The sequence below is a fragment of the Cohnella thailandensis genome, from assembly GCF_014212135.1.
In the GTDB taxonomy this organism is placed as follows: Bacteria; Bacillota; Bacilli; order Paenibacillales; family Paenibacillaceae; genus Cohnella; species Cohnella thailandensis.
Genome location: NZ_JACJVQ010000005.1, coordinates 458,050 through 573,392, shown reverse-complemented (window position 1 = coordinate 573,392; position 115,343 = coordinate 458,050). Strand labels below are relative to the sequence as shown.

Here is a 115,343-nt window from a genome sequence, read left to right as displayed (position 1 = left end):
GTCGCTTCGTCCGATCCGAAATTCAGCACGCTGCCTACCCGTATTTTTTTGCCCGGCCGTACGAGCACTTCCCAAGCATCGCCTTCGAGTCTCTTCAATAGAAGCAGCTCGACCTTGGCCCCGGTGTCGGCCTTGACGCCGTACAGCCTAGCGGGCAGCACGCGGGTATCGTTCAAGACGAGAGTATCGCCCGCCTTCAAATATTGCTTCATATCGGTAAACGAGCGGTGTTCCGTCTCCCCCGTATTCTTATGCAGAACAATTAGCCTGGAGGAAGTTCGGTCCGCTAGCGGAGTCTGCGCGATAAGGCGCTCCGGAAGTTCGAAATCAAAGTCGCTTACATTCATCAATTGCCATCCTTCTCGATCGTAACGTCCTTATAGTAGTATTTCAGAATAGATTGGTAGTCATACCCTTGATCGGCCAAAGCTTTGGCGCCCCATTGGGACATGCCAAGCCCGTGGCCGTAGCCCTGCCCGCTGATGATAAAGCTCGGTTCCGGCGTTACGGAACGCAGCTTGCCGTCCGCTCCCATCACGGTGAGATTGCCCGAGACGGAGCTGACTCCGTTCGCTCCTTGAACCTGAAGGCCGGAAGAAGAAGTCTTCTCGGTCGTTTGCCCGTTCGATTGAATCAAGGAGATCCGTCCGGTCTCCTCGATCTTGAACAACGTGCTCTTGATCCCGCCGAGCGCTCCGCGAAGATTGTCGGGATACCCGACGTCCACGACCTTGCCGTTCGCTTTGATCTCGATCGCGCGTCCGGACGGCCCCGTCTGGGACACCTCAAGCGTCCTTAACGGTCCTTCGATGGCCGTCTTGGCCCGCTTATTGATCGCCGTAAGAAGCTCGTCCGGGGTCATCGGCGCTTCAATCCAGCTGTAGACCGTGTACTCGGGCACGATCTCCAGCGTAACGACCTTGTCTCCCTTGTTCAGCTTGGCTACGGGCTCGACATTCGTTAGAATTTGCGGGCTGGAACGAACGGCGACTCCGTCGCCGGTGACTTCGAACAGTTTGATTCCCGCCTCGTTCTCCGCTCCGCTGTCGCGAAGCAGGTCGCTTCTTATGTATCCGGTCGTCCCGTTCTCCAGTACGACCCGGTGCCAGTTCAGCTTGCCCTCCTGGGGACCCGAATCGGGACTTACGACCGCGCTGGCCAAGTAGTTCGTGACATTCTCCCAGATTTCCGTGGCGTTATCCGCCGTAATCCCGCCGGCGTTCGAGGAGAAAACCGCGGAGATCGCCTTCCCGCCGTAGGTAAGGATCTCGCCTTCCGTCGCCTTGACGGCCGCGATCGATTGGGCGCTCTCTCCCTTGATTCCGGAATAAACCTGGCTTAGGGTCGTGTCCACGACGTTGGCGATCTGGAAGCCTACTCCCAAAGACAAGGAATAAGTGCGGGCCGCCACCGCCTGGGCCTTCTGGGCTTCGGCCGGCCAAGAGGAGTAAATCTCGGAGCCGACGACCGAGTACAAATACTGTTCGAGATCCACTTCGTTCACGACGGCCAGGTTATTGTTCAGGACGCTGATCTCGATGTTCCCCCGGTAGGTCTGCTTGCTGCGCTCCACCACTTGGATGCCGGCGTCGCCGGACGGTGCCGCCGTTATCGCGGTTCCCGCAGCCGTGCCGACGGAATACAGGTTAACGGGCTTGTTCTGGGCGCCGTTAACCGTCATGTCGTTACGAAGGACGACGTATGCGCTGGCGGCGTCCGGAGTCTTCGAAGTGACGCCCTCGGCGGCGGCCTTGAGCTGAATCGCGCTTAAAGCGGTCGCATCGGAGGCTTGTCCGATTCGGACGTAATAACCCGCCATGCCGCCGGAAACTTTGTAAGCCAGGAAGGCGTCGAGTCCGGCATTCCCGAGCTTTGTCACCGCTTCCGACGCGGCGGCTTCGCTGTCGTAGGGACCCGACTCCACGGCCAACGGCCCCAGAACCGATGCGGGGGTCAAGGTTTGGGCTCCCAACGTGTAGGCGGCCGTATTCCACTTGGCCAGAGCGGACGAAGCGGCGGAGGCGCTTGCGTAATTGCCTTCCGTTACTTGATAGACCGCCTTGCCGTTCTTCATCAGCATCGTAACGTAGACCGCGTTCGAGGAGCTTTGAATCTTCTTCAGCACGGAGATCGCCGTCGTCAGGTCGGCCGTCTCCAGCACTTTCGCTTTATAGCCGTCTACGGCAAAACGAATCGTCTGGCCGCCGGCGATCTTCGCGACGGCCGTTCCGCCCATCATGAGCTGCATGCCGGATTCGGATACGAGAGTAGCGGCAGGGGTCGTCGACTTGTATCGGCTGCCAAGGTCCGCGAATAGGGCGACTCGGATGTTGTCGGGTACCGTTACCGCGTTCGCGACGGCTCCGGTAGAACAGAGCGCGACGGCGGCGAGAAGCGTGCTCAGCATAGCCGTTCTGCCGATCGAGTGTCTGTGCCGGTGTTTCATGATGGTGTACCTCCGCCTTTCGTTTTCGATTGTGGAAGCGAACATACCCCGTCCGCGCAAGAGTCGTTCTTCCCGAACAGGCGGTAGCGATTGCGTGCTACCAGCTTGTAAATCAGCCGACTGATTCCCCGGAAGCCCGGCCATTCGCCGATCGCCCCGATCCACCTCAGGGAACGGACGTTGCGAAGCAGCCTCATTACGCCCTCCGAGCCGGAATACAGGCGTCCGGACGAATCGATCACATGCATCTGAGCCAACAGCTGCTCCGCCGGTACGTTCGTCAGAGCAGGCAGCGCGCGATATTCGCCGCGCTGATAAGCCTGGATCGAAACCCATTCTACCGGCTCTTGGGAATCCAGCTTCCGCAGCTTATCCATCGTAGCCAGGCAAAGATTGCATTGACCGTCGTAAAGAGCGATTAAAGAAGAGGACGAGACGCTTCCGTTCGCGTTTGTCGCGTCTAACCGCTTGCCGCTCATGACGGCTCCGGAATCGGCAGCCCTAGATGGCGATACGCGGCCGTCGTGACGACGCGGCCTCTAGGCGTTCGCTGAAGGAAGCCGATCTGCAGAAGATAAGGCTCGTAGACGTCCTCGATCGTCTGGCTCTCTTCGCCGATGGAAGCCGCGATCGTATCGACGCCGACGGGACCGCCTTTGTATCGCATAATCATGGCTTGGAGCATCTTGTGATCGATCGCGTCGAGTCCCATCGGATCGACCTGGATCCGCTCCAGCGCTTCCTGCGCCAATTGCTCGGTGATCATGCCGTCGCCTCGAACCTGCGCGTAATCGCGAACCCGCTTCAGCAAGCGGTTGGCGATCCGCGGAGTGCCCCGCGACCTTCGCGCGATCTCGCGCGAAGCCTCTCCGATGATGCCCACGTCCAGCAGATCCGCCGTCCGCGAGACGATAAAGCTGAGCTCGTCTTCGGTATAGAACTCCAGCCGGCTGACGACGCCGAAGCGGTCTCTCAGCGGGGCGGACAGCAGCCCGGCGCGCGTCGTCGCGCCGATCAGCGTAAACTTCGGCAGGTCGAGCCGAACCGAGCGTGCGCTCGGGCCTTTGCCGATGATGAAGTCCAGGGCGAAGTCCTCCATCGCGGGATAGAGCACCTCTTCGACCGTCCGGTGCAGGCGATGAATCTCGTCGATGAACAGAACGTCGTTCTCCTGCAGGTTCGTCAAGATCGCCGCAAGGTCTCCCGGCCGCTCGATCGCGGGTCCGCTCGTCGTCCGAATGCTGACGCCAAGCTCGTTGGCGATAATGTTGGACAGCGTCGTCTTGCCCAGTCCCGGAGGGCCGTACAGGAGCACGTGATCCAACGCCTCGTTGCGCATCTTGGCCGCTTCTATGTAGATTTTCAAATTGTCCTTGACCTGTGCCTGACCGATATATTCCGCCAGGTACCGCGGACGAAGACTGAACTCCGCCGCCTGGTCTTCCATCATCAGGTTCGCCGTTACGATCCGGTCCTCCATCGCTCCCCCGCCTTTCCCATAATGCCGCTAGACGCTTGACGAACTTATCCTTGGAAAAGTTGCTGCAGCGCCTTCTTCATCAATACGTCGGTCGTCTCGGTGCCGCTTAAGCTGCCCTTCATCGCGTTCCAGGCCTTATCCAGCTCGACTTCGCGATAGCCTAGCCCGAAGAGAGCTTCCTTGGCTCCCGCCCATGCCTCGTTCGTCTCCGATGTCGCCGGAGCGGCATCCATCGAGAGCTGAAGCGTCGTGGCCGCCGCCCAGCGATCGTCGACGACTCCCAGCTTGTCCTTCAGATCCAGCACCATCCGCTGGGCCGTCTTCTTGCCGATGCCCGGCAGCTTCGTCAGGAAGGTCAGGTTCTCCGACTGGATCGCCGCCGCGACGACCTCCGGCTTGCCTCCCGCCAGCACGCCCAGCGCAACCCGAGGGCCGATACCGGATACGTCCAGAAGCTTGCGGAACATCGCTTGCTCCTCGCGGGTCGCGAAGCCGAACAGCTGAATCGCGTCTTCCCGGACGTGATGGTGGATATACAGCACGACCGGCTCTTCCGATTTCGCGAAAATATACGGATTAGGCGTGAATACGCGGTAACCGACATCGCGCACGTCGACCACGACGTATTCGGTGTCCAGGTGAACTACCTTGCCTCTTAGAAAATCGATCACTTCGGAGTCACTCCGTTCACTCTATCATTCAATACGATGGAATGGGCATGGCAGATCGCGACGGCCAGAGCATCCGCCACGTCGTCCGGCTTAGGAACGGCGGACAGCTTCAGCAGCCTCTTCACCATCTCTTGCACTTGCTTCTTCTCGGCGCCGCCGTACCCGACGACCGATTGCTTGACCTGCATCGGCGTGTATTCGCCGACCGGTATGTTCCGCTGCGCCGCCGCCAGAAGAAACACGCCTCTCGCTTGGCCGACGCTGAAAGCGTTCGTTACGTTTTTATTGAAAAAAAGCTTCTCCACCGCGATCGTCTCCGGCTGATACCGGTCCAGCAGCTGGCAGGACGCCTCGTAAATCTGCACCAAGCGCTGCTCGGTCGGCGTTCTCGCTTCCGTCTGGATGCAGCCGTATTGAACGGGCACGATCCGGTGACCGATCTTGTCCACGAACCCGAAGCCCATGATCGCGATGCCGGGGTCAATTCCTAGCACCCTCATTGAAGGAATCCCCGCTCTCTTATCTTGAAGTTATAAACTTGATTATAGCAAATGTACGCTAGAATGAGAACAAATAGACGAACATCCTTTCGGATCCTATCGTCGGGTAGTCGAGTAAAAGAAAAGACTGCCCCCGGCCGTTTGCCGCGTGAGCAGTCTGATAGAGTATCGTATGACATTTATGTGAGACGATGAACTTGCACGTAGTTGCCGACCTGATCGACGATTCGAATCGTTGCCGCGGCGGTCTTCACCGTTCCGTTGCTGTAGCGAACGGTGAAGACGAACGTATAGAGACCTTCTTCCAGTTCGCTGAGAGGTCGTCCCGCTTCCTCGCTTCCGAGAAGGCCCGTCCAATTCACCGGCGAGGCTGGATTTAGAGGCTTAAGACTCATCCTTAGAGTCTCGCTTGCTGCGGCCGTAACCTCAACCGGCTTCGTCGCCGAGCTTCCCGTATCGGTCGTTACGGCATCCAGAACGAATGCTTCCCCGGCCCAGAACCAGTCGGCCGGCCTTGGAGATGTCGGATTCTTCTCGTTATAGGCGAGGCGGTTCGCTTCCCATTCCTCCGTATGCCGCACGTAACCCGTAATCCCTAGAGGAAGTACCGCTATGGCATGGGTTGCCGTAACCGCCGGCGCCTTGCGGTCGCTCACGGTCATCGTAACGGTCCAACTGCCGACTTCGCTGAACTTCTGCGAGGGTCCGGTTGTCGGATAAGGAGAATTCAAAACGTAGGAATAGGTTCTTACGGACCCTGTCGGCGACGTGATCTTGTAGCTGACGTCCAGCGCATCGTCGTCGGGATCCGATACCAATGAGCTCAAATACACCGTATCTCCCTCGTATGCGGGAATCGGACTCCAGCTGAAGTCGCCGGTCGGCGGCTTGTTCGTGATGATAACGAAATACTTCGGAGAGCTCCACTCGCTCCAATCATATCCGTCGAAGACGCGGACCGTCACATAGAAGTTTACTTCTTCCGCGATATCTCCGGACGGGATCCAAATCTTCGAGCTCGAACTGATTTCGCCCGAATTCATATACGAGTATCCGCCATATTTATAGATCCTTACCTGATACTTCGTCTGCAGATCCGCGTCCGCGTCCGAATACGTCCATTGGAACGTCGGTCTCGCCGTTTCGAAGACGGTCGGATTCGTGGAATCCGTACTCGCCGGCACGGTTACGCTCGCCGCGGGCTTGCGGTTGACGATCGTCAGGCTCCCGGCGGCCTCATCCGTGAGTCCATAGCTGTTCGTAACGACCTGCCGAATGGTAAACTGCCCAACGCTGTTGAACGTCTTCGTCCAGGTCGTTCTCGACGTGCTCGCGAGCGATTCCCCCGAAAGCGCCGCCTTTATGAAGTATTGATGAGGAAGCATCGTCCGGTCGCCATCCTGCGGGTCGCTGGCCGTCGAGTCGATCGTCACCGGTACTCCGCGATACGTTAAGATAGGGTTGGTCGTAAAACCTGCTTTGGGCGGCTGTACTTGCGTAGCCGCTTCAACGTCGAATTCCCATCTTGCCCACTCTTCTCCCCAAGCCCCATACTCGTCTTGAACCTGCAGCTCAAGAACGTAGTGCCCGCTCATGATTACCTTCGTCGGCGGCTTATCGATGTACTGATAAGCGGTCGAGTTCGGGACGAGCATCCTCCAGCGCTTCGTAAAGATCCCGCGGGTCGATTGATAATCAAGCCCCGTTGCTTCCGTCGAATAGGCACCGGTCGATGGATTGTATCGGTCCGGATCGTAAGAATAGTCGGTTACCGTTACTTTCCCGCTGCTATCCGCGTTTCCGGCAAAGGTCGGAATCGGCCTGCGGTGAACCCGGATCGTGCCGTTCACCTCGTTCGAATCCTGGCGATAGCTATTGAAGGCCATATCCGGATAGAGATGATCCGGATTCGGATCGTCTCGCGTTTTAAACCGGAACGGATACTCTCCGGGGAGGCTGAAGCTCGTCACCGGCGTTGAATACGATTTCCCCGCGCCGCTCCAGGTTCCCAGCGAATTCAGGAACACGTTCGGATTATGCGAATAGATCCAGGCTTCGCCGGCCGTGATCCGCTTGTCCTCTTCCGGATCGTCGAACGTCACGTCGTATGTCAGAGGCTCATTCACCAGCACCACGCCGTAGATTTTACCTATCGACGCCGTACTTACCGGCTGCGTCGAAACGTTAAAGAACGAGACGCCCGGTTGACCGCGGCTGATCACGCCATACTTGCCGCTCGTCCAGCCCGTATCCGGGATTGTCGCTTGCTTCAGCCGGTTCACATAAAGCGCGAAGCCGGTTCCTTCCGGAACGAACTTCAGCGTGTACGTTTGGCCGGAGACGATCGGATACGCCTTCGAGAAGACAATCGAAGTCGCGCCGCCCACGGTCTTCTTCACCTTCAGCTGGCCGTCCTCGAATTCCGCGCTGTAGTAATTGTCCTTGTCCTGCGCGAGATACAGATAACCGGCACCCGCCGCGGATGCGTTGGTCGGCTTCAGATTGCCTTCCAGGCTGTGTCCTTCGTTTATCTTGCTTCCGAGCCATAGGTCGCTCGACGGCGTGCCGATGTCGTAGGCTTTCGGATACGTCAGCCCGCCCGTTGCGCTGAGCTTGTATACGTTGGCGGTATAGTAATAATAGTTCGTGTTGGAGAATTGGGCGTAAATCAAATATTCTTGATCTCCGATAGGCACAACCGTATACGGAAAAATGGCGTGTCCAACTCCATTACGATCCGTGATCCACCAAGCCGCGGCTCCCGATCCGGACGTTCCGCTCAGAAAGACGCCGGAGAACGTTTGATTGCTCACGACGGTATAAGTCTTGGGGTCGAATACGACGACCTGCAGGTTGCCATCCGTATAGTTCCCCCACCAAGCATCTCCCTCCCCCCAGTAGTGGAAGAAGGTAACAAGCCCATCGGAGCCGACAAGAATTTTAAACGTACGCTGCCCCTTATCGTTATAATAGCTGCTCGCGTTCGGCGAGTTAAGCTTCAATAGCTTCTTGTATTCGCCGTTAGGCGTCAAAGCAATGGCATAAACGCCGTCTACTGTCGGCTGCGAGGTCCAGATATTCCCGATCTTGTCAACCGTATAGATCGCATCCGTCCTCTCCGTTTTATAGACTTGATCGTACGAGTTCCCTCCATAGTAAACTTTATAAGTAGAAGTCTCCTCCAGCTCCGCGGGGTAATCCCATATTTTGAGAAGCTTCCCTGCGGAATTGTGGATCGTAATCTTCGGTCCGCCGACGTAGTAGCTCGGGCGGCTAATGGAATAGTAGTTTCGATTGTCGTCTACCCCGACAAGCATATAAGCCAGCGGTCCGCTTGGCGGTTGTTCGAATGCTGCCAGCTCTATGCCGTTAGGATCGAAGATAATCGTGTTCCCGGTGTCAAACGATCCGGCTGTATTCACGTAAATGTTGTTGCTGCTCTGGGAGTAGTATTGCTGCAGAAAATAATGAGTATGGTAGTAGCCTGTATGATAACCGATCGAGCTGCCCAGATCATAGGAAATTCGGCTGTATCCGGCCGCCCCCGGAATCTCGGTTACCTTATCTCGAATAAAATACTCTGCAAGAGTTTGCGGTACCGCATATCCGATAATCCCCTTGTCATCCGCATAAAGACTATTGACGTGCGCGTACTCGTTGGAGTTATAGTAGTCCCGCACGATCCCCATCAAAACGTTAGCTTTAATGATCGCCCCGTTATTGCGGTCGACCACCGTCGTCACCACGTTTCTGGCATTCCGGAGATAAGCGGTTATATACAAGCGTTCTCCTTTAATCATCACGTTGAAGTAATAAACGCTATCCGCTTGGGGATACACTTGGCTTGCAATCTGCTGCATCTTCCGGTTGTAAATGGTCAACGTGATCTGCGGATAACCCGCGTATTCGCCATTGCTCGCCAGATAATAAATATATTTCTCGTCCGCATATATTTTCGTGTAGCCATCAATCGTTCCGAGATGCGTAATCTGGGCCGTATTTTGGATGCTCGCGTATAGAGTACGGTCCACAAAATCTTCCCCGTAGTAATTGTCCGCCACGCCCCATTGCTCGTTGAACATGCCCAGGTTCGTCTTATAGTTCTTCGTCGATAACGTTTCCTGGTTGTACACCCATCCGGACTTATCGCCGATCGAACCATTCGTGAGGGAAGCAACCGTGCCGGTATTATAAAGCGTGGACATTGGCAAAAGGGTACGATCGGACGTATCCGTTTGGTCGGAGGAAGTAACGACATCGATCGTCGGCGCGAGATTGTTCACGATTAGCGTTCGCTCGCTCTCCGGCTGGGCATCCGTGCTCGCGCAGGATCCATACGTCTCGCAAGCGGTCTCCCGGAACAGATATTTGCCGACGCGGTCCGGCTTGAATACGTATGCCGAAGCTTCGCCTTCCTGCACCTTTACCCAGCCGTCATCGCTGAAGCCGTTGTTGGCCGCATCGTACTTCCTCTCGAAGGTATGCTTGCTAATGGTGTCTCCGTCCGTGCTGTACGCATTGCTCTGAACCCGAACGTTCCCTAGCCGAGTTTCTTCCGGAGGAACCGCGATCGTCGTCACCGGCGGCTGATCCGGAACGACCTCGATCGTGTGGCGGGCTTCCTCCGACCAAACATTCGAACTATTCTTAACATTCAGAATAATAGTTCGTGTACCCGGCGTATCAAACTTTATGTCATAGATCGGCCCTTCCTGTGCAACCGCATGATCCCAAGTGTACATGACAATGTCTTTGCCTTGCCAGTCAAAGGATTGCGAACCGTCTATCGGATACGGTAACGGCTGGCCAACCTTCACCTTCGTCGGGCCCGTAATGACCGCGACCGGTCCGGACGGCATCGGAGGTTCAGACGGCTCCGGCTCTGGCTCTCCAGTCGCTGGCGGCGGCGTTGATCCAGGCTTGAAGATCACGGTCGAACAGATCGCTAGGCTTGTCTCCTTCCTAGTACCATTCGTAAAGACAATAACCGCCCGCTGCTCGAATTTGGCCGTGTAGGTATCTCCGGTGACCTTCGATGCCTTGGTGGTATAGGTGAACGTTGCTGTCGCCTTCGTCTTGTCGCCGCTAGGCGTGACCGTTATCGTTTGCTGCTGCCCGCCTTCAGCGTCATGGCCATAGATGATCCATTTCGAGATCGAGCTGCTGGAGACGCCGGTGATCGCCGCATTGACGGTAACGTTCGTCGTTACGTCCTGGCCGGTGAATTCGACGGTGCTCGGGTTACAGGAACAGCTCGCGTTTGGCGTTCCGTTCTCGACGGCCAGCTTGATGGTGATCGTCTTCTCGACCGACGACGAAACGTAGCCACCGAACGCAAATAGCGTTCCCTTGCCGGTTAACGTCTTCGTCATTGAAGTGGTTCCGTTGAAGTCGCTTCGTTTAATGGTGATGGAGGAATTGACGGTTGAAGATGCTAACTGATTCGTCGTGGTCCCCGCGCCGTTATTGGAAAATTGAGCAACCATCTTATCGATATACTCCGGAGCGTTAAAGTACCCGCTAAATACAGCCCTCGTTTCCACCTTTACGGGAATCGAGATTGAATCCTGACCAACCGGGATTGTGTACTCGGAGCTGTCGGTCGAGATCGTCGTCGTGACCGCTTTATCGCAACCGAAGGCCGGCACAAAGAATGTTGCGTACCATACTTTTCCGTTGGTCTGCCGATGCTGCATCTGAACCGATCCTTGGGCGCAGAGCGTAGGTTTGGCCATGACTTTCGCATAATCCTTGCCGCCTTTATTGGCGACTGTAAAGGTTGGTGAACTGACACCATTGCCGCTCAGGGTACTGTATAGTAATTGGTTGACTTGAGCATTAGACATCGCTGACCATGACTGAGCAGCACCGCTAACAGTTATCCAGTTTCGATCTTCTAGGTTCCCGCCAGCATCAGCGTCGTTAGGGAAGCAACTATTCGTTACAGGGTTGTTACTGACATCGTATCCTAACCAGCGCTGATAGGATGTTCCAGCCACACAAACATCATTAGTAACTTCCCCCTTCCCCCATTCTCCAAATGGCTTATCATATACGATGAGTCCATAGAGGTTGTAAGTGGCCATCGACGCATCATATTTGTTGAAAGCTGATTTAATCGGAACTCCAATCCCTGTTAAGTACGCATAAAACTCTGCTTGGCTATTAAATTTACCGGTAGCCGCATCTGCAGAAGTCTTCTTAGCTTCCATTGGCCAACCACTAATTAGAATTAGAATTGATAGCAAAACGAGAAGGGATTTTTTAAACTGCCTTAACGCCATAAGGACTCTCACTCCTTAGTGGAGAAACTGAAAGTTAGCAGTTGAACACCCGATCCATCTAAATCGACCAAAACGTTACCAAATGTCTTCGAGGTTTTAACTGTTCTCAGTTTATCGAAATCGACCATTGCGGAATTATAGTAGCTCATGATCCAGTTAAACATACTGATTCCCGTGGAATCCCCGTACAACGCGACTAGCGCCATTCGTAGCTTGTTTTCGATTTTTACATTCCGACCACTTTCTTCATTCCAGAATAGACGATTAACGACTAATCGCATCGTAACTTTTTTACTAGCAAAGCTTGAGCTGTACGCTTTTTCTTGAAATAAGAATCGGAAATAGTAGTTGTCATTATCTACAGCCCTAGATTGAACAGCATAAGCAATTGCCAACGTTGCATCAGTTCCCGCAGAAGTCTCTGGCCAATAATGAGCACTCGCATATTGCTCATCCCCAGCCAGATACTTCACCATTTGATAGGCTTTCTTGTTTAGGTCAGGCGTAAGTTTTTCGCTGACACTATAGCCCTTGTACGGGCCTTTTGGCCCGTCCCAAAGAGAATCTTCGAACGTCAGCTTGCCGTCCTTCGCGTCGAAGTAGTGATAGGACACATGCGCGGGCATCGAGTATTCATAACCCCAGCCTGTCTTCGCGCTTTCCGTCTCTAGTTCCGCATCACTTATCAAGTTCCAAATATGAGCCGTACTATTCGCCCCATCCCATACCACGCGGCGGCCGAGTGCTTCGCTGACGAACCGCAGAGGCACGTAGGCGCGGCTATTCTTCAGAACAGGCAGTGTCCCCAGGTCCTTCTCAACTCCGTTTACAGTAGCCTTCTGCGAGCCGAGAACGAGCTGAATGTCGAGCTCATCCGACTTGATTGCAACCGAGCCTGCCGCTTCTTGATAATCCACGGTTGTCCCCAGCTTCTCGCTGACGAAACGCAGCGGAACGAGTACGCGCTTCTGCGAATCGGCGAATGGCTTAGCATCCGCAAAGGAAAGATTGATTCCGTCTAAAGCAACCGATATGCCGCTAGCTGCCGCAGCTTTCGTATTCGAGTTTGCGGGAGTTACCGTTAGAGCAACAACCGCAACCAATAGCAGAACGAGCAACTTTTTCATATCCCTTTTCCCCCTGAATGATAGTGTATTAGTCCTTCAAATAGTTCTTATCAACAGCAAAAAAAAAAGAAAGCACACGCGACGTAGTAACGATCGTCTGCGGGTTCTTCCTCGCGGTAATGCTTATGGCGTGGCAACGGGTCGTAGCCAACTTGTATGTATATATCTCATTATAGTTAATGCTTCCATTTTTCGTCAACTATCTGTCGAAAAAAGGAAGAGACCGTCAATTAGACGGCCTCATGACATCCTTGGCGGGCTCCTTCGCGAAATCGCTGAAGCTGGAGAGCACGTGGTTATAGTCGTCCCGGTCGGCGATCCGGATTCCATCCGCCAGCTCGCGCAGCTTTTCCTTGGACATGCTGCTCTCGAGCGATTTGATATCCAACTGGAAAAACGTCCTCATAATCTTCTCCTTGCGGGGAGGCCCATCGAACAAGGACAGGTTGCCGTCCCGGTCCAGCGAGATGTAGGCGGATTTGCGGCACTCCGGAGACAGGTCGTCCACTCTCTCTTCGACCCGGACCGTACCGGATGCGTCCATCGTCGGCATCCAATCGCGATGGGACTTGATCAGATTCATCGTCTCCAGCGTGGAGTGACGTCCCAGCATTCTCGTCTCCTCGCCGCATAAGTACTCCCGATGGAGCACGAGGACGACATCCGAATTCCAGCCGGACAGCTTGTCCAGCACGATCCCCCTCTGCGAGCTTTCCGGCTCGTAGGAGACGGGGAGGTTTTCCTCTGTTGGAGGAGTGGATTCGACCGCTATGGAGGCTGGCCGAAGATATTCGTTCATGAGATGGCCGGACACCCACGTACCGGCAAGGACGGCTGCGGCAACGACTCCCGCCCACATGCCTAATGTCCAAACCGGACGCCGAGTGCGCTTGAGACGCTTCTTGATTCCTTTGATGCGTAATCCAAACACCGGAATCCCCTTCTTTGCTTTTTTCCTATTGTTGCCCAGGGATTCCGGCATTATGCTTATTTCCTTACCAATTCACCCAAGGAAGACTTTGCTTGCGTTTCGATGCTTTCGGGCGCGGGGAGCTTTTGGCCTTCACTTTGGCTTTGGCCGCCGGCTTCTTGGACGGTTCGGACGCTTTCGCATTAACTTTTACTTCCGGTGCGGCTTCCTGCGTTTCATCCCTGATCGGACCGACCGTCCCGACAGGACCGATCGGCGTTCCCAACGGAGGAATGGTAGGGATCGGCGGAATCGGACCGAAGTCCGATACTCCTCCCGCGTACGGATTGGTTCCCGGGTAATCCGGATAGCCGTAGCCGGGCATGCTGTCCATCAGCGGCGTTGCGGCGAGTGGCGAGACGTCGGCAGCCGGAGAGACGGATGTAAAAGGAACGGCGTTCATTCCCGGGAAAACAGGCGAGCCTCCTGGCACTCCGTAATGGCTAGTCGTCGGAAAAGCCTGCGGAGCGAACGATGCGGGAGAGACGGCGGTCGGAGCGAAGGAGGTCGGAGCGAATGTCCCCGGATAAGGGACTCCCGGATTGGCATACGGAGCGATTCCCGCAGGGCTTATGGAGGTTCCCGCTCCCGGCCATTGCGGAGTCGACCCCGAGCAACCGCATGGCTGATAGGTTGCCGGAGCGAAGGCTGTCGGGGCGAACGAAGCCGGGCTTACCGCGGAAGCCGGTTGATAGACGGGAGCTCCGGATCCCGCTGCTGGGGAGACGAACGGCGTTGCGGCGCCCGGAAAAAAACTGCTGTAAGGCATGATCTCCTGCGAACCGGTCCACCCATGGCCTTTGGTCGAAGCGTAAGTACCGGCAAGTGCCTCCGTCGGGAAATTCAGCGGAACCGCGCCGATTCCGGGAATAGGCGGATACCCTTGCTCGTGGCCGAGTCCGCCATAGCCGGAACCATAGCTAGAGCTTGAACCGTAGCTAGAGCCAAAACCAGCGCCAATATCGGCGACGTGTCCTCCGCCATATTCATGGCCATGTGCTTTTCCGTAGCCTTCATGACCATGTCCGTACCCTTCGTGACCGTAGCTTTCTTTGCCGTACCCTTCGTGACCGTAGCTTTCTTTGCCGTATCCCTCGTGACCGTAGCTTACATGACCGACGTTGCCGTACCCTTCGTGCCCATGCTTTTCCTTGCCATAGCCTTCATGTCCGTACCCTTCGTGCCCGTACTTTTCCTTGCCATAGCCTTCATGTCCGTACCCTTCGTGCCCGTGCTTTTCCTTGCCAAAGCCTTCATGTCCATAACTTTCGTGACCGTAACCTTCGTGACCGTGAATTTCTTTGCCGTAACTCACATGGCCATAATGACCGTATTCTTGGCCTTTGCCGTATTCGACAGCCGCCTCGTGCTTGTGCTCGTGTTCCGGATAGGGCTCCATTGCCATTGGCGCAATCGCTTCGACCGGAGGAATCGGATATTGTTTAAAAAGGTCTGCGGAACCGTGCTCCGCATGCACCGGCCCGTAATGATGATGGTGATGGTGGGTCTCTTGATACACCGGCTGAGGCACCGGATACGGTGCGGGAGCCGGTACGACCGGTGCCGGCTCGGGGGCCGGAGCAACGGGAGTTTCCAGCACGGGAGGAACGGGCTGCGGAAGCGGCATTACGCCCGTATTCTTCTTATGATCGTGACCCGGCATGTCTTCCGTTCCCGGCATCGCGCCCGTATTCGCTTTGCCTCCGGGCCACCAATTCCCTTGGGAGGCGCCCGTTGACGGAACGGGAGTTGCGACGACTCCCGAACCGCCGCCTTCCCCGGAGGCATTCACCTTCGGAATATTAACGACCTCTCCGGTCAGAAGCACGTTCGGGTTTTTGAGTTGGGGGTTGGCTTTGATCATCGTGTCCAGCGGGATTCCCCACGCCTTGGAGAGCTTCCATAACGTGTCTCCTTGCGATACGGTGTGCTGGTGCATGATTTCATAGGCCGGCTTGGCTGGCATCGGAATCTTGACTTTCATTCCGACGTCGATAACATCCGGATTGGCGATATCCGGATTCGCCTGAAGCAGCTCCTCCGTGGTTACTCCATACTTTTGGGCGATGCCATGCAAGCTATCGCCTTTTTTGACCATATGGATTTTCAAGCCGTTCCCTCCTGATCGGGTGTAGATTCGCATGCGGGCGAATGTCCCGCCCGCACAATCCATACATCCTATGCAGCAAGTAGGCATTTGACATCCTCCCGCCAAAAAATCTGCGACCGCAAAAAAAAGATCTCCCAATAGCGCTTAGGCCATTGAGGAGATCTTTTTTATTTTCGGCTCGGAATTATCCTTCGTAACTAAAGCTCGGGTAGGAGCCCAGCACCCGCACCTGGCAGCCGATCGCTTCGATCTCGGCGATCGCCGCAGGCAGCAGAACGGAATCCATCGACATCAGGATATCGATGAAGAAGTAGTACACGCCGAGCTTCTTCTTCGTCGGCCTGGACTCGATCTTGGAGAGGTTGATCCGCCTCCAGGCGAAGGCGGACAGCACCTGATGCAGCGCTCCGGGGTAATCGTCCGGCAGCGTGATGAGGATGCTCGTCTTGAATTCCGTCGCGGACGGGTTTACGTATTCCTTGTTCCCCACGAGAAGAAACCGAGTGTAGTTGTTATCGTGGTCGGTAACGCCTTCCTGCAGCACGTCCAGCTTGTAATCCGCAGCCGCCGTTCTCGTTCCGATGGCCGCCCAGCCTTGGCCGGGATTCTCGGAGACGGTTCGGATCGCCTCGGAGGTACTGCTGAGCGTCTCCAGTTCGGCATTAGGGAGCGTCGCTCTCAGGAACTCGTAGCACTGTGCCATCGCGACCGGGTGGCTCAGCACCTTCTTGATTTTCTCCGGACGCCAGCCTTCGCCATCTTCTCCGGATAGCTCGCTTCGCAAGCCTACCAGATTCTGCACGGCAGGGTATACCCATTCCGCGCGGATGGGCAGATTCACCTCGTGAACGAGCCAATCCGTGTGGAGGCTGACGGATCCGTCGATCGTATTCTCGATCGGGATGACGCTCCAGTCCGCTTCCCCCCGCTCCGTCGCGCGGAACACGTCGGAAATGAGCTTATAGTAAGCGTGGTTCACTTCCCGATCTCGGAAAAAGTACTGGGCGGCTTCATCCGAGAACGAGCCTCTGGGAAGGCTGGCTACTCTTGGCGCGCTGCTCATCGTACAACCTCCGCAGCCGCGGGAACGGGCAGAAGCTCCGACAGCTCCAGTTCAAACTTGGGATCGTCGGAATCGAGAACGACCGCTTCGGGGCCGTGCGGCCACGGAAGGAGCCATTGAGTGGTCACCGAGATTCCTTCGGCCGCCATCGCGTCCGTCACGAAGCGCACCATCTCCTCGCGGTCGGAGGAGCCGGAGTCCGCGAGCAGCAGCAGCGTAGGACCGGCGCCGGACAGCACCGCGCCCAGGGCGCCGTGATCGGCCGCGTCCCTCAGGATCGCGTCCATCCCGGGAACCAGCGAAGCCCGATACGGCTGATGAAGCTTGTCTCTCATCGCATGGCGAAGCAGATCCAACCGTCCCGTCGCCAGAGCCGCCGTCAGCAGCGAGCTGTGGCTGACGTTGAATACCGCGTCCTTCAGCGACAGCTGCTGCGGCAGAATCGTTCTCGCTTTCTTCGTCGAGAGCTCGAATTCCGGAATGACGACAAGCGCTTCGAGCGCCTCGGGCGGATTCAGGCGAACCGCCTCCGCCCTTGTTCCGTCCCATGCGGCCGCGATGATGCCGCCGAACAACGAAGCTCCCACGTTATCCGGATGGTTCTCCTCCGCGGTCGCCATCTGGAACAGCTCGTCTACCGTAAACGGGGAGCCGATCAGCTCGTTAGCGGCGAACAGAGCCCCGACGATAGCCGATGCGCTGCTGCCTAAGCCTCGGGTCAAAGGAATGTCGCTGCGCAGCGTAATATGCAGCTCGGGCAGCTTCACGCCGGCCCGGGCGAATACCTCCTGCGCGACGACGTAGACCAGGTTGGTTTTGTCGGTAGCGACTCCTTCCACCTGATCGCCCAGCAGGGTAACGGTCGTGCCTTCTTCCGGAGTAGAGGGGCGAAGATCCACCCAGGAGAATAAAGATAATGCCATTCCGAGCGAGTCGAAGCCCGGGCCGAGATTGGCGGTGCTTGCCGGAACCCGAACGACGACGCGATCCTTTACGGTCGGGGCTCCTTGCGTTTGGTGCTGTTCTAGTTTCATTTTGCTACCTCTTCATCCTGGATGTAGGAATAGGAAAACTCGTTCGCGGACGGCCGAGAATCGATCAGCCTTCCACCCGATAGACGCTCTTGATCGTTCGAATCGCCGACAGCTTCCCGAACTCGGCCAGCACTTGATTAAGCGCGGCCTTGGAAGCGTTGTGGGTCGTGATGATGAGCTCGGCCCCGTATTGGTCCGGCGTCGCCGGCTGCATCACCGACTCGATGCTCATCTCCACTCGGGAGAACACGTTCGCGATTTGCGCGAGCACGCCGGCCCGGTCTTCCACATGAAGCAGGAGGAAGTACTTGGAGGCGATCTGCTCGTCGCTCTTCAGCTTCTTCTCCTTGTAGGCCAGCGAGGCTTGGCGCCCGTTGACGCCGAGCTTCGAGTTCTTGACGACGGCCACAAGGTCCGCCACGACGGACGTCGCGGTCGGCATCTCGCCGGCTCCGGGACCGTAGAACATCGTCTCTCCTACCGCTTCCCCATAGACGTATACCGCGTTGAACACCCCGTTCACCGAAGCGATCGGATGGCTCTTTTTGACCATGGTCGGCTGCACGCTTACGCTGATAAAATCGTCCTGTCTCTCCGCGATGCCGAGCAGCTTCACCTCGTAGCCCAGACGCTTCGCATATTGGATGTCCTCCTGCGTAACGGAGCTGATGCCCTTCACGTCGACATCCTCGAGCGCGACGTTCGAGCGGAAGCCGAGCGTGGACAAAATCGTCATTTTGCGGGCGGCGTCCAGCCCCTCCACGTCCGAGGTCGGGTCGGCTTCGGCATACCCGAGCGCTTGAGCTTCCTTAAGCACGTCTGCGTAAGCGACGCCTTCCTGGCTCATCTTGGTCAGAATGTAATTGGTCGTTCCGTTGACGATCCCCATGATCTTCGTGATCCGGTCGGAGGAGAAGCCTTCGATCAGCGTGCGGATGATCGGGATGCCTCCGGCAACGCTTGCCTCGTACAGAACGTCGCAGCCCTTCTCGCTCGCCTTCGCAAGAATCTCTTGGCCGTGCAGCGCCATCAAGTCCTTGTTCGCCGTTACGATATGCTTGCCGCGTTCGAGCGCCTCCAGAATGTATTCCTTGGTCGACGCGATGCCGCCCATGACTTCGACGATAATATCGATCTCCGGATCGCGGACGATCTCCCACGGATCCTCCGTCAGCTTGGCGGAATCGACGAAGATGCTTCTCGACTTGGAACGATCCTTGACCAGGATTTTCGATATGGCGATAGGCGAGCCGACTTGGCTTTGCAAGTCCTCTTGGTGCCCTTCCACGATGCGGACGACACCCGTTCCGACCGTGCCCAATCCAAGCAATCCTACTTTAACGGGTTTCATCTCGGTAGCTCCTCCTCTTGCTGCTGCAAGTTCCATTGACTCCATGGATTTATTTCTTTCGGACTTGATCCGTTGCTTTACGATCGTTCGTTCTCCGTTAACGGTCAGCTGCGGCCGACGATATGAGCCCGCTTCACTCCGTCGATCGCCTTCAACTGCCCGACCAGATCCGCCAGCGGTCCCGACAAACCGGAGATGTCGAGAGACACGACGACGTTCGCCAAGCCTTGAAGCGGAATCGACTGGGAGATCGTAAGAACGTTCCCTTCGCTTGACGCCAGCATCCCGAGTACCTTGGACAGCACTCCGGACCGATGCTCCAGATCCATGGACAGCGTCGCCATGCGTTCGCGGGAAGCTTGCTCAAGAGGATAGACGCCATCCTTGTACTTGTAGAAGGCGCTTCTGCTTAGTCCGACCCTCTCCGCCGCCTCGTGCACGGTAGCTGCTTCTCCTCTTCGCAGCAGCTCCTTCGCTTGCTCCGTCTTCAGAATTCCTTCCGGCAGCAAATCTTCACGGACGACGTAATATTGCTCTGCCATATTCCGTCCTCCCAGGAAAGACGAATGTATGTATATAGTGGACATTATATCGAATGCTCGGCTTCGCGGCAATAGGTAAACCGCTTATTTGGATTTCCGGTTGATATAGTATCCGAGCGAATAGCAATAGAACCAACCGGAGGGTCCCGATTGGTTCATAAAAATCAAGTCGTTGTTGACGATTCTTACTTCAAAAATTCAGCCCTTACGCTCCCTCGCCAAGCCTTACCGTTCCTCGTACAGGTAAGCGTCCGAGCCGCCCTCGAAGAACTCGAATTCGAAGTCGCCGATTCGAATCGTGTCTCCGTCCTTCGCGCCTCTCTTGCGCAGCTCGGCGTCGACGCCCGCGTTGCGCAGGATTCGTCCGAAGCGCATGACCGCTTCGTAGGACGCGAATTGCGTCCGTTTGAGCAGCTTCTCGATCGAATCGCTCTCGACCACGTACACCTCGTTGTCGCGCGAGATCGTGAACTCGTAGTTCTCCGGCTTCTCGTCGAACTTGTAGACGATGCCTTCCGCTTCCTTGGCCAGTCTGGCCTCCTCCGCGGCGACCTCTGCCGGATCGGGCAGCGTCTCGAGAAGGTCGGCCACCCGGTAGAGCAGCTCCGGGATGCCTTTGCGGGTCAGCGAGGAGATCGGCATGATCTCCATATCCGGGCGCTCGGCGGATACCTTCTCCCGGAACGCGGCGAGATTCTCTTCCGATTCCGGCATGTCCATCTTGTTGGCCGCAACGATCTGCGGGCGTTCGGCCAGCTTCGCGTTGTACAGCTTGAGCTCATCGTTGATCTTGACCCAATCGTCGTACGGATCGCGGCCTTCCATGCCGGACATGTCTACCACGTGCACGATGATTCTCGTGCGCTCCACGTGGCGAAGGAACTCGTGTCCGAGGCCGATGCCCGTATGCGCTCCTTCGATCAGACCCGGCAAGTCCGCCATGACGAAGCTGCGCTCGTCCGACACTTGAACGACTCCAAGGTTCGGGGTGATCGTCGTGAAGTGATACGCGCCGATCTTCGGCTGGGCGCCGGATACGACGGAGAGCAACGTGGACTTGCCGACGCTCGGGAAGCCGACGAGGCCGACGTCCGCCATGACTTTCAGCTCGAGCGTAACCCAGCGCTCCTGTCCTTCCTCGCCGTTCTCGGCGATGGCCGGGGCGGTGTTCGCCGGGCTCTTGAACCGAGTGTTGCCGCGTCCGCCTCGTCCGCCCTTGGCGATGACGACCTCCTGGTCGTGCTTCGTCAGATCGGCCAGCATCTCGCCGGTGTCGTCGTCGTAGACGATCGTTCCCGGCGGCACGCGCACGATCAAATCCTCCGCGTTCGCGCCGTGCTGCGTTTTGTTTTTCCCTTTGACCCCGCGCGGGGCCTTGAAGTGCTTCTGGTAGCGGAAATCCATCAGCGTGCGGAGCCCTTCGTCGACGCGGAAGACCACATCGCCGCCCTTGCCTCCGTCGCCCCCTGCGGGACCGCCTTCCGGAACATACAGCTCCCGACGGAACGCCACGAGGCCGTCGCCCCCGTCCCCGCCTTTTACGAATATTTTCGCTTTATCTACAAACATGCTTTTTTCACTCCGTTTTGCAAGCAAAAACGCCAGGGGCGTTCTTGGCCGTATATGAAGCTTTGCCTAGGGTGTCTCGAAACCGATAAAGGTGAAATTCAAGTGAAGCTAACCGTTCTGGATGACCGAATTAACCGGCTTGCTCCTTTAAAGGGAACGCGACGATCATCCGCCGCGAAGCGCCGGCCGGTTCGGAATCCGGCAGCCGGTCCTCCTCCGATAATCGCCCGACACCCTTCAGCGCCCGCTCCAACCCGAAGGAAAGGCTGTCCCTTGCGGCGATCATTCCGTTATATTTCATCTCCAACAGGATGTCGCTCTCGGTGCTGCGGAAAAAAAGCTGAAGCACGTTCTCTTCCCCCGCCGCGGAGAGCTTCGATTGTTCGCGAACGGCGTCCACGAGGCCGATGACCGCATCGGCGAAGGCGGACCTGTCCGGTCCCCCCGTCAAATCGAAGTCCTCCTCGATCTCCACCTCAAGCTTCATCGTGTTGCATGTCGTTCGAAAGGACAGCAAATATGTAATAAGCTTGGAAGTGCCGAGGCGAGACATTCGGCTGTCGTTCGCCATATGCCTCTTTATTCTCTCCACAACCTCGATCGCTTTATCGGGTTTGTTCAGCTTGAGATAGCCGTACAAAATTTGGATCTCGTTCATCCAGTCGTGACGGTGGTGCTTCAGCGTATCGATCGTAAGGTTCCGCATCGCTTCGATCGCGCGCTCTCTCCCGCGGCGGGCATCCCTTTGTTCCGTCGCCACGACCGCGCTCGCGGCCGCCAAGGTCCATGCGGCGAACAGGACGAGAGGCCAAACCGCGTCCGCCCAGAACGCGATCGCCAAAGCGGGCAATATTAAGGAAAGTGCGGCTCCGACCGTCCGGACGATTAATCTTCTAGACATTGCGCGACTACTCCGTTTCGTCATTGGCTGAATCAACAAACCGCGATAGACATCCTTCAGCTCATGCGCATCTCAAGACTGCTTTGTGCCTAGTATACCACGGAGCTGGCTTTTGCCATATGGCTAATCTCGAGGCCCCATCATGCAAGAAACCCCGGCCACTTGCGAGGCCGGGGTTCTAAGGCGGCAGTCGATTAGACTTCCAGGGCAGCCGCTACAGGCGCCATTTCAACCGGGTATACGCTCACTTTCTTGCGATCGCGTCCCCAACGTTCGAACTTGACTACGCCTTCGACAAGAGCGAACAGCGTGTCGTCCTTGCCGATGCCAACGTTGTTGCCCGGGTGGATCTTCGTTCCGCGTTGGCGAACGAGGATCGAGCCTGCGGTAACCGCTTGGCCGTCCGCGCGCTTGGCGCCGAGGCGTTGAGAGCGGGAATCGCGTCCGTTCTTCGTCGAGCCTACGCCCTTCTTGGAAGCGAACAACTGAAGATTCAGTTTCAACATGAGTGTCAACCTCCTTCTTTGGCTAATGTGTGCTTTATCTTCACGTGCTTGCCGTATTGTTCCTCTATGGATTCAAGCCCGACGACCATGCCTTCCAGCAGCAGCTGAACCTGATCGTTCCGGTAAGCTTCTTCGCACTCGGGCGCGTTCGCCGACAGCCAGCCGGACTTCATCTCCGCTTCCGGAACGAGTCCCGTCAGCTTCTCGATAGCGTTGACGGCACCGACCGTGATAGCCGATACGCCCGCGCATACGATGTCCTTGCCCGGATTGTCGTACTTAGCATGCCCCGTAACGGAGAATCGCTTGATCCGGTCGTCCCTTCCACGATAGATCGTGATCGTCACCATAAGGCACCTGCTTACGCCTTGATGCTCTCGATCGTCACTTTCGTGTACGGTTGACGATGACCTTGCTTCTTGCGCTCGTTCTTCTTAGGCTTATACTTGAAGACGATGATCTTCTCGCCCTTAACGTGCTTCTCGACCTTAGCCGTAACGGATGCGCCTGCTACGAGCGGAGCGCCGGTTACGAAGCCCTTGTCGCTGGATACAGCCAGAACCTTGTCGAACGTCACGCTGTCGCCTTCGTTCGCGCTCAGCTTCTCGATGAAGAGAACGTCGCCGGCTTGAACCTTGTACTGCTTGCCGCCAGTTTCAATAATTGCGTACATGTGTGCACCTCCCCATATCTAAGACTCGCCTCTACAGGTGCCGATCGAATCGACCCAAAGCCGATCGCAATCGGTCTTCCTGACCTGCTCAAGAGCGGTTGTAGCATGCCGTAACTGCTAAGCACTTTGCACGCACTATAAGATAATAACACATGACGGGAAGATAAACAACCTATTTGACAAACCGCCGTTTAGCGACGGATTGTTTTACGGCGAGCCTCCTTTCGCTTATCGTTTCAGCGGAAAACATTAAAAACCCGCTGCCGAAGCAACGGGTTTCTGCTTTATTCAGCCTTACTGCATCAATCGCGAAAAGACGACCAGCCTTTTCTCGTGCTCCTTGCGTTTCCGATCGTACTTGCCCGTGCAAGTAATCAAATTAAGCCTTGATTCTTCGGTATGGCCGAATATCCGGTCCAGGGGGGCTTCGGCCGTCTTGAACGACTCGACCGAAGTTACCTTATAGACCAAATATTGTCCCTTGCCGTTAGTCAACAGAATCGGATCCCCCGGCTTTAGCTTCTTAAGAGGATAGAAAATCGCCGGACCGGTATAGTTGTCCACGTGTCCCGCCATCAAAGCGGTCCCCGGAAGTCCCGGCTTTACGCCCGGCGACAGGATTCCGGCCCGTACGGTCGATTCCGGCACTTCCATTTGTCCGTTGTCCGACACTCCGACCGGATCGACCGGAGCGTCGATTCGAACGGATGGGATCAGCAGCCGGTTAGGGGTAAAATAGAGTCGGGCCGTCTTCCCTTCGAGAGGCTTTGGAGCTCCCTTGGACGACCCTTCCTCAAGTTGAAGAGGACCTGGAGATTCGCCCGTTGCGGACGGCGCCGGGCTCTCCGTCGTCTCCGGACTCCTTGTCTCCTGCCTCGTCGTCTCCGGCTTCGCCGAATCAACCTTCTGCAGGGATTCCGAAGTCTCTTTCCTCTCCTCGGCAGGCCCGGTCGAATCCGAACCGCAGCCGGTCACCGTCAACGAAGCCGCGATTAAAGCGAAGAAGAGAATGAACGACTTCATTCCTCATCATCCTTTAAGGTTGAACGGAGCGTTATTCCTCTTCCTCCGCGCCGCGAATCGTACTTACTCGCTTACGCCGCCGTAGCCTGTTTTAGGAAGAGCTTTAGGTGTGATTGCCTTGGCCTTGAACTTGCTTTTGCCAAGAATTTTGCCTTTCTCGGCGCTCTTGGCTTTGAGCTTGTGCTTGTGAGCGCTCTTCGCATGCAGCTTATGGGTACTCTTGGCATGCATCTTGTGCTTGGTCTCGCTCTTGGCATGCATCTTGTGGTGTTCGGCGGGCGCGGCGGACGCCGTGGCGGAAGCGGCAGTGAGGAGCAAGCATCCGGACAAAACGGCAATGGCGACTTTCTTCAAGCGAAATTCCTCCCTTGATGGCTGTTTGGGGTTGACCCATGCCATAGGATGGACTTTTCGCCCGCGCTCATTCCAGTAATCCGTTGGCGGTTAAGCCAAACGCGACTAAGCGCTAATGCATAATTTAGCCAAACTGACCTTGCGACGGCAGCAGCGAAACTAGTCGGAGAAACTGAATCTAACGGATATAAATCTTCCCGCGTCCCTTGCAAGCCGCGCAAGTCTCGTACAGATAGCTTTCCACGTTCGCACGGGCTTTTTTGCGGGTAATCTCCAGCAGTCCGAGCCGGGTCCAGCCGAGCACCTGGCACTTGGTCCGGTCGCGCTTCATCGTGCCTTCGAGCTGCTGCACGACGAGCTGCCGGTGCTCTTCCGTCTCCATATCGATAAAATCGACGATAATGATGCCGCCGACGTCCCGCAGCCGCAGAAGCCTCGCAATCTCTTCCGCGGCTTCCATATTGGTGCGGAAGACCGTCTCCTCCAGATCGACGTTGCCGGTATATTTGCCCGTGTTCACGTCGATCACCGTAAGGGCTTCCGTCTGGTCCCACACCAGATAGCCGCCGCTGTTCAGCCAGATCCTCGGCTTGAAGGCCTTGTCCAGCTGTTCGTTGATTCCCGTCTTATCGTATAAAGGCGGAGATTCCTTATAGAGGCGTACCCGCTCCGCGAGCGACGGGGCCGTCTGTCTTAAATAAGCGGTCGCTTCCCGGTACGCATTCTCGTCGTCGACGACCAGCTCCTCCGTATCCGGAGTGAAGACGTCCCTAACGATTCTCTGGACAAGCCCGAAGTCCCGATGGAGCTCCGCCGGCGCGCTCAGCCGCGCGGCCCGCGATCGGATATCGTTCCAGACTCCCCGCAGAGCCGTCAAATCCTCCAGCAGCGCCTCCGGGCTTTCGCCCTCCGCGTTCGTCCGCAGGATGACGCCCTCCCCAGGCTCGCGCAGCTGCTCGGCCAGTCCTTTCAGCCGGTTGCGCTCCGGCTCGTGCTCGATCTTCTTCGAGACGCCCACGTAATCCGCTTGAGGCATATAGACGAGCCAGCGGCCCGGCAACGAATAATGCGTGGTCACCCTCGCTCCCTTGCCGCCCAGCGGCTCCTTCATGACTTGAACGATATATTCTTCTCCGGGCTTCAGCAGCTCCGCGATGGAAGGCTTCTCCTTCGGCTGCTTATCCAGATGAGGATGAAGAGCGTCATCCACGTAGAGGAACGCATTCTTCGGCAAGCCGATATCGACGAAAGCCGCCTGCATGCCTGGCAGCACATTCACGATGCGGCCTACGTACAAATTGCCGACGATCGACGTTCCTTCCGATTTCTCCAGGCTGAACTCCGTCAGTCGACCGTCTTCCATAAGCGCCGAATGGGTTGCGTTGCGCGTGCAATGGACGAACAGCTGCTTCATGCCTACCTCCCGAGCCTCGACTTTTCTCCATTTTACATGAAAAATCGCAAATCCGCATGTCCGTTTGTCAGAGTATGGAGAAATCGGTCGACCAGCTGATCTTCCGGAACCACCTTCTGAACTTTCCCCTGCTTGATGACGTAAACGAGATGGTACCGTTCCTTCATCAGAAGCTTGACCACGTCGGAGGGCTGGCGCTGTTCCGCGACGACGATCGGCTGGGCGAGCGTTCCGCGGTCGATGCGTCCTTCCGAACGGCGTGCCCGGTGCACGAGAAAACGCAAGAAAACGAACGGAACGTTCTTCCGATAAGTCCAATTCGAGGCGCATAGGAACAGGCCGACGGCGAGCGCGTTCATCTGCAGAACGCCGCCTTGGAGAAGGGGAACGAAGGAATAGAGGACGACCGCCGCGCTGAAAAAAAGACTGAGACGGGAGCTCCACAAGAGGACTCGGTGATACGGAATCCGCAGGCTCATCCAGGCTTGAACGAGCTTCCCTCCGTCCAGCGGCATGATGGGAAGCAGATTAAAGAGAAGGATAAGCGCGTTGGCTTTGATGAAATCATGCGACCAAGCCGTATCCACCCAGCCAAGCAAGCCCGCCAGATAAGCGGCGACAGCGAGCCAGGCGTTCTGCGCCGGGCCCGCAATCGCCACGAGAGCCTCCTCCTTCGCGGGAACCGTTCCCGCTTCCTCCACTTCGAGAACGCCGCCGAAGGGCAGCAGCTTAACCTCCCGGATCGTCCAACCGAACCGAAGCGCCATCGCCAAGTGCCCGAGCTCATGAAGCAGGACGATCCCGAACAGCGTAACCACGCCCAGCCACTCCCCCATCGCCAGCGCCAGCAGCATAAGCAGGACGAACAAGGGATGCAGCTTAAAGGCGATTCCTCGCCATTTAATCAAACGGTATCACTTCCGTTGGATCCAAAAATTTACCGTCCCGCTTAAGAGCGAAGTAGAATCCCCCTTCTTCATCCTCGCCCGCCGCCAAAGCTGCCGCTTCTCCGAGCTTCGCCCCCGTTTCCACCCAATCGTTCGCCTTGACGACGACATTGTCCACGTTGCCGTAAACCGAAACGACCCGGTTCGGATGCTGGATCTGAATCGTCGCGATCCCTTGCTCGTCGAGCGTTACCTGCGTTACCCTTCCGGTATGCACGGCTTTGACCGGACTTCCGGCGGGCGCGGACATTCGAATGCCGGTGCCATCCTGCTCGAAAGGTTGAACGATCGTCCCGGTTAGCGGCAGCGCGATTTCTTCCCGGTTCCAATCCGCGCTTACGGCTTCCGTATTGTCCCGGCGATTCAGCAGCTCAAGGAAAGCCGGCGTGCTGCCGAACGTTCGTTCATACCATTCCTGAACGGCGACGTAGTCCATGTCCCGGGTGATCGCTTGAACGGTCCACGCCTTCGCCTGCCCGCTGCCGGGCAGCTCGAACCGGAACCAGGCCCAAGCCGCCCCTAGCAGCAGCAATGCAATCGCCGCACGCATCATAAAACCGCGAATAAAGCGGCTCCATCCCCCATCATGAGGCGGTTCCGCCGGACCTTCCCGCCAACCGGAGCCGCCCCTTGCAAGATTCGGAAAATCGCTTAAGCTCTTTATCGATCCCATTCCCGCCGGAATCGAATCTTCATTCCCGACCGGCCTCCGGTTGGAAAACTGCATGCGCTGCCGTTCCTTCCACCACTTCTCGGGATCCTGTTCCGCGAATGAATCCCTAGGCTCTCTCGCCGCGGCGGGCGGCCGGCGTTGAACTTCCGGGGAGTCGGCGGAATCGAGCCACCGGTTCAAGGCCGTCAAGCTGTCCTCTTGCGACTCGGCTTCCGAATCGGAATCCGCGTTTAATCGGGCCCCTTGGCTCGGAATCAAATTCGAAGACGTCTTGATCCTTTCGATCCTCTCTTCCGGGAGCTCCTCGTTCGAATAACCTCCGCGCTCGGGCGATTCTATCGTCTTCGGCTCCGAACGCCGGCTCTCCGGGCGAACCCCCGTCAGCTGCATGATCCGGTTCCTTCTTCTCTCGCGGATATTATCCCGTACCTGCATCCCCCGTTCCTCCCTTGTCCCGCTTCTTAGTACAACGATATGGCAAGTCCATCGCATTTAGAAGCGCGGGGAACGGCGAACATGCAAAGAGCCGCCCCTTGCCGGGACGGCTCATCGTTACGTATCCATCGTATACTTCTCTTGGTGGGCTCGAATGCTGAAGATTAGACCGATCGACAGCATATTCAGAATCAGCGAGGTGCCTCCATAGCTGATGAACGGCAAGGTGATCCCCGTTATCGGCATGAGGCCGATCATCATTCCGATGTTCTGGAAGATTTGGAACACCAGCATGGAGGCTATCCCGATGATAATGAAAGACCCTCTCAGATCGTAACATTGATACGCGATTATTATCATTCGGTAGATGAAAATAAAGTAGAGGAGAAGCAGGACCGCTGCCCCCTGGAAGCCGAATTCCTCCCCGACGACGACGAAGATGGAGTCGGAATACGGATACGGGATGAACTTGCGGTTTTTCGACTCGCCTTGCATGTAGCCGTCCCCGGACAGCCCGCCGGAGCCGATCGCGATCTTGGCGTTCTCGGATTGACGCCGTTCGTCGTCGGAGGCCTGGTCCGGATGGATGTACGTGTTGATCCGTTGGTACCAGTGACCCTTCTCGTGATCCGTGAGATAAGTCTTGATCTCATCGTTGAAGGAATTGAACAAGGTAACGAACAGCACCAGTCCGCCGACGACGGCTCCGAGCCCGATGACGACGTACGTGTAGCGGATATTGCCGATCCATAGCATCCCAAGCACGATGAAGATATAAATCATCGCGTTGCCGAGGTCCGGCTGGACCATGACGAGGGCGAAAGGAACGAACGCGACGACCGCGATCGCCATCACGTCCGTCCGCATGCGCAACGGATCCCCTTGCCGCCTGCCGAGCACCGCCGCGACGGCCATGATCAGGAATAGCTTCATGATCTCGGCCGGCTGGATGGTCAGGCCGCCGGGCAGCTCGAACCAGCTCCGGGCGCCGTTTCTTACGGGAGCGAAGAAGAATACCGCGATCAGGGAACCGATTCCGATCAAGTACCAGATGAACCAGCCCTTGAGCAGCAGCCGGTAATCGACCAAGGTCATCAGCAGAAGGACGACGAAGCCGACTCCGTAATACATCAACGTCCGGATATCGAAGTTGACGTAGCTCGTGTTATGCGTGGCGCTTCGGACAACCAGAGCGCTGATGACCATGAACCCGCACAGGATCAGCATCATGAGCCAATCTATTTTTTTAATTCGGTTCAGCAAGCTTTCTCATCCCATTCTAAGAAACTTCTTGACCCGCCCGAACACCCCTGTCTTCTCTTCTAGCGGCATAAGTGGAACCGTCTCTCCCAATATTCGTCGAGCAACGTTGCGGTAAGCGATCGCGGCGCGCGAATTCGGATTCATCACCGTCGGCTCTCCGTGATTCGCGGCCCGGATCACGAGCTCGTCGTCGGGAATGATGCCGACCAGATCGATCGCCAGCACCTGGCAGATATCGTCGATCTCCAGCATATCCCCGCTTTTCATCATGTTCGGACGAATCCGGTTGATGATCAGCTTGGGAGACTTGATTCCCCGCTTGTCCAGAATCCCGATGACGCGGTCCGCGTCCCGAACGGCGGCGTTCTCCGGAGTCGTGACGACGATCGCTTGGTCCGCTCCCGCCACCGCGTTGTCGAAGCCCTGCTCGATCCCGGCCGGGCAATCGATGATGACGTAATCGAAGTCCGGCTTCAGCTCTTCGACGATCTTGCCGACTTGCTCGGGGGTAATATCGTTCTTGTCCTTCGTCTGCGCGGCCGGAAGCATGTACAGCTCCTCGAACCGCTTGTCCTTCACGAGCGCTTGAGGAAGACGGCAACGACCCTCCGCGACGTCGATCAGATCGTACACAATCCGATTCTCGAGTCCCATGACGACGTCCAGGTTACGCAGACCGATGTCGGTATCGACCATGCACACTTTTTTGCCCAGCAACGCCAGCGCGGTCCCCAGATTGGCCGACGTGGTTGTTTTGCCGACCCCGCCTTTGCCGGACGTAACGACAATCGCTTCTCCCATCGCTCTACACTCCTTTAAATAGCATGGCTTCCTTGCGGTAATGATGCAAGTGAGTCAACTTATCGATCTCCATGGTTCCGTTCCTTAAATACGCGTACTCCATCCAAGGCTCGGCGGACGCCCATTCCTCCGGAGGCCTGCTGATCACCTCGGCGATTCGCAGCTGCGTCGGAGTCATCAGGGAGGCCGCGATGATCGAGGAATCGTTCCCTTCGCACCCTGCGTGAGCCATTCCTCTCAGCGCGCCCATCACGTAGATGTCGCCCGTGCAGAGGATGCTTCCTCCCGGATTCACGTCGCCGATAAACAGCAGGTGGCCGTCGTGCTGAACCACTTGACCGGAACGTACGATTCCGGTCATCGTCTGCAGGCTAGGCGGCTCCAAGGCGGGTACGTTCGCCTCCAGGTCGCTCTCGATGCTCTGCACGAGAAAGTTCCCCTGCCGGCGAATGGCGCCCCTGATCTTCTCCTTGTCCTCTTCGTCCAGGTTCCTTGAACCGAGCTTAACGAAGACGTGAACCATCGGGCCGGTCAATTGCTGTTCATGCTTATCCAGCTTGGCGTGCAATTCATCAAGCAGCGACATGAAATCGCATTGATCGTCCAACAGAAAGATAAGGCCTTCCTTGGTACCCTTGATCGTAATGGCCGATTTGACGCTCACGTCCGTCCGCCCCTCCCTACAATTACAACAATTCTGTCCGAAGCCCCGGGACTCCTCCCGGCGCAAGCGAGAACCGGATCGTCAAGTCGCCGATTTCTCTTCGCCGGAGCCGGGCTTCGACAGCTTGCGGCGGGCTGGCAGATAGAGCAGCAGAGCGATCGCCACGTGAAGCAGCATGGTCGGAACGATCTGCCAATAGAGGGCGAAGAGATACGAATCTCCCGTCAATTTGAACAGCTGATAGACGAAGTACACGATCGAATCCATGATCAGGCTTCCCAGCCCGATGGCGAGAAGCATAAAGCTGAGCAGGTGGCTCTTCCGCTCGCCTACAAGACCGATTAAATAGCCGATAAGAGCCAGCGAGAACCCGTAGGTGCCTAACAATTCCCCATAGAAGAGAATATCCTCCAGCAAGCCGAAGCCGAGCCCGAAGAAGAAGGCTTTGTATCTTCCTCCGAACAAGGCGACGAACACCGTCATCACGAAAGGCAGGTGAGGGAGAAGCCTATCGCTCCAGCCCGAGGGGATCAGCCAGGGCAGAATGGAGGTCTGCACAAGCAGCAAAAGCAAGGTTATCAGAATCGTCCGGTTCATTCTCATGGTCAAGGCGCATCCACATCTGAAGTCACCACGACGAACACCTCGTTCAGGTGATCGAACTTGGCTGCGGGCTCGATCGTGGCCGTATGAGTGAGACCGAAGTCTCCTACCTGATTGCTGATGACGGTTCCGATAATCAGGCCTTTAGGCAGTACGTTGCCCAATCCGGAGGTCACGATCAAATCTCCCTCGACGACTTGATCGTTCTCGTCGATCTTGCTCATCTGGAGAACCTTGTTCTCCTTGTCGTAATCGACGATGCCGAACGATTGATCCTCTCTCCCGAGAACGGTCGCCGCGATCGAGATCGCGTCTGCCGAAGCGGAGTCCAGCTCCGAGATCGGCGTGACCGTCGAAGTGAACTCCGACACCGTGCTGACCAGCCCGACCAGGCCGTCCACCGTCGTTACCGCCATTTTCGGCTTGATGCCGTCATTGGAACCGAGATTGATCTTGATCGTCTTGTCGTACGGGTTGGAGCTGCTTGCGATCACTTGGGCGATCAAATAACGATAATCGTATAATTGCTTCTGTCTCTCGGTAAAATGAAGCTCGTCCTGAAGTCTCTTATTCTCGTTCTCGATCATGTTGTAGCGTATCTTGTCTTGGGTATAACGGGCAACCGTCTGGCGAAGCTGCTCGTTCTCCTCATACACGTCGGAAAGCCGGCCGAGGTCGCGGAAAAAATCCGACACCGCCCCGACCGGCCGGTACAACGCTTCTTGAACGGTTCCGACAGCATCGTTGACGAAGCGCTCAGGCCAAGTCAACCCGGTACGTCCATATGAGAACCCCAGCAAGGAGACGAACAAAATGAGCCCGATCATAAGAATGAACAGCCTTTTGTTGCGCATGATCTTAAAAATAATCAGTCACCTGCTTTCCCTGCCGCCGGGCTCCTATCCGTTCTTATTTCCGTTTGCGATTAACGTTTGCGGGAAGAAGAGTTGCCTTTGCTCTTGAAGAGATGAATATTCTCGAGCGCCCTGCCCGTTCCGATCGCGACGCAATCCAGCGGATTCTCCGCGACGATGACCGGCATTCCCGTCTCGCGGGAGAGCATCTTGTCCAGGTTGCGCAGGAGCGCCCCGCCGCCGGTCAGCACGATGCCGCGGTCCATGATGTCCGCCGAGAGCTCCGGAGGACACTTCTCGAGCGTCACCTTCACCGCTTCCACGATCGCGTTGACCGTATCGGACAACGCTTCCGTGATCTCGTCCGACGTGATCGCCAGCGTCTTCGGAAGCCCCGTCACGAGATCGCGGCCGCGAATCTCGATGGATTCGACCTTGTCGAGCGGAAGCGCCGAACCGATCTCCATCTTGAGCTGTTCGCTCGTTCTCTCGCCGATCATCAGATTATACAGCCGCTTGATGTACTGCATGATCGATTCGTCCATCTCGTCTCCGGCCACCCGGATCGAACGGCTCGTGACGATGCCGCCGAGGGAGATGACGGCGACTTCCGTCGTGCCGCCCCCGATATCGACGACCATGCTGCCCGTCGGCTCCCATACCGGGAGATCGGCTCCGATCGCCGCCGCGAACGGCTCCTCGATCGTGTATGCTTCCCTGGCGCCGGCTTGCTTGGTGGCGTCTTCGACCGCGCGCTTCTCGACGGCGGTGATTCCGGACGGAACGCACACCATGACGTTCGGATGGCGCGGCGGGAAGGAGCGCTCCTTCTGTGCTCTGCGAATAAAATATTTGATCATCGTAGCCGTCGTATCGAAGTCGGCGATGACGCCGTCCTTCATCGGGCGAATGGCGCGAATGTTGCCGGGCGTGCGCCCGATCATCTTCTTCGCGGCTTCTCCCACGGCTTCGATTTTCTTCGTATCGGTACGCAGGGCAACCACGGACGGCTCCCTCACTGCGATTCCTTTGCCTTTAACGTAAACTAGCGTGTTGGCCGTTCCCAAATCAATTCCTAAATCTCGCGTAAATCCACCAAACATATGCTGCTACCTCCTGTTGGGACAATCCTTCTTATTATATTACAAGCATCCGCTTTCCTTCAAACTAATATATCGATTGTCACCGATTACCAGGTGGTCCAACAGCTCGATTCCGAGCAGCTGCCCCGCCTCCGCGAGCCGCTTCGTGATTTGGATGTCCTCGGGGCTCGGAGTCGGGTCTCCGCTCGGATGGTTATGGGCGCAGAGAATGGAGGCGCTGCTTCGCCGGATCGCCGCCCGGAATACCTCGCGAGGATGGACGACGGAAGCGCTTAGGCTCCCGATCGACAGAGTCTGCCGGCCGATCACTTGATTCTTCGTGTTCAGGAACAAGCAGACGAAGTGCTCCTCGCGGTAATGCCTCAGATCTTCCATCAGAAGGTCCGCCGCATCCTGCGGCTTCGCAATCCGGGGCATCTCCGGCAGACGGGAACGGGCCACTCGCCTTCCGAGCTCGATCGACGCCTGCAGCTGCAGCGCCTTGGCCGGTCCGATGCCGCGAATGTGGGTCAGCTCGTCCCAGCTTCGCTCGGCGAACCTCCGCAGCCCGCCGCAATCGTTCAGAATCCGCTGGGCCAGATGGACGGCCGATTCGCTGCGGGTTCCCGTCCTGAGCAGAATGGCGAGCAGCTCCGCATGGCTAAGCGATTCGGAACCGTTGCGCATCATTCTCTCGCGGGGACGCTCTTCCTCCGGCAGATCGCTTAACGTATAAACTCTTTGTTCCATCCTTCTTCCTCTTCTCGGCTATCCGCGTCGGCCGCGGGAGTCGTCTCAAGGTCATCGGGTCGGGTCGTTAAGGCAACGCGATTCCGAAGGGCTCCAGCATCTCGGCCACAAGCGAGACGGGCAGTCCCATAACGCTGTAGAAGTCTCCGTCGATGCCTTCGACGAGCAAGGCTCCGCCGCCTTGAATGCCGTACGCCCCGGCTTTGTCCATGGGCTCTCCCGTCTCCACGTACCGGCGTATCTGCTCGGCCGTCAGCGTCCGCATGCGAACCTTCGTGACATTATGCCGGGTTACGGCTTGTCCCGTTCCGATCTCCAGAAGGGTCACGCCGGTATATACCTCATGGCTGCGCCCTTGCAACCTTGCGAGCATCGCTTCGGCATCGGCCTTGTCCTTGGGCTTGCCCATCGCTTCGCCGTCCAGGGCCACGATCGTATCGCTGCCGACGACGATGGTCAGCGGCGCGCTTCCCTTCAGCTCGGAAGGATCCGCCGCTTCCGCGACGGCTTTGGCCTTGCGAACCGACAGCTCCTCGACGATGGTCGCCGGGCTCCAGCCGGCCGGCGTCGTCTCGTCGGCATCGCTCGGGCGAACGATTACGGGCAGCCCGAGCTTCGCGATCAGCTCCTGCCGCCTAGGCGACGAAGAAGCGAGCACGAGAGTTGCCTGCGCCGCTTCCGCGGAATGAGATGAACTTGTTTTCGTTACATTGGATGTCATTGGAGGTTCTGTCCTTTCGATAACTTACATTTTGCGGTATACCCAGACGGACGCGATAGCTCCGATAATGCTGAGGAGGCTGATGTCGAGTCCGATATGGATATTATAATCCACGACGAGAAGGTCGGCGGACGGAGACCAATCGATCTTGTAGGAACGCGTCAGAAAATCAAGCCCCGGAACGTCCTCCAGCCATCGTGCCACCATCGCTCCCGCCAGCAATCCGATAAATATGAGCAGCACTAGAACCCAAACGCTTTTCTTCACGTTTCAACGTCTCCCACCATTTTTTGACACTTGTTCATTCATTATACGTTGCCCGCGTTGCCTGTTCAATGCGTAAATGGACCCCATTATGCGATGCTGCCATCCGTTTCGGCCGGTTGACCGCGGTAATCGGCACCTCTACACAATTCGACCGGGCGTCGCAAGTAAAGAGGGTTGCCTCCCCGCAGATTGCGGTTATGAGACAACCCTAATAAAACGATATGATTTTGCTTAGCGCGAATGGGGCGCGGATCCCTAGCTTCGGCATTGGATGCAACTCCCGTCAAAGAATGCAGTTAGACTGCCTTCTTCCGGTTACCGGCTCGCTATCGCGACAATGTGCGCAGTCTAACTGCCCTCTTCAGGCTATCCGTCTCATTATTCAGCCGAAGTGCGTAGTTAGACTGCCTTCTTCCGGTTACCGACTCGCTACCGCAACAATGTGCGCAGTCTAACTGCCCTCTTCAGGCTATCGCCGCCTATTCCCGCCAAAGCGCGTAGGAGGACTCCTCAGATTCTCTCGTTGCCGCATGCGTTCACTTTGCCTAGTTCAATCGACTTCAATCGAACTATGAGCTATATCGGTTTAAACCTAACGACTTACCCTTCCCGCTCCAACTCTTCGAAAATAGACCTGATCGAGGCGATGCGCTCCGGAACGATCGGGCGCAGGCCGTGGCCGTCTTCGCGCACCGCGGAGCCGAAGTGGACTTCGGGAGCGCCCGTCTGGCGGAGAAAATCAGGCAGGGCTTCCACGGTCAAGCCGGCCCCGGCCAGAATGCGCAGCCTCGTTCCCTCGGTCGCTTCGACCAGAGAGCGGATTCGTCCCATGGCCCGCAGCGCGGACGGCTGCCCTCCGGACGTCAGCACCCGGCTGATCTGCGGGAACGCGGCGAGCTCCCCTAGCGCCTCGAACTGGTCTTCCGTCTCGTCGAAGGCGCGATGGAACGTCACGTCGAGATGCTCCGCCTCCGCGATCAGCACCCGCAGCAGTGCGGTATCGATTTTGCGGTCTTCCGTCAACGCCCCGACCACGATGCCGGCTGCCCCGGTCCCGCGAATGGCGCGAATGTCCGCTCTCATGGTCCGAAGATCCTCCGCTCCGTAAACGAACGACAAGCTATGCGGACGCACCATTACGTTCACCGGAATCGTGACCGAACGAATAACTTCTTCGATGAGGCCGATGCTCGGCGTAAGCCCGCCTTCCAGCATACCGGTGACGAGCTCGATCCGGTGCGCCCCGCTGCGCTCGGCGGCGATCGCGTCGGCCAAATTGGTCGCTATGACTTCCAACAGCATGTTGTGATCCTACCTTTCCGTTACTCCCCCAAGGATATAATCCGCGAGCAGCCTGACCCCGTAACCCGAAGCCCCGATCGGGCAATACCCTCGTTCGCTCTTCGCTTGGGACGTGTTCGCCATGTCGATGTGCACCCAAGGCAAGCCGCCCGAGAACCGGCGCAGGAAGAGAGCCGCCAGAATGGCTCCTCCGTAAGGAGTCGGCGCCCAATTCGCGAGGTCCGCGTAATCGCTGCGAAGCTGCTCCTCGTAATCGTCCATGAGCGGCATCGCCCAGATGCGGTCGCCGTTCCTCTCTCCGACTGCATGAAGACGCGAGGTCATCCCCTCGTCGCCCCACATGCCCGCGATGCCGAGACCGAGCGCTTGCCCGACGTTGCCGGTTAGCGTCGCCACGTCGATCATCTCGCAAGGCGAGAATTTGGCCGCATGCAGCATGGCATCGGCCAAGATAAGCCTGCCTTCCGCATCGGTGTTCTTCACCTGAACGGTCAAGCCGTTCGGGTACGAGACCACCTCCGAGGGCAGGTAAGCGCCGGGTCCCGGCACGTTGTCGACGATCGGCAGAAGAGCGACGACGTTGCGACGCTCACCCATGCGAACGAGAAGGTCCAACGCTCCGACGACCGCCGCCGCTCCGCCCATGTCCATGCGGGCATCGCTAATGTCGTTCGCCGTTTTCGCGTTCATGCCGCCCATGTCGAAGGTGACTCCCTTGCCGACTAACGCGATCGGCGCCTCTCCCGGAACCGGCTCGTAGATGAGCTCCACGAGAGCGGGAGAATAGCGGCTCCCCCGGCCGACGGTCAACAGTCCGTTCATCCCGCGTTCGACGAGCTCGAGGCCGCGATAGACCTTCATCCTCGCGGGAGTTCCCGCGAATTGCGCCTCGATTCGCTCGACGAACGAATTCGGATTCAACCGATCGCCGGGCTCGTTGACCAGATCGCGCGCAAGCGCGATCGAATCGACCCGCATTCGAACCCTCTCGATCTCTTCTATATATCCATTATCGGACAAGAGATGCATCCTCTCAAGAGACGCTCCCGTTCGATTCGGCCGATAGCAATTGAATTCGTACGTTCCGAGCAGCCAGCCTTCCGTCCAAGCGCATACGAGCTCGCTCTCGCCCGCAGGCATCCCGGAACCGAAAGCAAGCGAGACGTCGACCGTTCGGTATCCCGGCTTCCTAAGGGCGCGGCCCGCGATTCCCGCCGTCTCCCGAATCCGTTCCAGGCTGCACGCTTCGCTGCGGCCCAGGCCGACGATCAGATAATGGCGCTCTCCCCCTCGGCCGAAGAACCAGGTCGTTTCCCCTCTCTTCGCCATATAGGGAGCAATCTCGAACGGAAGCTCCCCGGAGGCTGCGACAGTACCGATCTCGTCTTCGAATATCGGATAAACGACCGCTTCGGCAGGCTCGGAGCCGAAACCGCCTGAAGTAATGATCAAGCCGTTCATGCCTTCCATCCTCCAACCTCGGATGCGTCGAAATCCAGATTCGCCAATTCATAGATGGCCCTGGCATAGATAGCGGTCGCTTGCAGCAATTGTTCGATTTCGACATGCTCGTCTCTCTGATGGGCGGTCGACTTCGTTCCCGGGAACTCCATCCCGAAGGCGACTCCGTTCGGGATAAGCGCCCCGTACGTTCCGCCGCCGGTCGACAGCAGAGTCGGCGGAAGACCCGTCTCCTCCTCGTATACCCGCTGAAGCATGCGGATCATCGGATGCTCGTCCGGCACATGATGCGGATCCTTGAGAATCGGGGTGTCCACATGGAAGCCATAGGACTCGACCCGCTTCGAGATGTTCTCCAGAATGAAGGAGGAGGTACCGCAAGCCGGATAGCGGAGATTAAGATGGAAGAACGACTCTTCTCCCGGGATATATTGCAGAATCCCCGTGTTGATCGTCAGAGCCCCCGTGACATCGTCGCTCATCGCCACCCCGAACGCATGGCCCAGGCAATCCCCGTGCAGATGATCGTTCACGCAGGCGACGTAACGTTCGGCGTCCGGTTGAAGCGACAATCGGCGGAGGAAGTGGAGCAGCTCGAGCGCGGCGTTGCGTCCGAGCTGCGGCTCCATGCCGTGCGCGGACACGCCCGCGAGCTTAAGCGCGAGCGCACCGTCTTCCCTATCCGCCCTTCCTGCCAGCCCTTTCTCCTTGCAATAGGTTCCAAAAACGACGGCCAGCGCTTCGAGGCTCGCCGCCTCTCCCTGGACAATGGCTTCCGCCTTCTCCGGAACCATGTTCGCCGTGCCTCCGCCTATAAACGACTTTAAATAAAACTCGCACCGCGAGCTCTGCGCCGCCGAGTCCTCGCCCGCTTCAAGGATGATTTTGACGTTGATCTGCCCCTTCTCCGCCCGCACGATCGGGAAGTCCGCATCCGGCGTGAAGCCGCACAGCGGGGGCTTCTCCAGCTTCCGGTACATCGTCATGCAGTCGCAGGCATGCTCCTCGTCCGTTCCGAGAATCAGGCGAACGTTATGCTTCGCCGGAAGTCCGAGCTCCTTCACGATCTTAAGCGCGTAGAACGCGGCCATCGCCGGTCCCTTGTCGTCGATCGCTCCGCGGGCGTAGAGCTTCCCGTCCCGAATCTCGGGCTCGTACGGAGGCGTCGTCCATTCGCCGCTCGCGGGAACGACGTCCAGGTGACAGAGCACCGCCACGTAATCGTCCGATTCGGAAGGCGCGTACTCCGCGTATCCGGCATACCCTTGCAGGTTGCGAGTCCGGAAGCCGGCCGACTCTCCCAATTCGAGCATATAGTCCAGAGCCTCCGCGATGCCCTTGCCCATCGGCTTGCCCGGCTCCGAAGACGCCAGGTCCTTTACGCTGTTTATGCGAAGAAGAGCGAAGAGATCGGCCAACAGCCGATCCTTCCTCTTCTCAGCTTCCATATTCCAATCCATGGTTCCCACTCCGTTCCTCATGCCTTCATCGCCGCCCGATCGCTCTCGCTTCCGTAGAGGTGGCAAGCTACCCAATGGTTCGGACGGACTTCCCGCCATTCCGGCGCTTTATTCTTGCAGTGCTCGGTCGCGAATGGACAACGGGTGCGGAAGCGGCAGCCGCTCGGCGGATCGATCGGACTCGGCAGATCGCCCTGCAGCAGCTGCCGCTTGCGCTCTCTCTCGAGGCGCGGATCCGGAATCGGAATCGCCGTGAGCAGCGCCTGGGTGTACGGATGAAGCGGCTCCTCGAACAGGTCGTCGCTCGTCGCGAGCTCGACCATGCCGCCGAGGTACATGACGCCGATACGGTCGCTGATATGCTTGACCATCGACAGGTCGTGAGCGATGAACAGATACGTCAGGCCCCGTTCCCGCTGAAGCTTCTGCAGCAGGTTGACGACCTGCGCCTGAATCGAAACGTCGAGCGCCGAGATCGGCTCGTCCGCGATGATAAAGTCCGGGTCGACGGCGAGCGCGCGCGCGATCCCGATGCGTTGCCGCTGGCCGCCGGAGAATTCGTGCGGGAACCGCTTCGCGTGCTCGGCGTTCAAGCCTACGGTCTCTAGCAACTCGACGACTCTCTTGGTGCGTTCGGCGCGATTTTTCGCCAACCCGTGCGCGTCCATCCCCTCCGCGATAATGTCCTCTACATTCATGCGTTGATTCAAGGAGGCGTACGGGTCTTGGAAAATCATCTGGATGCGCCGGGTCAGAGCTTTGAGCTCGGTCTTCGACTTCGTTCCGTGCACGTCCTCTCCGTCGAACAGCACCTTGCCGTCCGTGGCGTCATAAAGCCGGATCAGCGTTCGGCCCAGCGTGGACTTGCCGCAGCCCGATTCGCCGACGAGGCCGAACGTCTCGCCCGGATAAATCTCGAAGCTGACGTCGTCGACGGCCTTGAGCGTTTTGCCCCCGCCGACCTGGAAGTGCCGTTTCAGTCCTTCTACCTGGACGAGCGGCTTCTTCTTGCCTTGTTCCGCCATTACCGCTCACCTCCTAAACTTGCGCCCGTTGCGGCTGCGGCTTTCTGCGCTCTCGGATCCTGAAGCCAGCAAGCGGCGCTGTGCGTATCGGAATGGGCGGTGTAATCCGGCATCTTGGCGACGCACACCTCCATCGCATGCGGGCAGCGGGCCGCGAACGGACAACCGACTGGCGGGAACATCAGGTCCGGCGGCGTTCCCGGAATCGCCGTCAGCTCGCTCGTCTTCTCGTGCAGCTTCGGCATAGATGCGAGAAGCCCCCACGTATAGGGATGCTTCGCTTCATAGAACAGCTCGTCCACCGTACCGGTCTCGACGATGATCCCCGCGTACATGACCGCGACCCGCGCGGCCGATTCCGCGACGACGCCCAGGTCGTGCGTGATCAGGATGATCGACGTCCCCGTCTCTTCCTGGATTCTCTTCATCAGGTCGAGAATCTGAGCTTGTATGGTTACGTCGAGCGCCGTCGTCGGCTCGTCGGCGATCAGAATCTTCGGGCTGCAAGCCAGCGCCATCGCGATGACGACGCGCTGCCTCATCCCGCCGGACAGCTGGTGAGGATATTGCTTCACCCGCTTCTCCGGGCTCGGAATGCCGACCAGGCCGAGCAGTTCCGCCGCTTTGGCCAGCGCCTCCGCTCCTCCGAGCTTGCGATGCTTCTTCAGCACCTCGATAATCTGCTTGCCGACGGTCATCGTCGGGTTGAGCGAGGTCATCGGATCCTGGAAAATCATCGAGATCTCGGAGCCGCGAATGCTCTGCATGCGGCGCTCGGACGCCGCCGCCAGATTCTCGCCTTCGAACCGGATTTCGCCCGAGCGAATTTTCGCGTTCTTGGCGAGCAGGCGCATGATGCTCTTCGAGGTGACGGACTTGCCCGAACCGGATTCGCCGACGATCGCCAGCGTCTCTCCTTTGTTCAAGTCGAAGCTGACGCCCCGTACCGCTTGAACTTCTCCGATATAGGTCCGGAATGCGACCGCCAAGTCGCGCACCTCAAGTAATGATTGGCTCATCGTTCTCCCTCCTGTCCCTGATTATTTGCGCATGCGAGGATCCAGCGCGTCTCGCAAGCCATCGCCCAAGATATTGAAGGCAACCATGATGACGACGATGACGAGCGCTGGGAACAGCAGCAGATAGAAGTGCGAGCTCAGCGTCTGGAAGCCGTCGTGAATCAAGACGCCCAGGGAAGCCTGCGGCGATTGAAGGCCCAGTCCGATGAAGCTCAGGAACGCTTCCGTGAAGATGGCCGACGGAATCGTGAACATCGTATTGATAACGATCATGCCGATCGTATTCGGAATGAGATGCTTAAAGATGATTTGGGTATTCGAGGTGCCCAGCGTGCGAGCCGCGAGCACGAACTCCTGCTGCTTCAGCTTCAGGATCTGCGCGCGTACGAGCCTGGCCATGCCGACCCAGCCCGTGATCGACATCGCGACCATGATCGTGAAGATGTTCGCTTTCATGATCATCATAAGAAGAATGATAATGATGAGGCTCGGCACTCCGATCAGAATCTCGATAATCCGCTGCATGACGTTGTCGACCTTGCCGCCCTTAAGCGCGGAGATCGCGCCGTAGGCGACGCCGACAACCAGATCCAGAGCGGCGGCCAGCACGGCGATCAGCAGGGAGATACGCGTTCCTTGCCAGATTCGCGCCCATTGGTCGCGTCCGAACTTATCGGTGCCGAACCAGTGGTCGGCGCTCGGGCTCTGATAGACGGCCGAATAGTTCGTCTGCGCGTAGGAATACTTCGTGAGCCAAGGTCCGACGATCGCGAGAACGATCATGATGCCGAGCAGAATCAGGCTGATGACGGCGGCCTTGTTCTGGCGAAGTCTCCGCCAGCTATCCTGGAAGGCGGACAGGGCCGGACGGGAGATCCGTTCCTGCTCGCCGTTCTCCCGGCGAACGGGGACGAACAAGGGGTCCAAGGAATCCGTAGGGTTAGCCATCCTCCGTTCACTCCCTTCCCGATCCGAGACGAATCCGCGGATCTACCAAACTGTATAGAATGTCGACTAGCAGCATGACGACGACATAGAACGCGCTGTAGAAAATCGTCACGCCCATGATCGTCGCGTAATCGTTCGTCTTGATCGAATCGACGAACAAGCTGCCGATCCCCGGAATGCCGAAGATGTTCTCGATGACGAGCGAACCGGTCAGCAGGTTGACGACGATCGGCCCGAGAATCGTAATGACGGGAATGAGCGAGTTGCGCACGGCATGCCGGGACAGAATCGCCATCTGGCCGAGGCCCTTCGCCTTCGCGGTCACGATGTAATCCTGCTGCAGCACCTCCAGCATCTCCGTCCGGACGAACCGCGCAATGATGGCGATTACACCAAAGGATAGAGCGACGGACGGCAGCACGGAGCTGTCGTAGCTTTCCCAGAACGCGACCGGCAGAATGCCCCATTTTAACCCGATATAATATTGAAGCAAGGCGGCGAGCACGAAGTTCGGAATCGATACGCCCAGCACGGAGACGATCATCGCCGCGTAATCCCAACCGGAGTTGTGGCGATAGGCCGCCAGCACGCCCAGAATGAGGCCGATAACCGTACCTAGCAGAATCGCTTGCAGGCCGACCAGGGCGGACGGATAAATCCGGTCGACGATGATGTCCTTGACGTCTTGTCCGGTGTAATAGATAGAGGTTCCAAGGTCGCCCTGGACGATGTTGCCTATATAATTGACGTACTGAACGATCACCGGCTTGTCCAGCCCGTAGCTTGCATAGATTTGGTCCCGCTGATCTTGCGTCAGCAAGGCGAGCTTCTCCTCGTCGAACGGGGTGCCCGGGAGGTTCTTCATGAGGAAAAAGGTAGCTGTCGTAATAATGAATAGAGTAAGGACGAGATAGACGATCCGTTTGGCGATGTACCTTTTCATTCGTTCACCTCTTTGGCGTGAAAAGAAAGAAGGAGAGAAGTTGCCCGCTCTCCTTCCCGACTATCCTATTGGTTTATTGTGCGACAGCGCTCTTGAATTCAACCGGGTTGCCGTAAGGGTGATAGATCAGGCCCGTTACGTTCGACTTCTGCAGGAACGAGTAGCCGCCGAAGTAGATCGGCGCGACGACGGCGTCCGTGTCGACCAGCTGCTTCTCGGCTTGCAGAAGCATGTCGGCGCGCTTGGCGTCGTCCGTTTCTTTCTTCGCGTTCGCGATCAGCGCGTCGTACTCGGAGCTCTCGTAGTTGCCGCGATAAGGCGTGTGGTTCGTCCACAGATCCATGTAAGTCATCGCGTCGTCATAGTCGGCGCCCCATGCGGTAACGGCCATCTGATAGTTGTTGTTGTCCATCAGCTCATTGCGCGCCTTGGAAGTCTTCGTGTCGATGGCGACGTCGATGCCGAGGTTGTTCTTGAATTCGCTTTGGAGGAACGTAGCGACGTCCTTCACTTCGGAGGTGTCGGCGATCAGAAGGGTCAGCTTAGGAGCGGAGCCCAGCTCTTGCACGCCTTGCGCCCACAGCTCTTTGGCTTTCTCGATGTTCGCTTCGATCACTTTGCCGTTCAGCTCGCGGAACGTCTTCGTGCCGTCGCCGCTCATCAGGTCCGGAATGAGGCCGGAAGCGCCGGAGGAGCCGTTGTTCAGAATCGTGGCCGCGAGAATGTTGGAATCGAACGCCAGCGACAGGGCCTTGCGGATGTTGACGTTGCTCAGGCCTTCCGCCTTCGTGTTGAATTGCAGGTAAGTCGTGCGGAACTTGATGCCCGTGCCGAATTCCGGATTGCTCTTGTTCGCGTCCACGTCGGAGGAAGCCAGCGTCACGCGATCGATCTGACCGGCCTTATAGGCGTTGAGCGCCGTGCTTTGCTCCTTGATGACCTTGAGGTTGATCGTGTCGGTCTTGACGTTCGAGTTGTCCCAATAAGTCGGATTCTTCTTCAGAACCGCGCCAGCCGCGATGTCGAACGATTCCAGGACGTACGGACCCGCATAGATCAGCTTGTCCGCCGCAAGGCCGTACTGATCGCCTTGAGACGTCACGAACGCTTCGTTCAGCGGGAAGTAAGGAACGAGCGAAGTCAGGCGAAGGAAGAACGGAGTCGGTTGCTTCAGCGTAACGACCAGCGTCTTGTCGTCCTTCGCTTCGATCGCGACTTGATCGGCCGTGCCCGTTCCCGCGGCGTATTCGGCGCCGCCGACGATATAATCCGTCAGGATGAACGAGTAGCCGTTCGTTGCCGTGGTCGGGTTCATCTCGCCCAGCCAAGCGTACTTGAAGTCGGCTGCCGTAATCGGCGTGCCGTTGCTCCATTGAATGCCGTCGCGAAGGGTAAACGTGTAAGTCAGCTTGTCGTCGGAGATGGCGACGTCTTGCGCCAGAGCCGGCTGCGGGTTGTTGTCCGCGTCCAGACGGTAGAGGCCTTCGCTCACGTTGTTCAGAACCGTGAAGGAGATGTCGTCCGATGCCGCCCATTGGCTGAGATTCTTGATTTCGTTCTCGACGTACAGATTAATCGGCTTGCCGGACGGAGCCGCGCTGCCGCTTGCTCCCGCGGACGCGGAAGGGCTGGAGCTGCCGGACGCATTCTCGTTGTTGTTGCCGCAGGCCGCCAGGACCACGGAGAAGACGAGCATGAGTGCTAACAGAGATAGAGACCCTTTTTTCTTCACAATCGATCACCTCATGTTGTATTTTGGATTTCTTGGCTATAGTTGAACCGAACGCTGCTGGAGAACTTGTCCGGCGGAACCGGAGCAGGCCAGCCGTCATTCGGATGAACCCCCGAAATGCTATGGCACTCTTCTATCTCTAAAACAACTTGAAGACCGCGCGGTTCTCGCCGACGGCAACCCCGTTGTCGTTCACGATTTCCTTCGGTGTCAGGGCATACATGCGGTCGATGGTCGCTTGGTTCTCATACCCGATCTGCTCGAGGATGGAGGCGACGATGGTCGCCCACGGCGGCTCCGCCCCGTCGATGACTTTGAGCGCGAAAGCCATTCTTTCCTTCTTCAACCCGAAGGCGTACACGCCCTTCGCTCCGCCTTTGGCCACGATGTTCGAATCTTCTAACAACGAGGAACAAATAAACCCGTGGCTTGCGATCATATTCGGGCTGGCGTTCATGTAGCCGGTCAGCTCGATGACGGCGAGGCGAGTCGCTTCGTCTTCGATGAGATCCGGACAAGCCAGCTTCAGATAGCCGACGGCAAGAGCTTGCAGAGGAATGCCGAATACCGGGAAGCCGCAGCCGTCCACCGCGATCTTGATCTCCTCGCGAGGAACTTCGGTCATGTAGGCCATCGTATCCAGAATGTCTTGCTGCACCGGATTGTCGATGCTCCAATACGTGTCTACCGGGTAGCCGAGCTCCTTGCACAAAGCGATAATGCCGAGATGCTTGCCGGAGCAATTATGGTAAATTCGTCTCTTCGGCAGTCCCTTCGCGTAGAATTCCGCCCTCGGCTCGTCGTTCAAGGGAACGGTCGGACACGGCAGAAGCAGCTCTTCGGAGATCTCCGCCTTCTTCAGAATCGAGTCGAGAGCTTCGATCTGATACGATTCGCCGCGCTGCGATGCCGCGAACAGCGCCGCCTCGCCGCTTGTTAGCCCCAGCTTCTTCGGCACGCCGGCTTTGACGACCGGAATCGCTTGGAAGGGCTTGGCCGCCGAGCGAAGGAACGTCATATGCTGCGCGTTGCCGACCTCGGCGATCAGCCGTTTCTTGTCGTTCACCCCGCAGAGCAAGCCTAAGTGAACGTTCTCTAACGCATTGCCTCGGTACTGCTCGACCAAAGGTTGTAGGTTCATCTTGCCAGAGCCTTCTTTCTAGTTGTGTGTAGCCTGTTGCAAGGCAAGCGCTCCGGCGCCCAGCACGATGGATCTGCCGTGAAGCCGCGAAGCGATGACCTGGAAGGAATCCCGGAACGGTTCCCAGACGACTTGCTCGCAATGCCTGTCGAGCCATTCGAGAATTTCGCCGAACCCTTCGACCAGATCTCCGCTTAGAATCACGGTATCCGGATTGTACAGGCAGACGATGTTGTTTATCGTCACCGCGATATGGAACGCGGCCCGATCGATAATCTCGACCGCCCATTCCTCGTTCCGCCTTACGGCGGCGAACAGTTCGCCGATCTCCCGGATAGCGCTTACCTTGCGAGCCTCGCCCAGCAGCGCCGATTCGTCGATGTAGGTCTGCAAGCACCCGCGCTTGCCGCACTCGCACAGATTGCCGTGAGGATGGATGGTCATGTGCCCGAGCTCGCCCGCGCTGTTCGATCCCCCGCGGAAAATATCCCCGTTGATGATCAGCGACGAGCCTATGCCGGTACCGACGTTGATCAGCACCGTTTTGTCGGAGCCCTGAGCCGCTCCGAACAAATACTCTCCCAGAATCTTCACCTTGAGGTCGTTATCGATGACGGTGCGAAGCCCCGTCTTCTCCTGGATCCTCATCGCCAGCGGGAAGTCCCGCCAGCCGAGCGTCGAGGAGAACTGCACGACTCCGCGCTCGTAGTCGATAACGCCCGGAGTGCCGATGCCGATTCCCGCGACCTTCGCGGAGGAGATGCCCTGTTCCTCCAGAAGAGCCGTCACGGAGCTTGCCATCAGGGCGATGGTCTCTTCCGCTTGGGCTTCCTGCGAGGTGTGCTTCAGCTCCTTCGAGGTTATAAGCCGTTCCGCGAAGTCCATCAGCCCGATGACGATCCGCTTCTTCTGGATGTCGATCCCGATCGCGTATCGGCCGCTCGGCTCGATATCGAGCATAACCGCCTTGCGCCCTACTCCCGAAGAGGTTAAGGAGGTCTCCCTAACGAGCCCTTCATCGGTCAACTCGCTTACGATGCGTCCGACGGAGGTGGCGCTCATCTCGGTGATCTTAGAAATCTCCGATCTCGAGATCGGCCTGCGAGTTCTTATGACATCCAGAACCAATTGCTTATTATGCTGCTTGATAACCTCTTGATCCTGTTTGACCGTATGTTTGGATTCCGACATGAGGCACTCCTTTGCATTAATAACATCGTGTTATTATTTGAATTGAAAAATTGCGTAAAAACCCATCAAAACACGATGAAATTCTGTCAAAACGCCGTTTTACACTTCGAAAAATCCTTCAATTATTAACACAATGTTATTAATTAGATAGTATCAGCCGTTTTTCCTGCCGTCAATCCACAAATTGCGCTTATGGAACAGTCATGTCAGCTATTTTTAGCGAAATCCCTTCAAATAGCTGACATGACTATTACTCAACATAAAAATTCCACGAGATTTTGGATTTTCTGGACTGAAACGGATAACGGCCGCCCTTCCTGCTTCCTGCAAGATAGTCGAATTATCGACCCTATCGAGGTTTGGGAGAAGTTCGCTGACAAACAAAGAACGACGGGACCGGGATTATCGCCTCGGTACCGCCGTTTAGTCTGCAAAACAAAAACAAACTCGCCTTAGGAGCTGTCCCTTCGAATGATGACGGGTATGCCTCCCTAGCTCAGCCGCCCGCTTGAAGCTGGATGAACGACCTTAGCTGCCGATCCGCGAACACGGCGTTCATGGCCGCCGTTTGAGCCTTCCACAGCAGCGCTTTCTCAGGCTTCTCGCTGTAGGAGTTCAGAGCGTTCACCGCCGCGTTAAGCTGCTCGATCTCCGCCTGCGCGGAGGTCTTCGCCGAATCGATCCACGAGGATGCGGCTTTCGCCTGCTCGAGCCAATTCTGATGCGCGGTTCGGATCGACAAGATATCGTTATCCTCCGAAGGGAGCTTTCCGTTCAGCGATTCGGACGCGAATCCGGCAATCTTGCCGTACAGGTCGGCGCTAGCGCTTAGAAAACCGACGTACTCGCCGACATCCTCGATGCCCGCGATCGGGAAAGTGGCGCTATTCAGAGCCTTCACGTATACTTCCGTTCCCGAGAGCATCGAGACCATCTCGTCCGCTTCCGCCTTCGTCGGAGAAATCCCCGCATACACCCGGTACCCGTCCGTTGTATCCGTCGCGGCCGCGATTCCTTGCGCCCGCAGCTTCTCGGCCGCTTCCTCCATGCTCTCCTCCGAACGGAATACCCCATGCTGCAGGACATACATGGTGACGCTCGGAACGGTTGCGGTCGCGTTTGCCGCCTGGCCGCTCGTTTGCGCCTCTCCCGCTCCGCCCGTCTCCGAAGTTCCTCCTGACGTTTCTTGCCCCTGCCCCGCCTTCGCGCCGCTAGTCCGTTCGGTCGACTCCAACGGCGCAACGGCAGGCAGCTCGCCGCCGGACGCAACGACTCCCGGAGAGTTCTGAGCCCCTTGCGAAGGAAGAAGGGGCTCGCCGGTGAACAGCGTCAGCAGCAGATATCCGAACAGTCCTCCGGTCGCGATCGCTCCGACGACGGTGACGAACACCCGCATCCAGGACGGTCCGTTCTCCCGGTAGACGTTTCTGCCGTTTCTATCGTCTATCCATTCATAGCTCGCATCGTCGAATGGATCCGGAGGCTCCGGCGGCTCCGGCAGCTCGATCGGCCCCGGGGATTCGGTATCCGAATAATCGGCCTGGCGGCCTTGATAGGCCTTGGGAAAAGGAATCGTTTCTCCTCGCTTCGCGAAATCGCCTTTTCTGGAACCCTTGTTTTTCAATGGAACCTGCCGTGCGATCGGCTCATAAGCCGGTTCGGATCCCCGCTTCCGCTCCCTTTCGTCCCCGGGCTTCTGCTCGGGACTAGGAGAAGATTGTTGAGATTGCCTTTGCACCGGTTTGCCGCTAAAGCCCGTTACGGCTTCCCGCTCCGTGGTGCGAATCATCTCCTCCAGAGCGTGAATATCGTCTTGATAAGGACTGTGCCAGGCTTGATAGTCCGTCTTCGTCCTTTTCTCCGGGCGGACCGTCTTTCCTTGCGCCTGCTTGAGGTTCGGCTCGGCATTCGGAGCTTCTCCGGCCGGGAGAACCGCATTCCCCTTCAGCGCTTGAGGCGGATTGCCTTGCCCTTGAACGGTCGGCTCGACCGGAGCCGGCGCCGCGTTCGCGTTATCGAAACGAAAAGTCATTCTCGCTTTAGGCTGCATAAGTCAGTCTCTCCCCTTGTCCCCTAATCTACTAAAGCCTATGTAGGGAAGGCGGGGAATATGCGAGAGTATCCAAAACAATATGAAACGCCCGATCGAAGCTTGCATGCGCGCAAGCCCGTCGGGCGTTTATCCTATCCTAATCGTGCGCATCCGCGTTACGTTATATTTCCTCTTGTTCGCGAAGCTCGCGAGCAAGGCCGTCCGCGATTTTCCAGATGTCTCCGGCCCCCATCGTGAGAACCAGATCTCCCGGAACGATCCGCGAAGCGAGAAACTCTTTGACCTCTTCCTTGGTCGGAATATACTTCACGTTCGGGTTGCTGTTCTCGGCAATGAGCTCCACCAGCTTCTGCGAGGTCACGCCTTCGATTCTCTGTTCTCCGGCGGGAGAATAGATATCGGTAATGATCACCTCGTCCGCTTCCTTGAAAGCCCGGCTGAACGCATCGAGCAGGAAGTACGTTCTCGTATAGCGCTGAGGCTGGAATACCGCGATAATCCGTTTGCCCGTCGCTTTGGCCGCGAGAATCGTGGCTTCGATCTCCGTCGGATGGTGGGCGTAATCGTCGATGATAAGCATGTCCTTCACTTCGCCGAGGACATGGAAACGTCTCTTCGCTCCGCGGAATTCGACGATGGCCTCCGCGATTTGCCCGATGGAGAGTCCCGCCTCCAAGCAGACGACTACCGTCGCCAAGGCATTGTACACATTGTGCCGTCCCGGCACGGACAGGTTGATCGCGCCGAGCGATTGGCCGCCGCGAACGACCTCGAACGAAGCGCAGCGATCGCCCAGCTCGATGTTCGCCGCCCGATAATCCGCCTGTTCGTTATCGATCGAGTAAGTAATCGCGCGGGTAGAGGACGCTTGCGGCAGAATGTCCCGAACGTTCTCGTCGTCCAGGCAGACGACCGCGCAGCCGTCCGGCCGCACGTTGTTCAAGAACTTCACGTAAGCTTCCTTCAGCTTGCCGAAGTCGCCTTCGTAGTTCTCCAGATGATCGGCCTCGATGTTCGTCACGACCGCGATGGCCGGACGATACTGCAGGAAGGAGCCGTCGCTCTCGTCCGCCTCCGCGACGACGAATTTGCCGTTGCCCGCTTTGGCATTCGTGCCGACATTGACGATCTCGCCGCCGATAATGTAAGTCGGATCCAGCTTGCTTGTCTCCATCACGAGCGCGATCATCGAGGAGGTGGTCGTTTTGCCATGGGCGCCCGCCACGGCTACGCCCGTGCGATCGTTCAGGATTCTGGCGAGCATCTGGGCCCGGTGCAGGGTAGGAATGTTGAGCAGCTCGGCTTCTTTGCGCTCTACGTCGTCCTTGGAGATCGCCGTCGAATAGACGACCAGGTTCGCCCCATGGACGTTCTTCGCTTCGTGCCCGATGTAGATGCGGGCTCCCTTCGCCGACAGCTTCTCCGTCAACTCTTGACGCGCGACGTCGGACCCGGTAACTTCATAACCCATCTCCAGCATGACACGGGCGATCGCGCTCATCCCGTAGCCGCCAATGCCGATAAAATGTACGCGCTGTTCCGTTAGCAACGACGTTTCACCAGCCTTTCTGTGATTTCGATTGATGGAGCAGCCACGAACGGACATCGGCAATAAGGTATAGCGTACCCGTGACTACCGACAGCGTGCGTTCGCCTCCTTGCTCGGCCATCCCGGTCAGAAGATCCAACGCCTTCTTCCAGTCCGGCTCTACGACGATATTCCGCGGGCCGCCGAGCTCGCCCTGCAGCCGTTTCGCCAATTCGGCCAAGTCCGCGGCACCCATTTTTCTATGAAAATCCGGTTCTGTTACGATCAACGAATTCACCATTGGCAGTATATGCTTAAGGGATTGATCGTGATTCTTATTCGGCATCATCGCGACCATGACGTTCAAAGAATCGAACGAATACACATCCTCGAGCGCGTTCGCGAGCGCCTCCATCCCTTCCGGATTGTGGGCTCCGTCGAGAAGAATGCGAGGCTCCGTCCGGACCATCTCCAAGCGGCCCGGCCAGCGAGCCAGCTTCAACGCCTCCGATAGACTCTCTTCGTCCACCATCGTCGCATAGTATTGACGCAGAACGTCAAGCGTCATGACCGCCACCGCGGCATTCGTCACCTGGTGCGCGCCGGCCAGCGAGATGTCGAGAGAATCGTACCTGCGGAAGGTGCCCTCGAAGGAGAACGACTGCTCGTTCTCGGAGGCGAACAGCCTCTCGCAGTTGAATTGTTCGCCGATCAGGTACAGGGTCGACTTCTTCCCGGCGGCCGTCCCGCGAATCACCTCGATCGCTTCCGGCTGAGTTACGGCGGAGACGACGGGTACCCCCGGCTTGATAATGCCGGCCTTCTCGGCGGCGATCTCTTCCAGCGTGGTTCCCAGAATGTCCATATGATCGTGGCCGATGTTCGTGATGACGCTGATGAGCGGCGCCACGATATTCGTGACATCCAGTCTTCCCCCGAGACCCGTCTCCCAAACGACATAATCCGGGAAGGCGACCGTCGCATAATAAAGAATGGCGATCGCCGTCGTGATCTCGAACATCGTCGGAGGGCCCCATTCGGTCTCCGCGATCTCCTCGACCAACGGCTTGAGCCGATTGGCCAGGCGGAGAAGCACCTCGTCCGGAATATCCTCGCCGTTGTATTTGAACCGATTGGCATAAGAAGTGATGTAAGGGGACGTGAACATCCCCACGTCGTATCCGTTTTGCCTTAGCACGCTCTCCAGGAAGGAGCAGACGGAGCCCTTGCCGTTCGTTCCGGCGACATGGATAAACTTCAGCCTGCGATGGGGATTGTTCAGCTTCTCCATCAGCAGCTCCATGCGCTCCAGCCCCGGACGGATGCCGATCGTCGGCATCAATCCGGTAATCCATTCGACGGCTTGCTCGGCCGTTCGCAAATCCCCTTGTCCATTCTGATCATTCATGTTGCTGCGCCTCCATTAGCCGCGAAGTTCTGCGATCCGCGCGAGCACTTTGTCCCGCTTATCCCGATAGTCCTCGCCTTTCGCCCGCTCCTGTTCCACGACGTGGGCAGGCGCCTTAGCGATGTAGCCTTCGTTCGACAGCTTCTTCTCTACCCGTTCGACTTCGGAATTGAGACTCGCCAGTTCCTTCTCCAGGCGGGCGATTTCCTGGCTGATATCGATCAAGCCCGCAAGCGGAAGATAGAGCTCCGCGCCGGTCACGATCGCCGTCATCGCCTTGTCCGGAGGAGTCAGCGATTCGTCCAGGGTGAGGGAAGACGTGTTGCAGAAGCGGCGGATATATTCCTCGTTCCGCTTCAGGATGCTGCTCGTCGATTCGTTCGTCGGCTTGAGCAGAAGCTCGATCTTCTTGCCCGGAGTCACGTTCACTTCCGCGCGAACGTTGCGCACGGCGCGAATGGCGTCCATGAGAAGACCCATCTCGGCAACGGCTTCCGGAGCTTCGAAGGAGGCGTCGTATTGCGGCCAAGCGGCCAGCGTAATCGTCTCGCCCGCCTCGTGCGGCAGATGCTGCCAGATCTCCTCGGACAGGTAAGGCATGAACGGGTGAAGCAGGCGAAGCGTTCTATCCAGTACGTAAGCCAGCACGGATTGCGTGCTTCGCTTCGAAGCGGCGTCCGTTCCGTACAGCGTCAGCTTCGCGAACTCGATGTACCAATCGCACAAGTCGTCCCAGATGAAGTTGTACAGCAAACGGCCGGTTTCCCCGAACTCGTAGCTCTCCATCAGGCGGGTAATGTCCCTTGCCGTCTCGTTGAATCGATGCAGAATCCAGCGATCCGCCGTCGACAGCTCTCCCGAGAGATCGATGTCTTCCACGGAGAAGCCTTCGAGATTCATCAACGCGAAACGGGAAGCGTTCCAGATCTTGTTCGCGAAGTTGCGCGCCTGCTCGACCTTCTCCCAACGGAAGCGCAGGTCTTGCCCCGGCGTGCTGCCGGTGGAGATCATGTAGCGCATCGCGTCCGCGCCGTACTTCTCGATAACCTCGAGCGGGTCGACCCCGTTGCCGAGCGACTTCGACATCTTGCGCCCTTCCGCGTCCCGAACGAGGCCGTGAATAAGCACGTCCTTGAACGGGATGGAATCGGTAAATTCCAGAGCGGTAAAAATCATCCGGGCTACCCAGAAGTAAATGATGTCGTATCCGGTCACGAGCACGTCGGTCGGATAGTAGCGCTTGAGATCGTCCGTGTTGTCCGGCCAGCCAAGCGTCGAGAACGGCCACAGGGCGGAGCTGAACCAAGTGTCCAGCACGTCCTCGTCTTGTCTCCAAGGAGAACCGGCTTCGTCCGCTCCCTTAGGAGCTTCCGTGCCTACGTACAGTTCGCCGGTCTCGTCGTTGTACCAAGCCGGAATCCGATGTCCCCACCACAGTTGGCGGGAGATGCACCAGTCGCGAACGTTCTCGATCCAGTGCAGGTAAATCTTCTCGAAGCGGTCCGGAACGAAGTTCACGCCTTGTCCGGACTTCTGCGAGGAGATCGCTTGCTCGGCCAGCGGCTTCATCGCCACGAACCATTGCGTGGACAGGTACGGCTCGACGACCGCGCCCGAGCGCTCGCTATGGCCGACCTGGTGAACGTGGTCTTCGATCTTGATGCAGACGCCTTGCTCCTGCAGGTCCTTCACGATCGCCTTGCGGCAATCGGCGCGGTCCATGCCTTGGTACGGGCCGGCGTTCTCGTTCATCTTGCCGCTCTCGTCCATGACGATGATCTGCGGCAGATCGTGGCGGGTGCCGACCTCGAAGTCGTTCGGGTCGTGAGCCGGCGTGATCTTCACCGCTCCGCTTCCGAATTCCTTCTCGACGTATTCGTCGCCGATAACCGGAATCTCGCGATTCACGATCGGCAGCTTCAGCATCTTGCCGATCAGGTGCTTGTAACGCTCATCCTCCGGATGAACGGCGACGGCCGTATCGCCCAGCATCGTCTCCGGACGGGTCGTCGCGACCGTCAGGAAGCCGCTGCCGTCCGCAAGCGGATATCGCAGGTGATACAGGTGTCCGTTAACTTCCTTATACTCGACTTCGATATCGGACAGGGCGGTGCGGGCCGCCGGATCCCAGTTGATGATCCGCTTGCCGCGATAGATAAGCCCTTTCTCGTACAAGCGGACAAAAACTTCGCGAACCGCGCGCGACAGCCCCTCGTCCAGAGTAAAACGCTCGCGGGAATAGTCGAGGCTAAGGCCCATCTTCGACCACTGGCTGCGAATCGTGTTCGCGTATTGATCCTTCCATTCCCATACCTTCTCCAGGAATGCTTCGCGTCCGAGATCGTAACGGCTTTTGCCTTCCTCGCGAAGCTTCTGCTCGACCTTCGTCTGCGTCGCGATCCCGGCATGGTCGGTGCCCGGCAGCCACAGCGCGTCGAATCCCTGCATCCGCTTAAAGCGAATGAGGATGTCCTGAAGCGTGAAGTCGAGAGCGTGGCCAATGTGAAGCATCCCGGTCACGTTAGGCGGCGGGATCACGATCGTGTATTTAGGGGCATCCGGCCGGCGTCCGGCTTGGAAATAACCGCCCTTCATCCAAGCCTCATACCATTTACGCTCGGCATTCGTCGGGTCGTAGGTCGTTGGCATGCTGGTCGTATTCCGTTCTTGCGTTTCGCTCATTAAGACCATTCCTCCATAGGGACAAAAAATACAAAAACCTCCCGTCACAAAGGACGAAAGGCTCGCTTCCGTGGTACCACCTTCATTCCGACAGCCCATGTCTTACCGGCTCGTCGGCGCTCGAACGCATGTTAACGGCTGCCACCGCCCCGCTCTACAGCGATTGCTTCAAACGGGAGACTCCAGGGCGACTTCTGCGGCAGCCAACCTGCGGAACCTTGCAGCGATGCTCTTCCGGCACCGGTTCCGCTCTCTGAAGGGGCGAACGGCATACTATTCCCTTTCCTCGTCTTTATTCCCCTATGATACCTTTTTTGAAGGGTTGCAGTCAATATGGCCCGATGGACGAGAGAAACCCATTTATTCGGTTCCGTGCTTCCGCGTTTCGAGCGTTTGTATCCGCATTACCGCCAATCGGCCCCTTGCGCAAAATGCACGGAGCTCTTTAGAAAATTTCCATATGCCTTCCTATTTTGTAGTAGAATGATAAGTGAGCGAATTTATGAAACCAAGTTTTATTGTACGGAACTGGCAAAGGAGGAGGGGATCGATCACGTTCAACTGGCCGCTCCGCAAGGCTGCGAATCGAAAGCCCGGCAATTCTTTGACGGCTTGCTGGGATGGACGGAGATCCCGAAGCCCGATAAGCTCCAAAAACGGGGCGGCGTCTGGTTTCAATGCGGAGCTCATCAAGTTCACGTCGGCGTGCAGGAGGATTTCGTTCCGGCGGCCAAAGCCCACCCCGCCTTTCATGTCCGGAACCTGGATGAGCTTCGTCGCCATCTGCTCCTTCATGATCAAGCCGTTATCGACGACGAGGCCAGGGCCGACGAAGGCGCGAAAAGGTTCTATGTAAACGATCCTTTCGGCAACAGGCTGGAATTTCTCGAATGGCGGTGAAGGCTTAACGGAGGTTTAATGCCAGGCAGAATAGGACGACGGGCCGGTTGAGCAACCGTTGTTATTCATCTGGAGACGGTCATGCGAAGCTTCCCGGCCTGCTTGGGTAATTTTTACTCATCTCGGTGCGATCTTGCGGCATCCGGCTAGAGGCGGTTGTGCTGAGAACTCTAAACAACGCCAGAAGAGCCGCCGGCAACAACCGGCGACTCTCCGAGCGGCAATATCCTCGCTTAAGGAATATACAAAATCTGACCTTCCGTCACGTGAGGTTCGGCCAGCCGGTTGTGCAGCTGCAGCTCCCGCGCCTGTACGTTGTAACGCGTAGCTATCGCATCCAGCGTATCCTCGCGCTGCACGACGCAGAGCTTGAACTTCCGGAACGTATTGGCGGAACCGCTCTTGGCCAGGAACAGCCTCGTCCATTCCACTTCGTCTCCGGACGACTCGGAAGTCGACGGGCCGGCCGCCGCGTTCGCGACGGTTTCTTGCTCCGTTTGCTGCGCTTCTTCCGCCAACCTGGTCTCCGACTCGCGCTTCGCTCCTTTATCGCCAAGCTGGGACAGTAGGCCGACGCCGCCATAAGAAGAAGCGGACTCCGGCGCTTTGGTGTTCAAGGCGACTTTCAGCTCCTGCTTCTCTTCGGGAGCCGGCGCGGAATAGGCCGGCTCCGCTTGCGTTGCCGGAGCTGCCGTGCCCGACGTAGCGGAAACAGCGGGCGCTGCCGACGCTGCCGTTGCTTCCGGCGCTACCGGCGTTTCCGGCGTTACCGCCTTTTCCGGCGCTACTGGCGTTTCCGGCTTTGCCGACGAAACCTGCGAGACCTGCGAAGGCGGCTGGGAAGACGGCTGGGAAGGAACGGCTTGCTCCCCTTCCGATCTTTCTTGAGAAGCTTGGGTAACGTCGCCCCACGGCTGTTCCGCGAGGGCCGCGCTGCCATAGGATTCCTCCGGCGATTCATTCGGAGGGCGATAAGCGTAAGAGTCCGCTTGTCCGTATTCCGACGCGTTCGGTTCATAAGGCTCCGGCTCGGGCTGTTCGATCTGCGGCAAATAAACCTGCTGGGCGCCGTATTCGTAGGGATAGCTGCTATTAACCGGACCCGGTTCCTTCCGGCCATAGGAATCGAACCAGGAATAATCGGGGGACGGGTAGGAGCCGGCCTCTTGCCTGCTCTCCGCATAACGGGTCTCCGCATAGCTAGTCTCTGCATTGCCGGTCTCTGCATAGCCAGCCTCTGCATTGCCGTTCTCTGCATAGACGGTCTCCGCATGGCCGGTCTCCTCATAAAACTTCGGTGCCTCCAAAGGCGCTTGATGAACGACCGTGAAGCTATCCTCCTGCCAGACCGGAGCTTGCGGCACCGACACTTGCAATCCTTTGAGCCCAAGGACGCCCGTGACGTTAAGCGATCTCGTGGACAACAGGTCGACGTCGAAGTTGTCGATCTCGACCGCCAGATCTTCCAGCCTCTCCACTCTTCCGACCGGAAGAGAAATCTCGACGGGGATCCAATGCTCCAGCTGCCTGTTCGCGGAACGTTCGTCCTGGGAACGATAGGAGCCGGTCAGCAAAAGATGCCCCCGCAGAACGATCTGGTCGTCCATCGGCAAGGCTTGCATATGCGGAACCAATTCGATCTCTTCCAGTTCCTCTATGGCGGCTACTTCCTCGGGGAGATGCACTCTCTCGAAAATATCGAAGCGCAACCCGTTGTAAGACTCTGACAAGCGTAGTCCTCCTTTCGGGGGGAGTTATCTCTGCCCATTCAGGGATGGCACAGCTTACTATTTATCTATATGCCGCCTAAGAGCGGGCATGCCTATAGAAATAGATAACGAGAAAAGCTCCCGCAGCGGCCCTATGCGGGCTGCGGCGGGAGCTTCGGAACATTCCCCTGATGATCGAGGCTGCCGATCAGAACTTGGAAAGCGCCGTGCGGAAAGCGGCGACGGAGGCCTCGATATCCGCTTCCGTATGCGCCGTCGAGAGGAACCAGCCTTCGAACTGGGAAGGAGGAATGTTGACCCCTTCGTCCAAGAGACGAGCGAAGACGGTGCGGAATCGTTCGGTATTCGAGGTGCGGGCGACGTCGAAGTTGATCACCTGCTTGTCCGTGAAGAACGGGCAGACCATCGAGCCGACGCGGTTGACGGTCAGCGGCACCCCGAATTCGGACGCGGCCTTCTCGAGTCCCGCGTGAAGCCGAACGGCAAGACGTTCCAGCTGCTGATAGGATTCGACCGTCATCCGGCTGAGGGTCGTGTATCCGGCCGTCATCGCAAGCGGGTTGCCGGACAGCGTCCCGGCCTGATAGATCGGGCCGACGGGAGCCATCTTCTCCATGATGTCCCGGCGTCCGCCGTAAGCGCCGACCGGAAGTCCCCCGCCGATGACCTTGCCCATGCAGGTAAGATCCGGAGTTACTCCGTACAGGCCTTGCGCGCTATGGTAGCCGACGCGGAAGCCGGTCATGACCTCGTCGAAGATGAGCAGCGCGCCGTACTTCGTCGTCAAATCGCGCAGCCCTTGAAGGAACCCCGGCAGCGGAGGAACGACGCCCATGTTGCCGGCGACCGGCTCCACGATAACGGCGGCCAGCTCTTCTCCGAACTTCTCGAAGACGAGCCTCGCCGATTCGATGTCGTTGTAAGGCACAGTGATCGTATGCGTCGCCACGCTCTCGGGCACCCCCGGGCTGTCCGGCAAGCCGAGCGTCGCCACGCCGGAGCCCGCCTTGATGAGCAAGCTGTCCGCATGGCCGTGATAGGAGCCTTCGAACTTCAGGATTTTGCTTCTTCCCGTGTAGCCGCGAGCCAGGCGCAAAGCGCTCATCGTCGCTTCGGTTCCGGAATTGACCATGCGGACGACTTCGACGGACGGCATCCGTTCGCAGACGAGCTCGGCCATCTTCGTCTCCAGCTCCGTTGGAGCGCCGAAGCTCGTCCCTTTGCGCGCCGCTTCCTGAAGCGCCTCGACGACCTCCGGATGGGCATGCCCGATAATGAGCGGCCCCCAGCTCAGCACGTAATCGATGTAGCTTTGTCCATCGATGTCATAGATGCGGCTGCCTTCTCCGCGTTCGATCACGAGCGGGGTCAGTCCAACGGATTTAAAGGCACGGACCGGGCTGTTGACGCCCCCCGGAATGACGCGTTTCGCGCGCTCGAAAGCTTCCTTGGAGCGCGAATCCGATCGAATTCGACGATTATCTGGCATTTTTGACACTTCCCTGCTATCAGATTTGGAAATCTTTATGGTACACTGATCGAGTATACACCCGAGGAGGTAATTGCCTATGATTCAGTGGCTCCGCAAAGTATCGCTATTCGACGGATTAACGGACGAACAGCTCGAGCACGTGCTCCGGATCGCGACCAAACGCTCGATTCCCGTCGGCACCGTTCTTTTCCACGAGAAGGAATACGGCGACAAATTCTATGTCATTCTCAGCGGCTCGATCAAAATTTACAGCAGAAGCGCGAACGGAGAAGAGAAGGTTCTCACCGTCATGGCGGACGGGGAAAGCTTCGGCGAGCTCGCGCTGCTCGACGGCCGCCCGCGCTCGGCATCCGCCCAGACGCTGGAGACGACTCTCGTCCTTGAAATTTCGAGCGATAATTTCTTGGAGCTGCTACGGAATCATTTCGATATCACGCAAAGCATCCTGAAAGAGCTGAGCAAGCGGCTGCGGGTCACCAACGAGCACGTGAACGACCTGACCTTCCTGGACGAACGTACCCGCATCGTCAAGAATTTGATCCTGCTCGCGAACAAGCACGGCCGCCGGGAAGGCTCCTCCATCTCGATCCGAGTCGCCCTCAACCGCGACGAATTGTCCCAGATGGCCGGCGTGACCAAATCCGTGCTTAACGAAGTGCTGCTCGAGCTCGAGTATAAGGGAGTCCTGCGAATCAGCCCTCTCGAATACGTCCTGCATCTGGACAAGCTGCGCACTTAAGCGATCGAAGCTTCTAACGATTAAGCCTTAAGCCATTGGGCCGCGTCCTTCGCATGGTAAGTAATGATCATGTCCGCTCCCGCCCGCTTCATGCCCGTGAGCGTCTCGAGCACGATCGCGCGCTCGTCGATCCAGCCCTGCAGAGCGGCCGCCTTGACCATCGAATACTCCGCGCTGACGTTGTAGACGGCCACCGGCAGATCGAATCTGTCCTTCAGCAGCCTCAGAATATCCAAATAAGCGAGTCCCGGCTTCACCATGAGCATATCCGCGCCCTCGTCGACATCGGATTGCGCTTCGCGAAGCGCCTCCCGGGCGTTCGCCGGGTCCATCTGGTAGGTTTTGCGATCCCCGAATTGCGGAGCCGATTGCGCCGCCTCGCGGAAAGGACCGTAATAGGCGGACGAGTACTTCACCGCGTACGAGAGAATCGGGATGTGCTCGAAGCCGGCTTCGTCCAGCCCCGCGCGAATAGCGGCGACGAAGCCGTCCATCATGTTGGACGGAGCGATGATGTCGGCGCCGGCTTCCGCTTGAGAAACGGCCGTGCGGACGAGCAGCTCGAGCGATTCGTCGTTGTCGACAACGGCCTCTCTCGGCTTATGGTGTACGACTCCGCAGTGGCCGTGATCCGTAAATTCGCACAGGCACGTATCGGCGATAACGAGCAGCTCCGGCGCGATCTCCTTGATCTTGCGGGTCGCTTGCTGAACGATTCCGTCCTCTCCGTATGCCCCCGATCCCACGCTGTCCTTATGCTCCGGAATCCCGAACAGAAGCACCGCTTGGATTCCCGCCTCCACGAGCTCGCGAACCTCTTCCTCCAGGCGGTCGATCGACCATTGATAGACGCCCGGCATGGAAGGAATCTCGTTTTTGACCCCTTCGCCGTAGATGACGAAGATCGGCGCGATCAGATCGTTGACGTGCAAATAATTCTCGCGCACCAAGCTGCGCATCGCGGCGGAATTGCGCAAGCGGCGATGGCGAACCGTTGGAAAATTCATGCCATTCATCTCCTTGAATATCTAGTAAATCGAGTCCTTGCAGCGACAAATGAGTCCGGTTGATCAGCAGTATTCGATAAGGGCCTGAACAAGGCCGTCAAGGGTGTAAGACTCCGCGCGGACGGTAACCGCCAGCCCGTTCTCCTCCGCCGTCTTGGCCGTAACGGGCCCGATGCAGGCGATCTTTGTCCCGGCAAGCAGTTCGGCCGGCTCTTCCACTCCCATCTCCCGCAGCGCCGCCAGCAGGTTGATAACGGTAGAGGAGCTGGTAAAAGTAATCGCGTGAATTCCGCCCTCTTGGAGCATCTCCAGAAGGAACTCGTCCTTCCGTCCCGCCGGTACCGTCTCGTAGACGTCCAGGGAGACGGATTCCACGCCAAGGGCTTCGAGTTCTCTCGGAAGGAGCTCGCGAGCCAAATCTCCGCGCGGAAGCAGCGCTTTCTGCCCCGCCTTCACTCGTTCTCCCAAGCTATCCAGCAAGCTCTCCGCACGGAACCTCTCCGGCAAGGCGGACGGGACGATTCCTCTTTTCCTCAGAGCCTCCGCCGTCTTCGGACCGACGGCCGCGAATTCGGCCCGGTGGAAGCGGCGAATATCGGTGCCGGTCAGCTCCAGCCACCGGAAGAAAAACTCGACTCCGTTGACGCTGGTCAGAATGACCCAATCGTAGGACTCCGCTTCGCTTATCGCGGTTCGGATGGCTTCAACGGTCTCCGGTCGATCCGGGAGCCGGGTCTCGATCACCGGGAATTCGTAAGGCTCGCCTCCGAGCTCGTCGATGCGGTCCGCAAGCTCGCTCGCTTGGGAACGGGCGCGAGTGACGAGAATTCGGCGGCCGAACAGCGGCTTGCTCTCGATCCACTGCAATTCTTCCCGCTGCTTGACCACATCGCCGACGACGATGACGGCAGGCGGCTGGAAGTTCGCCTCCCGAACCTTCTTCTCGATGTCTTGAAGCGTCCCGACCAGCGTCGCCTGCTCCGCTCTCGTGCCCCACCGGACAAGCGCCACCGGCGTCTCGGGCGGCCGCCCGTGCTTGATCAGCTGCTCGCTGATATAGCCGATCTTGGCTACGCCCATCAGGAAGAGCAGCGTCCCCGTCGCGTTGGTCACTTTATCCCAATGGATGGAACGGTCCAGCTTGTCCGGGCTCTCATGCCCCGTAACGACGGAGAACGAGGAAGCCAGCTCGCGATGGGTGACCGGAATCCCGGCATAGGCCGGCACGGCGATCGCGGAGGTAATTCCCGGAACGATCTCATAGGCGATCCCGTTCTGCTTAAGCAGGCCCGCTTCTTCGCCGACCCGCCCGAAGACGGTCGGATCTCCTCCCTTGAGGCGGCAGACCGTCTTGCCTTGCAGAGCCAGATCGACCAGCAGATGATTGATCTCCTCCTGCTTCATCGTGTGCCGGTCGGGCCGCTTGCCGACGTAAATTCTCTCGACATGATCCGGAATCCGGCTCAGAAGCTGCGGCCCCGCCAGCCGGTCGTAGACGACGACCTCGGAGCGCTGGAGGGCTTCAAGCCCTCGCACCGTGATCAGCTTCGGATCTCCGGGACCCGCCCCTACCAAATATACTTTGCCAACAGGCATCGGCTACTCCCTCGCTTCGTCCAGAATTCGGCCGGCGCCTCGCGCCAGCAACTCCCTAGCCGCCCGGCTTCCGACCTCCAGCGGGTCGGTACCTGCCGCTTCCGTCCGCAGCACGGTCGCGCCGTCCGGAGAAGCGACCATCGCCGTCAGCCTGACCGTCGATTGCTCCTCTCCCGATTCGGCTTCGGCATAGGCGCCGATCGGCACCTGGCAGCCTCCGTTCAGCAAGCCCAGGAAGCGGCGTTCCGCGCGAACCGCGCGCTCCGTCTTCGGATCGTTGAGCAGCGCGAGCATGGCCATGACCTCGGAATCGTTCTCGCGGCATTCGATGGCGAGGGCGCCTTGTCCGACGGCGGGCAGGCAGTCCTCCGGCTCGATGAACGCCGTGATCCGGTCTCCCCAGCCCATCCGGCGCATTCCCGCCGCGGCGAGCAGGATCGCGTCGAAGCCTTCCGTCTCGAGCTTCTTAAGCCGGGTATCGATATTGCCGCGCAGCGATTCGATCCGAAGATCGGGGCGTTTGGCCTTCAGCTGCGCGCCGCGGCGCAGGCTGCTCGTTCCCACCTTGGCGCCTTGAGGCAGATTCCGGAGGGTATAGGAATGCAAGCTGATCAAGACGTCGCGGGGATCCTCCCGCTTGGGAACCGCCCCGATGGTCAGCCCTTCCGGAAGATCGAACGGCATATCCTTCATGCTATGAATAGCGCAGTCTATCTCTCCTTCGAGCAAAGCCTGTTCGATCTCCTTGACGAACAGTCCCTTGCCTCCTACCTTGGACAGCGTCACGTCCAGAATGCGGTCGCCGCGCGTAACGATCGGCTTCACTTCGAATCGGTAATCCAGTCCCGCGGCCGCGCAGGCTTCCTTCATTCGGTCGATCGTCTGCCCGGTCTGGGTCATGGCAAGCGCGCTCTGGCGGCTTCCTACGATAATGGTACGCATGGCGTCCTCCTGTAAGTGGTGTATATGATCGCCGGCAATGCAATAGCTCCGCCGCCGTTCTTGAGTCAAGATAAGTCTTGATCGTGCCTATCTCTTGCCAATTCTTTTAGCTTGGAGAGAAGGACCTCCCCCGCTGAATCTTCCGGACACTTCTTCCACAGCTCGAGAGCCGCGTCGGAGGCGGATGCTTGCAGCAGCTTCCTTCGCTCCGCCGGGTCGCTCACGGACGAGAGCGCCGCGCGGCGAAGCTTGTAGAGCTGCTCCGCCAGCGATTCGTACTCTTCCCCGTAGCGCTCCGACAGCTCCGCGGCGAGCCGGGCCGCGAACGCCGGGCCCGCTCCCGAAGCGCTCACGGCGAAGACGAGCCGCCCCCGGCGAACGACCGCCGGCGTAACGAAGTCTCCGGCTTCGCCTTGGTCGGCCAGATTCACCGGAATCCCCCGAGCCCTGGCTTCCTCCGCGATGGAACGGTTGACGTCCGGCCTGTCCGTTGCCGCGAACAGCAGCGCCGCGCCTTCCAGATCGTCCGCCTCGATCGCTCGTTCGGTCGCTCTAAGCTTGCCGGCGGCGCCCCATTCCTTAAGCCGCGGCGTCAACCTCGGCGCGATGACGTGAACGTTCGCCCCCGCCTCCAGCAAGCCGGCCGCCTTCCTCTCCGCGACCGAGCCGCCTCCCGCAACGACGCATAACCGATTCGCCAAGCTCAGCACGACCGGATAACCGGATGCCATATCTCCCACTCCTTTTGCCTACAGCCAATTGTGGAAATCGGACAGCGAGCTCGCGAAGAAGCCGACGATGAGCAGCAGGTAGCCGTACAGATTCCAGCGCGCCCCCTTCGTGCCGATATTGGGATTGGTTCCCTTGCGAACGAGGTACAGGATATACATGGCCACGGCCGCGAAAGACAGCAGCACCCTAAGATCGAAGATCCGGGAGTAACGTTCCTCCAGCAGGAAGGCCGCCGTCCCCGTGGACAAGGAGAGCAGCAGCAGCGGGACGCCGACAATGCTCGAGTGGAAGATGAACTTGTCCAGCGTCTCCAGGCTCGGCATTTTCGTAAGGATGGTCCCGAACCTCTTCTTCTTAAGCCGCTCGTTCAGGAACAAGTGCATGCCGGCCAGCAAGGCCGATATCGTCAGCACTACGAAAGCCAGCGTAATCAAGGCCACGTGGATGATCATCAGCCGGTGAGCCACTTCGCCCGATGCCAGCGACGCCCCGCTTCTCTGCGTCCGTCCCAGCAGATTGACCAGGAACACCGCGAACGCAACGACGTTGACGAGCAGCACGAGAATTTGCGCCTTGAAGAAGAGGTCGATAACGAACGATACCGATAACAGAATCCAAGAAACGAAGAAGACGTATTCCCGAAACGTGACGTCCGGGTTGTCCAGATGCCGGATAAGCAGATCGAGCAGGAAGAACGTCTGAAGGATCCAGGCGAAAACAAGCAGCCCTGTTCCTATCCGTCTTCCGCTCCGGTTGCCATAGGCAACGTCGGAGACGAAAAACAGCAGGCTCAGGGCATAAATATACAATACGGCATCGGTTAACCAATCGTTCGTCAGCATTCGAGAGTCCCTCCCGTGTCCCTTCACGGGATGTCAGACGCTTCATTCAGCGAAGCGCTCCGGCTAACTGGGAGAGCAAGGAGGCGGCGCCGGAAGTCGGCTTCTCGCCAGGCTTCGCTTCTTTGCTCGCGGGGTTGCCGGCCGTGCGGGCTTTCTCCTGCGCATTCATCTCCGCCTTCAGACGTTCGACGTCCTCTTCCAAGCCGAACAGCTCGGTGAAGGTCTCCATGACGGCTTCCCCGCGCTTCTCCGCGGACATCTCCTTGACCTTCAGGATCGGATCGTGAATGACTTGATTAAGCATGCTCTTGGTCAGCTTGCCGATCACCTTGATCTGATGTTCGTCCAGTTCAGGCAGCTTGCGAAGCAGGCTTTCCATCGTTCGTTCGTGAACGGAAGCCGTCTTCTCCTGCAAGCCGCGAATGAGCGGAGCCACGCCCAGCGTCGCGTACCACTGGCGGTAAGCCTCTCTCTCTTCGCCGATCATAGACTCGATAAGGGCCGCTTCCTGCTTGCGCTTCATAATGTTCGTCTCCACGATTCCCTCCAGATCGTCGATATCGTAGAGATACACGTTCGGCAGGCCGGCGATCGCCGGGTCGATGTCGCGCGGAACGGCGATATCGATCAAGAACATCGGTTTGCCCTTCCGCTTCAGCATCGCTTTCTCGACGCTGTCCTTATCCAGCATATAGCGATTCGCGCCGGTGCTGCTGATGATGATGTCGGCTTCCCGCAGCCTCTCCATCGCGTCGTCGAGCGGTACGGCCAGCCCGTCAAACTTGTCCGCCAGCTCTACCGCCCGGGAGAACGTGCGGTTGACGACCCAAACCTCTTTGGCTCCGTTCGAGCTGAGGTGGCGGGCCGTCAGCTCGCTCATCTTCCCCGCGCCGAGAATCATGACCTTCTTGTTGTCGAACCGTCCGAAGATCCGTTTGCCGAGCTCGACGGCCGCATAGCTGACGGAGACGGCGCTCTCGCCGATCGACGTCTCGCTGTGGGCTCTCTTGGCCACGGTAATGGCTTGCTTAAACAGCTTATTGAACAACGTGCCGGTCGCCCCTTGCTGTTGGGCCAGCAGGAACGCGTCCTTCACTTGTCCGAGAATCTGCGTCTCGCCGATCACCATGGAATCGAGGCCGCAGGCGACCTTGAACAGATGATCGATCGCTCGGTCGTCCTCGTACATGAACAAATAAGGATTGAATTCCATCCGGGGAACGTTAAACCATTGCTCCATGAAGGAGCGAATAAAATGTCCGCACAAAGTATGCCGGTCGACGACAGCATAAATCTCCGTACGGTTGCAGGTAGCCACGATGACTCCTTCGAGAATGCCCATCGTGCGCTTCAGTGCCTTCAGCGCTTGAGGAAGGTCCTGCTCCGATAACGCGAACTTCTCCCGGACTTCGACGGGCGCCGTTCGGTAATTCAAGCCGACCACGATCAAATGCAAGGACATTCACCTGCCTTTCCGTAAGAGTAGCTGCGCGCAAGCAAATCACTTTCTTTATTATAGCATAGTTGCCGCGCGCGTCATGAAGGTTTTATGAAAAGTTTGCGAACGCCGGCTCCCGTATTTTACCTATTGTTGTCGAGATAGGCAAATCCTATTCGAAACGCGGCTCGAACCGCATTATAAAAAGCCATAGGAAATCCCCATGGCTTGTTTGATTCGCTGCTTCAATAAGGCTGGATCAGACCAACTCGACCAGCTTCATGTCCGGATCTTCGACCTTCATTTCCCCGAGGCCGCGCACAAGCTTCTTGGCATGAGCGCTAGTCGGTTTAAGCACGCTAACCAAGTAGTCGATCGCGAGTTGGGGATCAACCGTCTCGCCGCACGTATAGCAATCGATTGCGGCGAAGCCTCTTTCAGGATACGTGTGAATGGAGAGATGGCTTTCCGACAGCATGACGAGAACCGTTGCGCCTTGCGGCTCGAATTGCTTGGCTTGAACCGAGAGTACGGTCGCGCCGCAAGCTTCAGCTGCTTCAACCATGTGCGATTGCAGGACTTCTGCGTCGTTCAGCAGGTCAAAATCGACCCCCCAAGTATCAACCGCAACGTGTCGTCCGAAAGTCGAGTATTCCACCTTTCGGTTCCCCCTTCCTAGGAATAAAATGTGTAACTGATTTCATCCGCTAGGACCTACGTCATTCACTTCTCGAGGGAATTTGCATTCTCATCGCAATCCGTTCCTGAGTGAATCCTGGTTCCTATTGTGTTGTCAACGACAATAAAAATAACATCTCTCAGCCCGATTTGCAACCCCTTTTTTCAGGCATTATCACATATAATCCGCCGTTAACAAACGGAAGCCCGCCCGTCGATTCGGGCAGGCTTCCATTCCATAAATATAGGCTTAAGCTTCAAGGGCGAACAGCAGCCGGCTGTGATGCTTCAACCGCTCGTCGATCTCGTCGATCTCTTGAGCCGAGCCGGCTTGATTCCGCCTATCCAGCAGCTCGTTGACCGCCCCGCGAACGATTCCGATCTCTTGCTCCACGTTGCGGCGTTTGAATTGCTCTTCCATCAGGCCGAGCGCGTTGCGTTGCTCGAATACGGTGCGAACCGCATCCCCTTTGCATTCCGCGATCCGAACGACCTTGCCTTGAATATAATGGTAGACCATCGTAAAGCCGGTATAAATTCGATTGACGACCGCATCTCCCTTAAAGGTCGATACGAGCTTGCGAAGGAATCCCGTCAGCTTCGGCTTGAAGACTCGGCAGGACAGGACGCATACGTACATTCCGTCCACACGCTCGAAGTTCAAGCGCAGCGATTCTCCTTCGGTGTCGTCTTGGAGAACCAGCTCGTGATTCCCCGTATCCAATACGAACACTTGCAAGCGCAATTGCTGGGACTCGCTCAGGGCGAAGAGAGCGGGCATTTCGGCTTCCGTTAGCTTCAGGTTCGCGTTGATATACTCCGTGGCCACTCGCTCAGCCATAAAAAAATCTCCTCAATTCCATTTGCTACAGGGTTTTATCGTTTGATTCCTCATAATTATACGATAATTCCAAGAACGTTTCTTGCCCCCGAGCCGCGATTTTTAAGGATAAACGCTTAAAAATCGAATTCTCCCTGATTTTCCTCGAGCAATTAACCGTTATCCTCGCTTTCCTGCGGGTCATTCTGCGGTTTCCGCGGGGGTTTCACGGCTCAAATCTGCCGCTTGCTCGATAATGCTCCATAATTCGTCCCTTCCCATGCCCGTTTCCGAGGAGAAAAGGACAAGCGGCTGACTCTTGGGCATGCCCAGCGTCTCCCGCACGATCTTGGCATGCTTCGGCATCTGATTCTTCGTAAGCTTGTCCGCTTTCGTACCCACGACGCATATCGGAATATCGTAGTGGGACAGCCATTCGTACATCGAGACGTCCAGCGCGGTCGGCGGATGCCTCAGATCGACAAGCTGAAGCACGAGCCTCAGCGGCTCGCGCTCCGTCATGTACTTCTCGATCATACGACCCCAAGCTTCCCGCTCCGACTTGGATACCTTCGCGTAGCCGTAACCGGGAACGTCCACGAAGAACAGCTCTTCATTGATGCGGTAATAGTTGAGCTGCTGCGTCTTCCCCGGCTGGGAACTTGTCCGGGCCAGGTTCTTGCGCAGCAGCATTTTGTTGATCAGCGAGGATTTGCCCACGTTCGACCGGCCTGCCAGAGCGATCTCCGGCAGGCCTTCGTCCGGATACTGCTTCGGACTTACCGCGCTGATGACAAACTCGCTGGATTTGATTTTCATAAGGGTGTATGTCTCCTGTCAATGAGCGCCAAGAGGCGGCACGTCTTCGGCTTCGCCCGCCGCGCCGCCAAGGGCCACGTTCTCCGCCGAGAGGGAAGCGTCGTCGTCACCCTCCGGATGATTAGGGAGCGGATCGGACAAGGCATGGATCAGAACCTCGTCCAAGTGGGCGACCGGCACGAACGTCATTTCTTCTTTGATGCTGTCGGGAATGTCCCGCAAGTCCCGCTCGTTATCCTTCGGGAACAGCACCTTCTTGATGCCCGCGCGGTGTGCGGCGAGAGACTTCTCTTTGAGCCCGCCGATCGGCAGCACGCGCCCGCGGAGCGTGATTTCTCCGGTCATCGCGACTTCGCGGTTGACCCGCAAGCCCGTGAGGGCGGATACGAGAGCCGTTGCCATCGTGATGCCGGCAGACGGTCCGTCCTTCGGAATGGCTCCTTCCGGAATATGAATGTGGATATCGTTCTTCTCGTGGAACTGGGGATCGATGCCCCACTCCTTCGAGCGGCTGCGAATGTAGCTGAAGGCCGCCTGCGCGGATTCCTTCATGACGTCCCCCAGCTTGCCCGTCAGCGTAAGCTTGCCGCTTCCCGGCATGACCGTGACTTCGATCACGAGCGTGTCTCCGCCGACTTCGGTCCAAGCGAGGCCCGTGACGGCGCCGATCTGATCCTCGATCTCGGCCATTCCGTAACGGTACTTGGACGGGCCAAGGTACTCTCTGAGCTTCGCCTCGTCCACCGAGATCGGAGCCGAATCCGGATTCGCGACGATCTCCTTCGCCGCCTTCCGGCAGATCGCGGCCAACTGCTGCTCCAGGTTCCGCACGCCCGCTTCGCGGGTGTAATCGCGAATGAGCGTCATCAGCACGTCCGTATCGAGGGTCAGCTGATCCGGCTGCAGCCCGTGGTCCTTGATCTGCTTAGGCAGCAGATGCTTCGCGGCGATCTCCTTCTTCTCGAGTTCGGTATAGCCCGGAATGTAGAGAACCTCCATCCGGTCGAGAAGCGGCCGCGGGATCTGGTGCACGGCATTCGCCGTCGTGATGAACATGACCTTCGAGAGATCGAACGGCATCTCGATGTAGTGATCGCTGAACGTGGAGTTCTGCTCCGGATCCAGCACTTCGAGCATCGCGGACGCCGGGTCCCCGCGGAAGTCCATTGCCATCTTGTCGATCTCGTCGAGCAGGAACACCGGGTTCTGCGTGCCCGCCGTGCGCATGCCTTGGATGATGCGTCCCGGCATCGCGCCGACATAGGTGCGGCGATGGCCGCGAATCTCCGCTTCGTCCCTTACACCGCCGAGGGAGATGCGCACGAACTCCCGGCCGAGGGACTTCGCGATGGAACGGCCGAGGGACGTCTTGCCGACCCCCGGAGGCCCCGCGAGGCAGAGGATCGGCCCTTTGAGCTTCTTGACCAGCTGCTGCACGGCCAAGTATTCCAGCACCCGCTCCTTCGGCTTGTCGAGTCCGTAATGCTCTTCGGCCAGAAGCTTCTCGGCATTCGCGATATCGAGATGGTCTTCCGTCTCCTTGTTCCAAGGAAGGGCCAGCAGCCATTCCACGTACGTGCGAATGACTCCTCCTTCCGCGGAAGACGCGGGCATTTTCTCTAAGCGGTCGATTTCCTTCTCGACCTTGGCCGCGATCTTCTCCGGCAGGTCCGCTTCCTCGAGCTGGTTGCGCAGCTCCTCGACCTCTCCGGCCCGGCCTTCCTTCTCGCCAAGCTCCTTCTGAATGGCCTTCATCTGCTCGCGAAGGTAATATTCCTTCTGCGTCTTCTCCATCTGCTTCTTCACGCGCTGGCTGATCTTGCGTTCCAGCTCGAGAACTTCTCTCTCGTTGTTCAGGAAGTCCAGAAGCTTCTCCAAACGTTTATGAACGTCCACCGTCTCCAGAATCTCCTGCTTGTCTTTGATCTTGAGCGAGAGATGGCTGGTAATGACGTCGGCGAGGCGGCCCGGCTGCTCGATGTCGGATACGGCGGCGAGCGTCTCGGGAGTCACCTTCTTCGAGAGGTTGATGTAATTCTCGAATTGGCTCAGCACGGCGCGCATCAACGCGTCCAGCTCCGAGTCCGAGCCGAGCTGTTCCGTCAGCTCCTTGGCGACGACCTCGTAAAATTGATCGTTCGGCAAATATTGTTCGATCTCCGCACGGATGACCCCTTCAACCAGTACGCGAATCGTTCCATTAGGCAGCTTGAGCATCTGTCTGACTTTAGCGATCGTGCCGATCTTATAGATGTCCTCTTGCGTCGGCTCTTCGATGTTCACTTCCGACTGGGAACAGAGCAGGATCATGTGGTCGTCAATCATGCATTGCTCCAGCGCTTTGACCGATTTCTCCCGTCCGACATCAAGATGCAGCACCATGCTAGGGTAGACTAGGAGCCCTCTCAAGGGCAGCAGGGGCAGGGTACGGCTTTTGGATTTAGTAGAACCCATGATCCGACACCTCCAAAGATGTAATAAATGGCTAGAGACTAGGTACTTCAGTCATTGTATCAAATGTTATCGGCAGTCGCAAAAAGGCTCGTCCGCACCCGTAACCGCGAGAAGGACCAAGCGGCTTGAAGCGGCTGCTTGGTCCCTTCCCATTGGCTGATCGGATATTCGATTCGTCCGGCGCGGGTCACCCCGGCGCCGGAGTTCCGGCCGGAGCGCTTCCGCCGCCTCCCGGCGGGTAAATCGCCGGGGCGGCGAGCTCGCCTTGAGACGCGAAGCCTCCGGCATGGAGGACGGAGATCGGCGCGGAGGCGAAGGTATCCGGAGCAAGCGGGCGCTCCGCCTCTTCCTTGTTCGCGACGCCGACGATGGAGTCCCCGAAGATATGGGTGAACACTTCCTCGATCGTCTCGACCGGAACGACCTTCACTCCCTCCAGCCCTTCGAAGATCGCCTGCCAATTCTCCTTCGGAATAAGCACCGTCTCGGCCCCTGCCTGGAACGCCGCCTCCACCTTGGCGATGACGCCGCCAACCGGCTTCACGCGGCCGTGAATGCTGATCTCGCCCGTCATCGCCAGCTTGTTGTCTACCGGACGGCCCGTGATGGCCGACGCGATCGCCACCGCCATCGCGATTCCGGCTGAAGGACCGTCCACCGGCGTTCCTCCGGGGAAGTTGACGTGAAGATCGTAATTCTCCGGACGCAGGCCGAATTTGCGCACGATGGTCAGCACGTTATCCACGGAGCCCTTGGCCATGCTCTTGCGGCGAAGGGTGCGTTGGCCGCCGCCGAGCTCCTCTTCGTCGACGACTCCGGTGATCGTGGTTTGCCCCTTGCCCAAGGCGGCGGGCATGGCGGTCACTTCGATCTCGAGCAGGGCTCCCATGCTCGGGCCGTATACGGCAAGGCCGTTGACGAGGCCCACCTGCGGCTCGGAAGGGATTTTGCGATCCGGCCGCGGAGAGAGCTGGCTGCTGTTGACGACCCATTCCACGTCGGAAGCGGCAAGACCTTGACGGTTCTCCGACAGGGCCAGCCCTGCAGCGAGCTGAATGATATTGACCGCTTCGCGCCCGTTCGTCGCGTAATGCTTAACGACCTCCACCGCCTCCGGCTGGGGCGGGAAGCCGATCTTCGCGATGGCGTTCTCGGCGATCTGACCGATCTCGGACGGCAGCAGCGGACGGAAGTAAATCTCCATGCATCGGCTTCTCAGCGCCGGGGGCAGCTCGTTCGGCGACCTTGTCGTCGCTCCGACGAGCCGGAAGTCCGCGGGCAGGCCGTTCTGGAAAATATCATGGATGTAGAGCGGAATATTCGGGTCCTCCGCATGATAGTAGGCGCTCTCGAGATACACCTTGCGATCCTCCAGAACCTTGAGCAGCTTGTTCATCTGGATAGGGTGCAGCTCGCCGATCTCGTCGATAAAGAGAATGCCGCCGTGAGCCTTGGTGACCGCGCCCGGCTTCGGCTGAGGAATTCCGGCGACCCCCATCGCTCCCGCGCCTTGATAGATCGGATCGTGCACGGAGCCGATAAGCGGGTCCGCGATTCCCCGCTCGTCGAAGCGGGCGGTCGTCGCGTCGATCTCCGTGAACTTCGCGTCCAACCGGAAAGGCGAAGCCGGGTTCTTCTTAGCCTCCTCCAAAACGACGCGAGCCGCCGCCGTTTTGCCTACTCCCGGCGGTCCGTAGACGATGACGTGCTGCGGATTGCCGCTGCATAATGCGGCCTTGAGAGCCCTTAAGCCTTCCTTCTGCCCTACGATGTCGTTCATGTTGGCGGGGCGGGTTTTCTCGGACAAAGGTTTCGTCAGCGAGATCGAACGAAGCTTGCGCAGCTTGTCCATCTCCTTGCGGGATTCGCGGTCCACGGCCGTACGGTTGCTTTTCTGATTGCGAAGCAGATTCCAGAAGTAAATGCCGATCACCACGGCAAAGAACACTTGAACCAACATAAGAAGCGAACCCAAAGTCAATCCTATCCCATCCTTTCCGTGCGGCCTCTTCGATCGGCGGCTGTTGCGGCAATTATAAAAAAACCGGTACCCGGGCTACTACATGGTAGTATTGCCCGAATCCCGGCGGATATAGTCATGGAAACCCTTAAATGACGGGCTTGATCACCATCAGAATGAGATTGGCGACCGGCAGAAGCGTCGCGACCGATCCGAAGATCGCCCAGTTCCTGGAGACCTGGCGGTAAGCGGCCGGGATGACGCCGGAATGGACGGCATCCGCGCTTAAACGGATCATCTTGCGTTGGAGCGGGATGAGGAAGGCTGCCCACAAAATTCCCGTCAACGCGAAGAGCGCCAGGGAAAGCGTCAACCAATTCCATCCCCCCATCGAATAGCCTCCTCGCTCCGCCATAAGGCCTCCCGTCACCACGAGGAGCGCGAGTCCCGGCAAGGTGAACGCCCAATCCGCCTTCATGACGAATTTGGACGCTTGATGAATCGCCGCCGGATTCCCGCCGACGTCCGCCATCGTTTGCCAGAAGGCCGCCGTTACGATATTGCCGACAAACAAAATGGCTCCGAGCACGTGCAAGGTAAGCAGAACGCCCATCATCATCGCTCCTTGTCATTTGGTTGGAATCTGCAGCGTATTCGTCATGAACCGGCCGAAGTCCTGCGGGGCGATGGCCGATTCTCCAAGCGAAGGCAATCCGCTGCGCACCCGGGCGCCAAGCGCCAGCAAGACAAACAGCTCCGCCGTAACGCGGGCGTCGACCGAGGACGGGATAACCCCTTCGCTCTGGCCTCTCTCGATCCATTGGGCGGATGCCGTCACGGTCCGGGCGTAATAATTCGACAGCAGCTCTTGAACGAACGGCTCCTCGCTTCTTCCGATCATGTACCGGAAAATATCGTTGGATGGATCGTTCGCCCGCATCAGCTGGGCGAGATTGCTCGCGATGACGTTCATCGGCCCTTCGAAGGAACGGTCGCCATTCTCGATCGTCTCGTTGAACCTCCGGTCCGTTTCTTCCGTGCTCGAATGCAGCACAAGCGCCAGCAGCTCGTCCTTGCTCTTCACATAGTGGAAAATCGCCCCCTTCGACAAGCCCGAACGCTTCATGATCTCGCTTAAAGTCGTGCGCGTGCAGCCCTTCTCCATAACGATTTCTCGCGTGGTGTTCAGCAGCAGCTGCAAGGTTTGTTCCCGTTTCAGCTCTCTCTTCATGGTATCTCCTTCGTCTGCAGGGAAAAATTGAGGTTAGTTATAGTTTAACAGACCGTTGGTCGGTTTGTAAATGAGCAAAAAAAGACGACTCTTTATCGGGATAAAGAATCGTCTTCGATGGCGTTTATGCCTGAGGCATCGGCGTATCCGTCGGAGCCGCGTAGCCTTCCGAATAATTCTGGTCGATAAACCGGCGAATCTCCAAATCCGACTTGCCCTGCTGCTTCAGCTGAGCGGATTGGATGGCGATATGCTGGCATACGCCGCATCGGGTGCCGTGGTCGTCCCAGACAACGGATCCGTCCTCGCGAACTCCCGCGATAAAGCAGTCCAGATTGCTCTTATGGCCGGCCGAATCGCCGCAGCCGCAATAGCAGGGAATGTATTGCAGCGTGTCCTTCAGCTTGGCGGCCGCCGCGTACGACAGCCCGACCAACTCGGCTTCTCCGTCAAGGAACGAGGGCATGTCCGCCAAGGAAGCCGTCTCTTCGCGAAGATCGCCATTCTCATGGAAATGCTGATTGTCGCTTAGGTTCGACGACGAGGATTTATCATCTTGGCCGCCGCATGCGGCAAGCAGGAGAAGCAGAGCGAAGCCCGTCAGCAGCCAGAACAGCTTACTCTTCATTTCGCGGTTCTCCTTCGCGTTCTCAGTGCTTGCGCCCCGGAATTTCTCCCGTCTCCGCATATACCTTAGCGATGTGGTCGATTTCTTTCTTCAGCTCGGAGACCAGCTCCGCTTCCGGAATCTTGCGAACCATCTCGCCGTAACGGAATAGCATGCCTTCTCCGCGAGCGCCGGCGATGCCGATATCCGCTTCCCTCGCTTCGCCCGGTCCGTTGACGGCGCAGCCGAGCACGGATACCTTGATCGGCACCTTCAGCTTGGATAGGTACTCTTCGACTTCGTTGGCCACGGAGAACAGGTCGATGTCCAGGCGGCCGCACGTCGGGCAGGAAACCAGCGTCGGAGCGTCCGTAATCAATCCGAACGTCTTCAGCAGCTCTCGGGCCACCTTGATCTCTTCGACCGGGTCGGCGCTGAGGGAGATTCGCATCGTGTTGCCGATGCCCGCGTTCAAGAGGACGCCGAGGCCGGCCGCGCTCTTGACCGTTCCGGAGAACAGCGTTCCCGCTTCGGTAATGCCGAGGTGGAGAGGATATTTGATGACCTCCGCCGCCTTCATGTAAGCTTCGATTGCCATCGGGACGTCGGATGCCTTCAAGGATACGATGATGTCGTGGAAGTCCAGCTCCTCGAGGATGCCGATGTGGAACAGCGCGCTCTCCACCATCGCTTCGGCCGTCGGATAGCCGTACTTCTCCAGAAGATGGTTTTCAAGGGAACCGGCGTTGACGCCGATCCGGATCGGAATCCCCTTCTCCTTGCACGCCTTGACGACGGCTTCTACCTTCTCGCGGCGGCCGATGTTGCCCGGGTTGATCCGAACCTTGTCGATGCCGTTCTCTATTGCCAAAAGAGCCAAGCGATAGTCGAAATGAATATCGGCGACGAGAGGAATGCTGATCTGCTTCTTGATCTCCTTGATCGCATCCGCCGCTTCCTTGTTGTTGACCGTGACGCGGACGAGCTGGCAGCCCGCCTCTTCCAGCCGCTTGATCTCGGCAACGGTAGCCGCGACGTCGGCCGTCTTGGTGGTGCACATGCTCTGAAGCAGAACTTGGTTGTTCCCGCCTATCGTCAGGTTCCCCACCCGGACGGGAACGGTATCGGTACGTCTATACATGTCTCCCATTCTCCCCGTATACGCCAAATCCCACCCTCCGCTCGCGGGAACGAGCTCGGGGTGGAACCGGCAGCTTTCTAAAGCAGGTAAGCCGGCAGCAGAGTTAAGCTTCTATCGGAAGCTCCCGCTTGATCTTACGCGCTTTCTTCTTTTTTCTTGCCTTTCTTCGTCGTCAGCTCCGGAGCGATCTTGTCGCGGACCACTTTCTCGGTGATGACGCAGCTGGTCACGTCCTCGCGGGAAGGAATCTCGTACATCACTTCGAGCAAGAAGCCTTCGATGATGGCGCGAAGACCGCGGGCGCCCGTATTGCGCTTGATCGCCTCGCGGGCGATCTCCTCGAGCGCGCCTTGTTCGAATTCCAGCTTCACGTTATCCATCTCGAGAAGCTTCTGGTACTGCTTCACGAGAGCGTTCTTCGGCTCCGACAGAATCCGCACGAGCGCCGGCTCGTCGAGAGGCTCGAGAGAGGAGATAACAGGCAGACGGCCGACGAACTCGGGAATCAGGCCGAACTTCAGCAGGTCTTCCGGTTGAACCAGAGAAAGATATTCTCCCGGCTTCAGATCCTTCTGGCCCTCGCCGCCGGTATTGAAACCGATGACCTTCTTGCCGATCCGGCGCTTGATGATCTGCTCCAGTCCGTCGAACGCGCCGCCGCACAGGAACAGAATGTTCGTCGTATCGATCTGGATGAACTCTTGATGAGGGTGCTTGCGTCCGCCTTGCGGAGGTACGGAAGCGACCGTTCCTTCCAGAATCTTCAGCAGCGCCTGTTGGACGCCTTCGCCGGACACGTCGCGCGTAATCGACGGGTTCTCGGACTTGCGGGCGACCTTGTCGATCTCGTCGATATAGATAATGCCGCGTTCGGCCTTCTCCACGTCGTAGTCCGCCGCTTGAATAAGCTTAAGCAGAATGTTCTCGACGTCTTCGCCTACGTATCCGGCTTCCGTCAGGGAAGTCGCGTCGGCGATCGCGAACGGAACATTCAGAATCTTGGCCATCGTCTGGGCGAGCAGCGTCTTGCCGGAGCCCGTCGGGCCTACGAGCATGATGTTGCTCTTCTGCAGTTCGACGTCCTCGATCTTGCTCTGCGAATTGATTCTCTTGTAGTGGTTGTAAACCGCTACGGAGAGGGATTTCTTCGCTTGCTCCTGGCCGATGACGTATTGGTCCAAAATATTGCGGATATCCTTCGGCTTCGGAATATCCTTCAGATCGAGCTCTTCTTCGTGCCCCAGTTCCTCTTCGACGATCTCGGTGCACAGCTCGATGCATTCATCGCATATATAGACGCCGGGTCCGGCGACCAGCTTGCGAACTTGGTCTTGAGATTTGCCGCAGAAGGAGCACTTCAGTTGGCCCTTCTCGTCATTGAATTTGAATCCCATGGGATCACTCCTTTATCCGTTGATTGGGGAGGCGATGACCTTATCGACAAGCCCGTAAGCGCAAGCATCCTCCGCGCTCATGAAGTTGTCGCGATCGGTATCCTTCTCGATGGTCTCGTAAGACTGACCGGTACGTTCGACGTAAATCCGGTTTAGCTTCTCCTTGGTCTTGATGATCCAGTCGGCGTGGATCTTGATGTCTGCCGCTTGCCCTCTGACGCCGCCAAGCGGTTGATGAATCATGATCTCGCTGTTCGGAAGAGCGAACCGCTTGCCCTTCGCTCCGGCCGTCAGGAGCAGGGACCCCATGCTCGCGGCCATTCCGACGCAGATCGTGCTCACGTCCGGCTTGATGAATTGCATCGTATCATATATTCCCATTCCGGCCGTAACGGAACCGCCGGGAGAATTGATGTACAGGCTAATATCCTTCTCTGGATCATCTGCCGCCAAGAAAAGCAGTTGGGCGATGATGGAATTGGCCACATCGTCATCTATTGCGCTTCCGAGAAAAATGATTCTGTCTTTAAGCAGACGGGAATAGATGTCGTACGAGCGTTCTCCGCGGTTCGTCTGTTCGACGACGATAGGTACCAAATTCATGGGATCCAACCTCTTTTCTCTAATGGGCTTAAATGCGTGGCGTTTCGAGTATCGGTAATATTCTAACACGTTCAATGACCAATGTCATGCGAGCCGGTAATGCGCGCTCGGATTCAGGCTTATGTAGGGTGAAAAACAAGGCACGCGGTTTAGCCACGTGCCTTGTTTCTATGTCGGAACCGATATCGATTACGCGCTCTTGCTGTTCTCGACGAGGAATGCGACCGCTTTGCGAACCTTCAGATCGGCTGTCAAGGTGCTGATGTAGCCGTTCGAGGTGAAGATGTCGCGAAGCTCGTCCGCCGTGCGGCCGTACATCTTCGCGAGGTTGTTCAGCTCCTCGGTCAGCTCTTCGTCGGACACTTCCAGGTTCTCGGCTTTCGCCACTTCTTCGAGAACGAGGTTGTTCAGAACGCGCTTCTGGGCGTCGGTCTTCATTTGGCCCTTCAGAGCCGCTTCGTCTTGGCCGCTGAATTGGTAGTACAGCTCCAGAGTCATGCCTTGCTGGCGCAGGCGGCTCTCGAAGTCCTTCAGCATGTTGTCCACTTCGCTGTCGATCATGACTTCCGGAATCTCGACTTCCGCGTTAGCGGAAGCTTTATCGATGATCGCGGACTCGCGAGCGACTTCGGCGTCCTTCTCCTTGCGCTCTTTAAGCTTGCTCGTCAGATCGGCTTTGTATTCATCCAGCGTATCGAATTCGCTGACGTCCTTCGCGAATTCGTCGTCCAGGGCCGGAAGGTTCTTGCGCTTGATCTCGTGCAGCTTGACCTTGAATACGACCGGCTTGCCCGCGAGGTTCTCGGCATGGTAGTTCTCCGGGAACGTGACTTCGATGTCCTTCTCTTCCGCGATGTTCAGGCCGACCACTTGCTCTTCGAAGCCCGGGATGAAGGAACCGGAGCCCAGCTCCAGGGAGTAGTTCTCGCCCTTGCCGCCATCGAACGGCACGCCGTTCTCGAAGCCTTCGAAGTCGATGATCGTGATGTCGCCCATTTGAGCGGGGCCTTCGTCAACGACAACCAGCTCGGCATGGCGCTGCTGCAGGCGGTTCAGCTCGGCGTTCACTTCTTCTTCCGTCACTTCCGCGTCGGCCGCAGGAGCTTCCAGGCCTTTGTACTCGCCCAGCTTCACTTCCGGCTTAACGGTAACCTTAGCCTTGAACTTGAAGGCTTGGCCCTTCTCGAATTGCTCGACGTCGACGCTCGGGCGGTCGACCGGCACGATGCCCGTTTGGTCTACGGCTTCGCTGTAAGCGTCCGGAAGCAGGATATCGATCGCGTCTTGATACAGGCTCTCTACGCCGAAGCGGGCTTCGAAGATCGAGCGAGGCACTTTGCCTTTGCGGAATCCAGGAACGTTAACCTTCTGAACGACTTTCTTGAATGCCTTGTCCAATGCGCCTGAGACTTGCTCCGCATCGATCTCGACCTCAAGAAGGCCGACGTTCTTTTCTATTTTTTCCCAAGTTGCTTTCATAATTTGCATTCCCCTCCGAAGACGGCTTGCCGACCTAGCGGCAGCATAACATAAACCATTCTATTATAATCAACCCTACTCATCATTTCAAGGGCCGAATCATCGCCCTGGCGAACGGCAAGACGAACGGCCAGACTCTAGGAATCCGCGTTCAATTCTCCCGCGTACATGCGCAGCCAACGCAGCGCCTGCTCGTACCGGAACCTCAAATCTCCGGTGATGCCGTACTGCTCCCGAACCCATTCGTCGCTCTGGATTCCGTGCAGCTTCTCGGTCAGGAATTGATGCAGGGCCGCCGCCCAGGTATCGGAGGAGCTGTCCTCGTCCTCCATCATCAGGCGAAAGACCGGAGTACCGTAAGCGACCTGGACGCATTCCTTCCACATCTCTTCCGCGAAGTAGCTTAGCGTCGGATCGGATACCTCGGCTGCCTGACGCACCCGGTCGAGCACGTTCAAGACGGCCGGAGGAAAATCGTCGAACTGCAAGGGAGTCGCTTCCGCTTCTACCGATAACAGCTCTCCTTCGCGCAGCATGTAGATAGGCCCCGACGCCCCTTGGCGGCGAAGCATCTGCAGCGCCCGAAACTGAACGACGGCGTGGCGTTCGGCATCAAGCAGCCACTTCCGCACGGCGCCTTCCAGCTCGGGATGCTCCAAATAATTCAGTTGGCCCAGGATGAGCAGCTGCTGCTCGGGATCGTCCGTCTCGGATAAGTTGGTCAGCAGGCGCGGAATATAATCCGCATCCTGTCCCGAACGATCGGCGAGCCTCTGCCTTAACGCATCCTCGGCATCCTCCTCGTCCTCCATCAAGGCTTCTCCGGTAAAGTCGCCGCCTTCCGCTTCCGGGAAGGCGGCCTCCAGCCACCCGAGCAACGCTTCCCATTCCGTATGATGACGCTCCGCTTCTCCCCCGCATTGCAGCAGGAAGTTCAGCAGGCTTTTGGCATCGGCATATCTCTCGGTCTCGAGCATTCTCGTTAGTTGTATCTGATAATAATCCAATGTCTTGGGAAACAAGACCAAGTTGTCTTTCGCTTCACTCACAAGGCGAACCCCTTCCTGCTCGGCCGCAAGGCCTTCGGTTGCCGATTCTTCCGCATTATACCATGAAGTTCCCCCAAAAAGGAAAATGCCTCCGTCCGCTCCGCCCTTCGGATTGAATTGGCCATGCCGGTATGCTAATATATTTGCAGCGATAGATTCTTGCGGGTGTAGTTCAATGGTAGAACGCCAGCTTCCCAAGCTTGAGGCGAGGGTTCGATTCCCTTCACCCGCTCCATAGCCTTATCCATCCGAAGCCTTGCGATGCAGGGCTTTTTCGTTTTGCATTAATTTGCTTCGTCTTGCCCGCTGCATTGAACAAAGAAAAAAGGCTGCTCGGCGGCAGCCCAATCCTTCGTGCCAACATCGGCTATAGCGGCATCGTCCATACGATCTCGGCGATGCGGACGCATGCCTGGCGATTGTGGGACAGCTGCAGGAGGACGTGGTCCGGCTTGACGTCGATGATGGTGCCTTCGATCCCTCCCCTTGTCGTTTCGAAGCATACGCAGCGCCCGGTCAGTCTTCTCAAAGCTTCCACGACGTATGGATCGATGGAAGAGACGCTGGTATAGGGGGCGACCGATTGTGCGGGAGAGACAGCCTGGGCCGGACTTACCAGCGGATGCGCGTGAGTTTGATACAAACCATTCACTCCTTAGCATGGGTTTCGACCTAGCATATGCAGTCGCCCAGCGGAGCAACATGGGCATTCACCTAATCTAAGGTCGGCAGGCAGGAATTTCATCCTATATTATAGAAAGAAGAGGCGCGAGAACGGCGAAAAAGGGTTTGGTGCGTCTGTTCTAGGCGATCCGAGCGTTCAGTGTCAACGAGGGAATTCCGGGCATAGGCTGATATCATCCTGAGACGTTAATGGAGGAATCGCTATGGCCTTTGGCCCTATCGGCCCTTATCAACCTTATCCTTATCCGCCTTATTCGCCCTATCCGCCGTATCCCTATCCGTACCCTTACCCGCCGTCGCTGCTCCCGTTCCCGCTCGTTCCGTTCGGACCGTTCTTCCCGGGTCCGGGCTTCCACGGCCATGGGCCGTTCCCCGGTCCCGGATTTCATGGACCGGGATTTCACGGGCCGGGATTTCACGGGCCGGGTCCGGGCTTCCACGGCGGAGGCATTCATCGCGCGGACGATTAGCCCCGGCACCGCGGGCGGGGGATGCGGATTAAGTTCCGCCCCCCTTCAGCCGCGTTTGTAGGGGCTGAGCGGGTAGGACAAGCTAAGGGCATTGTTCCTTCAGCCCGACATTTACGGGAAGATCTGCTGTAAGCCGACATTATCGGCTTACAGCAGCTTGAATGCCTTGCCTTTGACCTGTAAGCCGACATTATCGGCTTACAACAGCTTGAATGCTTTGCCTTTGGCCTGTAAGCCGACATTATCGGCTTACAGCAGCTTGAATGCCTTGCCTTTGGCCTGTAAGCCGACATTATCGGCTTACAGCAGCTTGAATGCCTTGCCTTTGGCCTGTAAGCCGACATTATCGGCTTACAGCGAAACGAAAGGACTCAAATTCGCCCTGTCCCCCGACCGCATCGGATTTAGAGCCTGCCTATATCTCAACATGTATTGCCATGAACTTAATAACCCATCAGGAGAACTTCGCCATGACGATCAGACACGCCACAGCGGACGACGGCAAGCCCGTCGTTCAGCTCATCATTCGGGCGATCCAAGATATCGCCCTGCAATTGACCGGGGAGACAACCGAGAAGGAAGCCGCCGAACGGCTGCTGGAATTCTACCGGACGGAAGGCACGCGCTTCAGCTTCCGTCACATACTCGTGAAGGAAGCGGACGGCCAGGTCGCGGGAATGATCCTCTGCTACCACGGCAAGGACGCCGCCGATTTGGACAAGCCCATCCTGGAACGCCTGAAGCGTAAACTCGGCAATCCGGATGCCGCTCTGGATGTCGAAACCGATCCGGACGAGTTCTACATCGATTCCTTCGCCGTGTTCGCTCCCTATTCCGGAAGAGGCTACGGAACCGAGCTCATCCAAGCAGCCGAACGGTGGGCCGTCCGGCTAGGCCACTCCAAGATCGCCTTGAATGTGGACTACGCCAACGAGAAAGCCCATGCCCTGTACCGCAGACTCGGCTACGTTCAAGACAAGGACGTGACCATCAACGCTCACCCGTTCCGCCATATGATCAAGCTTTTGTGAATCGGACTTTCGTTTTTCCCAAATTTGTACTTGAGCTTCCGGTCCGGCTGTGTTAATATAATCTGGCTGTGTCCCAGTAGCTCAGTCGGATAGAGCACTCGCCTTCTAAGCGAGTTGTCGGGGGTTCGAATCCCTCCTGGGACGCCAGTTACATAAGCATTAACACGATTGATCCAATCTTAAAAACCTCGGAAGCCTAGAGAGATAAAGGCAATCCGAGGTTTTTTGCTTTCTTGATGAAGTATGAGAAAACGATTAAAGAACCCTCCGGGCTGATTACTCTTATCTTCTTTCCAATAGCATGGCTACAACGGCCGCCAGCTCCTCGCGGGTGACCGGTTGGCCTACCCGAAAGTGTCCGCCGACTGCCTGCCATGATACCGGCCTCATTGGCCGCAAGGATCGCGTCTTCCGCCCAATTTCCCGCCGGTACGTCAATAAACCCCGTCTTGCTCGGTTCCGACTCTGCCATATCCTTCTCATCCTCCTTATTGAATAACGCCACTTCGGCCGCCCTACGTCTCACCAGACCGGCTAAGACTTGGCCGCTGCCCTTTGTACTTAGGAATGCTCGCGGCGATTTCCGCCGCTGTCCGGCCCGCGCAAAGCGTCTTGAGGTTGCCGGCCCCGCAGTTGTAGCAAAAGCTCACCAAAGTATCGAATTGGTTTTGAGTGAGCTGCGCGGCGACCGGGACATAGGCCGAATTATTGACGTAAGCCTCGTACTTGTCCAAGTCCTTTACAAGCATGGCTTCGGCCTCGGCTTGCGTGATGGTCATGCCCTGCTTAACGTCCGCGCCGTAGTGCCCCCAACCAATGGTCCAATAAGTTTCCGCCGCCACTGGCTTATAAGCCAAGCCGTCAGACGGCAGCCTTCAAAGGATTTAATAAGATCGATACCCTCTTGCGAGATTTTACGAGTCATTCATCTCGTCCCCCTTCTCCTAAAGCTGTTTAAGAAGCTGATTAATCCGTTTCGGCATCGGAGCCTTCAGCGTCCCGAGGTTACGGGCTACGGATAAGCCTTCGCGGCCAACGTAGAAGAATATTGCCGCCGTCCTGAAGATCGCGCTGCCGTTTGCTGCCCTGTCCGAAGCATAGCCGTCGCTAGGATCCAGTCATCGAGCATGGCCGCCGCCAAGACAACCGCAAACAGAACTGTAACTTTTCGGATAATGACCCAATGCATTACATCGGAATTTAGAGTCTTGGTTCTGATAGCCCCGGCAACGTCGGTAATGTAATCGACAATCAATCATTAGTGCGAATAGCAACCGCTGCCCATTCAGCCCATTGGATTCATCTTCTCCTCTGCTCTCAGTTATATAGAAAAGAGGCCGAGCCATCGGCCCGACCTCAAATACGTTTGCGATTATTCATCCGCGCTGTCTGTGATCCCTTCGTCGCGGAGCTTGCTCTGATAGGGCTCCGGGACGGCCGAAAGTCGGATCATCCCGGCAGCTACCCAGGTGCGGTAGAAATGAAGCATTCCTGATCGCCTCCAATTCGTTTTGCAATGTAATTAAGCCGATTCCGCCGACTTGAACCATCTGGCATTTCGGTATTCGCTTTCCCGGCGTGAAGGCGAATCTGCCGAATCCCAATAGAGGTTGATAGCTTCTCGTTCTTTTATTGTCCGTAATTTTGGGGTACTGATTCTGTAAGGCGCCCCTCGTCCCCATCATACTTTCGCGCGCTCCAGATTATGATAAGGACAAGAAGTCCGCAGACTGCTAGGCAACGAAGGAGGTACATAGATGAATGCCCTTATGAATCGGCTGCCGCCGCGCGTTCGAAGCCTGATCGCGAAGTTCCGCGAGACGGACGTCGTCTCTCTCGGCGCGCAGTTAAGCTATTATTTGATACTGGCCTTCTTCCCGTTCCTCATCTTCCTGATCAGCTTGATCGGCCACTTCCGGCTGTCCTCGGACACGTTGATGGACATTCTCGTCCGCTTGCTCCCCAACGCGACCGGAAGCTCGATCCGCGACGTCGTGAACGAGGTGACGGCGAACCAAAGCGGGGCGCTGCTGTCGTTCGGTCTCCTGGGATCGATCTGGTCGGCTTCCGGAGCGGTGAATGCCATGATCAAAGGCTTGAACAAAGCCTATGGCGAGCAGGAGCATCGGGCGGTCTGGAGAGTGAGAGGGATCTCGCTTTTGGCCACCCTTGTTCTGGCAGCCATTATTATCGTAAGCATGGCGCTGCTCGTGTTCGGCGAAACCATCCAGCAGGAGCTGCTTACGCGGCTGGGAGCTCCGGAGCACTGGTCGAGAATATGGTCCGTCCTTCAAATCGTCGTGCCGGTCGTCGTGTTGTTCTGCGTCTTCCTACTCCTCTATCGGATGACTCCCGACCGCCGGCTGACGTGGTCCGAGGTCATTCCGGGTTCCGTCTTCGCGGCGATCGGCTGGATCGCGTCGTCCTTGCTGTTCTCCTTCTACGTGAACAACTTCGGCAACTACAGCAAAACGTACGGCAGCTTGGGCGGGGTTATCGTTCTGCTAATCTGGCTGTATCTCAGCTCCATCATTTTGCTGGTCGGGGGCATTCTGAACGCCGAATTTGCGAATAATAAGCAGCAATTGTAACTCGGGCGATGCCTTAAAGAGCCTTAACCGATTGCTTGTCTTCGTCCGATTATGTAACATTAACCCGTAGAACTGCGGAAAAATCCGCACGAATACGGCCGGAGGTTCGCCACATGGTCTCTTTCATCCTGACCCTCAAACGCATGCTGACCGGACTGCGGCATTCCTTCAAGGACAAGCGTTTCCGCAACCTGTTCATCACCACCTTGCTTATCCTGTTGTCGGGCACCTTGTTCTATCGCCAGGTCGAGGATTTCGGCTATCTGGATGCCCTCTACTTCAGCGTCATGACGTTGACGACGGTCGGAACGCCCGAGCTCGGCCCGCGGACGGACTTCGGCAAGATCTTCACGATGATCTATACGCTGGCGGGAATCGGGGTCATCTTCGGCTTCGTCTTCTCCGTCGCCAAAGGGATCCACTTCTCGAAGGAGAGCAAAGACGGGAAGAAGGCGGCCAAGAAGCTCTCGAAGAACAACGGCGAACCGCGCGAAGAAAATTGATGCTTATATCAGGAGGCTCGTTCCCATGTGGCTTGTTTATGCGCTGCTCTCGGCCGTTATGGCGGCACTAGTAGCCATCTTCGGCAAGATCGGCCTGAAGGGACTGGACGCGAACGCCGCCACCGCGATCCGGTCCGTGATCATGGCGGCGTTCCTCATTGCCGTCGTGTTCGTCCAAGGCAAGACCGGGCAGCTTAGCGAGATTCTAGCCAATCGCAAAGCGCTTCTATTTATCGTTCTAAGCGGTACGGCGGGAGCGCTGTCCTGGCTGTTCTATTTTATCGCGCTTAAGAACGGCAAGGTCTCTCAGGTAGGCCCTATCGACAAGCTGAGCGTCGTTTTCGCTGTCGTTCTGGCCCTGATTTTCCTGGGGGAAAAGGTTTCGCTCGTCAACGGAATCGGCATCGGCCTTATCGCGATCGGGGCCGTTCTCGCCGCGCTTAATTAACCCTTGAAACGCATCGTCACCGTTCTGCTATCCATTCTTGTCATAGGATGGATAGCCGTCTATCGGAACGAACTGCTAGAGTTCCTCTCCGATGCCGACTACGGAATCGTTTATCTAGTCGCTTTAGCTCTCGTGCTCGTCCCCGTCGTTCCGTACAAGGTCGTGATCGGAACGCTCGGATGGACGCTCGGCCCGCTCATGGGCGCCTTGATCAGCTGGCTGGCCGCCTCGACCGCCTCCGTCCTCGTCTTCGCGCTCGCGCGTTATCTGTTCCGGGAGCCCGCGAAGCGTTATCTGGAACGGTTCGAAGGAATGGCCAAGCTGGCGGACGCCATGGAGAAGCGTCCTTTTCTCGCCGTGCTTGCGGCGCGGCTGGTTCCGCTCATCCCGCAGGCTCTGGTGAATGTTTATCCCGCCTTGACCTCGATCGGAATGGGCCCCTACCTCCTCGCCTCGGCTCTCGGCAAGATCCCTTCCATCCTGCTGTTCTCCTACATAGGCAAAAGCATGTTCGCTGACCTTAGCAGCTTTCTGATTTTCCTCGGCGCGTACGCGATCGTCTTCCTGCTCGGATACGCGGGCTATCGGATCTGGCTAAAAGAGAAACGCGCGTAGCAAAACCGCCCGCGAAAGTTAGCGATCGCAGGCGGTTCTGACGGACGGGGTTCCTTATCTGTTATGGGGAGTAGCCGGCGCGTTCTGCGCGGGATGCGGAGAATCGTTCGTCTCCTTGATGACGTTCTCCGCGAACTGTTCCCCTCTTTCCGCATACTCGTTGCCCTTGTTCTTCTTCCTGTTCCGAGCCATCGTATTTCCTCCCTCCCTTCAGCGAAGCTGGCTGTCCAGCTGGCTGCGAATATCCCCGAAATCGAGTATCTGGTAACCGAATGCGATCCGGTCCTCCAACGCCCCATGGTCCGGCCCGGCAAAAAGCAGCGAAGTGACGTCCAACGTATCGGCAAAAGCGCCGACGTACGGTTCGTCCGTATCCGACTTTGCTTTGGCATCGTCGGCGATGACCCTCACAAGCTGATAGCGTCCGTTCCCTTCCTTGCGAAAATACGCCAACAGGTGGGGAGCGCTCGCCTGATTGGTGTCGAGCTCGACTTCGGCGAAGCGCTGGCCCCCTCGATCGAGAATCCGGCGGAATTCCGCGTTCCGAATCGTAATCATCCGAATCGTCCTCCGCCGGATTCAATGAACGACGCCGATGGACTCGATGTGGCGCTTCGTCTTTTCCGTTCCGAGCTCGTAAATCAACTGATAGACTTTCTGGAACTGATGATCGTAATCGGCGTTCATATCCTCATCCGACGCGGATACCAGAATCGCGCTCATCATGTGCGACGCCGTCGCCTCGTCCGCGCTGGCCAGCTCCTCGAACAGCTCCTGCAGCTTGTTCAGCTCTTCCTCGTTCGCGCGAATCTCGTATTCGAACGGCGCCGCCTCCCGGTCCTCCAGGATCTGCCCGGCTCCAAGCGCCACATAGTACGTCTTGCGCTTATCCGCAGCTTCTTGTCCGTGCTCTGTCATATGGGCTCCCAACTCGGGCTCCCCCCTTCCCTGAACTCTCCTGAATCGTGAGCTTGCTCCCATTCAGGTTACCCATTTCGCCGGATCTTATGTCGCCTCCCCCTCCACTCTGCGGTACCTAGGCGCAAAAAGGAGCTTAGCGGAATATGGTGTAAGCGGGATGTTTATCTCGGTTTCTTGCGAATTCGTTCGATCGACCGGAAGGTCTCTCTGGGAGGAATGCATGACATGTGTGGGATAACGGGATGGATTGATTGGCAAGAGGATTTGACGACGCGCTTGGATACGGTCGAGCGGATGACGCGAACGCTGGAGCTGAGAGGCCCCGACGCTTCCGGCACGTGGCTGTCCCGCCATTGCGCCTTCGGACATAGGAGGCTGAGCGTCATCGATCCCATCGGAGGAGCCCAGCCGATGGTCAGACCGGCCAAGTACGCCGAAGAACACGATTGCGTCGTCGTATATAACGGCGAGCTGTATAACGCTCCCGAGCTTAGAAAGGAACTCGAATCGCTGGGACATTCGTTCCGCACCACCTGCGACACGGAGGTTCTTCTCCTCTCGTACGTGGAATGGGGACCGGCTTGCTTGGACAAATTCAACGGAATCTTCGCCTTCGCGATCTGGGAGACGGAGAAGGAGCGGCTGTTCATGGCTCGGGATCGTCTAGGGGTCAAACCGCTGTTCTACCGGCGCGAAGAAGGACGGCTGCTGTTCGGCTCGGAGCCGAAAGCGATTCTCGCGCATCCGGACGTACCGGCGGAGATCGACGGCGAAGGGCTGGCGGAGCTGTTCATCATCGGTCCGGCCAGAACTCCGGGTACGGGCATCTGGAAAGACATGTCGGAGCTGAAGGCCGGACACTGCATGCATTACGACCGAGACGGAATGCGAATTTATCCTTATTGGCAGTTGGAGAGCCGCCCCCACGAGGATAACGAGCAGGCGACGGCCGAGCGCGTCGGGGAGCTTCTGTACGATACCGTCGAGCGCCAGCTCGTCTCCGACGTTCCGATCTGCACCCTTCTCTCCGGCGGTCTCGATTCCAGCGCCCTGACGTCCCATTCTGTGCGATATTACGCACAGACCGGGCAAGGCCAGGTTCATACGTATTCGGTCGATTACGTGGACAACGACAAATTTTTCACCGCCCATGACTACCAGCCGAATTCCGACGCTCCCTGGATCAAGAAAATGCACGACTACCTCGGCACCGAGCACCATTACGTGAAGTTCGATACTCCCGAGCTGGTCGGCGCGCTCGAAGCGGCCGTCCTCGCGAAGGATTCCCCCGGCATGGCGGATATCGACGCATCGCTGTATCTCTTCTGCCGGGAGATCAAGAAGGGGGCCACCGTCGCCCTCTCCGGCGAAGCCGCCGACGAGATCTTCGGGGGCTATCCATGGTTCCATCGTCCGGAGGCGCTTAACGCCCGGACGTTCGGCTGGTCGCTGTTCCCCGAGCTTAGGGAGAGCGTGATGTCCGACGAGCTAAGGGAGAAAATCCGGCCGATGGAGTATCTCGGAGACCGATATTCCCAAGCGGTCGCGGAAGTCCCGCATCTTCCCGGCGAGAGCGAGGCCGAGCGGAAGATGCGCACGATGAGCTACCTGAGCATCAGCCGCTTCATGCCGACGCTGCTCGACCGCAAGGACCGGATGAGCATGGCCGTCGGCCTGGAGGTGCGGGTGCCGTACTGCGACCATCGGCTGGTGGACTACGTGTTCAATATCCCATGGGAGCTCAAGATGGCGGGCGGCCGCGAGAAAGGCATCCTGCGGAAGGCGCTAGAGGGAGCGCTGCCCTCGGAAGTGCTCTATCGCAAGAAGAGCCCCTATCCGAAGACGCACAACCCCGGCTACCTCAATGCCGTCCGCGGATTGCTGCTGGAGAAGCTGGACGATTCCAATTCCCCGCTTCATCCGCTCATCAACGTCCCCAAGGTGCGCGAGATGGCTCAGACCGCCGACAGCACTTCCCATCTGCCTTGGTTCGGACAGCTGATGTCCGCCCCGCAGCTGTTCGCCTATCTGCTGCAATTCGATTTCTGGCTTCGGCATTACAAGGTTAAAATCGTGTAAAAAAGAAGGGTGCCGCCGCCCAAGTCGCGACGACTTGGGAAGCAGCACCCTATTCGCGGATTATCGAAGCTTCTCCAGCAGCAAGCGCAGAGCCTTGCCGCGATGGCTGATCTCATTCTTCCGGGCGACGCTCATCTCGGCCATCGACAGGCCGAATTCCGGAACGTAGAACAGCGGATCGTAGCCGAAGCCTCCTTCGCCGCTGGCGCTATCCATAATATAGCCTTCGACGGCTCCTTCCGCCGTCGTCTTCTCGCCCGTGGAGGGCTCGTACAGGACAAGCGAGGCCACGAAGCGGGCGGAGCTGAGCAGCTTCTTGCCCTGCGGTCCCTCCGCTTCAACGACGGGAAGCTCGGGCAGCGCCGCAAGCTCGCTCAGCAGCTTCGCGTTGTTGTCCGCATCCTTGGCCCCCGCTCCCGCGTATCTCGCCGAATAGACGCCCGGGTCTCCTCCGAGAGCATCGACGCACAGGCCGGAATCGTCCGCGAGAACCGGCAGCCCGGTCAGGTCGGCCACCGTCTTCGCCTTGATCAGGGCGTTCTCGGCGAAGGTGACGCCCGTCTCTTCGATCTCAGGAATCGAATCGACTTCCCTAAGATCCATAACCGTAATTCCCAGCGCGCCGAAGGCTTCCGCGAATTCCTTCGTCTTCCCGGCGTTGCGGGTCGCGATCAGCAGCGTATCTCCTTGTCCGATCATGCCAGCACCGTCCCGATTCGGCTGCCGGCCTCGCCCAGCGTCTCCCGCTGCCAAGCGATCAAGCGCTCGATGCCGCTCTCGGCAAGCTCCAGCATCGAGTCCAGCTCCGAACGGGCGAACGGCGAATCCTCTCCCGTCCCCTGAAGCTCGACGAACGCTCCTTGTCCCGTCATCACGACGTTCATGTCCACCTTGGCCTTAGAATCCTCGTCGTAGTTCAGGTCCAGCAGGGCTTGTCCGTTCAGCATTCCGACGCTTACGGAAGCCAGATAATCCGTGATAGGGTACTTGGCGAACTTCCCCGCTTCGGCCAGCTTATGTACGGCAAGCGCAAGAGCGATGAACGACCCGGTGATCGAAGTCGTGCGGGTCCCTCCGTCCGCTTGAAGGACGTCGCAGTCCAGCATGATCGTGCGCTCGCCGAGCGCTTCCAAATTGACGACCGAACGCAAGGCTCTGCCGATCAAACGCTGAATTTCCATCGTGCGCCCGCCCAGCTTGCCCTTCACCGATTCCCTCGGGTTGCGAACCTGCGTCGCTCTGGGAAGCATCGAATATTCGGCATTAATCCAGCCCTTGCCCTGCCCTTTAAGGAAGGGAGGCACTTTCTCTTCGATCGTCGCGGTGCAGAGCACTCTCGTGTCGCCCATCTCGATCAGCACGGAGCCTTCCGCGTATTTATTCGGATGAAGCGTGATGGCGAACGGCCGCAGGTCGCGGGGTTGCCTTCCGTCTCCTCGCATCGTCATTCCTCCTGAACTTCCTTTGCTATCGTAAACCTCCCCCATTTTACCAAAGTCCCGGATGAAAAGCACACGAAAAGACCTATCTCGACCCAGGATGATATTCGTCCGGTTGGGCAAGATAAGGTTTGGTTGTTGGAAATAGGTGTCAAAAGAGGAGGGTTCATCCGAATGATCGAGCAAGTTCGCTCTCGCTTCGGCGATGCTAAGGATCTGGTCTCCGAGGTCATGGACAACGGATACGCCCGCCTGGAGCTGTGCTTCTTCCCGGCCATGTGCGACGTCGATCAGATCAAGGACGCCATTCTCGTCCCCTTCTCTTATCGCTTCGATCCGGACGAGTTCCGAAGAATGCTGAAGACGGGTCTGACCTTCTTGAAATCCGACGAACCGAAGAAATGGCCGGAGCTTCTGCTCAAGGGATGCGTTCTCCTTCAATACGAGGACAAGGTCTACAGCTTCTTAGCCATCCGTAAAATGCAAAAGGCGCCCGGAGACACGGAGGTCGAAGCCTCGCTTCAGGGCCCGCAATCCGCTTTTACGGAAGATCTGGACATGAACATGAACCTGGTGCGGCTTCGCTACAACAGCCCGAACCTGAACGCCGAACTCATGGAGAAGGGCGAAATCTCCAGAACTCGCATCATGATCTTATTCGATAGAGAGAAGGTAGACAGAACCTCGCTGGACGAGCTCCGCAAACGGCTGGAGTCGATCAAGCCCCAGCTGATCCAAGCGTCGGGCCAGCTTGCCATGTACATAGGCAACGCGCGGTTCAGCATGTTCCCGATCACGCTTCAGACCGAACGGCCCGATCGGGTCGCCCAATTGCTGCAGCGAGGGAAAATCGCCGTCCTGGTGGACGGAAGCCGCTTCGCGATCACGCTTCCCGTTCGTTTCTTCGATTTCATGCACGCGATGGACGACGACTACGAGCCCTTCTGGATGGGACGAATCATTATCTTATTCCGCTACCTGGGGATGGTTCTCTCCATGACGCTTCCCGCCTTATATATCGCCGCTTGTTCCTACAACCCCGAATTTTTCCGGGTACAGCTGGCTTTCTCCATCGACGGAAGCCGCGCAGCCGTTCCGTATCCGTCATTCGTGGAAGTGTTCATCATGCTGTTCATGATCGAAGCGCTGATCGAAGCCAGTATCCGGCTGCCCCGGTTCGTCGGCTCGACGGCCGCGACGGTCGGCGGTCTCATCCTCGGACAAGCCGCCCAGCAGGCGGGACTGGTGAGCAGCATCATGATTATCGTTACGTCCGTCGTCGCCATCTCCAACTTCGTCATTCCGAACAGCTCGTTCAGCTACAGCATCCGCGCGCTGAAATACGTTTTTGTCCTTGTCGCCACGTTCTACGGAATGGTCGGCATCATCGTGACGCTCTTCCTGATCGTCGTCTACCTCTGTCACCTGCGAAGCTTCGGTCAGCCGTATTTGGCGGTCAATATGCAAAAGGATCAACAGAAACGCGAACAATCGAGGTGAATCCATTATGTACCGCTACTTCTACTACCACGTTTTCTACATCGGAATGATGAACGTCATGCTGTTCGTCCCCCACATTCTGATTAAGCACCGGTTCGACGGCGCGGTCTCAGGCATCCTCGCCGGCATCGTAATCGGTACCGTTCTGACCGTCGGCACGGTTTATTGCTATCGGCAGTTTCCCGAATTGGGACTTCCGGAGATTCTGAAGAGGTATTTTCCCGATTGGATCGTCGCTGCCCTGCTCTATTTATCCTGTTTGCTTTGGCTGGCGGGAGGAGTACTCGGCTCCTATACCTTCGCCCAGACGATGGGGCTGTTCTTCAACCCGGACATGAATCACTATCAATTCCTGCTTCTTATCATCGTCTCGAGCGTCTTCGCCGGATCCCGATCGACGAGAACCATTCAGTTCGCCAATGAGATTCTGTTCTGGCTCTGCATGCCGCTGCTGCTGTTCATTCTTTTCAAAGCGTTCTCGAGTCCTTATCTAAGTTGGGATGCCATTCGAATCGTTGCCGGTTACGTCGCCGGGCCCCCTTCCCTCACCTTGCTGGCGGCTTCTACGTTCTTTTATACGGGTTATCTGAACTTGACCCTGTTCAATCGATTGTACCCGGCGAAGTTTCGAATCAAGCGCTTGTGGTCCATTCCCTTGCTCGGAGCGTTTCTGGGCTTCGTCTCCTTTTTTATCCCTATCGGACTCCATGGAACGATGGGAGTGGAGCAATACATCTATTTATGGAGCGTAACCGCCGACTCCATGTCTCTGAAGTACGGGTTCATTCAGCGGATCTTGTTCATCTTCCTGATCATGTTCACGCTGCTGTCCCTGATGTTCATGATGAACGTTTTCCATGCGTGCATGGAATATATCAAGGCGAGCCATCCCCGCCACAAGCCGCAGCCCGAGCAATTGCCCGTCCCCAAGACGAATTGGATCGTCTGCTCCTTCTTCGGCGCCGCCTGCTTCCTCTTCTCCTTGTGGGCGAACGAAGGACGCAGCCAGTGGGCGACCGAATTATGGCTTATCGTCCGGTTCCTGTTCGAGCTTGGCAGCTTCGTCCTGATCATCGTCTTGGCGTTACTCGAGAAACGTCGTTCATCTCCTTCATCCCGATCGACGACTTCGTCCGCGTCCAGCGGGCAGTGAGGAGCTCCGATGAAAAGATTGCTGAGAATCCTGCTTCCCCTCGTCCTCTGTCTGAACGTGAGCGGCTGCGGAATGAAGGATATCGACAAACGGTTCTATGTCGTAACGACGGGCGTGGACTTGACCGACAATCCGGAGAAGCCGTACCGCATCTCGCTCCGGCTGGCGATCACTTCGGCGCAGGTCGAGAGCGGCTCCTCGCGGACCGAGATCGAGACGATCGACGCCCCTTCCATCGCGGAAGGCGTCCGGCACTTGAAGTCGCACGTCGACAAAGAGCTGGAATTCGGCCATTGCCGGATTTTCGTTCTCGGGAAGTCGCTGCTGCGGACCGCTTCGCCCGAGACGATGAGCTTCTTCTCCAGGAGACGCGACATCCAGATGATTTCCGTGTTCGCCGTCGGCGAACCGGACGCGCTCTCCGTGCTGAAAGTGTCCCCCAAGTCCGAACGGTATCCTGGCAACGCGCTGTTCCTGAGCTTCGGCAACGAAGGAACGGAATCGCCTTATACGATCACGACCTATCTGTTCGATTTGGTCCGCAAAGCTTACGAAAGGGGAATCGATCCGATCTTGCCCGTCATCAAAGCCGAAGGCCGAACCTACGTGATCGATCAGGCCGTCGTCCTGAACAAAAAAGGAACGGGCCTCCTCCTGACTCCGAAAGAGACCCAGCTCTACAAAATGACGACGTCGCGCTCGGCCAAAGCGGAGGTCGTACTTCCGCTGGATGAACAAGCGCGCGTCGTCTTGACCGTCTCCCAGCTCCGAACCAAGATCGGGATCGACCGGGGAACGGTCCCGACGGTACGGATGAAGGTCCGGGTAAGCGGGATACTGGAAGAAAGCCCGCCGGGATTGCTCGAGCGGGATTGGCATGGCCTCGAGCGGCGGATGGAGGAAAGCTTATCCGGGCAGATCGAAGACCTTCTGATCAAAATCCGAAATTCCGGAACCGATCCCTATGGGTTCGGTCTTAAATACTTGTCCCAATATTTCGGCAAGGAGAAGGATTACAAGTACTGGCAGTCGGTCTATCCGGAAGTGAAATTCAAAGTCGAGTCCGACATCCATATCAAAGGACCGGGCGTGATCCGGTAATCCGGATTATTGCTCCACGGCGTTGATCGCGATCGGACGGCTGATCGGCTCCGCGTAGGTCGTCTCGTTCGTATCCGTGAAGGATTCGCTGCCGTTGATCGCGAGCTTGATCTTCGAGTCGCCGCTGACCTCCGTCAAGGTGAGAACCATGGCCTGTACCGTTTCCGCGGGAACGAGCATTTCGGGCTCCCAGGAAGCGTCCTTCAGAGAGACGCTGAGCAGATCGCTCGAGACCGCCAGCTTATCGACCGTAATGTTCGAAGCCACGACGGGCTTCAGGATGTTGCTGTTCAGAGGCCCTTTGATCAGTTCTTCCAGAGCGGCCCGATTCTTGTCCGGCTGACGATCGATCAGGCGGGTGACCGGTACGAAGTACCCTTCCCCGTCCGTGGAGCGCGCCGCGAAGTACAAGGTGACGGCCATGGAACGGCTCGGCTTCAAGCCCGAGGCTTGTTCGACGTTGATCCCCATCGCCCGCGACATGACTTCATCGATAGGCAGCTTGGAAGCGGGCAGCTCGCGGAGCGCCTTGCCGTCCACGGTGAATTTTACCTGATGGACTCCCGGCAGCTCCGTCATCGTCCAGACCAGCGCTTCAACCGCCTTGCGCTCTTGATTCGCGGGAAGGTTCGGGAAGCTCTTCCCGAAGTCGATGGTAACGGTAGCCGTTTTGTCATCTTTCTGGACGGAACGAACGGACGCATCTTTGGGCAAAATAGGCTTGAACCCGGTCGGCAGTTGATCCGCGACCGTCGTGCCGCTCGTCATCCAGGAGAGAGCCTGCTCCTCCATCGTCTTGTCCGACTCGTCAGCGCTTAGCCTCAGCGTCATGGGGGCGACGAAGCCGTTGCTGTCTTGCAGATACACCGTCAGGCCGTCGGTATCCGACGCCAGCGGCGCCATCGCCGGATCTGCGGCGGCGTTTACCATCTCCTGCTCGAGCTCCGCAGGAGGCGGGTCGATCGCCGCCGTCTCCGGCGATCGTTCCCCGCCCAAGCTGCTGCAGGCTGCAAGGAGCGGGAAAAGCAAAAGGGCGGCAAGAAGCTTGCGAACGTGCTTACGGCCGGTTATCGGCATCATTTCCAATTCCTCCCGGACAGGGTGCGCCGGTAACACCGGCCTCCCCGATTGTAGTAATATATATACGAGACCCTAGAGAATTGTATGAACGGTTTGTCCATCAATAGCGGCCAAGTTAATGGATTATTTCCGCTTGCGGGAGAAACCGTCTAAGAAGGGTCGGAAAGAGGTGTCGTTTTGTCCGAACCGAACGTCTATCGTCTGAACAGCAAAGAGGTCGCGAACGCGACGGAAGAGTGGCTTGCGAAGCGCGGCGTCACCAAAGGCCAGATCGGCCAATTGGTCATGCTGCTTCAGAAGGATTATTTTCCGGAGTTGACTCTCGAGGAGTGCGTCGACAACGTGGAGAGGGTCATCTCCAAACGCGAGGTGCAGAACGCGATTCTAACCGGCATCCAACTGGATATGCTGGCGGAAGAGGGGAAGCTCCTGCCGCCTCTTCAAGCGATGATCCAGAACGATGAAGGGCTGTATGGCTGCGATGAGGTGCTGGCGCTCAGTATCGTTAACGTTTATGGAAGCATCGGCTTCACCAACTTCGGATACATCGACAAATTCAAGCCGGGGATTCTGAAGAAGCTCAACGACAAGAGCAGCAAGGAATGCCACACCTTCCTCGACGACATCGTCGGCGCCATCGCCGCGGCGGCTTCCAGCCGCATCGCCCACCGCAAGCAAGCGGAGAGGGAAGCGGCTCTGGAAGCCGTTCAGGACGACGGCTAAGAGCAGACGCAGAAGAGGCTTCGGCCCGGCGCGAATCGCGCTTCGGGGCGAAGCCTCTTTTTCTTATTTTGCTTGCATCCGGGTGGTGGTGGCGCGTCGTTAGTCGATTATTTCGACTATCTTGCTCGGTTATGGGCTCCCGGGCCGTGCGCTAGTCGATTTTTTCGACTATTTCGCTCGATTATGGGCTCCCGGGACGTACGTTAGTCGATTTTTTCGACTATCTCGCTCGGTTATGGGCTCCCGGGAAGTACGTTAGTCGATTTTTTCGACTATTTCGCTCGATTATGGGCTCCCGGGACGTACGTTAGTCGATTTTTTCGACTATCTCGCTCGGTTATGGGCTCCCGGGACGTACGTTAGTCGATTATTTCGACTATCTCATCCGGTTGCGTGCTTCCTCAACGTAATGGTTCTGGCGTTGCACGGTTTTTTGTGCATCTCAAGACTTGGATGCCTTGCCGCTTCCTCCTCTGCCCTCGCCCCCGGCCTAGCTTTCGTCTCTGCAACAGCCCCTGACACTGCACTACCTTCACTTCCGTTCCGACACTGCTCCGGTCTTCGCTTCCTCCGCCAATCCATCAGCCTGCACTTCCGCCTTTACTTCCGCCTTTACTTCCGCTTTTACTTCAGCCTTCACTTCCGCCTCAGTCTCCGCTTTTCTTTGGCTTCTGCCGATGCGGTACCCGAAGGTAGCGGCTAGAATCTGCTGGAACAGCATGCCGGAGATGACCGGAAGCGAGACGGCAGCCGGGAAGTATTGAATGGCCAGTACCGCACCCGCGCTTAGGTTGCGCATGCCCGAGTTGAACTGCACCGCGATGGAATCTTCGCGGCCCCATCTTCTCCACGCGGAAACTCCCCAGCCGATCAGGTAACCGAGAATAACGGTAATAAGAGTAACGAAAATGACGCCTAGAAGCTTCGCGTCCGCATGTTTCAGATCGTATGCGATGGTCGATCCGTTAATCGCGACGACGACGAACAACCCTACCTTCACGAGCGGAGCCAGAGGCGGTCCCCACGTCCGGTTGACTCCGCCCCGCGTCCATTGATTGAGGAGCATTCCCGCAATGGATGGAAGAACGACCATCCACAGCAAGCCTTTCATCATGCTCCATGTCTCGATCGGAACCGTCGTTCCCATCAAGACGTGCAGGGTGGCGGGAACGAGCAGCGGCGACAGCAGCGTATCGATCAGGATCAGGGCAAGGGTGAGAGCCAGGTTGCCGCCGTAGATCGTTACCCAGACGACGCTGACGACGCCGGTCGGAATCGCGAACAGCAGCACATAACCCGTAATCAGATAAGGATCGTCCGGGAAGAATAGATGCCCCGCTCCCCAACCGATCAAAGGCATAACCGCATGCAAAATAAGCATTAGAGCGATCAGCTTGCCCGGACGGGCGATGACGCGAAGCATGTCCGCGAAGCTGGTTTTCAAGCTTCCGATCAGCGTCATGACGGCAAAGATCCATGGCACCCATTGCTCGAAGGAGCGGAGGCGTTCATCGAGCAGAACGCCGACGACGATCGCGCTCGGAGTAATCAGCGGCATGATTTTCTCCAGCGCATGGTTGATCCGGGCGAGGGAAGACAATAATCCGTTCATCGGTCTCCCTCACGCCCTTCGATAGCGAATGAGCTGGCGTCCGGTCAGCATTCTCGAAGGCGGCGGCGGAGCGAGCGAAGACAAGATTGATGAAAAGGGAGGAATCGCCTGCATCCCCGTCTCCGTCCCATCTGCCCCTATTCGAACAACCGCTCCCGAGAAGACAAGCCGTTCGGCGTGAGCGATCGTCTCCGACATCGCGAAGCGATGGTTGTGGGGGTTGCCGCTGATCCGGGCGCCGAACAGCTTGTCGCACAGCTCGAAGCCGCTCATGGGCCCCGCTTCCTCTAGAAGCTTCTCAATCTGCTTCAACCGTCTATCGTGGTGAGCGATCAGCTCTTCCACTCGCCCGCGGAAGTCCGGGAACGGATCCCGGTGGCCGGGAAGCGCCAAGGTTGCCTCGCAAGCCAGCATCCTCTCCAGGCTCGATAGATAAGAGCCTAGCGGATCGGGATCGCCTCCCGGCAGCCAGCCGATGTTCGGCGTAATATGAGGCAATACCTGGTCGCCGCACAGGATGATCCGCGATTCCGGCTGGTAGAAGGAGCGATGCCCCGGCGCGTGGCCTTCTCCGCCGATCGGCTCCCACGTCAGCCCGGCCATCTCGAACCGCTGCCCTCCGGGCTCCGGCAGCAGCCGGATCTCCGCCGGGTGCGGCTGCACCTGCTTCTTGACGCCGGATAGATGATCCCTCAATCCGCCCAGCAGCTCGTCCGGGAAGCCATGCGATTGAAACGCCTCGATCAGCTCCTCCGAGAACGTCTCGTCCTCTCCCCATAATCTGCGCGCATAGGCGGCGGACACTCCGGACATATGTACCGGAGCGCCGGTCCGCTCCTGAAACCATCCGGCCAACCCGTAATGATCGGGATGATAATGCGTAAGAACGATCGCCTCGATGTCCGGCCAATCCACGCCCAACTCGCTCAGCGTAACCGTCCAGAACGCTTCCGTCTCCTCCGTACGCAATCCCGGATCGATAATCGTCCATCTTTTCCCATTCGGCAAAAGATAGGCGTTCACCCATTTCAAGGAAAAGGGCAGCGGCACCTTCGCCTGCACCCAACCGTTATTCAGCCTCGTCAACGCCGCGCTTGCTTCTCTCATTGTGTGCCTCCCATAGAAAAGGTTGACTGGAGGCGATCTTGACGACAGGTTTCGCCGATCCTTTTCCCCATATCCGATAACAGTATAGCCGTTTTCGACGGGGGTGGCTAATCACCGATAGATATTCGTCCTCATACAATGGAGTATTCTCGCATGCACCCGGGAAGGAAGCCTACGAGAGCCTACGCCACAGAATTCGACAAGGTGGAAGGAGATCGAGTATGTCCACCCCGAAAATCGACGTCCAGGTCATAAGCTCCGGAATCCTGTCCGAGGACGTCCTCATGCTTGGGGAGTCTGTGATCAAACAAGCCAAGATCCCGGTTCAGCAGCAGCTGCAGTTTCAATTCGGCTCCTTGAGGCAGCCCGTCTCCGTCGTCTCGGTTCCCCGTTACGACGGCTTGCGGATAAGCCACTCGCTCGCCAGGAAAATGGGAGTCTCTTCCGGAACTCCGCTTCGGCTTCAGTACCGGTCGGCCTCGCGGACGGTTGCCTTGGGACCGCTGATCGGCGTGCTCGTCAGCCGCGATCATCCGGATCAGCCCGAGAAGCCGTTCGGAGCGATTACGATGTTCTGCCGGGAATTGGTCGACACCTGCCGCAGCCAGGGCGCCTTCGTGTACTTCTTCACTCCCTCCGGCATCCAGGAGAATCTGAGAAACGTACGCGGATGGACCCACGGCTCGGGCGGCTGGCGCCAGTCCGATCTTCCCGCTCCGGACGTCGTAAACAACCGGCTTACCTCCCGCAAGCTCGAGAATCGTCCCATCGTCCAGCAGTTCGTGTCCGAGATCAAGCACCGGTACGGCGCCATTATTTTCAACGAGAAGTTCCTCGACAAATCCGAAGTGTTCGAGGCCCTTAGGAACGATTCCTCGCTGCACCGCTACTTGCCCGAGTCCTATTCCTTGCGCAACTTCGCGACGCTCAAGAGCATGTGCTCGCGTTATCCGGTCGTCTTCCTGAAGCCGGTAAGAGGAAGCTTGGGCAAAGGGATCATCCGGCTCAACCGGCACGGGGCGGAAGGCTGGCAGGCTTCCTTCACGACGGCGGCCGGTACGCGCAAGGTCACGTACCCGAATCTTCTTAAGTTCTTCTCGGCCATCTCCGGCAAGATGAAGACGGTTCGCTATCTGATTCAACAAGGCCTTACCCTGATCGATTCGGGCGGCCGACCGATCGACTTCCGGGCTCTCACCCAGAAGAATTCCGCCGGCAAATGGGTCGTCACCTCCATCGTCGGTCGGATCGCAGGCAACCAGCATTACGTGTCGAATCTGGCTCGCGGGGGTACTCTGGCTACCGTGCGGGACTCGGTCGCGAGATCGAATCTTCCTTCCGCTCACCGCGGGGAGGCATCCAAACGGCTGACTCGCGCCGCCCTCGAAATCTCGCGGGGAATCGACACTCACATTCAAGCTCACTTCGGCGAGCTCGGGATCGACCTGGCTATCGATACTTCCGGCCGAGTCTGGCTGCTCGAGGTGAATTCCAAACCGTCAAAGAACGATAACACTCCATTAAACGAAGGGAAAATCCGCCCGTCGGTGCGGACGATGATTCAATATGCACGTTTTCTCTCCGGTTTCTAGGGAGTCGTTCGAGACAAGAGAGCGGCTCTCGCCCGCCGTCGAATCCCCGGAGGGGGATTCCCCGTCGCTCTCGCTTGGAATTGCCGTTTGCGAGCAAGAAGGGAATCCTCCCTTCGCCGAAGCGGCCTTCATCCGACGGCTGATCGCCGCCGGTCCTAAGCATGGCCTGCGCGTGTTCGCTTTCGCTCCGTGGACTCTCGACGAGGAGAGCGGCACCGTCTCCGCCTGGAGTCCGCGGGGCTCCCGCTGGAGCCGGGTGACGCTTCCGGCTCCGGATCTCGTCTACGATCGCGCTTGGCCCGGCGATTCGAGACAGCGGCTGCTTTATCGGACCGGCCTGAAGCGCCTTCTTGCCCGTCATCCGGCGCGGCTGCTTAACGGCCGCCTGCCCGGGAAGCTGGACGTGTACCGAACCTTGAAGCAAGACCCGCGAACCGCCGCCCTGCTGCCGCCTACCGCGCGGTACGACGGGACGGAATCTCTCGGCAGCTGGCTGTCCGTGCATCGGGGAGCGGCTTTTCTGAAGCCTTCGATCGGATCCAAGGGACGACGGGTCATCGCGATCGCCCCCCATCCGGAAGATCCGGAGATGCTGAACCTTCTAGGCCGCAACGCCGCCAACGTCCCCTTTCGGATCGCGAGAATCTCGAAGGAAGAGGCTCTTAGCCGAATCGATAAAGCGATCGGCCATCGGATTTACTTGATGCAGCCTTTGCTCGAGCTCAGGGGCCCTTCCGGCGAACCCTTCGATCTGCGGGTGCTCATGCAGCGAGGCGGCAGCGGACGATGGGCAGAGGCGGGCATCGCGGCTCGCTGCGGCCAAGAAAACGGCGTGACCTCCAATCTCCACGGGGGAGGAACGGCTCGCCGGGCGAAGGAGTATTTAAGCGTCCTGTTCGGCTCGGCCCAAGCCGCAAGGCTGCTCGAGGAATTGCGCGAGGCATCGGAAGACGTGATCGACCGTCTGGAACGAATATACGGAAGGTTCTCCGAGCTTGGACTCGACTTCGGTATCGAACGTTCAGGAAGACTCTGGTTCTTGGAAGCGAACACCAAACCCGGGCGCGCCTCCATGGCGTGCGCAGGCGAATCCGCGGCCGCGAGAGCCGTTGAACGTCCGCTTGCTTACGCCCGATATATCCTGCTTCGACCACCTGGGAGGGTATTTCATGAGTTTGACCCTATGTAACGTTCATTTCACGCAACAGGCGAATAGAATCGTATGGTTCTCCAGTTCCCTTGCGAAGCTTCTGAACCTTAACGGCCGCAAAACGATCAACGTCAAGCTCGGGAGGGATGTCGTTCCCGCAGCCGTAAGGACAATCAAGCGAAGAGGGAACCATATCTTCCTCTCGGCCGGCCTGCGCCGCTCCGTTCGGATTCCGAAGTCCGGAAGCGTCTATATCGCCAATGCCAACAGCGAAGAGGTTCAGATCGGGCCGCTGATCGGCATTCTTACGGACAGCAACACGCGTTCCGCCGGGTCTCCGTTCGGGCTTAGAACCTCCTTCGTGAAGCAGCTGCTGCAGCTCGGCCAGAAGAAGGCGTATTTCTTCGCCTTCACGCCGAAGGACATCGATTGGCAGCAGGAGACCGTCAACGGCTGGTTTCTCGACGGCGGCGGAGGCTGGATCCGCAAGGTCGTCCCCTTGCCCGACGTCGTCTACAATCGGCTGCCGAGCCGCAGGGCGGAGACCGGGGTGGCGATTACTACTCTAAGGGACCGGTTCGTCCGCCGGCGGATCCCGTTCTTCAACTGGAGCTTCTTCAACAAATCGGATGTCTACAACCTGCTCGACAAAGATCCGGAGGCGCTGCAGCATCTTCCCGAATCGATCAACAACCCGGAACCGGAGAAGATCAAGGAGATGCTGGAGAAGCATCATTTTCTATACTACAAACCGACAGGCGGCAGCCTGGGGAACGGAATCTACCGATTGACCTATCACCCCAGGCGCGGTTACTTCGCCAGATACCGGCGGAACGGCAAGAACGTCCTGCTGCGGTTCTCGAACTTCAACAGCCTCATGAGGATGCTGAGAGCCCGACATGGCAGCGGATTGTCCGGCTACGTGGTGCAGCAGGGCATTCGGCTCATGGAGATAGACAATTGCCCGATCGACTTTCGCTTCCACATGCATAAGGACGGCAACAACGATTGGGTCGTCGCCGGGATCGGCGCCAAGAAAGCAGGACGAGGCAGCGTGACGACGCATATCAAGAACGGCGGATCGCTGATGACTCCGGAGCAAGCGCTCGGCCGGACGTTCGGCGACCGGGCGAAAGAGGTTCTGGATAATGCCAAAACCGTCGCCATCCGGCTGTCCGAAGCGATCGAACGCAATTATGCGCATACACTGGGCGAGCTTGGGCTCGATATCGGAATCGATCGGGACGGCGCCGTCTGGATGTTCGAAGCGAACGCCAAGCCGGGACGCTCGATCTTCAAGCATCCCGCGCTCAAAGAGCAAGGCAAAGCGTCGCTAGGCTATATTCTGGACCACTGCCTGTATCTAAGCAAATTCCGCAGGAAGGATGAGTCGTCATGAATTCGATTCTCCCCTCCCCGGAAATTCTCGTCCATTCCAACTACAGCTTCGGGGAAAAGCCGGTATTGGCTATTCTTACGATCGAAGACGATATGCAAGATTTCCGAGGCAATCGCCAGAATTTCGCGGATCTCATCTCCACGGGGGAGAAGCTCGGCATCATGACCTACGTCGTGACCGTCAAACACCTGAAGCTCAATCGTCCTCTGGTGCTTGGTTTTACGTACAATAAAAGCGAGGATACTTGGGTCAAGGCTTATTATCCGCGTCCAAACGTGGTCTACAACCGAATCCCGCTGAGAGAAGACGAAAGGCAGCCCCGGGTGCGCAAGAAGCTGCTGTCCATCGCCCGAAATCCGAATGTCCAGCTGTTCAACCGCCGTTTTTTTAACAAATGGTCGTTGTTTCAATGGCTGAACGATTCCAAGCAGACGCGATCCTACATTCCGGAGACCAAAAGGCTGACCGAGAGCGCGGTGCTGTCCCAAATGCTGAAGCGGCACTCTCTCCTCTACCTGAAGCCGGTCAGGGGCAAAGCGGGGGTCGGCATCATGTCGATCAAATTGCAGCCCGAACGGAGCCTCCCCTATACGCTGCAGATTCAAGAGGAGAAGGGAAGCCGAACGTTCCGGTGCTCGACCCTGTCCCGTTTGTGGAATCGGGTCTTGAAGCAATCGAACGCCATCGGGGAGCCGTATATCGCGCAGCAGGGCATCGCGCTCGCTTCGGTGAACGATCGCCCTTTCGACCTGCGGTCGCTCATTCAGAAGAACGAATTCGGCCAATGGGAGCTGACCGGAATCGGAGCGAGGGTTGCCGGCGACAACAGCATCACGACCCATGTGCCTCGCGGAGGGTATATCGAAGAGCCCGAGAAGCTGCTCGTTTCCGTCTTCGGCCAAGACAAAGCGCGCAAGGTGCTGAGCAAAGTCAAGAATACCGCTCTGATTCTGGCAAGGCAGATCGAACGCTCCTCCAAGAGCAGAATCGGCGAGATGTCGATGGACCTTGGCGTAGACGCTTCCGGCCAGGTCTGGTTCTTCGAAGCCAACTCCAAGCCCATGAAGTTCGACGAACCGCACATTCGCAAAAAATCGCTGGAGCAAATCTTCCAATATAGCCAGTATCTCCATTCTAAAGTGCTTAAACAGAGCAGCGGCTCGCAATAGCCACGTTTCTTCACGAGGTGAACCCCGGTTGACGCAACCTGTGCTCGGCATTCTGACGTTGTATCTCAATGATAACAAGGTGCTGGAAGAGAAGAAGGTTTATGAGAAAATGATCGTCGCCGCGGCCAAAATGGGACTCGACGCTTACGTTTTTACGCCGGAGGACGTGGAGGAGCGGAGCGGCCGCATCCATGCGATGATATACAGCACCGATACGCGAACCTGGCTGAGAAGATGGGTGCGGTTCCCGAACCTCATCTACGACCGTTGCCGCATTCAGCGAAGCAAACGCTTCGAACAGCTGCTCGCTTTTCGCAAGAGGTACTCTCATTTGACTTTCTTGAACCGTCCGCTCCGCAACAAGTGGACCATCTATCGAACTCTCTGGAAGGTCCCGTCCTTCCGGGAGCATCTGCCCGTTACCCGGCTCTATCAATCGTACGAGGATGTCTCGGTCATGCTCGGCAAATTCCCCCTTCTCTACGTAAAGCCGATCAACGGCACGGGCGGGCGCGGCATTCTTCGCATCGAGAAGCTGAAGAGCAGGTCGCTTCTGCTGCAAGGCCGAGATCATAAGAGAAGGATCGTCAGCCCTAAGCGGATATCGAGAGACAATCTTGCCTCCGAGCTGCGCGATTGGGATACGAACGGGGATAAATATATCGTTCAGCAGGGGCTGAACATCAAGCTTCCCAGCGGCAGGGTGCACGATTACCGGATGCTCGTGCAGAAGAACGGCTCCGGAGAATGGGAGGTGACCGGCTGCGCGGGGCGGGTCGGTCCCGTCCGCAGCATCACGTCCAACCTTCACGGGGGCGGTAGCGCAGCCCCGATGAACAGCTTGCTTCGCCAATGGGTAAGCAGCGAGGCGAAGATAGCCCAAATCCGGGAGACCGCCGAACGGTTCGGCATCTCGGTCGCGAAGTATTTGGAGACGACATACAGCGCCCTTTGCGAGCTTGCTCTCGATCTCGCGATCGACCGGGGAGGCCGCATTTGGCTGCTGGAGGTCAATCCGAAACCGGCCCGCGAGGTTTTTATCCGGGCCGGGGAGCGCGAGGTCTACCGCCGGGCGATCACCCGACCGCTCGAATACGCTTTATGGGTTTACCGCCAGAAGCGATCGGATCGGTCGAATCGCACCGAGCCCCGTTCACGTCCGCGTTCCGCCGACTCCTCCCAGGAGTCTCGCTTGCCCGAGAACGCCTCGCAGACAAACATGAGGTCGTGGCAAAGCTCCGGATGGGATGGAGATTGATTATAAACGAAGAAGCCCGCAAGCTGATCTTGTCCATAAGACCAGCTTGCGGGCTTTGCGTTCGAATCCGTCTTGGCTCCGATTACTTCTTACCGGCTGCCTCTTCCAATAGGCCGAGCAGCTCCGAGAACCGATGGATGACCGCATCCGAGCCGTCCAGCTCGCCTTCCCGCCGGAAGCCGGCGTAGTCGCAGCCGACGACGAAGAGGCCGTTGCGATTGCCGGCTTCCACGTCCGAGGAGCGGTCGCCGACCATCCAGGCGGAGCGTATTCCGTGCTTCCCGAGCAGAATCTTCACCAGGTCCGCCTTGGTCGCCGTCTCGTATTCCCCCGCGCTGTAGAAGCCTTCGAACAGATGGCCGATCCCTCTCAGCCTCGGGACCTCCTTCACGTAGCTCTCCAGTCCATTGCTCGCCACGAACAAGCGGATGCCTCGGTCATGCAGAGCTTGGAGCGTCTCCGGTACCCCTTCGTAGAGGTCTCCTATGCCCGCTTCCAGCTCCTCCAGCTCGTATCGCAGCAGCAAATCGTTCGCCCTGGCGTGCGCCTCCGGCGATCCGTCCGGCATGACTCTCATCCAAATATGCTCTAGAAGCATCCCGAGCGAGCCGAGGAGCCTCTCGATAGGAGGCTCGGGCGCCGTGTAGAGGCCTTCTTCCCGAAGCGTCTCGAAGACCCTGCGGTGGACCGTCTCCAGCAGCGATTCCGTCCGGAACAAGGTACCGTCGAGATCGAACAGCATCGCTTCGGGAGCGCCGGCGAGCTTTTTATCCAATTCATGGGTGTATGTCATCTATTTTCCTCTCCTGCAACCGATATTTTGTTCTCTCATCATAACGAAGAAGGGCAAGAGCTGGCAACCTTCGCCGAATTTGGATCGTCTATCATAACGTTGGCGCGTTCCCCCGGCAATCCCCGGCATTCCTTCTCGATCGTCAATTTTCCCTATCTATTGCCGTCGAATCTAGCTCTCTTGCGGGAAGCCATTTTTGCTAGGTTATGCTACAATAAACATTCATCAACGGTAATGCCGAAATACGAGGTGGTTCGTTTTTATGAGTAATCCTTCCATTGTCCCTAAGTTGGCCCCCGCTCCCAGCAGTCCGTCCGATCTGACTCCGCGCCGCGCGCCGAAAAGATCGATACTTCCGTTCCTTCTTCTTTGGATCGTGCTCATAGGCGGCGGAGTCGCCGGCACTTATTGGTATACCGATCATATGAAACAGCAAATCGAGAGCGAGCTTCAATTGCAGACCGCCAAGCAGATCGCGGCGATGCAGCAGGATTATCGGAACCGATTGGACGAGCTTAAAGCAAGCTACGAGGAAGAAATGGCCAAGATGTCTTCGAAGGTCGACGCTCTTAACGAGCTGCTCACCTTCAACCAGGACAACGTCAACGATAAGACCGACAACAGCAACAAGCTGTATACTCAAATCAGCGAGCTTAAGAAGCAGATGGACGAGCTCAAAAAGAACCTGGACGTGCTTAAATGATCGCGACGGTTCAACGATTCAACCGGACCTTGCTGCTTGCCGTCGCTCCTTTTGTCGGAATGCTGATCTGGATTCTTGCCGCTTCGTTCTCGCTGCAGGCGCCGACGATCGATTGGGGGAACGATGCCGCCGACGCTCCGCCCAGCCTCGCCGAACAGGCTTCTCCCGTCCTTGGCGATCTGGATGAGGCCGCGATTATTGCCAAGGAAATATCCGCTTCGATGAAGAAGGTATCCGAGCTGTATTCCAAGACGAACAGCAGCATGAGCGCGATCATGACGACGGCCAAGGCGCAGGTGAACCGGCCCGCCCTGATCTATGACAAAAGGATTACGAGCCGCCTGGGGACGGTGTCCGATTCGGTGACGACGAGCAACCTGACCGCCCAGCTCTTCCGGATTCGGGCGCAGAAATTCAGCGGCTATGCGCTGAAGGTAAAGCTCAAAAGCGCCGGCGCGATGAATATGGTCCTAGGCAAGGATACGTTCGGCGGCTCCGAGACGACGCTGGCCGCGGTCAAGCGGACGGGGGCCATCGCCGGCGTCAACGCGGGCGGCTTCGCCGACTCGAGAGGCAAGCGCTATCCTCTCAGCACGACCGTCGTAAACGGGAAGTACGTAAACGGATTCGAGGCCAGCTTTAACGACCTGTTCTTCGTCGGGCTGAACGACAAGCTCGAGCTTATCGGCGGAGAATTCAGCAGCAAGGAGCAGCTAGACCGGCTGAACCCGAAGTTCGGCGCCTCCTTCGTGCCCGTTCTTCGCAAGAACGGCGTCAATCTGTCCATTCCGTCCAAGTGGCAGACAAGCCCCGTCCGGGCGCCTCGTACCGTCATCGCCAATTACAAGGACGACCAGTTGCTGTTCCTCGTCATCGACGGCCGGGACGAGAACGGCAGCTCGGGCGCGACGCTGGAAGAGATCCAGCTGCTGCTGACCCGGTACGGAGCGATCGACGGCTACAACCTGGACGGAGGAGGCTCGTCTACCCTGGTATTCAAAGGACGGGTCGTGAACAGTCCTTCGGACGGGCAGTTGCGGCCGCTCGCGACGAATTTCCTGTTCTTTAAATAAAGCTCGTCCGCAACAAATCGGGGCTGTTCCCTAAGTCATCTATCGCGACTTAGAGGACAGCCCCTTTGGAATTCGGTCGATCTTATCCGGCTATCTTCAACTGCTTGCCGAAAGCGTAATGCTCATCTTCGCCGTAGTACATATGAATGGTGATCGTATAGTCTCCCGCCTTGGGAAACGAGTAATCGACAAAGTAGCCGTCCCCTTCCCTGGAAGCGTCGAGCAATTGCGGGAGCGTGCTGTTCGAATTGATCTGAATCTGAATCGTGGCTTCCCGGTCCTTGTACTCCTTGTTGTCTACCTCGACGATAAGCTTCGTATCCGAGCCTGCCGTCGGAGCCGCCGGTTCCGTAACGAGCGACACCTCGTCGAACCGCAGCTTGTCCTCTCCGGTCGAACAACCCCCCAGGACGACTATCGCAGCGAGCAAGAGCAAGAACAAGAGCAGCATGCCTGCCTTTCTCGCGGACCGTACACGATTCTTCTCTCTTTGTCTCCACATCTGGTATCCCTCTCCTTCCGTAACTCCCCGGTTGCCGCATCTCCTTCTCATCATACCCAAAAAAGCCATGACGCGGATGACTCTTTCCGACCGGAGATGCGACAAATCGGTTACGGCAATGAGGGGAATTTGTGACTTATAGGCCGATCTCCACACGGAAATCTTCCAGAAGCCCGTAGTCGAGCAGGTCGAATTGTTTCGCGGGAGGAGGGCCGAACGCGGGCGTTCGCTTCCAAAAGGAAGGCCAAGCGATATTTCTCGGCCTCGAAGGATCGAAGTGCGGCCCGAGCAAATTGCGAAAGCTGCCGGCAACCCGAACGGCGATCTCCTGCTTCTCGCCTCGAGTGACGCGGGAAGTGATGTCGAGAGACGGGCAACGGTCCAGGCCGATTCTTCCGACGACGGTCCCGTTGACGAACACGGTGGCGATCGTGCCTCTCCAATCGGGCAGAGTCACCCTGACCGGCTCCTTCCCTTCGGGTATAAGCACTTGCTTCCGGTAGGCGACCGCTCCCCCGTAGAAAGGGTACCCCTGCTCCCGCCAGGAGCCTGTCCCGATCGGCTTCGGTTCGCCGATCACCCACTCCCCGTTCGATTCCTCCACCGAGAAGCTTCCCGTCACGTAAACCGCCTCGATCTCCATCCGGATGGAAAAAGGTTTACCGACAAGCCGAATGACGTTCTCCCCCTCCCGGATGAATGCGGAGATATCGGTCTGCCCCATGTGCGAATCGAGCCAGCACGTCCCCTCCTGAACGGAGAGCTCGTGCCCGTTGATCTGTATGCGGTATAGCTCGGGTCGCTCTACGATCAGCCCGATCTCGGAAGGAACCTCGCCTTGCCTCACGGCGAAGCGATACGACGCCGCCATCCCGGTTCGTTCGTCCATCGAGTCCTCGAGATAGAGCAGCCGTCGCTTGAATTGAATTCCGTTGTCCCAAGGATTGACCGGCAAGCCATGACGCTCATAGATTAATTGGTTAGCCTGGAGCGCGCTTATCCCGGAGTAGCGCTTCGCCCCGATCTCGAGATCCAAATAGAGAATAGGCAGGATATTGCCGTGTTTGGGACTAACCTCCGTTCGGCTGCCCGCAAGTTCCCTGAACGGGACGGTTGGAGTTAGATCGACGGACAGGGTTGGAGCCTCTTCTTCCGCCTCCTCCGGTCTTCCGTTCAGAACCCGAATCAGCAGCGAACCGGATCCGGGCAGCTTGACCGGAATGCTTAACTCTCCGCTCCCCGTTTCTTTCACGGCGACGCTGCCAATCTCGCCGGTAAACGGCTCCCAGATCTCCGCGCCCCCTCCGTTCACTATTAACGTATCTTCGAACGGCTCCGGTCGTCCGTTCGCTACGAAGAAGAGGACGCTCCCATCCTCCAGTTCTCGCCGCAGAGAAGCGATTCGGCTTTGCTCCCGGATGGCCGATTCCCACCGGATCCTTGGGGACATGCTCTCAAGCAGCGCCGCGTTCAAATCCTCGTACCCGGTCAACTGGCTCCAACGTGCATGCTTGGTTAAGGAATCCGGCTGCCAGGCAGCGCCTCCTAATCGCTCCAACCCTTGCGACAAGGAGTAAACCTTGCCTCCCGATTCCATATACCGATGGAGCAGTTCGGCCGTCGCCGGACGGAGATGGATCATGGCCGGCGGAACGATGACGATATCGTATTCCCTCCGGGCAACCCCGAATCGTCCTTCGGCTGCATACCCATGACGCTCTATAATGTATTCATCCCCGAGATCGTAGTCCCAGCCGCAATCGGAGAGCCGCTGCGCCAGCTTCCTCGTCGCCTCCACCCCGTCCTTGTAGACGGCGTTCTCCCGAAGGTCGCGAGGGGCGAACAAATAAGAGGAAGTCGTCGGATTGAGCACGAGAATGCGATTGCGCGTCTTCCCTTGGGACAGGGCGAAGGTCAATCTCGCGAAGTAGTCCGCCAGCGTTCGCCAATCGTTCCACCAGGGCTGCCGCCAGTCGAACGACTGAGGATGATCTCGTTTCCGAGCTCCTGCTATCGAGGACATGGTAAAATGCGGAGTAAGGAAGTTAACCCCGTGCGCGTACAGCCAATCGCCAATCCGCCTGTAATCCTCGAAAGAAGATTCCCACCCGCCGGCTCCGAACGCTTCGCAGAGAACTCTCGGCCGATCGAATTGATTCGCCGCGCTGTGCGCCTCTTTCACGCAAATCAGATGATGAGAAGAGTTGTCCTCCGTCCGGCGATCCGGGCGCAGCGTCTCCGACTTAAGGTGATCGATAGCCGGCCAATGCATATATTCGTACATGGACATGACCGACGGCGAGGAGCGGTTAAACGGATGCGGCCAATTATGCTCGACATAATGCCCGGTATAGGCGAGGCCGTTCCGCTCGCACCATTCCGAGATCGGACGGACCGAGTTGTTCGTCCACAGCTCGTGTATCGTGCTGTAATAATCGTAACGTACCTGCCCGGCGTCCTTCTCCGCTCCCGCAGCCCGATCCACGTCGCGGAACAGATATGGCAAATAATCCAGCAGGCTGTACCCGTTGCGGTTCTCGAATTCGGCCGCGAACCAGTAGGTGAACGGCAAGAAGGAATCTCCGTCATGAAACAGATTGCCCGGCGAAATCTCCGGCTCGTCGGTGAACATCGCCGGAATGACGCTTCCGAACCGTTCTCCGAACCTCTCCCGATAACGCTCGTGCGTCGAACGGAGGAAGTGCTCCGTCACCTCGGGGCGTAGGAGATCCGTGTAGGCGAAGCCGCCAAGCCAAGGGTTCGTCTCCGGCGTTCCAAGCTCGAACAGCCAGCAGCTGTCGCCATAATCCCCCCACTCCTCCGCCGGCAGCAGAGTGACGTCGCGATCGATCTCCCAAGCTTGTCCATCCCTGCTGGAGCGCATCGCGAATGCCCGAATCGGATGTCCGGGTTTGTTGAGCATCAGGGAGGAGTTGACTTTGAGCTTCGCCAGCTCCTCGTGCCCGTATATTCGGAAATGTACGCAATTGGCCAGGCAATCCGGAAGCTCCGCCGGCACATGGCCTCCGGCGAATCCGGAAGGATACGAGTTCTCGTCATAAATGGACAGCTTAAGCCCAAGCTCTTCTGCCGTCTCCAGCGCTATCCCCCAGCGCTCGAACCATTCTTCCGACAGGTATTCCAGCTGCAAGCCCGGTCTCGCGTGGAGGAAAGCTCCTCCGAAGCCTTTGTCCGCCAGCTCGCGGAGCTGCTTGCGAATCTGCTCCGGACTCATGTCGTCGTTCCATACCCAGAAAGCGGCCGGCCGATCTTCCATGCGCGGCTCCTTGAACAGCTTGCGCAGAGAGTCCTCTTGCCGCGATAATTTCTTCGTTCCCTCCATCCGACCAAGCTCCTCCCCGATTGTCGTCTCGCTGACGATGCTGCATTGTCGCCAACCCTAGTGTAGATCGGCGGCTTGCCCTTGTCATCGCAGGAATTGCGACGGACAGGACAATTTTTGCGGCGGGAAGCGGCTCCTAAACGAAAGTCCCGCTCGCCGAAGGCGAACGGGACCGGAAGCTCGCGAACTCTAACGGGACTCGCCCGCGTATGCCGGGTCAGCCCTGCACCCGGGGCCGGTCCGGCTGGCATTCGGGATTCGGAACCAGTCCGAGCCGAGCCAGCTTCGTCAGATAGTAGCATTCCTCTCTCATCATGTGATCCGGCATTAACGGGCTGATCCGATCGAGCGCCTCGGCCGAGATCTCCATCGCCTCCAGCTCTCCCAGAAAGGCGACGAACAGCTTCATCTCCACGTCGACCTCCATATGGAAGCGGCGGAATGCGGGGAAGTCCTTGAGCTGCGTGCGCATATATCCGGCCATCTCGATGCTCTTCAGATAGAACTGCTGGAAGTGCTTCTCGAACCGCTGGCTCTTCTTGATCAACCGTTTCTCCACGGAATCCAGATCGCTCGCGATCGCCGACGCATGGCCGGCCGCATCCGGCAGCCATAGGAAGTCATGGTGCAGCGCGTCGAATTGCGGTACCGGCTTGCCTTCTACCAGGGCCGACAGGATACGCAGGTATTCCTCCAACTCGTTCACCATGTGATTGAGGAACGTCGGCGTAAACGCGATCATCACCTTGCCCAGGATAACCCTTCGCAGCAAATCCAGCTTAAAATCGCGAAACTTCAACGTCAGGTCGTAAGCTTGGCGGCTTATCGCGCTGACTTCCGTCTCGGCGGCCGCGCGTCGGGCTTGCTCAAGCAGTCCGTCGTACGACCGGATGAAAGCCTCCGCCGTCTGGATGTCCGTCTTCTCCGCCGGAGACAACGCGTGATAAAGAAACCGGGCGTGGTCGCCCAAAATCTGCAGCCAAAACCGATGCTCGAATAAAGGGGAATCGTTCAAGAGCGTTAGCCTCCTTCGAAACGACTCAGTACACCTTCTTCTGCTCCCGATCCGCCTTTAAGATCTCGACCGCTTCCCGGAAGCGCAGCGAATGCACGATCTCCCGCTCCCGCAGGAACCTCAGCGAATCCTGGATGTCGACGTCGTCGGTGAAGTCGATCAACCATTGGTAAGTGGCGCGGGCCTTCTCCTCTGCCGCGATGTCCTCGTACAGGTCGGCGATCGGATCGCCCTTGGCCTGGATGTACGTCGCCGTCCACGGCACGCCTCCCGCGTTCTCATAGAACAAAGCGTTGTCGTGATTGACGAAGTGAGCTCCGAGTCCCGCCGCTTCCAGCTGCTCCGGCGTCGCGTCCTTCGTTAGCTTATAGACCATTGTGGCAATCATTTCCAGATGGGCGAGTTCCTCCGTCCCGATATCCGTCAACAATCCGATCACCTTATCGGGGATCGAATATCTCTGGTTCAAGTAGCGCAATGCCGCCGACAGTTCCCCGTCCGCTCCCCCGTATTGCTCGATGAGGTACTTCGCCATTCTCGGATCGCATTTGCTCACCCGCACCGGATATTGCAGCTTTTTCTCATAGACCCACATGTTCGCTCCTCCTCATACCTGCCATGGCCATGGCGTATCGATCCACTGCCACGGATATTTGGTATAGCTATGGCCGAATTGAAGAAGAGGCCCATACTGCATCTCGAAAGCGTGGGCAAGCTGCCCTCTCTTCTGCGCGAGTTGATTGAATTGCTGAACGGCCTGCATATCCGCCGGGTGGGTGTCCAGGTACAGCGTCAGCTCCACCAGCGCGAAATCGACCATCTGAAGCTGTTCCAGCTCCGCGCGGTATTTGTCGTCTCCCGGAACCGAACGCTCCGGCTCGGATGCCGGCTCCTTGTTGTCCGAACGGTTCTTGCCGTCGTTGCGTTCGTTTCGATCCGCCCGATCGTATCGTTCGTACCGATCCTGCCGCTCTGCCATCGTTTAGCCTCCTTTGGTCGCGCGTCTCGAGGGATACGGACTATAAAGCGCCGGCCACAGGGTCCCTCTGAACAGGGCTTCGTTAAGCGGGAATTGCGGAAGATTCATCGGCTGAAAAGGGATATATTGATTGGGCGGCACCACGTATCTCTTGATCCTCATCGGCGGACAGGGGTCCAACGGACTGACGTACGGCTTCCACTCTCTCCATTGATTGTCGTACATCGGCTCTCCTCCTCGCATTCCGGGTTCGGTCGGAATAGGCACATGTTCTACGTATATGTGGAAGTTAGCCGAAACTTGTTACCTGCGCCAATTAAAAAAACGAACGCCAGTCCGCGTTCGTTTCTGCAAAAAATAGGTTATTCTTCCGAAGGAGCAGGCTCGGACGAAGACTTGAAGAGCCTTCTTTTCTCCTTGCGCGCCTCTTCTTTATCCTGCGGTTCTTCCGTTACGGCGAGCTTCTGCTTATAGATATGCACGCGCAGAACCCGGAGACGCTCGGTGTGGGCGATCTCGAATACGTAGCCGCCATGAAACCATTTCTGCCCCTTGGAGATGTTGCCCTCCAGGTTGCGGAACAGCCAGCCGCCGATGGAATCGACCTCTTCGTCGTCGATATCGAGGCCGAACAGATCGTTGATATCCTCGATCAGCATGCGCCCCTCTACCGACGTAATATCGCC

107 protein-coding genes, 2 tRNA genes, 1 pseudogene and 2 other annotated features (2 of these 112 only partly in view) are annotated in these 115,343 nt (G+C 57.7%); of the genes and pseudogenes, 22 read left to right on the top strand and 88 right to left on the bottom strand.

What is annotated here, in order from left to right:
- From queA to H7B67_RS07255, 47 genes are all read right to left on the bottom strand, one after another.
- Window positions 1–347: the 5' end (the start) of a tRNA preQ1(34) S-adenosylmethionine ribosyltransferase-isomerase QueA gene (gene queA / locus H7B67_RS07485; protein WP_185119153.1), read on the bottom strand. The gene continues 703 nt to the left of window position 1, outside the view; 347 of the gene's 1,050 nt are visible here — the first part of the coding sequence; its start codon is at window positions 345–347; its stop codon lies off the left edge, out of view.
- Window positions 347–2,446, bottom strand: coding sequence for a SpoIID/LytB domain-containing protein (locus tag H7B67_RS07480; RefSeq protein WP_185119152.1), 2,100 nt, complete (start codon window positions 2,444–2,446; stop codon window positions 347–349). Before H7B67_RS07480 ends, queA begins: the two co-directional genes overlap by 1 nt.
- Window positions 2,443–2,925, bottom strand: coding sequence for a thiol-disulfide oxidoreductase DCC family protein (locus H7B67_RS07475; RefSeq protein WP_185119151.1), 483 nt, complete (start codon window positions 2,923–2,925; stop codon window positions 2,443–2,445). The genes H7B67_RS07480 and H7B67_RS07475 overlap by 4 nt, the downstream gene beginning before the upstream one ends.
- Entirely contained in the window at window positions 2,922–3,926 is a 1,005-nt protein-coding gene (ruvB, locus tag H7B67_RS07470; protein WP_185119150.1) for a Holliday junction branch migration DNA helicase RuvB, read from the bottom strand. The genes H7B67_RS07475 and ruvB overlap by 4 nt, the downstream gene beginning before the upstream one ends.
- A gap of 44 nt (window positions 3,927–3,970) precedes the next feature.
- Window positions 3,971–4,597 carry a Holliday junction branch migration protein RuvA gene (gene ruvA, locus H7B67_RS07465; RefSeq protein WP_185119149.1) on the bottom strand — a complete coding sequence of 209 codons (627 nt, stop codon included), beginning with the start codon at window positions 4,595–4,597 and terminating at the stop codon, window positions 3,971–3,973.
- Window positions 4,594–5,097, bottom strand: coding sequence for a crossover junction endodeoxyribonuclease RuvC (gene ruvC, locus H7B67_RS07460; protein ID WP_185119148.1), 504 nt, complete (start codon window positions 5,095–5,097; stop codon window positions 4,594–4,596). Before ruvC ends, ruvA begins: the two co-directional genes overlap by 4 nt.
- A 179-nt stretch (window positions 5,098–5,276) precedes the next feature.
- Window positions 5,277–11,183: an Athe_2463 domain-containing protein gene (locus tag H7B67_RS07455; protein ID WP_425353883.1), complete on the bottom strand. Its 5,907-nt coding sequence runs from the start codon at window positions 11,181–11,183 to the stop codon at window positions 5,277–5,279.
- A 206-nt stretch (window positions 11,184–11,389) separates the two neighbouring features.
- The gene (locus tag H7B67_RS07450) at window positions 11,390–12,508 is read right to left on the bottom strand and encodes a copper amine oxidase N-terminal domain-containing protein (protein ID WP_185119146.1); all 1,119 of its coding nucleotides are present in this window, start codon (window positions 12,506–12,508) and stop codon (window positions 11,390–11,392) included.
- 226 nt (window positions 12,509–12,734) lie between these two features.
- Window positions 12,735–13,439, bottom strand: a complete 705-nt coding sequence (locus H7B67_RS31255; RefSeq protein WP_185119145.1) for a BofC C-terminal domain-containing protein — start codon at window positions 13,437–13,439, stop codon at window positions 12,735–12,737.
- A gap of 64 nt (window positions 13,440–13,503) precedes the next feature.
- Entirely contained in the window at window positions 13,504–15,588 is a 2,085-nt protein-coding gene (locus tag H7B67_RS07440; protein WP_185119144.1) for a LysM peptidoglycan-binding domain-containing protein, read from the bottom strand.
- Window positions 15,589–15,772: 184 nt separating this feature from the next.
- Window positions 15,773–16,651 (bottom strand): prephenate dehydratase, encoded by an 879-nt coding sequence (pheA, locus tag H7B67_RS07435; RefSeq protein WP_185119143.1) that lies wholly within the window; start codon window positions 16,649–16,651, stop codon window positions 15,773–15,775.
- Window positions 16,648–17,685 carry a homoserine kinase gene (gene thrB, locus H7B67_RS07430; RefSeq protein ID WP_185119142.1) on the bottom strand — a complete coding sequence of 346 codons (1,038 nt, stop codon included), beginning with the start codon at window positions 17,683–17,685 and terminating at the stop codon, window positions 16,648–16,650. Before thrB ends, pheA begins: the two co-directional genes overlap by 4 nt.
- Window positions 17,686–17,749: 64 nt before the next feature.
- Window positions 17,750–19,036: a homoserine dehydrogenase gene (locus H7B67_RS07425; RefSeq protein ID WP_185119141.1), complete on the bottom strand. Its 1,287-nt coding sequence runs from the start codon at window positions 19,034–19,036 to the stop codon at window positions 17,750–17,752.
- A gap of 104 nt (window positions 19,037–19,140) precedes the next feature.
- Window positions 19,141–19,578 carry an ACT domain-containing protein gene (locus H7B67_RS07420; protein WP_185119140.1) on the bottom strand — a complete coding sequence of 146 codons (438 nt, stop codon included), beginning with the start codon at window positions 19,576–19,578 and terminating at the stop codon, window positions 19,141–19,143.
- Between the two features lie 225 nt (window positions 19,579–19,803).
- On the bottom strand, window positions 19,804–21,147 hold the full coding sequence (gene obgE, locus H7B67_RS07415) for a GTPase ObgE (RefSeq protein WP_185119139.1): 1,344 nt from the start codon (window positions 21,145–21,147) through the stop codon (window positions 19,804–19,806).
- Between the two features lie 130 nt (window positions 21,148–21,277).
- Complete coding sequence (locus H7B67_RS07410) at window positions 21,278–22,048, bottom strand: Spo0B domain-containing protein (protein WP_245363261.1); 771 nt, start codon at window positions 22,046–22,048, stop codon at window positions 21,278–21,280.
- A gap of 194 nt (window positions 22,049–22,242) precedes the next feature.
- Window positions 22,243–22,554 (bottom strand): 50S ribosomal protein L27, encoded by a 312-nt coding sequence (gene rpmA, locus H7B67_RS07405; protein ID WP_185119138.1) that lies wholly within the window; start codon window positions 22,552–22,554, stop codon window positions 22,243–22,245.
- Window positions 22,555–22,559: 5 nt separating this feature from the next.
- Entirely contained in the window at window positions 22,560–22,904 is a 345-nt protein-coding gene (locus H7B67_RS07400) for a ribosomal-processing cysteine protease Prp (protein WP_185119137.1), read from the bottom strand.
- Between the two features lie 11 nt (window positions 22,905–22,915).
- On the bottom strand, window positions 22,916–23,227 hold the full coding sequence (rplU, locus tag H7B67_RS07395; protein ID WP_185119136.1) for a 50S ribosomal protein L21: 312 nt from the start codon (window positions 23,225–23,227) through the stop codon (window positions 22,916–22,918).
- Window positions 23,228–23,238: 11 nt separating this feature from the next.
- Window positions 23,239–23,337: a sequence feature (ribosomal protein L21 leader region), on the bottom strand.
- Window positions 23,338–23,521: 184 nt separating this feature from the next.
- Window positions 23,522–24,250: a class F sortase gene (locus H7B67_RS07390; RefSeq protein WP_185119135.1), complete on the bottom strand. Its 729-nt coding sequence runs from the start codon at window positions 24,248–24,250 to the stop codon at window positions 23,522–23,524.
- A 63-nt stretch (window positions 24,251–24,313) separates the two neighbouring features.
- A complete protein-coding gene (locus H7B67_RS07385; protein WP_185119134.1) occupies window positions 24,314–24,604 on the bottom strand; it encodes a hypothetical protein in 291 nt (96 codons plus the stop codon).
- A 178-nt stretch (window positions 24,605–24,782) separates the two neighbouring features.
- Window positions 24,783–26,018 (bottom strand): Rne/Rng family ribonuclease, encoded by a 1,236-nt coding sequence (locus H7B67_RS07380; protein WP_185119133.1) that lies wholly within the window; start codon window positions 26,016–26,018, stop codon window positions 24,783–24,785.
- A gap of 32 nt (window positions 26,019–26,050) precedes the next feature.
- Window positions 26,051–26,926: a M50 family metallopeptidase gene (locus tag H7B67_RS07375; RefSeq protein ID WP_185119132.1), complete on the bottom strand. Its 876-nt coding sequence runs from the start codon at window positions 26,924–26,926 to the stop codon at window positions 26,051–26,053.
- Window positions 26,919–28,073, bottom strand: coding sequence for a M23 family metallopeptidase (locus H7B67_RS07370; RefSeq protein WP_185119131.1), 1,155 nt, complete (start codon window positions 28,071–28,073; stop codon window positions 26,919–26,921). The genes H7B67_RS07375 and H7B67_RS07370 overlap by 8 nt, the downstream gene beginning before the upstream one ends.
- 117 nt (window positions 28,074–28,190) lie before the next feature.
- Window positions 28,191–29,336: an FtsW/RodA/SpoVE family cell cycle protein gene (locus H7B67_RS07365; RefSeq protein WP_185119130.1), complete on the bottom strand. Its 1,146-nt coding sequence runs from the start codon at window positions 29,334–29,336 to the stop codon at window positions 28,191–28,193.
- A 6-nt stretch (window positions 29,337–29,342) separates the two neighbouring features.
- The gene (gene minD / locus H7B67_RS07360) at window positions 29,343–30,137 is read right to left on the bottom strand and encodes a septum site-determining protein MinD (protein WP_185119129.1); all 795 of its coding nucleotides are present in this window, start codon (window positions 30,135–30,137) and stop codon (window positions 29,343–29,345) included.
- A gap of 4 nt (window positions 30,138–30,141) precedes the next feature.
- Complete coding sequence (minC, locus tag H7B67_RS07355; protein ID WP_185119128.1) at window positions 30,142–30,801, bottom strand: septum site-determining protein MinC; 660 nt, start codon at window positions 30,799–30,801, stop codon at window positions 30,142–30,144.
- An 81-nt stretch (window positions 30,802–30,882) separates the two neighbouring features.
- On the bottom strand, window positions 30,883–31,404 hold the full coding sequence (gene mreD / locus H7B67_RS07350) for a rod shape-determining protein MreD (RefSeq protein WP_185119127.1): 522 nt from the start codon (window positions 31,402–31,404) through the stop codon (window positions 30,883–30,885).
- Window positions 31,405–31,406: 2 nt separating this feature from the next.
- Complete coding sequence (gene mreC, locus H7B67_RS07345) at window positions 31,407–32,258, bottom strand: rod shape-determining protein MreC (protein ID WP_185119126.1); 852 nt, start codon at window positions 32,256–32,258, stop codon at window positions 31,407–31,409.
- A gap of 71 nt (window positions 32,259–32,329) precedes the next feature.
- A complete protein-coding gene (locus tag H7B67_RS07340) occupies window positions 32,330–33,361 on the bottom strand; it encodes a rod shape-determining protein (RefSeq protein ID WP_185119125.1) in 1,032 nt (343 codons plus the stop codon).
- A 39-nt stretch (window positions 33,362–33,400) separates the two neighbouring features.
- Window positions 33,401–34,090, bottom strand: coding sequence for a RadC family protein (radC, locus tag H7B67_RS07335; protein ID WP_185119124.1), 690 nt, complete (start codon window positions 34,088–34,090; stop codon window positions 33,401–33,403).
- A gap of 67 nt (window positions 34,091–34,157) precedes the next feature.
- Window positions 34,158–34,811: a Maf family protein gene (locus H7B67_RS07330; protein ID WP_185119123.1), complete on the bottom strand. Its 654-nt coding sequence runs from the start codon at window positions 34,809–34,811 to the stop codon at window positions 34,158–34,160.
- A 24-nt stretch (window positions 34,812–34,835) separates the two neighbouring features.
- Window positions 34,836–35,078: a DUF4321 domain-containing protein gene (locus H7B67_RS07325; protein ID WP_185119122.1), complete on the bottom strand. Its 243-nt coding sequence runs from the start codon at window positions 35,076–35,078 to the stop codon at window positions 34,836–34,838.
- Window positions 35,079–35,678: 600 nt separating this feature from the next.
- A complete protein-coding gene (locus H7B67_RS07320) occupies window positions 35,679–36,380 on the bottom strand; it encodes a copper homeostasis protein CutC (RefSeq protein WP_185119121.1) in 702 nt (233 codons plus the stop codon).
- 9 nt (window positions 36,381–36,389) lie between these two features.
- Entirely contained in the window at window positions 36,390–37,841 is a 1,452-nt protein-coding gene (locus H7B67_RS07315) for a leucyl aminopeptidase family protein (RefSeq protein ID WP_185119120.1), read from the bottom strand.
- A complete protein-coding gene (gene pepV, locus H7B67_RS07310) occupies window positions 37,838–39,301 on the bottom strand; it encodes a dipeptidase PepV (RefSeq protein WP_185119119.1) in 1,464 nt (487 codons plus the stop codon). Before pepV ends, H7B67_RS07315 begins: the two co-directional genes overlap by 4 nt.
- A 17-nt stretch (window positions 39,302–39,318) precedes the next feature.
- A complete protein-coding gene (locus H7B67_RS07305; protein ID WP_185119118.1) occupies window positions 39,319–40,326 on the bottom strand; it encodes an ABC transporter ATP-binding protein in 1,008 nt (335 codons plus the stop codon).
- Entirely contained in the window at window positions 40,326–41,345 is a 1,020-nt protein-coding gene (locus H7B67_RS07300; RefSeq protein WP_185119117.1) for an ABC transporter ATP-binding protein, read from the bottom strand. The genes H7B67_RS07305 and H7B67_RS07300 overlap by 1 nt, the downstream gene beginning before the upstream one ends.
- Window positions 41,346–41,366: 21 nt before the next feature.
- The gene (locus H7B67_RS07295) at window positions 41,367–42,293 is read right to left on the bottom strand and encodes an ABC transporter permease (RefSeq protein ID WP_185119116.1); all 927 of its coding nucleotides are present in this window, start codon (window positions 42,291–42,293) and stop codon (window positions 41,367–41,369) included.
- Window positions 42,294–42,300: 7 nt separating this feature from the next.
- Window positions 42,301–43,236, bottom strand: coding sequence for an ABC transporter permease (locus H7B67_RS07290; protein ID WP_185119115.1), 936 nt, complete (start codon window positions 43,234–43,236; stop codon window positions 42,301–42,303).
- A gap of 73 nt (window positions 43,237–43,309) precedes the next feature.
- Window positions 43,310–44,968, bottom strand: a complete 1,659-nt coding sequence (locus H7B67_RS07285; RefSeq protein WP_185119114.1) for an ABC transporter substrate-binding protein — start codon at window positions 44,966–44,968, stop codon at window positions 43,310–43,312.
- Window positions 44,969–45,107: 139 nt separating this feature from the next.
- Window positions 45,108–46,109, bottom strand: coding sequence for an asparaginase (locus H7B67_RS07280; protein ID WP_185119113.1), 1,002 nt, complete (start codon window positions 46,107–46,109; stop codon window positions 45,108–45,110).
- A gap of 18 nt (window positions 46,110–46,127) precedes the next feature.
- Window positions 46,128–47,300, bottom strand: coding sequence for an ROK family transcriptional regulator (locus H7B67_RS07275; protein ID WP_185119112.1), 1,173 nt, complete (start codon window positions 47,298–47,300; stop codon window positions 46,128–46,130).
- Window positions 47,301–47,796: 496 nt separating this feature from the next.
- A complete protein-coding gene (locus H7B67_RS07270) occupies window positions 47,797–49,350 on the bottom strand; it encodes an SPOR domain-containing protein (protein ID WP_185119111.1) in 1,554 nt (517 codons plus the stop codon).
- A 163-nt stretch (window positions 49,351–49,513) separates the two neighbouring features.
- Window positions 49,514–50,902, bottom strand: coding sequence for a UDP-N-acetylmuramate--L-alanine ligase (murC, locus tag H7B67_RS07265; RefSeq protein ID WP_185119110.1), 1,389 nt, complete (start codon window positions 50,900–50,902; stop codon window positions 49,514–49,516).
- Between the two features lie 7 nt (window positions 50,903–50,909).
- Entirely contained in the window at window positions 50,910–52,289 is a 1,380-nt protein-coding gene (locus tag H7B67_RS07260) for a bifunctional folylpolyglutamate synthase/dihydrofolate synthase (protein WP_185119109.1), read from the bottom strand.
- Between the two features lie 15 nt (window positions 52,290–52,304).
- Window positions 52,305–54,971, bottom strand: a complete 2,667-nt coding sequence (locus H7B67_RS07255) for a valine--tRNA ligase (RefSeq protein ID WP_185119108.1) — start codon at window positions 54,969–54,971, stop codon at window positions 52,305–52,307.
- A 46-nt stretch (window positions 54,972–55,017) separates the two neighbouring features.
- Window positions 55,018–55,267 (bottom strand) — a binding site (T-box leader).
- 187 nt (window positions 55,268–55,454) lie between these two features.
- On the opposite strand from H7B67_RS07255, the gene H7B67_RS07250 reads away from it, so the two are divergent.
- Window positions 55,455–55,871, top strand: a complete 417-nt coding sequence (locus H7B67_RS07250) for a VOC family protein (protein WP_185119107.1) — start codon at window positions 55,455–55,457, stop codon at window positions 55,869–55,871.
- Window positions 55,872–56,104: 233 nt separating this feature from the next.
- On the opposite strand, the gene H7B67_RS07245 is transcribed toward H7B67_RS07250, so the two are convergent.
- Both H7B67_RS07245 and hemL read right to left on the bottom strand, forming a co-directional pair.
- Entirely contained in the window at window positions 56,105–57,601 is a 1,497-nt protein-coding gene (locus H7B67_RS07245) for a LysM peptidoglycan-binding domain-containing protein (RefSeq protein WP_185119106.1), read from the bottom strand.
- A gap of 187 nt (window positions 57,602–57,788) precedes the next feature.
- On the bottom strand, window positions 57,789–59,090 hold the full coding sequence (gene hemL / locus H7B67_RS07240) for a glutamate-1-semialdehyde 2,1-aminomutase (protein WP_185119105.1): 1,302 nt from the start codon (window positions 59,088–59,090) through the stop codon (window positions 57,789–57,791).
- 79 nt (window positions 59,091–59,169) lie between these two features.
- Between hemL and H7B67_RS07235 the strand changes: the two genes are divergently transcribed.
- Window positions 59,170–59,832, top strand: coding sequence for a Crp/Fnr family transcriptional regulator (locus H7B67_RS07235; RefSeq protein ID WP_185119104.1), 663 nt, complete (start codon window positions 59,170–59,172; stop codon window positions 59,830–59,832).
- A gap of 20 nt (window positions 59,833–59,852) precedes the next feature.
- Here H7B67_RS07235 and hemB read toward each other — a convergent pair whose 3' ends face one another.
- The 19 genes from hemB to H7B67_RS07140 form a co-directional block, all read right to left on the bottom strand.
- Window positions 59,853–60,839, bottom strand: coding sequence for a porphobilinogen synthase (hemB, locus tag H7B67_RS07230; RefSeq protein ID WP_185119103.1), 987 nt, complete (start codon window positions 60,837–60,839; stop codon window positions 59,853–59,855).
- A 63-nt stretch (window positions 60,840–60,902) separates the two neighbouring features.
- On the bottom strand, window positions 60,903–62,435 hold the full coding sequence (cobA, locus tag H7B67_RS07225) for a uroporphyrinogen-III C-methyltransferase (RefSeq protein ID WP_185119102.1): 1,533 nt from the start codon (window positions 62,433–62,435) through the stop codon (window positions 60,903–60,905).
- A 3-nt stretch (window positions 62,436–62,438) separates the two neighbouring features.
- Window positions 62,439–63,377: a hydroxymethylbilane synthase gene (gene hemC, locus H7B67_RS07220; RefSeq protein ID WP_185119101.1), complete on the bottom strand. Its 939-nt coding sequence runs from the start codon at window positions 63,375–63,377 to the stop codon at window positions 62,439–62,441.
- Between the two features lie 65 nt (window positions 63,378–63,442).
- Window positions 63,443–64,108, bottom strand: a complete 666-nt coding sequence (locus tag H7B67_RS07215) for a precorrin-2 dehydrogenase/sirohydrochlorin ferrochelatase family protein (protein ID WP_185119100.1) — start codon at window positions 64,106–64,108, stop codon at window positions 63,443–63,445.
- Window positions 64,109–64,126: 18 nt separating this feature from the next.
- Window positions 64,127–64,951, bottom strand: coding sequence for a cytochrome c biogenesis protein CcsA (gene ccsA / locus H7B67_RS07210; RefSeq protein WP_185119099.1), 825 nt, complete (start codon window positions 64,949–64,951; stop codon window positions 64,127–64,129).
- A 46-nt stretch (window positions 64,952–64,997) separates the two neighbouring features.
- On the bottom strand, window positions 64,998–66,407 hold the full coding sequence (gene hemA, locus H7B67_RS07205) for a glutamyl-tRNA reductase (protein ID WP_185119258.1): 1,410 nt from the start codon (window positions 66,405–66,407) through the stop codon (window positions 64,998–65,000).
- A 241-nt stretch (window positions 66,408–66,648) separates the two neighbouring features.
- The gene (speD, locus tag H7B67_RS07200; protein WP_185119098.1) at window positions 66,649–67,047 is read right to left on the bottom strand and encodes an adenosylmethionine decarboxylase; all 399 of its coding nucleotides are present in this window, start codon (window positions 67,045–67,047) and stop codon (window positions 66,649–66,651) included.
- Between the two features lie 270 nt (window positions 67,048–67,317).
- The gene (locus tag H7B67_RS07195; RefSeq protein WP_185119097.1) at window positions 67,318–67,908 is read right to left on the bottom strand and encodes a non-ribosomal peptide synthetase module; all 591 of its coding nucleotides are present in this window, start codon (window positions 67,906–67,908) and stop codon (window positions 67,318–67,320) included.
- A 180-nt stretch (window positions 67,909–68,088) separates the two neighbouring features.
- Window positions 68,089–68,706, bottom strand: a complete 618-nt coding sequence (gene yihA, locus H7B67_RS07190) for a ribosome biogenesis GTP-binding protein YihA/YsxC (RefSeq protein WP_185119096.1) — start codon at window positions 68,704–68,706, stop codon at window positions 68,089–68,091.
- 18 nt (window positions 68,707–68,724) lie between these two features.
- Window positions 68,725–71,160: an endopeptidase La gene (gene lon / locus H7B67_RS07185; protein ID WP_185119095.1), complete on the bottom strand. Its 2,436-nt coding sequence runs from the start codon at window positions 71,158–71,160 to the stop codon at window positions 68,725–68,727.
- A 187-nt stretch (window positions 71,161–71,347) separates the two neighbouring features.
- Window positions 71,348–73,141 (bottom strand): ATP-dependent protease LonB, encoded by a 1,794-nt coding sequence (lonB, locus tag H7B67_RS07180; protein ID WP_185119094.1) that lies wholly within the window; start codon window positions 73,139–73,141, stop codon window positions 71,348–71,350.
- Window positions 73,142–73,268: 127 nt separating this feature from the next.
- Complete coding sequence (locus H7B67_RS07175) at window positions 73,269–73,733, bottom strand: DUF2269 family protein (protein ID WP_185119093.1); 465 nt, start codon at window positions 73,731–73,733, stop codon at window positions 73,269–73,271.
- Between the two features lie 15 nt (window positions 73,734–73,748).
- Window positions 73,749–74,351, bottom strand: a complete 603-nt coding sequence (locus tag H7B67_RS07170) for a TetR/AcrR family transcriptional regulator (RefSeq protein ID WP_185119092.1) — start codon at window positions 74,349–74,351, stop codon at window positions 73,749–73,751.
- A gap of 124 nt (window positions 74,352–74,475) precedes the next feature.
- The gene (locus tag H7B67_RS07165; protein ID WP_185119091.1) at window positions 74,476–74,979 is read right to left on the bottom strand and encodes a PCYCGC motif-containing (lipo)protein; all 504 of its coding nucleotides are present in this window, start codon (window positions 74,977–74,979) and stop codon (window positions 74,476–74,478) included.
- A gap of 22 nt (window positions 74,980–75,001) precedes the next feature.
- Window positions 75,002–76,099, bottom strand: coding sequence for a flavodoxin-dependent (E)-4-hydroxy-3-methylbut-2-enyl-diphosphate synthase (gene ispG, locus H7B67_RS07160; protein WP_185119090.1), 1,098 nt, complete (start codon window positions 76,097–76,099; stop codon window positions 75,002–75,004).
- Between the two features lie 134 nt (window positions 76,100–76,233).
- Window positions 76,234–77,493, bottom strand: coding sequence for an ATP-dependent protease ATP-binding subunit ClpX (gene clpX / locus H7B67_RS07155; RefSeq protein ID WP_185119089.1), 1,260 nt, complete (start codon window positions 77,491–77,493; stop codon window positions 76,234–76,236).
- 12 nt (window positions 77,494–77,505) lie between these two features.
- Window positions 77,506–78,096, bottom strand: a complete 591-nt coding sequence (gene clpP, locus H7B67_RS07150; RefSeq protein WP_185119088.1) for an ATP-dependent Clp endopeptidase proteolytic subunit ClpP — start codon at window positions 78,094–78,096, stop codon at window positions 77,506–77,508.
- Between the two features lie 189 nt (window positions 78,097–78,285).
- Window positions 78,286–79,575 carry a trigger factor gene (gene tig / locus H7B67_RS07145; protein ID WP_185119087.1) on the bottom strand — a complete coding sequence of 430 codons (1,290 nt, stop codon included), beginning with the start codon at window positions 79,573–79,575 and terminating at the stop codon, window positions 78,286–78,288.
- 137 nt (window positions 79,576–79,712) lie between these two features.
- Complete coding sequence (locus tag H7B67_RS07140; protein WP_342592394.1) at window positions 79,713–80,624, bottom strand: hypothetical protein; 912 nt, start codon at window positions 80,622–80,624, stop codon at window positions 79,713–79,715.
- A 161-nt stretch (window positions 80,625–80,785) separates the two neighbouring features.
- Between H7B67_RS07140 and H7B67_RS07135 the strand changes: the two genes are divergently transcribed.
- A tRNA-Gly gene (locus H7B67_RS07135) sits at window positions 80,786–80,859 on the top strand.
- Window positions 80,860–80,991: 132 nt separating this feature from the next.
- Here H7B67_RS07135 and H7B67_RS07130 read toward each other — a convergent pair.
- Complete coding sequence (locus tag H7B67_RS07130; RefSeq protein WP_245363259.1) at window positions 80,992–81,267, bottom strand: DUF2642 domain-containing protein; 276 nt, start codon at window positions 81,265–81,267, stop codon at window positions 80,992–80,994.
- A 244-nt stretch (window positions 81,268–81,511) separates the two neighbouring features.
- Between H7B67_RS07130 and H7B67_RS07125 the strand changes: the two genes are divergently transcribed.
- From H7B67_RS07125 to H7B67_RS07115, 3 genes are all read left to right on the top strand, one after another.
- Window positions 81,512–81,778, top strand: a complete 267-nt coding sequence (locus H7B67_RS07125; RefSeq protein WP_185119086.1) for a hypothetical protein — start codon at window positions 81,512–81,514, stop codon at window positions 81,776–81,778.
- 470 nt (window positions 81,779–82,248) lie between these two features.
- The gene (locus H7B67_RS07120) at window positions 82,249–82,809 is read left to right on the top strand and encodes a GNAT family N-acetyltransferase (protein WP_185119085.1); all 561 of its coding nucleotides are present in this window, start codon (window positions 82,249–82,251) and stop codon (window positions 82,807–82,809) included.
- A gap of 70 nt (window positions 82,810–82,879) precedes the next feature.
- Window positions 82,880–82,956: transfer RNA gene (locus tag H7B67_RS07115), tRNA-Arg, on the top strand.
- Between the two features lie 368 nt (window positions 82,957–83,324).
- Here H7B67_RS07115 and H7B67_RS07110 read toward each other — a convergent pair.
- The 3 genes and pseudogenes from H7B67_RS07110 to H7B67_RS31440 form a co-directional block, all read right to left on the bottom strand.
- Window positions 83,325–83,666 (bottom strand): lysozyme, encoded by a 342-nt coding sequence (locus tag H7B67_RS07110; protein WP_185119084.1) that lies wholly within the window; start codon window positions 83,664–83,666, stop codon window positions 83,325–83,327.
- Between the two features lie 87 nt (window positions 83,667–83,753).
- Complete coding sequence (locus H7B67_RS31445; protein ID WP_425353885.1) at window positions 83,754–83,927, bottom strand: phage holin family protein; 174 nt, start codon at window positions 83,925–83,927, stop codon at window positions 83,754–83,756.
- A gap of 17 nt (window positions 83,928–83,944) precedes the next feature.
- Window positions 83,945–84,064 (bottom strand): annotated as a pseudogene (locus H7B67_RS31440) (phage holin family protein); the annotation flags it as partial.
- A 502-nt stretch (window positions 84,065–84,566) separates the two neighbouring features.
- Between H7B67_RS31440 and H7B67_RS07100 the strand changes: the two are divergent.
- The 4 genes from H7B67_RS07100 to H7B67_RS07085 all read left to right on the top strand — a co-directional run bounded on the left by H7B67_RS07100 (window position 84,567) and on the right by H7B67_RS07085 (window position 86,966).
- Window positions 84,567–85,400, top strand: a complete 834-nt coding sequence (locus tag H7B67_RS07100; RefSeq protein ID WP_185119082.1) for a YihY/virulence factor BrkB family protein — start codon at window positions 84,567–84,569, stop codon at window positions 85,398–85,400.
- Between the two features lie 113 nt (window positions 85,401–85,513).
- Window positions 85,514–85,903 (top strand): potassium channel family protein, encoded by a 390-nt coding sequence (locus H7B67_RS07095; RefSeq protein WP_185119081.1) that lies wholly within the window; start codon window positions 85,514–85,516, stop codon window positions 85,901–85,903.
- A gap of 25 nt (window positions 85,904–85,928) precedes the next feature.
- Complete coding sequence (locus H7B67_RS07090; protein WP_185119080.1) at window positions 85,929–86,351, top strand: EamA family transporter; 423 nt, start codon at window positions 85,929–85,931, stop codon at window positions 86,349–86,351.
- 3 nt (window positions 86,352–86,354) lie between these two features.
- The gene (locus tag H7B67_RS07085; protein ID WP_185119079.1) at window positions 86,355–86,966 is read left to right on the top strand and encodes a TVP38/TMEM64 family protein; all 612 of its coding nucleotides are present in this window, start codon (window positions 86,355–86,357) and stop codon (window positions 86,964–86,966) included.
- Window positions 86,967–87,020: 54 nt separating this feature from the next.
- On the opposite strand, the gene H7B67_RS07080 is transcribed toward H7B67_RS07085, so the two are convergent.
- From H7B67_RS07080 to H7B67_RS07070, 3 genes are read right to left on the bottom strand one after another with little or no spacing between them, the layout of a single operon-like run.
- Window positions 87,021–87,158, bottom strand: a complete 138-nt coding sequence (locus H7B67_RS07080) for a hypothetical protein (RefSeq protein WP_185119078.1) — start codon at window positions 87,156–87,158, stop codon at window positions 87,021–87,023.
- An 18-nt stretch (window positions 87,159–87,176) separates the two neighbouring features.
- Window positions 87,177–87,524 carry a hypothetical protein gene (locus H7B67_RS07075; protein WP_185119077.1) on the bottom strand — a complete coding sequence of 116 codons (348 nt, stop codon included), beginning with the start codon at window positions 87,522–87,524 and terminating at the stop codon, window positions 87,177–87,179.
- Window positions 87,525–87,545: 21 nt separating this feature from the next.
- Complete coding sequence (locus H7B67_RS07070; RefSeq protein WP_245363258.1) at window positions 87,546–87,896, bottom strand: hypothetical protein; 351 nt, start codon at window positions 87,894–87,896, stop codon at window positions 87,546–87,548.
- Window positions 87,897–88,112: 216 nt separating this feature from the next.
- Between H7B67_RS07070 and asnB the strand changes: the two genes are divergently transcribed.
- Window positions 88,113–89,966, top strand: a complete 1,854-nt coding sequence (asnB, locus tag H7B67_RS07065) for an asparagine synthase (glutamine-hydrolyzing) (protein ID WP_185119076.1) — start codon at window positions 88,113–88,115, stop codon at window positions 89,964–89,966.
- Between the two features lie 60 nt (window positions 89,967–90,026).
- On the opposite strand, the gene rdgB is transcribed toward asnB, so the two are convergent.
- Together rdgB and rph are read right to left on the bottom strand one after the other, a co-directional pair.
- Window positions 90,027–90,665, bottom strand: a complete 639-nt coding sequence (rdgB, locus tag H7B67_RS07060; RefSeq protein WP_185119075.1) for an RdgB/HAM1 family non-canonical purine NTP pyrophosphatase — start codon at window positions 90,663–90,665, stop codon at window positions 90,027–90,029.
- Window positions 90,662–91,408: a ribonuclease PH gene (gene rph, locus H7B67_RS07055; protein ID WP_185119074.1), complete on the bottom strand. Its 747-nt coding sequence runs from the start codon at window positions 91,406–91,408 to the stop codon at window positions 90,662–90,664. The genes rdgB and rph overlap by 4 nt, the downstream gene beginning before the upstream one ends.
- A gap of 171 nt (window positions 91,409–91,579) precedes the next feature.
- Between rph and H7B67_RS07050 the strand changes: the two genes are divergently transcribed.
- Genes H7B67_RS07050 through H7B67_RS07040 form a run of 3 tightly spaced genes read left to right on the top strand, consistent with a single transcriptional unit; the run spans window position 91,580 to window position 95,159 of the window.
- On the top strand, window positions 91,580–92,905 hold the full coding sequence (locus H7B67_RS07050) for a spore germination protein (protein WP_185119073.1): 1,326 nt from the start codon (window positions 91,580–91,582) through the stop codon (window positions 92,903–92,905).
- A 7-nt stretch (window positions 92,906–92,912) separates the two neighbouring features.
- On the top strand, window positions 92,913–94,058 hold the full coding sequence (locus tag H7B67_RS07045) for a GerAB/ArcD/ProY family transporter (protein WP_185119072.1): 1,146 nt from the start codon (window positions 92,913–92,915) through the stop codon (window positions 94,056–94,058).
- A 9-nt stretch (window positions 94,059–94,067) separates the two neighbouring features.
- Window positions 94,068–95,159 (top strand): Ger(x)C family spore germination protein, encoded by a 1,092-nt coding sequence (locus H7B67_RS07040; RefSeq protein ID WP_185119071.1) that lies wholly within the window; start codon window positions 94,068–94,070, stop codon window positions 95,157–95,159.
- 6 nt (window positions 95,160–95,165) lie between these two features.
- On the opposite strand, the gene H7B67_RS07035 is transcribed toward H7B67_RS07040, so the two are convergent.
- Entirely contained in the window at window positions 95,166–96,239 is a 1,074-nt protein-coding gene (locus H7B67_RS07035; protein ID WP_185119070.1) for a GerMN domain-containing protein, read from the bottom strand.
- Between the two features lie 177 nt (window positions 96,240–96,416).
- Between H7B67_RS07035 and H7B67_RS07030 the strand changes: the two genes are divergently transcribed.
- The gene (locus tag H7B67_RS07030) at window positions 96,417–96,962 is read left to right on the top strand and encodes a phosphatidylglycerophosphatase A family protein (protein ID WP_185119069.1); all 546 of its coding nucleotides are present in this window, start codon (window positions 96,417–96,419) and stop codon (window positions 96,960–96,962) included.
- 532 nt (window positions 96,963–97,494) lie between these two features.
- On the opposite strand, the gene H7B67_RS07025 is transcribed toward H7B67_RS07030, so the two are convergent.
- Window positions 97,495–98,574, bottom strand: a complete 1,080-nt coding sequence (locus H7B67_RS07025) for a bile acid:sodium symporter family protein (protein WP_185119068.1) — start codon at window positions 98,572–98,574, stop codon at window positions 97,495–97,497.
- A 9-nt stretch (window positions 98,575–98,583) separates the two neighbouring features.
- Entirely contained in the window at window positions 98,584–99,681 is a 1,098-nt protein-coding gene (locus H7B67_RS07020) for an MBL fold metallo-hydrolase (protein WP_185119067.1), read from the bottom strand.
- 221 nt (window positions 99,682–99,902) lie between these two features.
- Here H7B67_RS07020 and H7B67_RS07015 point away from each other — a divergent pair, with 221 nt between their 5' ends.
- Genes H7B67_RS07015 through H7B67_RS06995 form a run of 5 tightly spaced genes read left to right on the top strand, consistent with a single transcriptional unit; the run spans window position 99,903 to window position 106,249 of the window.
- Entirely contained in the window at window positions 99,903–101,273 is a 1,371-nt protein-coding gene (locus H7B67_RS07015) for a YheC/YheD family endospore coat-associated protein (protein ID WP_185119066.1), read from the top strand.
- Window positions 101,248–102,462, top strand: a complete 1,215-nt coding sequence (locus H7B67_RS07010) for a YheC/YheD family endospore coat-associated protein (RefSeq protein ID WP_185119065.1) — start codon at window positions 101,248–101,250, stop codon at window positions 102,460–102,462. The genes H7B67_RS07015 and H7B67_RS07010 overlap by 26 nt, the downstream gene beginning before the upstream one ends.
- On the top strand, window positions 102,443–103,822 hold the full coding sequence (locus H7B67_RS07005; protein ID WP_185119064.1) for a YheC/YheD family endospore coat-associated protein: 1,380 nt from the start codon (window positions 102,443–102,445) through the stop codon (window positions 103,820–103,822). Before H7B67_RS07010 ends, H7B67_RS07005 begins: the two co-directional genes overlap by 20 nt.
- Entirely contained in the window at window positions 103,819–104,991 is a 1,173-nt protein-coding gene (locus H7B67_RS07000) for a YheC/YheD family endospore coat-associated protein (RefSeq protein WP_185119063.1), read from the top strand. Before H7B67_RS07005 ends, H7B67_RS07000 begins: the two co-directional genes overlap by 4 nt.
- Before the next feature lie 28 nt (window positions 104,992–105,019).
- Window positions 105,020–106,249 (top strand): YheC/YheD family endospore coat-associated protein, encoded by a 1,230-nt coding sequence (locus tag H7B67_RS06995; protein ID WP_185119062.1) that lies wholly within the window; start codon window positions 105,020–105,022, stop codon window positions 106,247–106,249.
- A gap of 82 nt (window positions 106,250–106,331) precedes the next feature.
- Here the strand turns inward: H7B67_RS06995 and H7B67_RS06990 are convergent, their stop codons facing one another.
- The gene (locus H7B67_RS06990) at window positions 106,332–107,042 is read right to left on the bottom strand and encodes an HAD family hydrolase (RefSeq protein ID WP_245363257.1); all 711 of its coding nucleotides are present in this window, start codon (window positions 107,040–107,042) and stop codon (window positions 106,332–106,334) included.
- Between the two features lie 262 nt (window positions 107,043–107,304).
- On the opposite strand from H7B67_RS06990, the gene H7B67_RS06985 reads away from it, so the two are divergent.
- Together H7B67_RS06985 and H7B67_RS06980 are read left to right on the top strand one after the other, a co-directional pair.
- The gene (locus H7B67_RS06985) at window positions 107,305–107,745 is read left to right on the top strand and encodes a hypothetical protein (RefSeq protein WP_245363256.1); all 441 of its coding nucleotides are present in this window, start codon (window positions 107,305–107,307) and stop codon (window positions 107,743–107,745) included.
- Entirely contained in the window at window positions 107,742–108,818 is a 1,077-nt protein-coding gene (locus tag H7B67_RS06980; RefSeq protein ID WP_185119061.1) for a phosphodiester glycosidase family protein, read from the top strand. Before H7B67_RS06985 ends, H7B67_RS06980 begins: the two co-directional genes overlap by 4 nt.
- An 82-nt stretch (window positions 108,819–108,900) precedes the next feature.
- Here H7B67_RS06980 and H7B67_RS06975 read toward each other — a convergent pair whose 3' ends face one another.
- The 7 genes from H7B67_RS06975 to H7B67_RS06945 all read right to left on the bottom strand — a co-directional run.
- A complete protein-coding gene (locus H7B67_RS06975) occupies window positions 108,901–109,320 on the bottom strand; it encodes a hypothetical protein (protein WP_185119060.1) in 420 nt (139 codons plus the stop codon).
- Window positions 109,321–109,456: 136 nt separating this feature from the next.
- Window positions 109,457–112,663 (bottom strand): glycosyl hydrolase, encoded by a 3,207-nt coding sequence (locus H7B67_RS06970; RefSeq protein WP_185119059.1) that lies wholly within the window; start codon window positions 112,661–112,663, stop codon window positions 109,457–109,459.
- A 217-nt stretch (window positions 112,664–112,880) separates the two neighbouring features.
- Window positions 112,881–113,678, bottom strand: coding sequence for a DUF2935 domain-containing protein (locus tag H7B67_RS06965; RefSeq protein ID WP_185119058.1), 798 nt, complete (start codon window positions 113,676–113,678; stop codon window positions 112,881–112,883).
- A gap of 25 nt (window positions 113,679–113,703) precedes the next feature.
- On the bottom strand, window positions 113,704–114,273 hold the full coding sequence (locus H7B67_RS06960) for a manganese catalase family protein (RefSeq protein ID WP_185119057.1): 570 nt from the start codon (window positions 114,271–114,273) through the stop codon (window positions 113,704–113,706).
- Window positions 114,274–114,285: 12 nt separating this feature from the next.
- Window positions 114,286–114,513 carry a spore coat protein CotJB gene (locus H7B67_RS30775; protein ID WP_281067802.1) on the bottom strand — a complete coding sequence of 76 codons (228 nt, stop codon included), beginning with the start codon at window positions 114,511–114,513 and terminating at the stop codon, window positions 114,286–114,288.
- Between the two features lie 147 nt (window positions 114,514–114,660).
- Window positions 114,661–114,882: a spore coat associated protein CotJA gene (locus H7B67_RS06950; RefSeq protein ID WP_185119055.1), complete on the bottom strand. Its 222-nt coding sequence runs from the start codon at window positions 114,880–114,882 to the stop codon at window positions 114,661–114,663.
- Window positions 114,883–115,019: 137 nt separating this feature from the next.
- Window positions 115,020–115,343, bottom strand: the 3' portion of a protein-coding gene (locus H7B67_RS06945) for a hemolysin family protein (protein ID WP_185119054.1). It continues 1,080 nt past the right edge of the window; only the last 324 of its 1,404 coding nucleotides appear in the window; its start codon lies beyond the right edge, outside the window — the gene reads right to left on this strand; the stop codon is at window positions 115,020–115,022.

Excerpts from the sequence above, each read along its gene's own strand:
- cobA (WP_185119102.1), bottom strand. The coding sequence starts at position 62,435 with ATGCCTGTTGGCAAAGTATATTTGGTAGGGGCGGGTCCCGGAGATCCG.
- H7B67_RS06980 (WP_185119061.1), top strand. The coding sequence starts at position 107,742 with ATGATCGCGACGGTTCAACGATTCAACCGGACCTTGCTGCTTGCCGTC.
- H7B67_RS07040 (WP_185119071.1), top strand. The coding sequence starts at position 94,068 with ATGAAAAGATTGCTGAGAATCCTGCTTCCCCTCGTCCTCTGTCTGAAC.
- hemB (WP_185119103.1), bottom strand. The coding sequence starts at position 60,839 with ATGAATTTTCCAACGGTTCGCCATCGCCGCTTGCGCAATTCCGCCGCG.
- ruvB (WP_185119150.1), bottom strand. The coding sequence starts at position 3,926 with ATGGAGGACCGGATCGTAACGGCGAACCTGATGATGGAAGACCAGGCG.
- H7B67_RS07170 (WP_185119092.1), bottom strand. The coding sequence starts at position 74,351 with ATGAAGAGAGAGCTGAAACGGGAACAAACCTTGCAGCTGCTGCTGAAC.
- pheA (WP_185119143.1), bottom strand. The coding sequence starts at position 16,651 with ATGAGCAGCGCGCCAAGAGTAGCCAGCCTTCCCAGAGGCTCGTTCTCG.
- H7B67_RS07010 (WP_185119065.1), top strand. The coding sequence starts at position 101,248 with ATGCACGTTTTCTCTCCGGTTTCTAGGGAGTCGTTCGAGACAAGAGAG.
- obgE (WP_185119139.1), bottom strand. The coding sequence starts at position 21,147 with ATGTTTGTAGATAAAGCGAAAATATTCGTAAAAGGCGGGGACGGGGGC.
- H7B67_RS07165 (WP_185119091.1), bottom strand. The coding sequence starts at position 74,979 with ATGAAGAGTAAGCTGTTCTGGCTGCTGACGGGCTTCGCTCTGCTTCTC.
- H7B67_RS06950 (WP_185119055.1), bottom strand. The coding sequence starts at position 114,882 with ATGTACGACAATCAATGGAGAGAGTGGAAGCCGTACGTCAGTCCGTTG.
- H7B67_RS07000 (WP_185119063.1), top strand. The coding sequence starts at position 103,819 with ATGAATTCGATTCTCCCCTCCCCGGAAATTCTCGTCCATTCCAACTAC.
- H7B67_RS07175 (WP_185119093.1), bottom strand. The coding sequence starts at position 73,733 with ATGGGCGTTCTGCTTACCTTGCACGTGCTCGGAGCCATTTTGTTTGTC.
- H7B67_RS07380 (WP_185119133.1), bottom strand. The coding sequence starts at position 26,018 with ATGAAGCAGCTGTTCGTCCATTGCACGCGCAACGCAACCCATTCGGCG.
- pepV (WP_185119119.1), bottom strand. The coding sequence starts at position 39,301 with ATGGATTGGAATATGGAAGCTGAGAAGAGGAAGGATCGGCTGTTGGCC.
- radC (WP_185119124.1), bottom strand. The coding sequence starts at position 34,090 with ATGGAACAAAGAGTTTATACGTTAAGCGATCTGCCGGAGGAAGAGCGT.
- H7B67_RS06990 (WP_245363257.1), bottom strand. The coding sequence starts at position 107,042 with ATGACATACACCCATGAATTGGATAAAAAGCTCGCCGGCGCTCCCGAA.
- H7B67_RS07420 (WP_185119140.1), bottom strand. The coding sequence starts at position 19,578 with ATGGCAGAGCAATATTACGTCGTCCGTGAAGATTTGCTGCCGGAAGGA.
- H7B67_RS07295 (WP_185119116.1), bottom strand. The coding sequence starts at position 42,293 with ATGGCTAACCCTACGGATTCCTTGGACCCCTTGTTCGTCCCCGTTCGC.
- H7B67_RS07305 (WP_185119118.1), bottom strand. The coding sequence starts at position 40,326 with ATGGCGGAACAAGGCAAGAAGAAGCCGCTCGTCCAGGTAGAAGGACTG.
- H7B67_RS07275 (WP_185119112.1), bottom strand. The coding sequence starts at position 47,300 with ATGTCGGAATCCAAACATACGGTCAAACAGGATCAAGAGGTTATCAAG.
- hemL (WP_185119105.1), bottom strand. The coding sequence starts at position 59,090 with ATGCCAGATAATCGTCGAATTCGATCGGATTCGCGCTCCAAGGAAGCT.
- H7B67_RS07235 (WP_185119104.1), top strand. The coding sequence starts at position 59,170 with ATGATTCAGTGGCTCCGCAAAGTATCGCTATTCGACGGATTAACGGAC.
- H7B67_RS07400 (WP_185119137.1), bottom strand. The coding sequence starts at position 22,904 with ATGGTGACGATCACGATCTATCGTGGAAGGGACGACCGGATCAAGCGA.
- thrB (WP_185119142.1), bottom strand. The coding sequence starts at position 17,685 with ATGAAACTAGAACAGCACCAAACGCAAGGAGCCCCGACCGTAAAGGAT.
- tig (WP_185119087.1), bottom strand. The coding sequence starts at position 79,575 with ATGAAAGCAACTTGGGAAAAAATAGAAAAGAACGTCGGCCTTCTTGAG.
- rdgB (WP_185119075.1), bottom strand. The coding sequence starts at position 90,665 with ATGATCGGACAAGGAGATACGCTGCTGATCGCGACCCGCAACGCCGGG.
- H7B67_RS07450 (WP_185119146.1), bottom strand. The coding sequence starts at position 12,508 with ATGAAAAAGTTGCTCGTTCTGCTATTGGTTGCGGTTGTTGCTCTAACG.
- H7B67_RS06985 (WP_245363256.1), top strand. The coding sequence starts at position 107,305 with ATGAGTAATCCTTCCATTGTCCCTAAGTTGGCCCCCGCTCCCAGCAGT.
- H7B67_RS06970 (WP_185119059.1), bottom strand. The coding sequence starts at position 112,663 with ATGGAGGGAACGAAGAAATTATCGCGGCAAGAGGACTCTCTGCGCAAG.
- H7B67_RS07250 (WP_185119107.1), top strand. The coding sequence starts at position 55,455 with ATGATAAGTGAGCGAATTTATGAAACCAAGTTTTATTGTACGGAACTG.
- H7B67_RS06960 (WP_185119057.1), bottom strand. The coding sequence starts at position 114,273 with ATGTGGGTCTATGAGAAAAAGCTGCAATATCCGGTGCGGGTGAGCAAA.
- H7B67_RS07020 (WP_185119067.1), bottom strand. The coding sequence starts at position 99,681 with ATGAGAGAAGCAAGCGCGGCGTTGACGAGGCTGAATAACGGTTGGGTG.
- H7B67_RS07025 (WP_185119068.1), bottom strand. The coding sequence starts at position 98,574 with ATGAACGGATTATTGTCTTCCCTCGCCCGGATCAACCATGCGCTGGAG.
- mreD (WP_185119127.1), bottom strand. The coding sequence starts at position 31,404 with ATGAGAATGAACCGGACGATTCTGATAACCTTGCTTTTGCTGCTTGTG.
- rplU (WP_185119136.1), bottom strand. The coding sequence starts at position 23,227 with ATGTACGCAATTATTGAAACTGGCGGCAAGCAGTACAAGGTTCAAGCC.
- H7B67_RS07390 (WP_185119135.1), bottom strand. The coding sequence starts at position 24,250 with ATGAAGTCGTTCATTCTCTTCTTCGCTTTAATCGCGGCTTCGTTGACG.
- ccsA (WP_185119099.1), bottom strand. The coding sequence starts at position 64,951 with ATGCTGACGAACGATTGGTTAACCGATGCCGTATTGTATATTTATGCC.
- yihA (WP_185119096.1), bottom strand. The coding sequence starts at position 68,706 with ATGAAAATCAAATCCAGCGAGTTTGTCATCAGCGCGGTAAGTCCGAAG.
- H7B67_RS07475 (WP_185119151.1), bottom strand. The coding sequence starts at position 2,925 with ATGAGCGGCAAGCGGTTAGACGCGACAAACGCGAACGGAAGCGTCTCG.
- H7B67_RS07215 (WP_185119100.1), bottom strand. The coding sequence starts at position 64,108 with ATGGCATCCGGTTATCCGGTCGTGCTGAGCTTGGCGAATCGGTTATGC.
- H7B67_RS07125 (WP_185119086.1), top strand. The coding sequence starts at position 81,512 with ATGGCCTTTGGCCCTATCGGCCCTTATCAACCTTATCCTTATCCGCCT.
- H7B67_RS07270 (WP_185119111.1), bottom strand. The coding sequence starts at position 49,350 with ATGCAGCCTAAAGCGAGAATGACTTTTCGTTTCGATAACGCGAACGCG.
- H7B67_RS07050 (WP_185119073.1), top strand. The coding sequence starts at position 91,580 with ATGATCGAGCAAGTTCGCTCTCGCTTCGGCGATGCTAAGGATCTGGTC.
- H7B67_RS07425 (WP_185119141.1), bottom strand. The coding sequence starts at position 19,036 with ATGAAACCCGTTAAAGTAGGATTGCTTGGATTGGGCACGGTCGGAACG.
- H7B67_RS07300 (WP_185119117.1), bottom strand. The coding sequence starts at position 41,345 with ATGAGCCAATCATTACTTGAGGTGCGCGACTTGGCGGTCGCATTCCGG.
- H7B67_RS07095 (WP_185119081.1), top strand. The coding sequence starts at position 85,514 with ATGGTCTCTTTCATCCTGACCCTCAAACGCATGCTGACCGGACTGCGG.
- H7B67_RS07045 (WP_185119072.1), top strand. The coding sequence starts at position 92,913 with ATGTACCGCTACTTCTACTACCACGTTTTCTACATCGGAATGATGAAC.
- H7B67_RS07035 (WP_185119070.1), bottom strand. The coding sequence starts at position 96,239 with ATGATGCCGATAACCGGCCGTAAGCACGTTCGCAAGCTTCTTGCCGCC.
- H7B67_RS07315 (WP_185119120.1), bottom strand. The coding sequence starts at position 37,841 with ATGAACGGCTTGATCATTACTTCAGGCGGTTTCGGCTCCGAGCCTGCC.
- H7B67_RS07100 (WP_185119082.1), top strand. The coding sequence starts at position 84,567 with ATGAATGCCCTTATGAATCGGCTGCCGCCGCGCGTTCGAAGCCTGATC.
- ruvC (WP_185119148.1), bottom strand. The coding sequence starts at position 5,097 with ATGAGGGTGCTAGGAATTGACCCCGGCATCGCGATCATGGGCTTCGGG.
- rph (WP_185119074.1), bottom strand. The coding sequence starts at position 91,408 with ATGCGAGGAGACGGAAGGCAACCCCGCGACCTGCGGCCGTTCGCCATC.
- H7B67_RS07290 (WP_185119115.1), bottom strand. The coding sequence starts at position 43,236 with ATGAAAAGGTACATCGCCAAACGGATCGTCTATCTCGTCCTTACTCTA.
- H7B67_RS07280 (WP_185119113.1), bottom strand. The coding sequence starts at position 46,109 with ATGAACCTACAACCTTTGGTCGAGCAGTACCGAGGCAATGCGTTAGAG.
- lon (WP_185119095.1), bottom strand. The coding sequence starts at position 71,160 with ATGGGTTCTACTAAATCCAAAAGCCGTACCCTGCCCCTGCTGCCCTTG.
- asnB (WP_185119076.1), top strand. The coding sequence starts at position 88,113 with ATGTGTGGGATAACGGGATGGATTGATTGGCAAGAGGATTTGACGACG.
- H7B67_RS07255 (WP_185119108.1), bottom strand. The coding sequence starts at position 54,971 with ATGAGCGAAACGCAAGAACGGAATACGACCAGCATGCCAACGACCTAC.
- hemC (WP_185119101.1), bottom strand. The coding sequence starts at position 63,377 with ATGCGTACCATTATCGTAGGAAGCCGCCAGAGCGCGCTTGCCATGACC.
- rpmA (WP_185119138.1), bottom strand. The coding sequence starts at position 22,554 with ATGTTGAAACTGAATCTTCAGTTGTTCGCTTCCAAGAAGGGCGTAGGC.
- H7B67_RS07015 (WP_185119066.1), top strand. The coding sequence starts at position 99,903 with ATGTCCACCCCGAAAATCGACGTCCAGGTCATAAGCTCCGGAATCCTG.
- H7B67_RS07370 (WP_185119131.1), bottom strand. The coding sequence starts at position 28,073 with ATGCAGGTACGGGATAATATCCGCGAGAGAAGAAGGAACCGGATCATG.
- H7B67_RS07080 (WP_185119078.1), bottom strand. The coding sequence starts at position 87,158 with ATGGCTCGGAACAGGAAGAAGAACAAGGGCAACGAGTATGCGGAAAGA.
- H7B67_RS07410 (WP_245363261.1), bottom strand. The coding sequence starts at position 22,048 with ATGTCTAGAAGATTAATCGTCCGGACGGTCGGAGCCGCACTTTCCTTA.
- minD (WP_185119129.1), bottom strand. The coding sequence starts at position 30,137 with ATGGGAGAAGCGATTGTCGTTACGTCCGGCAAAGGCGGGGTCGGCAAA.
- H7B67_RS07090 (WP_185119080.1), top strand. The coding sequence starts at position 85,929 with ATGTGGCTTGTTTATGCGCTGCTCTCGGCCGTTATGGCGGCACTAGTA.
- H7B67_RS07195 (WP_185119097.1), bottom strand. The coding sequence starts at position 67,908 with ATGGCTGAGCGAGTGGCCACGGAGTATATCAACGCGAACCTGAAGCTA.
- H7B67_RS07480 (WP_185119152.1), bottom strand. The coding sequence starts at position 2,446 with ATGAAACACCGGCACAGACACTCGATCGGCAGAACGGCTATGCTGAGC.
- H7B67_RS07455 (WP_425353883.1), bottom strand. The coding sequence starts at position 11,183 with ATGGCCACTTACAACCTCTATGGACTCATCGTATATGATAAGCCATTT.
- H7B67_RS07330 (WP_185119123.1), bottom strand. The coding sequence starts at position 34,811 with ATGACATCCAATGTAACGAAAACAAGTTCATCTCATTCCGCGGAAGCG.
- clpP (WP_185119088.1), bottom strand. The coding sequence starts at position 78,096 with ATGAATTTGGTACCTATCGTCGTCGAACAGACGAACCGCGGAGAACGC.
- ispG (WP_185119090.1), bottom strand. The coding sequence starts at position 76,099 with ATGTATAGACGTACCGATACCGTTCCCGTCCGGGTGGGGAACCTGACG.
- H7B67_RS07120 (WP_185119085.1), top strand. The coding sequence starts at position 82,249 with ATGACGATCAGACACGCCACAGCGGACGACGGCAAGCCCGTCGTTCAG.
- H7B67_RS06975 (WP_185119060.1), bottom strand. The coding sequence starts at position 109,320 with ATGTGGAGACAAAGAGAGAAGAATCGTGTACGGTCCGCGAGAAAGGCA.
- clpX (WP_185119089.1), bottom strand. The coding sequence starts at position 77,493 with ATGGGATTCAAATTCAATGACGAGAAGGGCCAACTGAAGTGCTCCTTC.
- H7B67_RS07005 (WP_185119064.1), top strand. The coding sequence starts at position 102,443 with ATGAGTTTGACCCTATGTAACGTTCATTTCACGCAACAGGCGAATAGA.
- H7B67_RS07320 (WP_185119121.1), bottom strand. The coding sequence starts at position 36,380 with ATGCTGTTGGAAGTCATAGCGACCAATTTGGCCGACGCGATCGCCGCC.
- H7B67_RS07260 (WP_185119109.1), bottom strand. The coding sequence starts at position 52,289 with ATGAATGATCAGAATGGACAAGGGGATTTGCGAACGGCCGAGCAAGCC.
- mreC (WP_185119126.1), bottom strand. The coding sequence starts at position 32,258 with ATGCGCAACAAAAGGCTGTTCATTCTTATGATCGGGCTCATTTTGTTC.
- H7B67_RS07340 (WP_185119125.1), bottom strand. The coding sequence starts at position 33,361 with ATGTTTGGTGGATTTACGCGAGATTTAGGAATTGATTTGGGAACGGCC.
- H7B67_RS07075 (WP_185119077.1), bottom strand. The coding sequence starts at position 87,524 with ATGATTACGATTCGGAACGCGGAATTCCGCCGGATTCTCGATCGAGGG.